103 protein-coding genes (2 of these 103 running past the window's edge) are annotated in these 115343 nt (G+C 61.9%); 54 read left to right on the top strand and 49 right to left on the bottom strand.

Going from position 1 to position 115343, the window contains the following annotated elements; genetic code table 11:
• The 3 genes in view from AC30D9_RS18970 to AC30D9_RS18960 are tightly spaced (at most 39 nt apart) and all read right to left on the bottom strand, a layout consistent with a single transcriptional unit that may run on beyond the window.
• A protein-coding gene (locus AC30D9_RS18970) for an ATP-binding protein (RefSeq protein WP_134923994.1) crosses the window boundary here: on the bottom strand, positions 1 to 1319 show its 5' portion. It extends 31 nt beyond the left edge of the window; 1319 of the gene's 1350 nt are visible here — the first part of the coding sequence; its start codon is at positions 1317 to 1319; its stop codon lies beyond the left edge, outside the window.
• A 39-nt stretch (positions 1320 to 1358) separates the two neighbouring features.
• Positions 1359 to 2333: a metallophosphoesterase gene (locus tag AC30D9_RS18965; protein WP_209022205.1), complete on the bottom strand. Its 975-nt coding sequence runs from the start codon at positions 2331 to 2333 to the stop codon at positions 1359 to 1361.
• Positions 2330 to 3220, bottom strand: a complete 891-nt coding sequence (locus tag AC30D9_RS18960) for an NAD(+) kinase (protein ID WP_003202709.1) — start codon at positions 3218 to 3220, stop codon at positions 2330 to 2332. Before AC30D9_RS18960 ends, AC30D9_RS18965 begins: the two co-directional genes overlap by 4 nt.
• Here AC30D9_RS18960 and AC30D9_RS18955 point away from each other — a divergent pair.
• Positions 3212 to 4288 (top strand): DUF1853 family protein, encoded by a 1077-nt coding sequence (locus AC30D9_RS18955; protein ID WP_373459120.1) that lies wholly within the window; start codon positions 3212 to 3214, stop codon positions 4286 to 4288. The two genes, AC30D9_RS18960 and AC30D9_RS18955, sit on opposite strands and share 9 nt — an antisense overlap.
• Before the next feature lie 103 nt (positions 4289 to 4391).
• Here the strand turns inward: AC30D9_RS18955 and AC30D9_RS18950 are convergent, their stop codons facing one another.
• From AC30D9_RS18950 to AC30D9_RS18940, 3 genes are all read right to left on the bottom strand, one after another.
• Positions 4392 to 5675, bottom strand: a complete 1284-nt coding sequence (locus tag AC30D9_RS18950) for an arsenic transporter (RefSeq protein ID WP_134923991.1) — start codon at positions 5673 to 5675, stop codon at positions 4392 to 4394.
• 37 nt (positions 5676 to 5712) lie between these two features.
• Entirely contained in the window at positions 5713 to 6063 is a 351-nt protein-coding gene (locus AC30D9_RS18945) for a metalloregulator ArsR/SmtB family transcription factor (protein WP_109756043.1), read from the bottom strand.
• Positions 6064 to 6319: 256 nt separating this feature from the next.
• Entirely contained in the window at positions 6320 to 6877 is a 558-nt protein-coding gene (locus tag AC30D9_RS18940) for an NADPH-dependent FMN reductase (RefSeq protein WP_134923990.1), read from the bottom strand.
• Positions 6878 to 7061: 184 nt separating this feature from the next.
• Here AC30D9_RS18940 and AC30D9_RS18935 point away from each other — a divergent pair, with 184 nt between their 5' ends.
• Positions 7062 to 7325, top strand: coding sequence for a hypothetical protein (locus tag AC30D9_RS18935; protein WP_109756041.1), 264 nt, complete (start codon positions 7062 to 7064; stop codon positions 7323 to 7325).
• Positions 7326 to 7411: 86 nt separating this feature from the next.
• Positions 7412 to 8305: a LysR family transcriptional regulator gene (locus AC30D9_RS18930; protein ID WP_490144583.1), complete on the top strand. Its 894-nt coding sequence runs from the start codon at positions 7412 to 7414 to the stop codon at positions 8303 to 8305.
• On the opposite strand, the gene AC30D9_RS18925 is transcribed toward AC30D9_RS18930, so the two are convergent.
• The 4 genes from AC30D9_RS18925 to AC30D9_RS18910 all read right to left on the bottom strand — a co-directional run bounded on the left by AC30D9_RS18925 (position 8271) and on the right by AC30D9_RS18910 (position 11454).
• Positions 8271 to 8885: a GNAT family N-acetyltransferase gene (locus tag AC30D9_RS18925; protein ID WP_116832180.1), complete on the bottom strand. Its 615-nt coding sequence runs from the start codon at positions 8883 to 8885 to the stop codon at positions 8271 to 8273. The genes AC30D9_RS18930 and AC30D9_RS18925 overlap by 35 nt on opposite strands.
• 267 nt (positions 8886 to 9152) lie before the next feature.
• Positions 9153 to 9914, bottom strand: a complete 762-nt coding sequence (dnaQ, locus tag AC30D9_RS18920) for a DNA polymerase III subunit epsilon (protein WP_134923988.1) — start codon at positions 9912 to 9914, stop codon at positions 9153 to 9155.
• Between the two features lie 240 nt (positions 9915 to 10154).
• Complete coding sequence (rnhA, locus tag AC30D9_RS18915; protein WP_041024176.1) at positions 10155 to 10607, bottom strand: ribonuclease HI; 453 nt, start codon at positions 10605 to 10607, stop codon at positions 10155 to 10157.
• An 88-nt stretch (positions 10608 to 10695) separates the two neighbouring features.
• Positions 10696 to 11454, bottom strand: coding sequence for a methyltransferase domain-containing protein (locus AC30D9_RS18910; RefSeq protein WP_109756037.1), 759 nt, complete (start codon positions 11452 to 11454; stop codon positions 10696 to 10698).
• 65 nt (positions 11455 to 11519) lie between these two features.
• Here AC30D9_RS18910 and gloB point away from each other — a divergent pair, with 65 nt between their 5' ends.
• The 8 genes from gloB to fabI all read left to right on the top strand — a co-directional run bounded on the left by gloB (position 11520) and on the right by fabI (position 22330).
• Positions 11520 to 12287 carry a hydroxyacylglutathione hydrolase gene (gloB, locus tag AC30D9_RS18905; protein WP_490144582.1) on the top strand — a complete coding sequence of 256 codons (768 nt, stop codon included), beginning with the start codon at positions 11520 to 11522 and terminating at the stop codon, positions 12285 to 12287.
• A gap of 99 nt (positions 12288 to 12386) precedes the next feature.
• Complete coding sequence (locus AC30D9_RS18900) at positions 12387 to 13826, top strand: transglycosylase SLT domain-containing protein (RefSeq protein WP_490144581.1); 1440 nt, start codon at positions 12387 to 12389, stop codon at positions 13824 to 13826.
• 293 nt (positions 13827 to 14119) lie between these two features.
• Positions 14120 to 15952, top strand: a complete 1833-nt coding sequence (locus tag AC30D9_RS18895) for an extracellular solute-binding protein (RefSeq protein WP_134923985.1) — start codon at positions 14120 to 14122, stop codon at positions 15950 to 15952.
• Positions 15949 to 17805 (top strand): extracellular solute-binding protein, encoded by a 1857-nt coding sequence (locus tag AC30D9_RS18890; protein ID WP_490144580.1) that lies wholly within the window; start codon positions 15949 to 15951, stop codon positions 17803 to 17805. Before AC30D9_RS18895 ends, AC30D9_RS18890 begins: the two co-directional genes overlap by 4 nt.
• Before the next feature lie 4 nt (positions 17806 to 17809).
• Positions 17810 to 18883: a microcin C ABC transporter permease YejB gene (locus AC30D9_RS18885; protein WP_092198160.1), complete on the top strand. Its 1074-nt coding sequence runs from the start codon at positions 17810 to 17812 to the stop codon at positions 18881 to 18883.
• Position 18884: 1 nt separating this feature from the next.
• The gene (locus AC30D9_RS18880) at positions 18885 to 19904 is read left to right on the top strand and encodes an ABC transporter permease (protein WP_490144579.1); all 1020 of its coding nucleotides are present in this window, start codon (positions 18885 to 18887) and stop codon (positions 19902 to 19904) included.
• A gap of 1 nt (position 19905) precedes the next feature.
• Positions 19906 to 21516 carry an ABC transporter ATP-binding protein gene (locus AC30D9_RS18875; RefSeq protein WP_490144578.1) on the top strand — a complete coding sequence of 537 codons (1611 nt, stop codon included), beginning with the start codon at positions 19906 to 19908 and terminating at the stop codon, positions 21514 to 21516.
• A 19-nt stretch (positions 21517 to 21535) separates the two neighbouring features.
• The gene (gene fabI, locus AC30D9_RS18870; RefSeq protein WP_053153864.1) at positions 21536 to 22330 is read left to right on the top strand and encodes an enoyl-ACP reductase FabI; all 795 of its coding nucleotides are present in this window, start codon (positions 21536 to 21538) and stop codon (positions 22328 to 22330) included.
• A 134-nt stretch (positions 22331 to 22464) separates the two neighbouring features.
• Here fabI and AC30D9_RS18865 read toward each other — a convergent pair whose 3' ends face one another.
• The gene (locus AC30D9_RS18865) at positions 22465 to 23427 is read right to left on the bottom strand and encodes a GGDEF domain-containing protein (protein ID WP_490144577.1); all 963 of its coding nucleotides are present in this window, start codon (positions 23425 to 23427) and stop codon (positions 22465 to 22467) included.
• 137 nt (positions 23428 to 23564) lie between these two features.
• Here AC30D9_RS18865 and AC30D9_RS18860 point away from each other — a divergent pair, with 137 nt between their 5' ends.
• The gene (locus AC30D9_RS18860; protein WP_490144576.1) at positions 23565 to 24389 is read left to right on the top strand and encodes a helix-turn-helix transcriptional regulator; all 825 of its coding nucleotides are present in this window, start codon (positions 23565 to 23567) and stop codon (positions 24387 to 24389) included.
• A 64-nt stretch (positions 24390 to 24453) separates the two neighbouring features.
• Here AC30D9_RS18860 and AC30D9_RS18855 read toward each other — a convergent pair whose 3' ends face one another.
• Both AC30D9_RS18855 and AC30D9_RS18850 read right to left on the bottom strand, forming a co-directional pair.
• Entirely contained in the window at positions 24454 to 25041 is a 588-nt protein-coding gene (locus AC30D9_RS18855; RefSeq protein WP_109756025.1) for a LysE family translocator, read from the bottom strand.
• Between the two features lie 154 nt (positions 25042 to 25195).
• Positions 25196 to 25684 carry a hypothetical protein gene (locus tag AC30D9_RS18850; RefSeq protein WP_167659314.1) on the bottom strand — a complete coding sequence of 163 codons (489 nt, stop codon included), beginning with the start codon at positions 25682 to 25684 and terminating at the stop codon, positions 25196 to 25198.
• Between the two features lie 145 nt (positions 25685 to 25829).
• On the opposite strand from AC30D9_RS18850, the gene AC30D9_RS18845 reads away from it, so the two are divergent.
• From AC30D9_RS18845 to AC30D9_RS18835, 3 genes are all read left to right on the top strand, one after another.
• On the top strand, positions 25830 to 26912 hold the full coding sequence (locus tag AC30D9_RS18845; RefSeq protein WP_307571002.1) for a bifunctional transcriptional activator/DNA repair enzyme AdaA: 1083 nt from the start codon (positions 25830 to 25832) through the stop codon (positions 26910 to 26912).
• A 23-nt stretch (positions 26913 to 26935) separates the two neighbouring features.
• Positions 26936 to 27550: a DNA-3-methyladenine glycosylase family protein gene (locus tag AC30D9_RS18840; RefSeq protein ID WP_490144575.1), complete on the top strand. Its 615-nt coding sequence runs from the start codon at positions 26936 to 26938 to the stop codon at positions 27548 to 27550.
• 201 nt (positions 27551 to 27751) lie between these two features.
• Entirely contained in the window at positions 27752 to 28240 is a 489-nt protein-coding gene (locus AC30D9_RS18835; RefSeq protein ID WP_307571004.1) for a GFA family protein, read from the top strand.
• 140 nt (positions 28241 to 28380) lie between these two features.
• Here the strand turns inward: AC30D9_RS18835 and AC30D9_RS18830 are convergent, their stop codons facing one another.
• Positions 28381 to 28986, bottom strand: coding sequence for a MiaE family protein (locus AC30D9_RS18830; RefSeq protein ID WP_490144574.1), 606 nt, complete (start codon positions 28984 to 28986; stop codon positions 28381 to 28383).
• 179 nt (positions 28987 to 29165) lie between these two features.
• Between AC30D9_RS18830 and AC30D9_RS18825 the strand changes: the two genes are divergently transcribed.
• Positions 29166 to 30029 carry a universal stress protein gene (locus AC30D9_RS18825; protein ID WP_490144573.1) on the top strand — a complete coding sequence of 288 codons (864 nt, stop codon included), beginning with the start codon at positions 29166 to 29168 and terminating at the stop codon, positions 30027 to 30029.
• A 24-nt stretch (positions 30030 to 30053) separates the two neighbouring features.
• Here the strand turns inward: AC30D9_RS18825 and AC30D9_RS18820 are convergent, their stop codons facing one another.
• Positions 30054 to 30524: a DUF1289 domain-containing protein gene (locus AC30D9_RS18820; RefSeq protein ID WP_109756018.1), complete on the bottom strand. Its 471-nt coding sequence runs from the start codon at positions 30522 to 30524 to the stop codon at positions 30054 to 30056.
• A 408-nt stretch (positions 30525 to 30932) separates the two neighbouring features.
• On the opposite strand from AC30D9_RS18820, the gene acnB reads away from it, so the two are divergent.
• Positions 30933 to 33533: a bifunctional aconitate hydratase 2/2-methylisocitrate dehydratase gene (gene acnB / locus AC30D9_RS18815; protein ID WP_134926616.1), complete on the top strand. Its 2601-nt coding sequence runs from the start codon at positions 30933 to 30935 to the stop codon at positions 33531 to 33533.
• A 394-nt stretch (positions 33534 to 33927) separates the two neighbouring features.
• Here the strand turns inward: acnB and AC30D9_RS18810 are convergent, their stop codons facing one another.
• Positions 33928 to 35208, bottom strand: a complete 1281-nt coding sequence (locus tag AC30D9_RS18810) for a serine/threonine transporter (protein ID WP_490144572.1) — start codon at positions 35206 to 35208, stop codon at positions 33928 to 33930.
• A gap of 451 nt (positions 35209 to 35659) precedes the next feature.
• On the opposite strand from AC30D9_RS18810, the gene AC30D9_RS18805 reads away from it, so the two are divergent.
• The gene (locus tag AC30D9_RS18805) at positions 35660 to 36613 is read left to right on the top strand and encodes a 2-hydroxyacid dehydrogenase (RefSeq protein WP_490144571.1); all 954 of its coding nucleotides are present in this window, start codon (positions 35660 to 35662) and stop codon (positions 36611 to 36613) included.
• Here the strand turns inward: AC30D9_RS18805 and tssA are convergent.
• From tssA to AC30D9_RS18780, 5 genes are read right to left on the bottom strand one after another with little or no spacing between them, the layout of a single operon-like run.
• Positions 36610 to 37692, bottom strand: coding sequence for a type VI secretion system protein TssA (gene tssA / locus AC30D9_RS18800; RefSeq protein ID WP_490144570.1), 1083 nt, complete (start codon positions 37690 to 37692; stop codon positions 36610 to 36612). The two genes, AC30D9_RS18805 and tssA, sit on opposite strands and share 4 nt — an antisense overlap.
• Complete coding sequence (locus AC30D9_RS18795) at positions 37689 to 41513, bottom strand: type VI secretion system protein (RefSeq protein ID WP_490144569.1); 3825 nt, start codon at positions 41511 to 41513, stop codon at positions 37689 to 37691. The genes tssA and AC30D9_RS18795 overlap by 4 nt, the downstream gene beginning before the upstream one ends.
• The gene (locus AC30D9_RS18790) at positions 41510 to 42271 is read right to left on the bottom strand and encodes a DotU family type IV/VI secretion system protein (RefSeq protein WP_307571021.1); all 762 of its coding nucleotides are present in this window, start codon (positions 42269 to 42271) and stop codon (positions 41510 to 41512) included. The genes AC30D9_RS18795 and AC30D9_RS18790 overlap by 4 nt, the downstream gene beginning before the upstream one ends.
• A gap of 18 nt (positions 42272 to 42289) precedes the next feature.
• The gene (tssK, locus tag AC30D9_RS18785; RefSeq protein ID WP_490144568.1) at positions 42290 to 43621 is read right to left on the bottom strand and encodes a type VI secretion system baseplate subunit TssK; all 1332 of its coding nucleotides are present in this window, start codon (positions 43619 to 43621) and stop codon (positions 42290 to 42292) included.
• Between the two features lie 52 nt (positions 43622 to 43673).
• Complete coding sequence (locus AC30D9_RS18780) at positions 43674 to 44138, bottom strand: type VI secretion protein (protein WP_490144567.1); 465 nt, start codon at positions 44136 to 44138, stop codon at positions 43674 to 43676.
• A 223-nt stretch (positions 44139 to 44361) separates the two neighbouring features.
• Between AC30D9_RS18780 and tssB the strand changes: the two genes are divergently transcribed.
• The 10 genes from tssB to AC30D9_RS18730 all read left to right on the top strand — a co-directional run bounded on the left by tssB (position 44362) and on the right by AC30D9_RS18730 (position 56392).
• Positions 44362 to 44922: a type VI secretion system contractile sheath small subunit gene (gene tssB / locus AC30D9_RS18775; protein WP_134923949.1), complete on the top strand. Its 561-nt coding sequence runs from the start codon at positions 44362 to 44364 to the stop codon at positions 44920 to 44922.
• A gap of 30 nt (positions 44923 to 44952) precedes the next feature.
• A complete protein-coding gene (gene tssC / locus AC30D9_RS18770) occupies positions 44953 to 46434 on the top strand; it encodes a type VI secretion system contractile sheath large subunit (RefSeq protein WP_134923948.1) in 1482 nt (493 codons plus the stop codon).
• Positions 46435 to 46663: 229 nt separating this feature from the next.
• On the top strand, positions 46664 to 47161 hold the full coding sequence (locus tag AC30D9_RS18765) for an Hcp family type VI secretion system effector (protein WP_109756006.1): 498 nt from the start codon (positions 46664 to 46666) through the stop codon (positions 47159 to 47161).
• A gap of 13 nt (positions 47162 to 47174) precedes the next feature.
• Positions 47175 to 47618 (top strand): type VI secretion system baseplate subunit TssE, encoded by a 444-nt coding sequence (tssE, locus tag AC30D9_RS18760; protein ID WP_307571026.1) that lies wholly within the window; start codon positions 47175 to 47177, stop codon positions 47616 to 47618.
• A complete protein-coding gene (gene tssF / locus AC30D9_RS18755) occupies positions 47602 to 49392 on the top strand; it encodes a type VI secretion system baseplate subunit TssF (RefSeq protein ID WP_490144566.1) in 1791 nt (596 codons plus the stop codon). Before tssE ends, tssF begins: the two co-directional genes overlap by 17 nt.
• Positions 49356 to 50381, top strand: a complete 1026-nt coding sequence (tssG, locus tag AC30D9_RS18750) for a type VI secretion system baseplate subunit TssG (RefSeq protein ID WP_134923945.1) — start codon at positions 49356 to 49358, stop codon at positions 50379 to 50381. The genes tssF and tssG overlap by 37 nt, the downstream gene beginning before the upstream one ends.
• 1 nt (position 50382) lies before the next feature.
• Complete coding sequence (tssH, locus tag AC30D9_RS18745) at positions 50383 to 52926, top strand: type VI secretion system ATPase TssH (RefSeq protein WP_490144565.1); 2544 nt, start codon at positions 50383 to 50385, stop codon at positions 52924 to 52926.
• Between the two features lie 48 nt (positions 52927 to 52974).
• A complete protein-coding gene (locus tag AC30D9_RS18740; protein ID WP_134923943.1) occupies positions 52975 to 53772 on the top strand; it encodes a phage exclusion protein Lit family protein in 798 nt (265 codons plus the stop codon).
• Positions 53773 to 53826: 54 nt separating this feature from the next.
• On the top strand, positions 53827 to 55836 hold the full coding sequence (locus tag AC30D9_RS18735) for a type VI secretion system Vgr family protein (protein ID WP_490144564.1): 2010 nt from the start codon (positions 53827 to 53829) through the stop codon (positions 55834 to 55836).
• A gap of 13 nt (positions 55837 to 55849) precedes the next feature.
• On the top strand, positions 55850 to 56392 hold the full coding sequence (locus tag AC30D9_RS18730) for a toxin-antitoxin system YwqK family antitoxin (protein WP_134923941.1): 543 nt from the start codon (positions 55850 to 55852) through the stop codon (positions 56390 to 56392).
• A gap of 156 nt (positions 56393 to 56548) precedes the next feature.
• Here AC30D9_RS18730 and AC30D9_RS18725 read toward each other — a convergent pair whose 3' ends face one another.
• Positions 56549 to 56944, bottom strand: a complete 396-nt coding sequence (locus AC30D9_RS18725) for a DUF4280 domain-containing protein (protein ID WP_109755997.1) — start codon at positions 56942 to 56944, stop codon at positions 56549 to 56551.
• A gap of 186 nt (positions 56945 to 57130) precedes the next feature.
• On the opposite strand from AC30D9_RS18725, the gene AC30D9_RS18720 reads away from it, so the two are divergent.
• From AC30D9_RS18720 to AC30D9_RS18710, 3 genes are all read left to right on the top strand, one after another.
• On the top strand, positions 57131 to 58198 hold the full coding sequence (locus AC30D9_RS18720; protein ID WP_134923940.1) for a phosphotransferase family protein: 1068 nt from the start codon (positions 57131 to 57133) through the stop codon (positions 58196 to 58198).
• A 24-nt stretch (positions 58199 to 58222) separates the two neighbouring features.
• Positions 58223 to 58990 (top strand): SDR family oxidoreductase, encoded by a 768-nt coding sequence (locus AC30D9_RS18715; RefSeq protein WP_490144563.1) that lies wholly within the window; start codon positions 58223 to 58225, stop codon positions 58988 to 58990.
• 215 nt (positions 58991 to 59205) lie between these two features.
• Positions 59206 to 60321, top strand: coding sequence for a Gfo/Idh/MocA family protein (locus tag AC30D9_RS18710; protein ID WP_490144562.1), 1116 nt, complete (start codon positions 59206 to 59208; stop codon positions 60319 to 60321).
• Between the two features lie 49 nt (positions 60322 to 60370).
• On the opposite strand, the gene AC30D9_RS18705 is transcribed toward AC30D9_RS18710, so the two are convergent.
• Entirely contained in the window at positions 60371 to 61819 is a 1449-nt protein-coding gene (locus AC30D9_RS18705) for an FAD/NAD(P)-binding protein (protein ID WP_490144561.1), read from the bottom strand.
• 15 nt (positions 61820 to 61834) lie between these two features.
• Positions 61835 to 62398, bottom strand: coding sequence for a helix-turn-helix domain-containing protein (locus tag AC30D9_RS18700; RefSeq protein ID WP_307571035.1), 564 nt, complete (start codon positions 62396 to 62398; stop codon positions 61835 to 61837).
• A gap of 12 nt (positions 62399 to 62410) precedes the next feature.
• On the opposite strand from AC30D9_RS18700, the gene AC30D9_RS18695 reads away from it, so the two are divergent.
• The 7 genes from AC30D9_RS18695 (at position 62411) to AC30D9_RS18665 (ending at position 69792) form a co-directional block, all read left to right on the top strand.
• Positions 62411 to 63415 (top strand): DMT family transporter, encoded by a 1005-nt coding sequence (locus tag AC30D9_RS18695; protein WP_209022204.1) that lies wholly within the window; start codon positions 62411 to 62413, stop codon positions 63413 to 63415.
• A gap of 316 nt (positions 63416 to 63731) precedes the next feature.
• Complete coding sequence (locus AC30D9_RS18690) at positions 63732 to 66656, top strand: monovalent cation/H+ antiporter subunit A (protein ID WP_490144560.1); 2925 nt, start codon at positions 63732 to 63734, stop codon at positions 66654 to 66656.
• Entirely contained in the window at positions 66656 to 67000 is a 345-nt protein-coding gene (locus AC30D9_RS18685) for a Na+/H+ antiporter subunit C (RefSeq protein ID WP_003202835.1), read from the top strand. The genes AC30D9_RS18690 and AC30D9_RS18685 overlap by 1 nt, the downstream gene beginning before the upstream one ends.
• Positions 66997 to 68682, top strand: coding sequence for a monovalent cation/H+ antiporter subunit D (locus tag AC30D9_RS18680; protein WP_134923930.1), 1686 nt, complete (start codon positions 66997 to 66999; stop codon positions 68680 to 68682). Before AC30D9_RS18685 ends, AC30D9_RS18680 begins: the two co-directional genes overlap by 4 nt.
• Entirely contained in the window at positions 68679 to 69167 is a 489-nt protein-coding gene (locus AC30D9_RS18675) for a Na+/H+ antiporter subunit E (protein ID WP_490144559.1), read from the top strand. The genes AC30D9_RS18680 and AC30D9_RS18675 overlap by 4 nt, the downstream gene beginning before the upstream one ends.
• Positions 69164 to 69442 carry a K+/H+ antiporter subunit F gene (locus tag AC30D9_RS18670; protein WP_003202841.1) on the top strand — a complete coding sequence of 93 codons (279 nt, stop codon included), beginning with the start codon at positions 69164 to 69166 and terminating at the stop codon, positions 69440 to 69442. The genes AC30D9_RS18675 and AC30D9_RS18670 overlap by 4 nt, the downstream gene beginning before the upstream one ends.
• Entirely contained in the window at positions 69439 to 69792 is a 354-nt protein-coding gene (locus AC30D9_RS18665) for a Na+/H+ antiporter subunit G (protein WP_134923928.1), read from the top strand. The genes AC30D9_RS18670 and AC30D9_RS18665 overlap by 4 nt, the downstream gene beginning before the upstream one ends.
• 72 nt (positions 69793 to 69864) lie before the next feature.
• Here the strand turns inward: AC30D9_RS18665 and AC30D9_RS18660 are convergent, their stop codons facing one another.
• The 3 genes from AC30D9_RS18660 to AC30D9_RS18650 form a co-directional block, all read right to left on the bottom strand.
• A complete protein-coding gene (locus tag AC30D9_RS18660; RefSeq protein WP_490144558.1) occupies positions 69865 to 70302 on the bottom strand; it encodes a DUF3995 domain-containing protein in 438 nt (145 codons plus the stop codon).
• Positions 70303 to 70441: 139 nt separating this feature from the next.
• The gene (locus AC30D9_RS18655) at positions 70442 to 71452 is read right to left on the bottom strand and encodes an ABC transporter substrate-binding protein (protein WP_134923926.1); all 1011 of its coding nucleotides are present in this window, start codon (positions 71450 to 71452) and stop codon (positions 70442 to 70444) included.
• Between the two features lie 185 nt (positions 71453 to 71637).
• Positions 71638 to 72087, bottom strand: a complete 450-nt coding sequence (locus tag AC30D9_RS18650; protein WP_134926615.1) for a hypothetical protein — start codon at positions 72085 to 72087, stop codon at positions 71638 to 71640.
• 427 nt (positions 72088 to 72514) lie between these two features.
• On the opposite strand from AC30D9_RS18650, the gene AC30D9_RS18645 reads away from it, so the two are divergent.
• The 3 genes from AC30D9_RS18645 to AC30D9_RS18635 all read left to right on the top strand — a co-directional run bounded on the left by AC30D9_RS18645 (position 72515) and on the right by AC30D9_RS18635 (position 73438).
• Positions 72515 to 72751 (top strand): hypothetical protein, encoded by a 237-nt coding sequence (locus tag AC30D9_RS18645; RefSeq protein WP_490144557.1) that lies wholly within the window; start codon positions 72515 to 72517, stop codon positions 72749 to 72751.
• Positions 72752 to 72882: 131 nt separating this feature from the next.
• Positions 72883 to 73113, top strand: coding sequence for a hypothetical protein (locus AC30D9_RS18640; RefSeq protein WP_134923924.1), 231 nt, complete (start codon positions 72883 to 72885; stop codon positions 73111 to 73113).
• A gap of 88 nt (positions 73114 to 73201) precedes the next feature.
• Complete coding sequence (locus AC30D9_RS18635; RefSeq protein ID WP_307571041.1) at positions 73202 to 73438, top strand: DUF2789 family protein; 237 nt, start codon at positions 73202 to 73204, stop codon at positions 73436 to 73438.
• A 173-nt stretch (positions 73439 to 73611) separates the two neighbouring features.
• Here AC30D9_RS18635 and AC30D9_RS18630 read toward each other — a convergent pair whose 3' ends face one another.
• The 13 genes from AC30D9_RS18630 to AC30D9_RS18570 form a co-directional block, all read right to left on the bottom strand.
• A complete protein-coding gene (locus tag AC30D9_RS18630) occupies positions 73612 to 75216 on the bottom strand; it encodes a methyl-accepting chemotaxis protein (RefSeq protein ID WP_490144556.1) in 1605 nt (534 codons plus the stop codon).
• 180 nt (positions 75217 to 75396) lie between these two features.
• Complete coding sequence (locus AC30D9_RS18625) at positions 75397 to 75801, bottom strand: TraR/DksA family transcriptional regulator (protein ID WP_003202859.1); 405 nt, start codon at positions 75799 to 75801, stop codon at positions 75397 to 75399.
• 327 nt (positions 75802 to 76128) lie between these two features.
• Positions 76129 to 77151 (bottom strand): ABC transporter permease, encoded by a 1023-nt coding sequence (locus AC30D9_RS18620; RefSeq protein ID WP_014337878.1) that lies wholly within the window; start codon positions 77149 to 77151, stop codon positions 76129 to 76131.
• Positions 77152 to 77185: 34 nt separating this feature from the next.
• Positions 77186 to 78739, bottom strand: coding sequence for a sugar ABC transporter ATP-binding protein (locus tag AC30D9_RS18615; protein ID WP_490144555.1), 1554 nt, complete (start codon positions 78737 to 78739; stop codon positions 77186 to 77188).
• A gap of 73 nt (positions 78740 to 78812) precedes the next feature.
• A complete protein-coding gene (locus AC30D9_RS18610) occupies positions 78813 to 79739 on the bottom strand; it encodes a sugar ABC transporter substrate-binding protein (protein ID WP_134923920.1) in 927 nt (308 codons plus the stop codon).
• 350 nt (positions 79740 to 80089) lie between these two features.
• Positions 80090 to 81139, bottom strand: coding sequence for a Gfo/Idh/MocA family protein (locus AC30D9_RS18605; RefSeq protein WP_490144554.1), 1050 nt, complete (start codon positions 81137 to 81139; stop codon positions 80090 to 80092).
• A 257-nt stretch (positions 81140 to 81396) separates the two neighbouring features.
• Complete coding sequence (gene iolG / locus AC30D9_RS18600) at positions 81397 to 82407, bottom strand: bifunctional inositol 2-dehydrogenase/D-chiro-inositol 1-dehydrogenase (RefSeq protein WP_307571044.1); 1011 nt, start codon at positions 82405 to 82407, stop codon at positions 81397 to 81399.
• 29 nt (positions 82408 to 82436) lie between these two features.
• Positions 82437 to 84368, bottom strand: a complete 1932-nt coding sequence (iolD, locus tag AC30D9_RS18595; RefSeq protein ID WP_490144553.1) for a 3D-(3,5/4)-trihydroxycyclohexane-1,2-dione acylhydrolase (decyclizing) — start codon at positions 84366 to 84368, stop codon at positions 82437 to 82439.
• Between the two features lie 164 nt (positions 84369 to 84532).
• A complete protein-coding gene (locus AC30D9_RS18590) occupies positions 84533 to 85354 on the bottom strand; it encodes a TIM barrel protein (protein ID WP_490144552.1) in 822 nt (273 codons plus the stop codon).
• A gap of 35 nt (positions 85355 to 85389) precedes the next feature.
• Positions 85390 to 86892, bottom strand: a complete 1503-nt coding sequence (locus tag AC30D9_RS18585) for a CoA-acylating methylmalonate-semialdehyde dehydrogenase (protein WP_307571047.1) — start codon at positions 86890 to 86892, stop codon at positions 85390 to 85392.
• A 30-nt stretch (positions 86893 to 86922) separates the two neighbouring features.
• Positions 86923 to 87732, bottom strand: a complete 810-nt coding sequence (iolB, locus tag AC30D9_RS18580; protein ID WP_307571048.1) for a 5-deoxy-glucuronate isomerase — start codon at positions 87730 to 87732, stop codon at positions 86923 to 86925.
• Positions 87729 to 88622, bottom strand: coding sequence for a myo-inosose-2 dehydratase (gene iolE, locus AC30D9_RS18575; protein WP_134923913.1), 894 nt, complete (start codon positions 88620 to 88622; stop codon positions 87729 to 87731). Before iolE ends, iolB begins: the two co-directional genes overlap by 4 nt.
• Before the next feature lie 210 nt (positions 88623 to 88832).
• Positions 88833 to 90770 carry a bifunctional 5-dehydro-2-deoxygluconokinase/5-dehydro-2-deoxyphosphogluconate aldolase gene (locus tag AC30D9_RS18570; RefSeq protein ID WP_490144551.1) on the bottom strand — a complete coding sequence of 646 codons (1938 nt, stop codon included), beginning with the start codon at positions 90768 to 90770 and terminating at the stop codon, positions 88833 to 88835.
• A 313-nt stretch (positions 90771 to 91083) separates the two neighbouring features.
• Here AC30D9_RS18570 and AC30D9_RS18565 point away from each other — a divergent pair, with 313 nt between their 5' ends.
• Both AC30D9_RS18565 and AC30D9_RS18560 read left to right on the top strand, forming a co-directional pair.
• On the top strand, positions 91084 to 92007 hold the full coding sequence (locus AC30D9_RS18565) for a MurR/RpiR family transcriptional regulator (RefSeq protein WP_134923911.1): 924 nt from the start codon (positions 91084 to 91086) through the stop codon (positions 92005 to 92007).
• A 33-nt stretch (positions 92008 to 92040) separates the two neighbouring features.
• Complete coding sequence (locus tag AC30D9_RS18560) at positions 92041 to 92652, top strand: glutathione S-transferase family protein (protein ID WP_490144550.1); 612 nt, start codon at positions 92041 to 92043, stop codon at positions 92650 to 92652.
• A gap of 197 nt (positions 92653 to 92849) precedes the next feature.
• Here AC30D9_RS18560 and hcnC read toward each other — a convergent pair whose 3' ends face one another.
• Genes hcnC through hcnA form a run of 3 tightly spaced genes read right to left on the bottom strand, consistent with a single transcriptional unit; the run spans position 92850 to position 95834 of the window.
• Positions 92850 to 94112 carry a cyanide-forming glycine dehydrogenase subunit HcnC gene (hcnC, locus tag AC30D9_RS18555; RefSeq protein ID WP_490144549.1) on the bottom strand — a complete coding sequence of 421 codons (1263 nt, stop codon included), beginning with the start codon at positions 94110 to 94112 and terminating at the stop codon, positions 92850 to 92852.
• Positions 94105 to 95514 carry a cyanide-forming glycine dehydrogenase subunit HcnB gene (gene hcnB / locus AC30D9_RS18550; RefSeq protein ID WP_490144548.1) on the bottom strand — a complete coding sequence of 470 codons (1410 nt, stop codon included), beginning with the start codon at positions 95512 to 95514 and terminating at the stop codon, positions 94105 to 94107. Before hcnB ends, hcnC begins: the two co-directional genes overlap by 8 nt.
• Positions 95511 to 95834 (bottom strand): cyanide-forming glycine dehydrogenase subunit HcnA, encoded by a 324-nt coding sequence (gene hcnA, locus AC30D9_RS18545; RefSeq protein WP_167659385.1) that lies wholly within the window; start codon positions 95832 to 95834, stop codon positions 95511 to 95513. The genes hcnB and hcnA overlap by 4 nt, the downstream gene beginning before the upstream one ends.
• A 279-nt stretch (positions 95835 to 96113) precedes the next feature.
• Between hcnA and AC30D9_RS18540 the strand changes: the two genes are divergently transcribed.
• Positions 96114 to 96797, top strand: a complete 684-nt coding sequence (locus tag AC30D9_RS18540) for a response regulator transcription factor (protein ID WP_039592999.1) — start codon at positions 96114 to 96116, stop codon at positions 96795 to 96797.
• Entirely contained in the window at positions 96775 to 98160 is a 1386-nt protein-coding gene (locus tag AC30D9_RS18535; RefSeq protein ID WP_134923906.1) for a sensor histidine kinase, read from the top strand. Before AC30D9_RS18540 ends, AC30D9_RS18535 begins: the two co-directional genes overlap by 23 nt.
• 153 nt (positions 98161 to 98313) lie before the next feature.
• On the opposite strand, the gene AC30D9_RS18530 is transcribed toward AC30D9_RS18535, so the two are convergent.
• From AC30D9_RS18530 to AC30D9_RS18515, 4 genes are all read right to left on the bottom strand, one after another.
• Positions 98314 to 98559: a DUF1652 domain-containing protein gene (locus tag AC30D9_RS18530; RefSeq protein ID WP_109755962.1), complete on the bottom strand. Its 246-nt coding sequence runs from the start codon at positions 98557 to 98559 to the stop codon at positions 98314 to 98316.
• Positions 98560 to 98798: 239 nt separating this feature from the next.
• Positions 98799 to 100283: a PAS domain S-box protein gene (locus AC30D9_RS18525; protein ID WP_307571054.1), complete on the bottom strand. Its 1485-nt coding sequence runs from the start codon at positions 100281 to 100283 to the stop codon at positions 98799 to 98801.
• A gap of 109 nt (positions 100284 to 100392) precedes the next feature.
• Complete coding sequence (locus tag AC30D9_RS18520; RefSeq protein ID WP_490144547.1) at positions 100393 to 101676, bottom strand: Zn-dependent hydrolase; 1284 nt, start codon at positions 101674 to 101676, stop codon at positions 100393 to 100395.
• Between the two features lie 149 nt (positions 101677 to 101825).
• Complete coding sequence (locus tag AC30D9_RS18515; protein ID WP_307571056.1) at positions 101826 to 103304, bottom strand: NCS1 family nucleobase:cation symporter-1; 1479 nt, start codon at positions 103302 to 103304, stop codon at positions 101826 to 101828.
• Between the two features lie 622 nt (positions 103305 to 103926).
• Between AC30D9_RS18515 and hydA the strand changes: the two genes are divergently transcribed.
• The 3 genes from hydA to preA all read left to right on the top strand — a co-directional run bounded on the left by hydA (position 103927) and on the right by preA (position 108188).
• A complete protein-coding gene (gene hydA, locus AC30D9_RS18510) occupies positions 103927 to 105366 on the top strand; it encodes a dihydropyrimidinase (protein ID WP_490144546.1) in 1440 nt (479 codons plus the stop codon).
• A 179-nt stretch (positions 105367 to 105545) separates the two neighbouring features.
• The gene (locus AC30D9_RS18505; RefSeq protein WP_490144545.1) at positions 105546 to 106913 is read left to right on the top strand and encodes an NAD(P)-dependent oxidoreductase; all 1368 of its coding nucleotides are present in this window, start codon (positions 105546 to 105548) and stop codon (positions 106911 to 106913) included.
• Positions 106914 to 108188, top strand: a complete 1275-nt coding sequence (preA, locus tag AC30D9_RS18500; protein WP_490144544.1) for an NAD-dependent dihydropyrimidine dehydrogenase subunit PreA — start codon at positions 106914 to 106916, stop codon at positions 108186 to 108188.
• Between the two features lie 144 nt (positions 108189 to 108332).
• Here the strand turns inward: preA and AC30D9_RS18495 are convergent, their stop codons facing one another.
• Positions 108333 to 108953: a TetR/AcrR family transcriptional regulator gene (locus tag AC30D9_RS18495; RefSeq protein ID WP_109755955.1), complete on the bottom strand. Its 621-nt coding sequence runs from the start codon at positions 108951 to 108953 to the stop codon at positions 108333 to 108335.
• A gap of 171 nt (positions 108954 to 109124) precedes the next feature.
• Positions 109125 to 109469: a DUF6124 family protein gene (locus AC30D9_RS18490; protein WP_490144543.1), complete on the bottom strand. Its 345-nt coding sequence runs from the start codon at positions 109467 to 109469 to the stop codon at positions 109125 to 109127.
• An 885-nt stretch (positions 109470 to 110354) separates the two neighbouring features.
• On the opposite strand from AC30D9_RS18490, the gene AC30D9_RS18485 reads away from it, so the two are divergent.
• The 6 genes from AC30D9_RS18485 to AC30D9_RS18460 form a co-directional block, all read left to right on the top strand.
• On the top strand, positions 110355 to 111584 hold the full coding sequence (locus AC30D9_RS18485; RefSeq protein WP_134926614.1) for an OprD family porin: 1230 nt from the start codon (positions 110355 to 110357) through the stop codon (positions 111582 to 111584).
• 172 nt (positions 111585 to 111756) lie between these two features.
• Positions 111757 to 112578 carry an NAD-dependent epimerase/dehydratase family protein gene (locus AC30D9_RS18480; RefSeq protein ID WP_134923900.1) on the top strand — a complete coding sequence of 274 codons (822 nt, stop codon included), beginning with the start codon at positions 111757 to 111759 and terminating at the stop codon, positions 112576 to 112578.
• A 41-nt stretch (positions 112579 to 112619) separates the two neighbouring features.
• On the top strand, positions 112620 to 113525 hold the full coding sequence (locus AC30D9_RS18475; RefSeq protein ID WP_307571062.1) for an SMP-30/gluconolactonase/LRE family protein: 906 nt from the start codon (positions 112620 to 112622) through the stop codon (positions 113523 to 113525).
• A 59-nt stretch (positions 113526 to 113584) separates the two neighbouring features.
• The gene (locus AC30D9_RS18470; protein ID WP_134923898.1) at positions 113585 to 114553 is read left to right on the top strand and encodes a TRAP transporter substrate-binding protein; all 969 of its coding nucleotides are present in this window, start codon (positions 113585 to 113587) and stop codon (positions 114551 to 114553) included.
• A gap of 78 nt (positions 114554 to 114631) precedes the next feature.
• Entirely contained in the window at positions 114632 to 115159 is a 528-nt protein-coding gene (locus AC30D9_RS18465; protein ID WP_018605857.1) for a TRAP transporter small permease, read from the top strand.
• A protein-coding gene (locus tag AC30D9_RS18460; protein ID WP_134923897.1) for a TRAP transporter large permease crosses the window boundary here: on the top strand, positions 115159 to 115343 show its start. The gene runs 1096 nt beyond the window's last position; only the first 185 of its 1281 coding nucleotides appear in the window; it begins with the start codon at positions 115159 to 115161; the stop codon falls past the right edge of the window. Before AC30D9_RS18465 ends, AC30D9_RS18460 begins: the two co-directional genes overlap by 1 nt.

Here is a 115343-nt window from a genome sequence, read left to right as displayed (position 1 = left end):
GCCAGCACTTCGTCGTACTGGTTGCCTTCATTGGCATAGCGCGCGTAGTTGCGCGCGGTGGTCAGCCATTCCAGGGTGGTCGCCCGTACTTCCTTGAGCGCCTGCTTGAAATGCCGGTCGCAGATCGGTTGTTCGCTCGCGCCGCTGATGGACTCTTCGATCGCTTCGTCAGCGGCGGTTTCCACCAACTCACCCAGGTCCGCACCGGAAAAGCCCGAGGTGTTTTTCGCCAGGAAGGCAAAGTCGATGTCCTCGGCCATCGGACGACCTTCCATCATCAACTTGAGCATCGCTTCCCGGGCCGGTCGGTCGGGTGGCGGTACGAACAACACCCGGTCAAAACGCCCCGGGCGCCTGAAGGCCGAGTCCACCGACCATGGCACGTTGGTCGCGGCGAGGATCAGTACACCGTGGTTGTCCTTGGTAAAACCGTCCATCTCGGACAGGAACTGGCTGACCAGCTTCGAAGACGTCGAGTCCCGGGTGTTGGAACGCTTGCCACCCAAGGCCTCGACTTCATCGAAAAACATTACCGCCGGCGCCTGGGCACGGGCCTGTTCGAACAGCGCGTGCAACTTGCGCTCGGATTCGCCGATGTACATGTCCAGGACATCGGAAATGGCCACGTTGAGGAACGTCGCCTTGCACTCCCCGGCCGTGGCCCGGGCCAGCATGGTCTTGCCACATCCCGGAGGCCCATAGAGCAACACGCCCCCGCCGACCCGCTTGCGAAAGCGCTGGAACAGGCCGGGCTTCTGGTAAGGCAGGATGATTTTCTTGTGAATGGTTTTCTTCAGCTCGTCCAGGCCACCGATGTCATCGAAGGACAGGGCTTCCTTTTCCGGCACCAACAGGCGCCGGACCTCGGTCTGGTCGGTGTTGTCATTGGAGATCACGCGCAGGCGCGGCCGCCCTTGCGCAGCGGAAAAATCGGTCACGGATACGTTCAGGCGACGCCATAGCGCCATGTCTTCCAGGGCCGGGTTGGCGTCTACCGCGGCGCGGTATTCCACCTGGGCTTCCTTCATCTGCTCAAGGGCTGCGAAGGCGCGCGCCCTGAGCATCCGCGCGGCAGGCTCGTTGCCTTCAACCAGGCCGAGGGCCCGTTGCGCCTGGCCCGCGGCGATACATAATCTGGCCGCGGCCATTTTCAAGGCCTGGGCATCGCTCCATTGCTCAAGATCCGCAGGCAACAACCCAAGCCCGCGCTCGTACTCGCTGCGCTCGACACTGGCGTCAAGCAACAGTGTCAGCAGCGCGACGTTACCGGGGGCAGCCAGGAGCGCGGCCTCCAGCTGGTCGAACGTCGAATCATCCATGGCACTTCCTCAAAAAATGCGTTCGCGTGACAAACCGTCTCATTGCACCACCTCCGGTCGCTCGACATCGACCCAGACAAACTTGTGCGGATCCAGGCGGGTTTCCTGGTCCAGGCGATAAGCCACCAGCTTGCCGTAGAGCACCGCACTGTAATCCAGGCAAGCCAGGTTCGGGCGGATCGGCGCGGGTTTGCCGCTGCGCCAATAGTGGCCGACGAACAGCAAGGGTTCATGGACGCCATAGCGCAGCAGGTTGTTTTTTTCATCTTGCGACAGCGGCGTGCGGGCCACCGGTTCCGGCAAGGCGTCGGGCTGGAACACGATGTCGCCGTAGGTCTGCGGGTTGTCTTCCCAGAACTTGGTGCGGAAAAACGAACGGGTCAGGCCATCGCCACCGGTCAGCGTCAGGCCATGGGGCAGGCGCATGTCCGTGCCGCGCAGCAAACGATCGAACACCGTGCAGGCAAAACTGCCCGGTTGCGCCGAGGCCTGGAGGAAATGCTCGTCGACACAACCGTCCGGGAACAGCCCACGCAACGGTTCGATCAGGCCCGCATCCCAACAGGCATGCACCACCCGGAACCGACCGGCGTCGACAAACAGCGGCAGTTCATAAAACCATTCGAGGAAGTCATGCCAATCACCGGGATGCTGCTCGAACTGGGTCAGGGTCTCGTGGAGCAAGCGGGCGTGGCGCGGCGTGTGCTCGCGCACATAGCGCTGGCCACTACCAGGCAAGGCCGGTGTGCTCCAACCCAGGGCGTTGAACTCGTGGTTGCCCATGATGCACAGCGCCTGGCCGGCCACGACCATGTCATGGACGATGTGCAGCGCTTCACGAATCCGCGGGCCACGGTCGATGATGTCCCCCAGGAACACGGCCATGCGCGACGGATGCCGCCAGACCCCGCCCTGCTTGTGGTAACCGAGTCGGTCCAGCAGGTGTTCCAGGGTCAGGGCGCATCCGTGCACGTCACCGATCAAATCGTAACTTCGCGCAGGATCGAGCATCAGTCGCCTCCACCCCCCAACCGACTGCCCCAGCCGAGCTTGGTCCGGCAGACTTCGTAGTAATTGTGATCCAGCGGATGGATCAGGCGCAGCTTCTGCGCTTTCTTGCTGACGGTGATGGTGTCACCCGGCGCGCAGGTGAAATGGTTCTGGCCGTCACAAGACACTTGCGGGTAGATCTGCATATCCTTGGACACGACGATTTTCAGCTCACTGTTGCCATCGACCACAATCGGTCGCCCAGACAAGGTATGGGGGTACATGGGCACGATCACAATAGCGTCGAGCTTGGGATGCATGATCGGCCCGCCGGCGGAAAGCGCGTAGGCGGTGGAACCGGTCGGGGTCGCGACGATCAGGCCGTCGGCCTTCTGGCTGCAGACGAACTGACCATCGATGTACAGTTCGAATTCGATCATGCGCGTGGACTTGCCGGGGTGCAGCACCACATCATTGAGGGCATCGCCCTGGCCGATGGCCTCGGCGTGACGGCGGACCTCGGCTTGCAGCAGGAAGCGGTTTTCCACCAGGTAATGGCCGTCCAGCACTTCGGCGACCTTGGTTTCCAGCTCGTCAGGGCGGATATCGGTGAGGAACCCCAGGCTGCCGCGGTTGATCCCCAGCACCGGGATATTGTGCCGCGCCAGGGCCCGGGCGGCCCCCAGCAGGCTGCCGTCGCCGCCAACCACGATCACCATGTCGCAGACTTCGCCGAGCATCTTGCGCGACGAGGTCTGCAGGCCATGGCCCGGCAACACTTCGGCGATGGTATCTTCGAGGATCACATGCAGGTGCCGCTCCAGGAGGAAACGTTTGAGACGGCGAACGGTGTCCAACACCTGCGAACTGCCCAGGCGACCGATGATGCCGATATTGCGAAATTGCTCCATGAGGCTCCTGCGAGGGTCTGCGGCGGGCGAAAACCACGATTATGGGCGAAAGCGCTCCATAGACAAAATTCTTTAAGCCTTGCCACAGGCTATGCTCGCAAAATGATCCTGTTCCCTGAACTGCTGGACTTGCCCCGCCACCTGCGCCATCCCGAAGTGCGCGACCTCGCGTGGGCGATCGTCGCCCCGCCGATGCTCATCGACACGCCCTGGCCCCAGCGCCATCCCCTGGCTGGCAGCGACTGGGTGCAGGATCCCCATCGACTGGAACACTGGCTGCGGCAATTGGACCGCGACAGCTACCCACTGCTGCACTGCCTGTCCCAAGGACGGACGCGACGCCTGGGCCTGTATTACGAAAGGCTCTGGCAGTTTGCCGTGCAGCACGCCCCGGGCATCGAATTGATCGCCGCGAACCTGCCGATCCGGCGCGAAGGCCATACGCTGGGCGAGCTGGACCTGCTGCTGCGCGATCGAGACGGCATCCACCACCTGGAGCTGGCCATCAAGTTGTACCTCGGGCCTCAGCAGGGCAACGGGCTGGACGCCGCACAATGGCTCGGCCCGGGCTGCCATGACCGGCTCGACCGCAAGCTGACGCATCTGCGCGAACACCAACTGCCAATCTCGGCCCGCCCGGAAAGCCGCGAGGCCTTGGCGACCTTGGGCATTGAACCGGCCGGCCTCGAGTCGTTTCGCTCCGAGCTCTGGCTCGGCGGCTACCTGCTTTACCCCTGGCCGGGCCGGGCCGCCCCGCCAACCGGTGCGCACCCTCGGCATTTACGGGGCAGTTGGCTGCATCAGCGTGATTGGCCAGCATTCGTCGACCAACGTCCACCAGGGCGCTGGCAACCCCTGCCCCGCGCCGCCTGGCTGGCCCCGGCCCACTATCCGGCGGAGCAGACCTGGGACACCTCGCAACTGGAAGCCTGGCGAACGGCCCTCGAGCCCATGGCACCGGCGCAGTTGATGGTGCGCCTGACTGAAAATGCCGAGGGAGAGTGGGAGGAAGCCGAGCGGGTATTCCTGGTGGCCGATCTTTGGCCGAATGTGCCGGGGAATGGGTGAGTTTTGTGGTGCCTGGGCAGCCGTCTTCGCGAACAAGCCCGCTCCCACATTGGAATGCATTCTCCTGTGGGAGCGGGCTTGCTCGCGAAGGGGCCGCTACGGTTTAAAGTGACAACCGCAAAGCCAACGCCGCCAACGTCACCAGCAACACCGGCACCGTGAGCACGATCCCGACCTTGAAGTAATACCCCCAGCCGATCCGGATATTCTTGCGCTCCAGCACATGCAGCCACAGTAACGTCGCCAGGCTGCCAATCGGTGTGATTTTCGGGCCCAGGTCGCTGCCGATGACGTTGGCGTAGATCATCGCCTCCTTCACTACGCCGGTGGCCTGGCTGGCATCGATGGACAAGGCGCCGATCAGCACCGTCGGCAAATTGTTCATCACCGACGAGAGCAACGCCGTCAGCACGCCCGTGCCCATCGCCGCACCCCACACGCCATATTCGGCGAAACCGTCGAGCCAATGCGCCAGGTAGCCGGTCAGCCCCGCGTTGCGCAGGCCATACACCACCAGGTACATACCGAGGGAGAAAATCACGATCTGCCAGGGTGCTTCCTTCATCGCCTTGCGGGTGGAAATCTTGTGGCCGCGGGCCGCGACTGCCAGTAGCAACGCCGCACAGACCGCCGAGATCGCGCTGATGGGAATCCCCAGCGGCTCCAAGGCAAAGCAGCCCAACAGCAGGATCACCAGCACCACCCAACCGGCATAAAACGTCGCCTTGTCGTGGATCGCCGTCGCTGGATCGTCCAGTTGATGCGGATCGTAGTCACGCGGGATGTCGCGACGAAACAGCCACAGCAGTATCGCCAGGCTCGCCGCGACGCTGACCAGGTTCACCGGCACCATGACCGCCGCGTAGCGGTTGAAACCGATGCCGAAGAAATCCGCCGAGACAATGTTCACCAGGTTCGACACCACCAAGGGCAGGCTCGCGGTGTCGGCAATGAAACCAGCCCCCATCACGAACGCCAGGGTCGCCGCCGGGGAGAAACGCAACGCCAGCAACATCGAAATCACGATGGGCGTCAGAATCAGCGCCGCTCCGTCATTGGCAAACAGCGCCGACACCAGCGCCCCCAGCAGCACCATGAACGCAAACAGCTTGCGCCCACTGCCCTTCCCCCAACGGGCCACATGCAGGGCCGCCCAGGCGAAGAAGCCGGCCTCGTCCAGCAGCAGGCTGATGATGATCAGCGCGACAAAGGTACCGGTGGCGTTCCAGATGATCTGCCAGACCAGCGCAATGTCACCGACCTGCACCACCCCGCTCAACAGGGCCAGCAACGCGCCGAGCGTCGCGCTCCAGCCAACGCCAAGCCCCCTGGGCTGCCAGATCACCAGCGTAATGGTCAGCAGGAAAATCAACGACGCGATGAGCATGCGCAACAGCCTTGAAAGAAGGTTTGAAAAGAGGAAATCAGCAGCAACGCGCCACCGGACGATCAACCATGGCAACCAAGCGCTCGACATCGGCCATCAGCCATGCCGTGTTGGCGGCCAACGCCTGCTCCAGCAAGGTGCTGACCCAGGACGGCAACTGCGGGTGCAGACGGTAGTAGACCCATTGCCCTTGGCGCCGATCGCTGAGCAGGCCAGCGCTACGCAACTGCGCCAGGTGCCGGGAGATCTTCGGCTGACTCAGGCCCAGCGCGGCGGTGAGCTCGCAAACACACAACTCGCCTTCGCGGGCCAGCAGCAGCGCAATACGCGTACGAGTGTCATCGGCCAGGGCCTTGAAGACATCGACGGGGTTGTGGGAATCAGACATGGCGACAGAAAGCCTGGATGAGCGAAGGGCGAATATATGGAGATTCGAATATTCAGTAAAGCGAGGATTTTAAATTGTGGAGGCACCTGAGGTTTAGACGCACCTGTGGCGAGGGGATTTATCCCCGTTGGGCTGCGAAGCAGCCCCCAAAACTGACACTGCGGTGTGTCAAGTAATTCAAATGGGGGGGCTTCGCGCCCCAACGGGGATAAATCCCCTCGCCACAGGTGTTTTGTTTGCCTGAAGTAACGGGCTATCAGGCCTTCTTGTGTTGCTCGACCCACTTGCCATAGGCATTGATGAACGTTTGCAGGAAAGGCCGTACCGACTCCGACAGGTTGCCCGCCTCGTCAAACGCCGTCCCGGCACCGCTCAGGTAGGCCTCCGGCTGCTGCATGCAGGGAACGTCGAGGAATACCAGCGACTGGCGCAAATGATGGTTGGCACCGAAACCGCCAATGGCACCCGGCGAAGCACTGATCACCGCACCCGGCTTGCCACTCAGGCAACTTTGGCCGTAGGGACGCGAACCGACATCGATGGCATTTTTCAACGGTGCCGGCACTGAGCGGTTGTACTCAGGCGTAACGAACAACAAAGCATCAGCCGCACCCACCTGTTGACGGAATGTGGTGTAGGCTGCCGGCGGCGTTACGTCAATGTCTTCGTTATAAAGTGGCAACTCGCCGATCTCGACGATGTTCAACTTGAGGTTGGCTGGCGCCAGGTCAGCCAGCGCCAGGGCGACCTTGCGGTTGATCGATGCCTTGCGCAGGCTGCCCACTAAAACGGCCACTGTGTAGACATTACTCATGGAGACTTCTCGACTGTCGGCTCAAAGGAGCCTGTAGTTATAGATGATCGGCATCACAATTGGACCAGTGGAGAGACGAAAACCCGCCGGCTGGACTATTTTTTTCATGTAGGAAAACTTACCGCGCTTGACCGGGGTCTACAGAACCGCAAATCGAGTGATCTATTTCCAGAGGTTCTAAGCAATGGCAGCAGTACTTGTCGGACAATTTCATGCGCGGGACGCCGAAGGTCGCGTCTATTCGGTGCATGAGTTCCAGGAATCGACCCCGTCGCCCGACGGAAATGGCAAGGAGCCTGTCACTACCTATAAGTTGGCGATCGGTGATCGCGTCAACAAACTCGACGACGGAAAATTCGTGCTGGTGCAGTCGCAAATCGAACTGACGCGCGAGCCGGAAACGCCGCTGCAAGCTCAAACGCCCACTGAAACGCAAATCGCCTTATAAACGGTTGTTATGAGCAGAAGTCATGCCCGGACTTGGGTTAGGATTCAGCCACTCAATGGCTTACCCGCCGAACATGGACTTCTTGCATGCGTTTACGCCACATCGAAGTGATCCAGGCGCTGCTGCAGACCGGCCACCTCGGTACGGCGGCCGAATGGCTGCAACTGCCGGTGGCGGAGGTCGAGGCGATCCTGCGCGATGCCGAGGCCCAATTGGGCTTCATGCTGTTTGCCAGCGTACGCGGGCGCTTGCAGGCCACCCGGGAAACCCTTGAGCTGCGTGACGGCATCACGCGGGTGTACGACACCCTTGAGCCGGTGCAGCGACTGGCCAGCAGCCTGAAGCATTATCAGGCACCGCCCCTGCGTATCATCTGCACCCCGCCGCTAGCCCAACAATTATTGCCCCAGAGCATCGCCGCCCTGCGTCGACGCCATCCGGATGCGCCTTGCACCCTGCTCAGCCAACCGACCCGCGACATCGTCCACAGCCTGCTATTGCGTGAAAGCGACCTGGGCCTGAGCCTGCACGACCCTGAACACCCCGACATCCATTGCCAGATGATCGCCCAGGGCAAACTGCAATTGCTGGCGCCCCACGGCTGGCTGCAACCACGGCAGAAATACGTTTCGCTACAGGACCTGGCAGGCCAGTCGTTGGTAGGGCTCGATGGCCATGACCCGCTAAGCCCGGCGTTCGAGCATAAACTGGCGGCGCTACGCCCGGCGCCGGTGATCCAGATTCGGGTACAGACACATCAGATGATGCGCGCCATGGTCGAGGCCGGCGAAGGCCTGGCCATCGTCGACCCTTTCACCGCCTCGGGCGCCAAGGACGGCGGCCTGGATGTCTGTCCGGTGTCACCCGCCGTTGCGATCAACCTCTATGCCCTGAGCCTGAACGGCACGGCACCCTCGCCTGCCCTCCAAGCGCTACTGGAGCGGATTACGGAACAAGCCGGGGCGTTGCTGGGCCACTGATCGACATGCCCAGTGGGTCGTCGAACAGACGGTACCAGAACAGCGCGACCTCGGCGGTATGGCGGTCAATGCCACGATAGCGCAGGTGATCGATACCGCCGAGCACGTAGCCGCAACGCTCGTAGAGCCGGCAGGCGCCCAGGTTGTTGTTCTGGGTTTCCAGCATGATTCCCGGCAGTTTCTTCTTGCGACTCCAGAAGTGAGCGACGTCGAGTAGCGCCTTGGCCACCCCATGGCGCCGCGCCGGGGCATGCACCGCCAGTTCGTCGATGTGGGCGAAACCGTTCCAGTTGGTACTGACCACGATGTGCCCCACGGGCTGATCGTCGAGGTAGGCCATGAAGATCTCGCTGTCCGGGGCATCGCGAAAGCTGCTGAACTCTTCGGGATCGATGCCGTAGCACTTGCGATAGGGAACGATGGGCGTCACCGGCCACTGGCTCACGGGCCGGCCTATCTGCGCGGTACCGTAGTCGCTGACTTCGAAACTGAAATCACTGCCCCATATATAGGCGGCGAAGCCATCATCGACAACGCGCACCGACAACCCCGGGTGCTTGGGATTCATGACCGGTTGCATACTGGGGAAGGTCCTCATTCCTTGAGCCAACCAACGGCGCATTGCCATCCATTGCCCTTGCCTTTCAAGTCTTCACACATCAAGCGGGATCCATAGCTTGCCGTTACCTCAGGTTAGAAGGTCGTGGCGATTGTGGCGAGAAATGAATAATTGATCGGTGGCATCCTTTAGTAGGAGCGGGCTTGCTCGCGAAAGCGGTGGGTCAGCTTGCATGTGCGCCGAGCGTACCGACACCTTCGCGAGCAAGCCCGCTCCCACAGGGGCTCATCAGTTCGCCGCGGCCTGCGCCTCGGCCAACTGCGTCCACAATGCCGGAGCACCTGCGGACTTGGCGATGGCTTCCAGACGCGCGGCATGTTCGGCCAGGTCGCTTTCGCTGGCACGGATGATCCGCGCTGGCTGACGGTCAGCGGGCAAACGGCGGATTTCCGTGGCCTGGTTGCCGGAGCCTTCGCCGGTACCATTGCCGTCCGAGGCGTTGCCGGCCAGGGACAGGCTGGTCTGGCCGCCGGTCATGGCCAGATAGACGTCGGCCAGGATCTCGGAGTCGAGCAAGGCGCCGTGAAGTTCACGGCCGGAGTTGTCGACGCCGTAGCGCTTGCACAAGGCATCGAGGCTGTTGCGCTGCCCCGGGTGACGCTCCCGAGCCATCATCAGGGTGTCGAGGATGGTGCAATGCTGGGTAATGTCAGCCCGGTCGTGCTGGCCCATCAGGGCGAATTCGTTGTTGATGAACCCAACGTCGAACGCCGCGTTGTGGATGATCAACTGCGCGCCCTGGATGAATTCGAAGAATTCATCGGCCACTTCGGCGAAACGCGGCTTGCCTACCAGGAATTCGTTGGTGATGCCGTGCACGCCAATGGCGCCTTCATCACTTTCGCGATCCGGTTGCAGGTAAACGTGGAAATGACGACCGGTCAGGCGCCGGCCGATCAGCTCGACACAACCGATTTCAATAATCCGGTGACCATCGGTCACCGGCATGCCGGTGGTTTCGGTATCCAGTACTACAGATCTGTTGGCCATCAGTGTTCAGCTCTCAACGGGCAGTCTTGCAAAAGCGCGGATCTTAACACGCCCTTGTGGGGGATTAGCCGCAGACCGCTTTTTTGTGGCGAGGGGATTTATCCCCGCTGGGGCGCGTAGCGGCCCTATTCAATCTGCCTGACACACCACGGTGTCAGGTTTCGGGACTGCTTCGCAGCCCAGCGGGGATAAATCCCCTCGCCACAAATCTATCCTGTCCAGCCCCTAACGAGTTCCGGATCAGGCCTGCTTGTAGCCCCGCACCTCATCCACCCCACGATTGGCCAACTGGTCGGCCCGTTCGTTGCCGTGGTGGCCGATGTGGCCGCGTACCCATTTCCAGGTGACGTTGTGCCGGCTGACCTGCTCATCCAGCAATTTCCACAGGTCGGCGTTTTTCACCGGTTCCTTCGCCGCCGTCTTCCAGCCGCGTTTCTTCCAGTTGGCCATCCACTCGTTGATGCCTTTCATGACGTACTGCGAGTCGGTCACCAGCAGCACGTCGCAAGGCCGCTTGAGCTCCTCCAGGCCACGGATGGCGCCCATCAGCTCCATGCGATTGTTGGTGGTATTGGCTTCGCCACCCCAGAGTTCCTTCTCCACGCCCTTGCACACCAGCAACGCGCCCCAGCCGCCCGGACCGGGGTTGCCCTTGCAGGCGCCATCAGTGAAGAGTTCTACGCTATCGCTCATGCCAATCTATCCAGAAAAAAATGCAAAGACCCGCCGATCGGGCCCGGCAACACCCGCAGCCCAATGCCGGCAAGAACCATCGAAAAGGCTACGGCTCGATGTGGCGACGATTGACCTTGGCCATCGGCAAGGGAATCAGCTTGCCCATCGGCTCGCGACGCGCCTGGCGTACCGGGCGCAGCCCGACCGCAATCTTGCGCGCCACCAATAGATAGAAACCGCCGCCAGACAGTTGCCAGTCACCGGCCTTGCGCTCCCAGCCGGCCAGGCGCGCCTGCCACTTGGGCGAGGCAAGCGGCGGACGATAGCACCCGAAGCGGCGTTTCTCCAGCGCGAAGCCCAGCAGGTTGAGCCAGTCGCCGACCCTTGAGGCCGAGATGCAGCGGGCCTGGCGCAAGGCGTCGTGGGCGAACACGTGACGCAACCCCCAACTGCTCCAGGGATTGATACCGACGATCAACAGATGGCCACCGGGACGCACGCTGCTGGCGGCTTCACGCAGCAAGCCATGGGGCGACAGGCAGAAGTCCAGGCCGTGCTGCAAGACCACGACGTCGGCGGCATGTTCGCTCAAGGGCCAGGCCTGCTCCTCGCAGACGATCTCCACCCCGGGCAACGGCGCGCCCAGGCGCACGTTACGCTGGACCTGCGGTGCCGACGGCGGGGTCTGGGCCGAAGGCCCGTAATGCACCAGGTAGCCGCCGAAGAACCGACCCAACTCGTCTTCGAGCATGCGCCGTTCTTCTTCCAGCAAAAATTGCCCGACAGGGCCGGACAGCCATTCACGGGCGGCGCTGATCAACGCCAGCCAGTCAGGATCAGCCTGAGCGAACGCTTCATCGGTCATTGCATTCTCCAACGCGTCAGGAAGTTCTAAGATGCGCCTTTGTTTTCCGCTTGGCGAATTCCACGATGATACAGATCAGTGCCCTGCCCGCATTCACCGATAACTACATCTGGTTGTTACAGGATCACGCCACCCAGCGCTGCGCCGTGGTCGACCCGGGTGACGCCGCGCCAGTGCAGGCCTGGCTCGAAGCCCATCCGGGCTGGGTCCTGAGCGACATCCTGGTCACCCACCATCACCATGACCATGTCGGCGGCGTCCAGGCGCTGAAAAATGCGACGAATGCCATCGTCCATGGCCCGGCCAGCGAAAACATCCCGGCGCGGGACCAGGCCCTCAATGACAACGACACGGTCAGCGTGCTCGGCTGGGACTTCGATGTCTACGCCGTGCCTGGCCATACGCTGGGACACATCGCCTACTACCACCATGGTTTGCTGTTCTGTGGCGACACCCTGTTCGCCGCCGGTTGCGGCCGGCTCTTCGAAGGTACGCCGGCACAAATGCACCACTCGCTCAGTCGCCTCGCCGCCCTGCCTGAAGATACGCTGGTCTACTGCACCCATGAATATACCCTCGGCAACCTGAAATTCGCCGCCGCAGTGGAGCCAGGCAACCCGGACATCGCCGCCCGCCTGGAAAAAGTCAGCCGGCAACGCAGTGAAGGCATCATGACGCTGCCCTCGACCCTGGCCCTGGAAAAGCTCACCAATCCATTCCTGCGCACGGCTGAAACATCCGTTAAACAAAAAGCAGACGAACGGAGCGGCCAGCGAAACCAGACGCCGAGTGAGGTTTTTGCTGCCTTGAGGGCTTGGAAAGATACGTTCTAAGGCAGCTATCGATTGATACAAAAATTCTGAAAGGTTGACCTGTTGGGGTGCGCTTCCTAGAATCGGCCGACATTTTTGCCCGGAACTTACTTCCAGCCAATGTCGTCATCTATACGCAGGTCCGTCCAGTCAGACACATTGACCCGCTTGGCTCAAGCCATCGCGGTGGCTGTGTCCGCCACTTTGGCGGGCTGCCAGAGCACGAGCCAGCTGCCGCAGACAGACGCGGCCCACACGCCGAATATCGCCGCTCGCGCCAAACAGAAGCCGGTATGGCTCAGCGAGAAACCCAGTCCCCAAGTCCCCCAGGACATCTGGGAGCGCATGCGCCAGGGCTTCCAACTGCAGGAAACCGCCGGCGTCAATCCACGCATCGAGCAACAGCGCCTGTGGTTCGCCAGCAACCCTTCCTTCCTGGAAAACGCCGGCGAGCGCGGCAGCCTGTACATCCATTACATCGTCGAACGCCTCGAAGAGCGCAACATGCCGCTGGAGCTGGCGCTGCTGCCAGTGATCGAGAGTGCCTACAACCCCATGGCCTATTCCCGGGCCAACGCAGTGGGCCTTTGGCAATTCATCCCGTCCACGGGGCGTTACTTCAACCTGCGCCAGACCCGTTTCTATGACGGACGTCGCGATATCACCGCTTCCACCACGGCCGCCATGGACTACCTGACGCGCCTGCATGACATGTTCAACGGCGACTGGTTGCTGGCGCTGGCGGCCTACAACGCCGGCGAAGGCACGGTCAGCCGCGCCATCGAGCGCAACGAGAAGCTCGGCCTGCCCACCGACTACTGGAACCTGCCGCTGCCCAGCGAGACCCAGGCCTATGTGCCGAAGCTGCTGGCGCTGTCCCAGGTTGTGCTGTCGCCCGATGCCTATGGCGTGAACCTCAACCCGATCGCCAACGAACCTTACTTCCAGGTCGTCGAAATCAACCAGCGCATGGACCTGTCCAAGGTCGCGGCAGTGGCCAACATCGACGAAGACGAGCTGTTCCAGCTCAACCCGGCCTTCAAGCAGCGCACCACCATCGACGGCCCGCAGCACCTGCTGGTGCCGACATCCAAGGCCCAGTTGCTGACCGCCAGCCTGTCGACCATGCGCCCGGAAGAGCTGATCAGCCAGCGCTCGCTCAAACCAGTCTTTGAAAACGTCGACGACAGCGAGGTGGAAGGCGCAAGACGCACCTACCGCGTCAAGCGCGGCGAGAACCTGGCCCAGATCGCCAAGGCCAACAACGTCCAGACCAAAGACCTGCAACGCTGGAACAAACTCAGTGGCAACAAGCTCAAGGTCGGCCAGACCCTGGTGATGCAGGATGCCAAGGCCACCGGCAAGCGCATCAGCACCGTGATAGCCGCCAATACCAAGGACCAGAAGAAGCAGACCCAGTACAAGGTCAAGCAAGGCGACTCGCTGTATGTGGTAGCCAAGCGCTTCAACGTGGAAATGCAGCACCTCAAGCGCTGGAACCCGCGGATGGGCAAGGCACTCAAGCCTGGGCAGATGCTGACGGTCTACTCCCCGCACTAAGGTGACCGGGGAGCTTTGTGTGGTGAGGGGTTCATCTGTGGGAGCAAGGCTTGCCCGCGATGGCCACACTGCGGTTTAACAGTTGAACCGCGATATCGTTCATCGCGGGCAAGCCTTGCTCCCACAGGTCAAGCTCCCACAAAGAGGATAAATCCCCTCACCAAAGGTCCTGCGCTCGACCGGTATCCGCTTAGCCGACTGCCCCCCCTTCTAAACCCCGCCTTTTTCCTGCCGATACAAGCTGTTACTGTACAGGCCATAAAAGCCCAAGCCGCCTGGTTCGGATCTCAGATTTGACACGTCCCCTCCTCCTGCTCCTGATCAGCCTGGCCTTGAGCTTCCCCGCCAGCGCAACCATCAGCGAAAGCCATGGCTATGCGCAGTTCGGCACGCTCAAGTACCCGGCCAGGTTCACCCACTTCGACTGGGTCAACCCGCAAGCGCCCAAGGGCGGAGTCCTGCGGGTCATGGCGTTTGGCACCTTCGATACGCTCAACCCCTATACATTCAAGGGCAGCAGCCCGGTTTCCACGCCCAACTTCCTGCAATATGGCATCAATGAGCTGAACGAGCCGTTGATGGTCGGCACCGGCCAGTACGCCCCGTCCGGTGATGAGCCGACGTCCAGCTATGGCCTGATCGCCCAATCGGTGGAGTACAGCGAAGACCGCAGTTGGGTGGTGTTCAACCTGCGACCCGAAGCACGGTTTCACGATGGCGTGCCGATCACCGCCTATGACGTGGCGTTCTCCTACAGGACGCTGCTCAAGGATGGCCATCCGCAATACCGCACCAACCTCCAGGAAGTGCTGCGGGTCGACATTCTCAACCCGCTGAAAATCCGCTTTGTCTTCAAGCGCGCGGGCAACCCGTTGCTGATCCTGCGCCTGGGCGAGTTGCCGGTGTTGCCGCAGCATTACTGGAAAGACCGCGACTTCAAGGCGACGACCTTCGAACCGCCCCTGGGCAGCGGACCTTATCGCATCACCAAAGTACAGCCAGGCCGCCAACTGGTGTTCGAACGGGTCAAGGATTACTGGGGCAAGGACCTGCCGGTCAATCGCGGCAAGTACAACGTCGACCGCATGGACGTGGAGTTCTACCGCGACAGCGAAGTCGCCTTCGAAGCCTTCAAGGCCGGCGAGTTCGATATCTACATCGAACACCAGGCCAAGAACTGGGCCAACGGCTATGACTTCCCGGCGATCAAGCGCGGCGACGTGATCAAGGCGCAGATTCCCCACCAGATCCCGACCCAGACCCAGGGCCTGTTCATGAACACTCGACGCGGCACGTTTGCCGAGGTCAAGGTGCGTGAAGCCCTGGGGCTGATGTTCGATTTCGAGTGGACCAACCGCACCTTGTTCAGCGGCGCCTACAAGCGCACCCTCAGTTACTACCCCAACAGCGAATTCTCCGCTACCGGCCTGCCGGTGGGCCATGAATGGCTGTTGCTCAAGCCGTATCGGGAACAATTGCCGGCCAGACTGCTCACCGAACCCTTCAGCTTGCCCAAGACCGACGGGCGCGGCATTCCCCGGGAAACCCTGCGCAAAGCCCTGGGGTTATTGAAGGAGGCCGGCTGGACCCTCAACGGCCAGCGCCTGGTGAACGCCGACGGCCAGCCCCTGAGCTTCGAAATCCTGCTGGTGAACCCGAACCTTGAGCGCATCCTGCAACCCTACGTCGAGAACCTCGCCAGCATCGGTATCCAGGCCCGGCTGCGCACGGTGGACCGCGCCCAGTACAAGCAGCGCCTGGACCAGTTCGACTTCGACATGATCCTGCTGACCTTGAACCAGACCCTCAGCCCGGGCCTGGAGCAATGGCAGTACTTCCACTCCAGCCAGGTCGGGGTCAAGGGCAGCAAGAACTACGCCGGGATCGCCAACCCGGTGGTCGACCATCTGCTGGAAAAGCTGCTCGCCGCCCAGACCCGCGACGAACAGGTCGCCGCCGGCAAGGCCCTGGATCGTGTGCTGCTGTGGCAGCATTACTGCATTCCCAACTGGTATCTCAATTATCATCGCCTGGCGTACCGCAACCGGTTCGCCTTCGTCACCACGCCGCCCTACACCCTTGGCCTGAGCGCATGGTGGCTGAAATCTTCGGAGAAAGATCAATGAAGCCTTTTCGCGCCCTGCTCCTGCAGGCCAGCGGCCTGTTATTCGCCGGGCTGGCCTGTGCCGCGCCGCAGCATGCCGTGACCTTGTACAACGAGCCACCGAAGTACCCGGCCGACTTCAAGCATTTCGACTACGTCAACCCGGACGCACCCAAGGGCGGCGTGTTCCGCCAGGGCGGCTTCGGTGGCTTCGACAGCCTCAACCCGTTCATCAGCAAAGGCGTGCCCGCCGATGACATTGGCTTGATCTACGACACCCTGGCCAAGCAGGGCCTGGACGAACCGTTCACCGAATATGGCCTGATCGCCGAAAAAATCGAGAAAGCCCCGGACAATGGCTGGGTGCGCTTCTACCTGCGTCCCGAAGCCCGGTTCAACGACGGCCATTCGGTGCGCGCAGAAGACGTGGTCTTCAGCTTCCAGACCCTGACCAAGGACGGCGCACCGATGTTTCGCGGCTATTACAACGACGTCGCCGAAGTCATCGCCGAAGAACCGCTCAAGGTGCTGTTCAAATTCAAGCACACCAATAACCGCGAGCTGCCGCTGATCCTCGGCCAACTGCCGGTATTGCCGAAACACTGGTGGGCCGAGCGCGACTTCAGCAAGGGCAACCTGGAGATCCCCCTGGGCAGCGGTCCCTACAAGGTCACTGAAGTGAAGGCCGGTCGCTCGATCCGCTATGAACGGGTGAAGGACTACTGGGGCAAGGACTTGCCGGTCAATCGCGGCTTCTACAATTTCGACGTGCTGGTCACCGACTACTATCGTGACAACACCGTCGCGGTCGAGGCCTTGAAAGCCGGGCAATTCGATTTCTGGCTGGAAATGACCGCCAAGAACTGGGCCAATGCCTACAACATCCCGGCCGTGACCGAAGGCCGGTTGATCAAGGAACAGATTCCCAACGGCAACCCCACTGGCATGCAGGGCTTCGTCTACAACCTGCGCCGTCCGATCTTCCAGGATGTGCGAGTGCGCAAGGCCTTGAGCCTGTTGCTGGATTTCGAGTGGACCAACAAGCAACTGTTCAACGGCGCCTATGCCCGTACCCGCAGCTATTTCGAGAATTCGGAAATGGCCGCCACCGGCTTGCCCGGCGAAGACGAGTTGAAAATTCTCGAACCCCTGCGCGGCAAGATTCCCGAGCAGGTCTTCACCGAAGCCTTCCAGCCTTCGGTGTGCGACGGCAGCGGGATGCTCCGCGACCAGCAGCGCAAGGCTTATCAATTGCTGCAAGAAGCCGGCTGGCGCATCGTCAACGACAAAATGGTCGATGCCCAAGGCAAACCGGTGGTGCTGGAGTTCCTGCTGGCCCAGACCGAGTTCGAGCGGGTGCTGCTGCCGTTCAAGCGCAACCTGAGCGACCTGGGCATCGAACTGGTCATCCGTCGGGTAGACGTGTCCCAGTACATCAATCGCGTACGCTCCAGGGATTTCGACCTGGTGGTGGGCAGCTTCCCGCAATCCAGCTCGCCGGGGAACGAGCAGCGCGAGTTCTGGATGTCCGCCGCCGCTGACAAGCCCGGCAGCCGCAACACCATGGGCCTGAAGGATCCGGCCGTGGACCAACTGGTGGAACAACTGATCAACGCCGATTCGCGCAAGAGCCTGGTGGCCCACGCCCGAGCACTGGACCGGGTTTTGCAATGGGGTTACTACGTAATCCCCAACTGGCACATCAAGACCTGGCGCGTGGCCTACTGGAACCACATCGGCCACCCGAAAATCACGCCGACCTATGACATCGGTACCACGACCTGGTGGGTCAAGCCGGACACCAAGCCGGCCATCGAAGTAGAAAAACAAGTCATGGAACAACAGATCAACGCCGCCCCCGCGAGCGTGGAGTAACCCGATGCTGGCTTATATCTTCCGGCGACTGCTGCTGATCATCCCGACGCTGTTCGGCATCCTGTTGATCAACTTCGTCATCATCCAGGCCGCGCCCGGCGGGCCGGTGGAACAGATGATCGCCAAGCTCGAGGGCTTCGAGGGCGCCACCAGCCGCATTGCCGGCGGCGGCGCCGAAGTGTCGGTGGCGGGTTCCTCCTATCGCGGCGCCCAAGGCCTGGACCCGGGGCTGGTCAAGGAAATCGAGCGCATGTACGGCTTCGACAAGTCGGCGCCCGAACGCCTGTGGATCATGATCAAGAACTACGCCCACCTGGACTTCGGCGACAGCTTCTTTCGCGATGCCAAGGTCATCGACCTGATCAAGGAAAAGATGCCGGTGTCCATTTCCCTCGGGTTGTGGAGCACGCTGATCATGTACCTGGTGTCGATCCCGCTGGGGATCGCCAAGGCTACCCGCCATGGCAGCCATTTTGACGTATGGACCAGTTCGGCGATCATCGTCGGTTACGCGATCCCTTCGTTCCTGTTCGCCATCCTGCTGATCGTGGTGTTTGCCGGCGGCAGTTATTTCGACTGGTTCCCGTTGCGCGGGCTGACCTCCAACAACTTCGACGAATTGAGCATGGGCGGCAAGATCCTCGATTACTTCTGGCACCTGGCCCTGCCCGTGACCGCCCTGGTGATCGGTAACTTCGCCACCATGACCCTGCTGACCAAGAACAGCTTCCTCGACGAAATCAACAAGCAATACGTAGTCACCGCCAAGGCCAAGGGCCTGACCCGCCATCGGGTGCTCTACGGCCACGTCTTCCGCAACGCCATGCTGCTGGTGATTGCCGGCTTCCCTTCGGCGTTCATCGGGATCTTCTTTACCGGTTCGCTGCTGGTGGAAGTGATCTTCTCCCTCGACGGCCTGGGCCTGATGAGTTTCGAAGCAGCGATCAACCGCGACTACCCGGTGGTGTTCGGCACGCTGTTCATCTTCACCCTGCTGGGACTGGTGGTGAAACTGATCGGCGACTTGACCTACACCTTTGTCGATCCGCGCATCGACTTCGAAAGCCGGGAGCATTGAGATGAATCTGTCCCCTCTCAATCGCCGCCGTTTCGAACTGTTCAAGGCCAACAAGCGAGGCTGGTGGTCGCTGTGGCTGTTTTTGATCCTGTTCGGGCTGAGCCTGGGCGCCGAGTTGATCGCCAACGACAAGCCGCTGGTGATCCATTACGACGATGGCTGGTATTTCCCGGCCCTCAAGCGCTACCCGGAAACCACCTTCGGCGGCGAATTCCCCCTGGAAGCCAACTACAAGAGCCCGTACATCCGTGAGCTGTTGGCCGCCAAGGACGCCTGGGTGCTGTGGGCGCCGATTCCGTTCAGCTACCAGAGCATCAACTACGACCTGAAGGTCCCGGCCCCGGCACCGCCCTCTTCCGTGAACTGGCTGGGAACCGACGACCAAGGGCGCGATGTGCTGGCCCGGGTCATCTATGGCTTCCGCATCTCGGTGCTGTTCGCCCTGACCCTGACACTGCTCAGCTCGATCATCGGCGTGATCGCCGGTGCCTTGCAGGGCTTCTATGGCGGCTGGATCGACCTGGCCGGCCAGCGTTTCCTGGAGATCTGGTCCGGGCTGCCAGTGCTGTACCTGCTGATCATCCTGGCCAGTTTCGTCCAGCCGAATTTCTGGTGGCTGCTGGGCATCATGCTGCTGTTCTCGTGGATGAGCCTGGTGGACGTGGTCCGCGCCGAGTTCCTGCGCGGGCGCAACCTGGAGTACGTGCGCGCCGCGCGGGCGTTGGGCATGCAGAACGGCGCCATCATGTTCCGCCACATCCTGCCCAATGCCATGGTCTCGACCATGACCTTCATGCCGTTCATCCTCACCGGTGCCATTGGCACCCTCACCGCCCTGGATTTCCTCGGTTTCGGCCTGCCGCCCGGCGCGCCGTCCCTGGGCGAGCTGGTGGCCCAAGGCAAATCCAACCTCCAGGCGCCGTGGCTGGGCATCAGCGCATTCGCGGTGCTGGCCCTGATGCTGAGCCTGCTGGTGTTCATCGGCGAGTCCGCTCGCGATGCCTTCGATCCGAGGAAGTGATATGAACCAGGACAATCTGATCGAAGTGCGCGACCTGGCGGTAGAGTTCATTGTCGGCGAACGCCGCCAGCGCGTGGTCGAGGGGGTCAGCTTCGATATCAAGCGCGGCGAAACCCTGGCCCTGGTGGGTGAAAGCGGCTCGGGCAAATCGGTCACCGCCCACTCGATCCTGCGTTTGCTGCCCTACCCGCTGGCCCATCACCCGACCGGGACCATCCAGTACGCCGGCCAGAATCTCCTGGGGTTGAAGGAAAAAACCATCCGCCACATCCGCGGCAACCGGATCGCGATGATTTTCCAGGAGCCGATGACGTCCCTCAATCCGCTGCACTCCATTGAAAAACAGATCAATGAAGTGCTCGGCATCCACAAGGGTTTGAGCGGCAAGGTCGCGACCCGCCGAACCCTTGAATTGCTGGAGCTGGTTGGCATCCCCGAACCGCACAAGCGCCTGAAGGCCCTGCCCCATGAATTGTCCGGTGGCCAGCGCCAGCGGGTGATGATCGCCATGGCCCTGGCCAACGAGCCGGAATTGCTGATCGCCGACGAGCCGACCACCGCCCTGGACGTCACTGTCCAGCTGAAAATCCTCCAACTGCTCAAGGAACTGCAGGCGCGACTGGGCATGTCGCTGCTACTGATCAGCCACGATTTGAACCTGGTGCGCAGAATTGCCCATCGCGTATGTGTCATGCAGCGCGGTTGCATCGTCGAACAGGCGTCGTGCGAAGAGTTGTTCCGCGCGCCGCAGCATCCGTACACTCGGGAGCTGCTGGGCGCCGAACCCAGCGGCACCCCGGCAACCAATGTAATCGGCCCGCCGCTGCTGCAGGTCGAGGACCTCAAAGTCTGGTTCCCGATCAAGAAAGGCCTGTTCAAACGCACCGTGGACTACATCAAGGCCGTGGACGGCATCCGTTTCAGCCTGCCCCAGGGCCAGACCCTGGGCATCGTTGGCGAAAGCGGTTCCGGCAAGTCCACCCTGGGGTTGGCGATCTTGCGGTTGATCGGCAGCCAGGGCGGAATCCGCTTTGAGGGCAAACAGCTCGATAGCCTGACACAGCAACAGGTCCGGCCTCTGCGGCGGGAGATGCAAGTGGTGTTTCAGGACCCGTTCGGTAGCCTGAGCCCACGGATGTGTGTAAGCCAGATCGTCGGCGAAGGCCTGCGGATCCACAAGATCGGCACCGCAGCCGAACAGGAACAAGCGATAATCGCGGCCTTGAAGGAGGTAGGCCTGGACCCGGAGACCCGGAACCGCTACCCCCATGAATTTTCCGGAGGGCAACGCCAGCGTATCGCCATTGCCCGGGCCTTGGTGCTCAAGCCGGCGTTGATTCTGCTGGATGAGCCGACGTCGGCCCTGGACCGCACCGTGCAACGCCAGGTGGTGGAGCTGTTACGGTCGTTGCAAACCAAGTACAACCTGACGTACCTGTTTATCAGCCATGACCTGGCTGTCGTCAAAGCGCTGAGCCACCAATTGATGGTGGTCAAGCATGGCCAAGTGGTCGAACAAGGTGATGCCCGCAGCATATTTGCCGCGCCGCAACACCCCTATACACAGCAGTTGCTGGAGGCCGCCTTCCTGGCCCCAACAACTGCCGAATAACCTGAAAGAGGAGCAACACATGGGTTTTCTCGCCGGTAAGCGCGTACTGATCGTCGGTGTCGCCAGCAAGCTGTCCATCGCATCCGGCATCGCCGCCGCCATGCATCGCGAGGGCGCTGAGCTTGCCTTCACTTATCAGAACGACAAGCTGAAAGGTCGTGTAGAAGAGTTCGCGCAAGGCTGGGGTTCGAGCCCTGAGCTGTGCTTCCCGTGCGACGTGGCCAGCGATGAAGAAATCGCCAAGGTCTTCGAAGAACTGAGCAAGAAGTGGGACGGCCTGGACTGCATCGTGCACTCCGTGGGCTTCGCCCCGGGCGACCAACTGGACGGCGACTTCACCGAAGCCACCACCCGCGAAGGTTTCCGCATTGCCCACGACATCAGCGCCTACAGCTTCGTCGCCCTGGCCAAAGCCGGTCGCGAAATGATGAAGGGCCGCAACGGCAGCCTGCTGACCCTGTCGTACCTGGGCGCCGAGCGCACCATGCCGAACTACAACGTCATGGGCATGGCCAAGGCTTCCCTGGAAGCCGGTGTGCGCTACCTGGCCGGCTCCCTGGGTCCGGAAGGCACCCGCGTCAACGCCGTATCGGCCGGCCCGATCCGCACCCTCGCCGCCTCCGGCATCAAGAACTTCCGCAAAATGCTGGCCGCCAACGAAGCGCAAACCCCGCTGCGTCGCAACGTCACCATCGAAGAAGTCGGCAACGCCGGCGCCTTCCTGTGCTCGGACCTGGCATCGGGCATCAGCGGTGAAATCATGTACGTGGACGGCGGCTTCAACACCACTGCCATGGGCAACATCGAAGAATAATCTTCATCCGCGCCACGCGTAAAAGCGCCGCTCGTCCTGAAAAGGGCAAGCGGCGTTTTTTATGGCTGATTGTCTGATTGCACCGCACTACCCGTGGGCGCGAGCAGGCTCGCACCCACAGGGATCAGCCTGTGCTAGCTGCGTAGCACCTGCTTATGCGCGTACATCGCTGCATCGGCGTCAGCCAATAGCTTGTCGATCGACTGATGGCGCTGGGCGTCGTACTCGATCTGACCGACGCTGAACCGAATGTCATAGCCACGCTGCAACATCGCATTGCGCTCATCGAGGATTTCCTCGAGCCGCGCCATGATCGCCGCGGTCTCGACATGGGACGAACCGGTGAGCAACGCCACGAACTCATCACCACCCAGGCGACCGATCACATCACTTTCGCGAAAGGCGATACGCAGCACATCGGCGAAGGTCTTTAGCGCGCTGTCACCCTCCGCATGCCCATAACGGTCATTGATCGGCTTGAAGTCGTTGAGGTCGAAGTACAGCAGCGTCGCCGGGCGCGACAAGCGATCACACACATTCAACGCATGCTGGGCCAAGGTCCTGAAGCCGCGTCGATTGGACAGCAGCGTCAGTTCGTCCATGCTCGCCATCTGCACCGCGACCATTTCCTGCTCGGCCATGCGCGCCAGGTCGCGCAATAGTTCGCGTTCCTCATCATTGAGCTTGCGCGGCCGGGTGTCGAGCAGGCACAACGTGCCGAGCTTGCTGCCATCCTCCAGCTCGAGCGGATGCCCGGCATAGAAACGAATGCCAGGCGCGTCCGTGACCAGTGGGTTGTCGTGGAAGCGCTCGTCCTGCTCCGCATCGCAGACCTCCAGGATCCGATCCTGCAGAATCGCATGCCCACAGAAGGAAATCTCCCGCGGGGTCTCGCTAATGTCCAAGCCGGCGCTGGATTTGAACCACTGCCGGTTGGCGTCTATCAGTGACACCAGCGCGATAGGCACGTCAAACAGACGGCGGGCAAGGCGGGTCAGGCGGTCAAACCGTTCTTCGGGTGCGGTATCAAGCAGCTTGAGCGAGTGCAGACTCTTGAGGCGAGCGGCTTCGTCGTCCGGTTTGCGTGGCGCAAGCATCGAAAACTCCATTGGCGGGTCTTCATGAAGTCTAGTCCAGGACCCCTGCCGTTCAAATCGAACGGCTAAATCCAACGGGCATTTGCCGGCCAGGGCTAATACACTGCCACCCAGGTTCAAGACGAGGACGCCGACCGATGAAGCACGCCCCCCACGACGCCGCCCCTCGCTTCTGGCGCGACGCGGCCCTGCCCTTCATCGAAGCCCGGGCCATCGCCGATGGGCGCAAGGTCTGCTATTCGCGCCATTCCCATGACCATTTTTCCATAGGTGCGATCACCGCCGGGCGCAGCACATACATTCACGAACGGTCGAGTTTCCAAGTACAGAGCGGCACGGTGGTGCTGATGAACCCCGGCGATGTCCATGCGTGCAACCCGATCGACGATCAGCCGTGGTCCTACCTGATGTTGTACGTCGACACCCAGTGGCTTCGGGACTTGCAGCGCCGTATCGGCTTTGACGAAAACCTGGATTTCCAGGGCTTCGCAACCACCCACAGTCGCGATATCGAGCTGTTTACTGGCCTGCAAAGGTTGTATGAGCAACTGGTGGATGAACAGGTCGGCACCAACCACAAGCGCACCGCCGCCGAGACGTTCTTCACTGACCTGCAACAACGGCTCAACCCCGCCGGCCGGCCGGACCGTGGCAGCCATCCGGGGCTGATGCGAGCGGCGCAGTTCATCCATGACCATTGCACCGAAGCGTTGAAGCTCGACGACATCTGCGCCGCCGCGCAACTCTCGCCGTCTTACCTGAGCCGCGCCTTCAAGCACCATTACGGGATGACGCCCCATGCCTTCCTGGTCAACCGCCGGATCCAGTTTGCCCGACGCCAGTTGCGCGAAGGCAAGCTGATCGCCGACGTGGCGCTGGACAGTGGGTTTGCCGACCAGGCGCATTTCCAACGCGCCTTCAAGCAACACCTGGCGGCTACGCCGGGCCAATATCGCGGCTGACACCGCCCCGCACTTCTGTGGCGAGGGGATTTGTCCCCTCGCCACAGAAGGAGGCCCTCGCAACTCAAGGCAACAACAGATACACCGCACTGGCCACCAGCAACACCGCCATCGCCCGGTTGAACAGCCGCATGGTCGCCGGATTCCCCAGCCAGGTGCGCAGAAAACTCCCGGCGTAGGCCCAGCAACCCACCGAGACATAGCAGATCACCAGGTAGATCGCCGCAAACTGCCACACCAGCCGCGCCTCGCCATCGGCCACGAATGCCCCCATCCCCGCCACGCAAGCCAGCCACGCCTTGGGGTTGAGCCATTGCATCAGCGCGCCATAGAACATCGAAGGCGCCCGCCCATCCTCTTCGTCGCCCAGGTGCCCGTTATCCATCGCCAGTTTCCAGGCCATGAACAATAGAAACCCCACACCGCCCAGTTGCACCACCCGCGTGAGCCCAGGCCAGCGTTGCAGCACTTCATGCAACCCCAGCCCCATCAGTACCAGCAGCAAGACAAAGCCCAGGGTCGCACCGCCTACATGGCGCAAGGTGGCGCGAAACCCATACCGAGCCCCGGAGCTGAGGGCCACGATGTTGACCGGTCCCGGCGTGATGGAGGCGACCAGGGCAAACGCCGCCATGGAAAATATCAGGCTCATCGCATACCTTCTTTCATGTCTGTGAAGTGGCGATCAGGGTAAGTGGCCCGTTACGGCGGGTATTGAAGAAAACTGCCTAATGAGGACAAGGCAAAACCCTCGCCCACAAAAAAGCCGCGACACCTCGATCAGGCATCGCGGCTTGTTCAGGCGATCAGCGATCGTTCTTGGTCGAAGAGCTGGTCGCGTTGGTCAGGCCCTTGGTGTTATGGGTCCCCGGCGTCGCGGTGGAAATCGCCGAAGCCTTGGTCAGGCCGCGCGTATCACGGTCCTTGGCGATGCTCGAAGTCAGCGAAGCCTTGCTGGTACGGTCAGTTCGGGTGGTGCCGGTGTGCTTGCCGCTCAGGCCATGATCGCGGGTACGAGTGCCGGCGTGGTCGCTGGCCAATCCTTTGCCAAGGCCGCTGGAGTCGCCGGACTTGTCGTGGCCCTGGCCACCACCGATACCGCCGCCAATGCCACCGCCGTGGCCCCCGCCATTACCGCCGCCGTTTCCGCCACCATTACCGCCACCACCACCGTTACCACCGCCTGCGGCGTAGCTCGAACCGATAGGCGACAGGTCGGCAGGCAGCAAGGCCGAGGCACCCAGCGCCAAGGCACAGACAGCAACGGCAACGAGGGATTTCTTATGTTTGGACATGATGTCTCCGAAAGACAAAAACAACGGTTGAACCTTTAAGACTCAGAGGTTCAATTTTTGTTCGCGAGCAGCCGACCAAGTGCACGGAAATTCGCTGTCGATTTTTCGGTGGAGTCGCTGCGGACACGGTTCTATGCTCAGCCCCATGAACCTACAAGACTCGCTGCTCCCGCCCCATGCCGAGATGGTCCGCGCCATGCTCGAACGTGACACCGCCTACGAGGGGGTGTTCTTCACTGCGGTCAAGACCACCGGCATTTTCTGTCGCCCCAGTTGCACGGCACGCAAGCCGAAACCGGAGAACGTGGAGTTCTTCGCCCATGCCGACGAAGCCCTGTCGGCCGGCTACCGGGCCTGCCTGCGTTGCAAGCCACTGGACGCCGCCGCCATCGCTCCGGACTGGATCCAGGCCCTGCTCAAGGCTGTAGACGCCGAGCCAGACCTGCGCTGGACCGACGCCCTGCTACTGGAGCAAGGCATTGAACCGCTGAAATTGCGCCGCTGGTTCAAGCAACATTTCGGCATGACCTTTCACGCCTACCTGCGCACCCGCCGCCTGGGCATTGCCCTGGGCGGTATCAAGGAAGGTGCCTCCATCGACAATGCCGCGTTCGATTCCGGTTATGAGTCATTGAGCGGTTTTCGTGACGCCTTCGTGAAATCCTTTCATATCACACCGGGTCGCGCGTCCCTCAGCGAACCCTTGCTGTTCACCCGCCTGACCACACCGTTGGGCCCCATGCTGGCCATGGCCGAGCGCCGCGGCCTGGTACTGCTGGAATTCCTCGACCGCCCGGCCCTGACCAAGGAACTGGAAGAGCTGCAGCAACGCTACGGCTACACCGTTGCGCCGGGCCATAACGCCCATTTGCAACAGATCGAAACCGAACTGGCCGAGTATTTCGCCGGCAAACTCACGGCATTCAAGGTCCCGTTGCACATGCCCGGCAGCGCCTTTGCCGTGCGGGTCTGGGCTGAGCTGCAAAAAATCCCCTACGGCGAAACCCGCAGCTATGGCGCTATCGCCACGGCCCTGGGCAGCCCTGGCGCCAGCCGCGCCGTGGGCCTGGCCAACGGGCAGAATCGCCTGGCTATCGTCATTCCCTGTCACCGAGTGATCGGTGCCGATGGCTCGTTGACCGGCTATGGTGGCGGACAACCGCGCAAGGCATTTCTGCTGCGGCTGGAAAAAGCCGCGGTGCAGGTTTCACTGCCCCTGGCATTTTGAGCGCTCCGGAGTAAGAACACCTGATGCCTGTGCCCTACCACGACGCCAGTGTCTTCCTGGCAGGCCTCGACGAAGACTGGCGCCGTCATGTCGAGGCGATCGGCCCTTGTCTGCTGCTGCCCAAGCCAGCCCGCGAACCCTATGAAGCCCTGGTGCGGGCGATTGCCTACCAGCAGCTGCACGCCAAGGCCGGCGATGCGATTCTGGGGCGGTTGCTGGCGTTGTTCCCGGCGCAGACCTTCCCCAGGCCCGGGCAGATCCTGGCGACAGACGTTATGCAGTTGCGCGGCTGTGGTTTTTCCGCCAGCAAGATCGCGACCATACAGGGCATCGCCCAAGCGGCCCTGGACGGGGTGGTGCCGGATTACGCCACCGCGCGAGCGATGGAGGACGAGGCGTTGATCGAACGCCTGGTCAGCTTGCGCGGCGTCGGGCGCTGGACCGTGGAAATGCTACTGGTCTACAGCCTGGAGCGACCCGACATCCTGCCGGCCGATGACTTCGGCGTACGCGAAGGTTATCGCCGGCTGAAGGGGTTGGAGCAACAGCCCAGCCGCAAGCAAATGGTCGAGATTGGACGGGCGTGGAGCCCTTATCGAACGGTGGCGGCGTGGTATTTGTGGCGAGTGCCCAGGTAATGTTGGCTGTACCGACGCCTTCGCGAGCAAGCTCGCTCCCACACTGACCGAGAGCGGGCAGAACATTTGCGACCGACACAAACTCCCTGTGGGAGCGGGCTTGCTCGCGAAGGCGGTCGCATGGTCACTCTCAATTCAACGATCAAGACACCGACCGTCTAGGCTGTCCTGAGTCATTCCAATCCCCAATTGGAGGTTCCCATGCAGCTAGAAGGTTCCTGCCACTGCGGCGCGGTGTCGTTCAGCCTCGACAGCGCCCACCCCTACCCTTATCAGCGCTGCTACTGCTCGATCTGTCGCAAGACCCAGGGCGGCGGCGGTTTTGCGATTAACCTGGGGGGCGATGCCCGAAGCCTGAAGGTGCGCGGGCGCAAGCACATCTCGATCTACCATGCGCGGCTCAAGGACGAAGGCGACAAACGCGCCCACCGCAGCAGCGCCGAACGGCATTTCTGTGCCCTGTGCGGTTCGGGGTTATGGCTGTTCAGCCCCGAATGGCCGGAACTGGTTCACCCCTTTGCCTCAGCGATCGACACGCCACTGCCAGTACCGCCGGAGCACACCCACCTGATGCTCGGTTCCAAGGCGCCATGGGTGGAAGTCGAGGCGCATCCGGGTGACCAGCGTTTCGAGGTCTATCCCAAGGAGTCGATAGCCCAGTGGCATGAGCGCCTGGGGCTGATTGGTTAAGAGGCAGAGCTGCAAACGACCCTATCGCGAGCAGGCTCGCTCCCACATTTGATCTTCAGTGCTCACAAATAGCGTGTACACAGAAAATCCCTTGTGGGAGCGAGCCTGCTCGCGATGGCGTCAGCCCAGGTAACCCAGCACTACAAAGTCGGCACACCACTGTGGAACCGAAACTCCACATCCGGCGACTCGATCAGTTCCCGCTCGGCGTCGCGGACCTTGTCGATCACCTGGGCAATGTCCTTGGCGTCGCCGTACTGGTAAGCCAGTTTCAGATAACCCTGGAAATGCCGGGCTTCGCTTTTCAGCAAGCCGAAATAGAACTTGCCCAATTCCTCGTCCAGGTGCGGCACCACGGCCTCGAAACGCTCGCAGCTGCGGGCCTCGATGAAGGCACCGACCACCAGGGTGTCCACCAGCTTGACCGGTTCGTGACTGCGCACCACCTTGCGCAGCCCCGAGGCGTAACGCCCGGCGGAGAGCTGGCGCAAACCGATCTTGCGCTTTTTCATCAGGCGCATGACCTGCTCGTGATGCACCAGCTCTTCCCGGGCCAGGCGCGACATCAGATTGATCAGGTCGACATGGGAATGGTATTTGGCGATCAGGCTAAGGGCGGTACTGGCGGCCTTGAACTCGCAGTTCTTGTGGTCGATCAGCAACGTTTCCTGGTCGGCCAGCGCGGCCTGGACCCAGGCATCGGGGGTGCGGCAACCGAGGAATTCGTGAATTTCGGGAAGATTCATGGGGCTCACGGGAAAAAGGTAGTCGAGCGAAGGGCGCCGATTATACCGGCCTGCCCCCAGACCACCAGCCACCGCCGTTGATATGCGTCAAGTCGACGACTCACCCAGAGCAACTAGACTGTTCCACAGTAACTACAGTTGAGCAACGCCAGCCTTTTCATTGCAGGAGAACGCCGATCATGCAAGCCATTCGCAGCATCCTGGTGGTCATTGAGCCCGAACATTCGGAAAGCCTGGCGCTCAAGCGCGCCAAACTGATCGCCGGAGTGACCCAGGCCCACCTGCACCTGCTGGTGTGCGACAAAAAACATGACCATGCCGGCATGCTTAGCGTGCTGAAGGCCGCACTATTGGCGGACGGCTACAGTGTCACCACCGAACAGGCCTGGAACGAAAGCCTCTACGAAACCATCATCGACGTGCAGCAGGCTGAAGGTTGCGGGCTGGTGATCAAGCAGCACTTCCCCGACAGCCCGCTGAAAAAAGCCCTGCTGACCCCGGCGGACTGGAAGCTGCTGCGCCACTGCCCGACCCCGGTGCTGCTGGTGAAAACCGCTGGTTCCTGGAAAGACAAGGTGATCCTGGCGGCCGTCGATGTCGGCAATGCCGATGGCGAGCACCGCCATTTGCATAACACCATCATCGATCACGGCTATGACATTGCCCTGCTGGCCAAGGCACACCTGCATGTGATCAGTGCCCACCCGACACCGATGCTTTCGTCCGCCGACCCGACGTTCCAGCTCAAGGAAACCATCGAGGCCAAGTACCGCGAACAGTGCCGGGCGTTCCAGGCTGAATTCGACATCGACGACCAGCATTTGCACATCGAAGAAGGTCCGGCGGACGTCTTGATTCCCTACATGGCGCGCAAGCTGCAGGCGGCGGTGACGGTGATCGGCACCGTGGCCCGCTCGGGGTTGTCCGGAGTCCTGATCGGCAACACCGCCGAGGCCGTGCTCGATACGCTGGAAAGCGATGTGCTGGTGCTCAAGCCGCAGGAAGTCGAGGATCATCTGGTGGAGTTGGCGGCCAAGGAGTGACACCCCTCGCCACACAAAAAGCTGTCAGCCGCCGATCGCATCCTTCAAGAACCCCGGCGCGATGTAACGCTGGTAATGGGCTTCGGACAGGAGGAAAAATTCCCGATCAATGGCGTCGCGCAGGTCCGGCAGTTCCCAGTCGCGGAATTCCGGCATCAGCACCATGCCATAGGCCTCCAGGTTGTTGATCACCCGCGCGCCCCGGGCGATCAACTGATAGGCCCAGCAGTATTCCGACTGGTGCGGCACAAAGCGGATCTTGCGCGACTCCAGTTGCTGGCGCAGCAATCCGGGGTCGAAAACCTCCAGCTTGGCCACCATCACCTGCACCAACAGCTGCTCCAGGCGCATCCACACCGCGCGTTTCTCCTCCTCGTTGTAGCCGTTCCAGTGAATCACTTCATGGTGGAACCGCTTGCAGCCACGACACACCAGGTCACCGTAGACAGTGGAGCAGAGGCCGACGCAGGGGGTCTTGATGAGCTGGTTGGGCATAGGAAAAAGCACACGCAAAAGCAGGACAGGCCGGCATGTTAGCCCTTTGTCTAAGATTGATCACCCCTCAAACTTTCAGGTCCAACTTACCTTTAATTTTTTTTTCCCGTAGAATCAGCCAGCCTTTTAAGGCGCCAATGTCCGTTAGAAGCTGTTTTCAAAGCGTCACGAGCACAGTCGTTCCTTCAGAGCGGTGTTGGCGAAGGGTCTTTCCAGCGGGGAAAGCCCAACGCCAACCCTCATCAGCTCCCCGTTCTGCAGGCGTAAAACTTTGAAAGCAGCTTCTGTGAGGAACCTACGGAAACTCTGGCGTGGTGGCCCAAAAAGCCCCCGACGCGCATGAGTACCGTGGGTTCCTGGATGAGCGTCCCGGACACCCATTTGGGACCACTGATGAGGGTAATAACTGTGCTTGAAGCCTACCGCAAACATATCGAAGAGCGTGCAGCCCTGGGTATCGTTCCCCAGCCGCTCAACGCCGAACAAACCGCAGGCCTGATCGAGCTGCTGAAAAATCCCCCGGCTGGCGAAGAAGCTTTCCTCGTTGACCTGATCACCAATCGCGTTCCGCCTGGAGTCGACGAGGCTGCCTATGTCAAGGCCGGCTTCCTGTCCGCCCTGGCCAAGGGCCAGGCCCAATCCCCTCTGCTGGACAAGAAGCGCGCCGTTGAACTGCTCGGCACCATGCAGGGCGGCTACAACATCGTGACCCTGGTGGAACTGCTGGACGACGCCGAACTGGCGCCGGTAGCCGCCGAAGAACTCAAGCACACCCTACTGATGTTCGATGCCTTCCACGACGTCGCTGAAAAAGCCAAGAACGGTAACGTTCACGCCAAGGCCGTGCTGCAATCCTGGGCTGACGGCGAGTGGTTCAAGAACCGCCCTGTACTGGCCGACAAGATCAGCCTGCGGGTGTTCAAGGTCACCGGCGAAACCAACACCGACGACCTGTCCCCTGCCCCTGATGCCTGGTCCCGCCCGGACATCCCGCTGCACGCCCTGGCCATGCTGAAAATGGCCCGTGACGGCATCGTGCCTGACGAACAAGGCAAGACCGGCCCGATGAAGCAGATCGAAGAGATGCGTGGCCAAGGCTTCCCGATCGCCTACGTCGGTGACGTGGTCGGTACCGGTTCGTCGCGTAAATCGGCGACCAACTCGGTACTGTGGTTCTTCGGCGACGACGTTCCTTATGTGCCGAACAAGCGCGCCGGCGGCTTCTGCTTCGGCAGCAAGATCGCCCCGATTTTCTACAACACCATGGAAGACGCCGGCGCCCTGCCGATCGAATTCGATGTGTCCAACATGCACATGGGCGACGTGATCGACCTGTACCCGCATGCTGGCAAAGTCTGCAAGCACGGTACCGATGAAGTCCTGGCCACCTTCGAAATGAAGACCCCGGTCCTGTTGGACGAAGTCCGTGCTGGCGGCCGTATCCCGCTGATCATCGGCCGTGGCCTGACCGAGAAGGCACGCGCCGAGCTGGGCCTGCCACCTTCGGACCTGTTCAAGAAGCCGGAAGCACCGGCCGAAAGCACCAAGGGCTTCACCCTGGCGCAGAAAATGGTCGGCAAGGCCTGCGGCGTCAAGGGCGTTCGTCCTGGCACCTACTGCGAGCCTAAGATGACCACCGTCGGCTCCCAGGACACCACTGGCCCGATGACCCGTGACGAACTCAAGGACCTGGCGTGCCTGGGCTTCTCGACCGACCTGGTGATGCAGTCCTTCTGCCACACCGCGGCCTATCCAAAGCCGATCGACGTGACCACCCACCACACCCTGCCTGACTTCATCATGACCCGTGGCGGCGTGTCCCTGCGTCCGGGCGACGGCATCATCCACAGCTGGCTGAACCGCATGCTGCTGCCGGACACCGTCGGTACCGGTGGTGACTCCCACACCCGTTTCCCGATCGGTATCTCGTTCCCGGCCGGTTCCGGCCTGGTGGCCTTCGCCGCTGCCACCGGCGTCATGCCGCTGGATATGCCGGAATCGATCCTGGTTCGTTTCAAGGGCAAGCTGCAACCGGGCGTCACCCTGCGTGACCTGGTACATGCCATCCCTTACTACGCGATCCAGAAAGGCCTGTTGACCGTCGAGAAGAAAGGCAAGAAAAACGCCTTCTCCGGCCGCATCCTGGAGATCGAAGGTCTGGAAACCCTGACCGTCGAGCAAGCCTTCGAACTGTCCGACGCCTCGGCCGAACGTTCGGCTGCCGGTTGCACCATCAAGCTGTCCAAGGAATCGATTGCCGAGTACCTGCAATCGAACATCACCCTGCTGCGCTGGATGATCGGCGAAGGCTACGGCGATGCCCGCACCCTGGAGCGTCGCGCCCAGGCGATGGAAGCCTGGCTGGCCAACCCGGAACTGCTGGAAGCCGACAAGGACGCCGAATACGCCGAAGTCATCGAGATCGACCTGGCCGACGTCAAGGAGCCTGTGCTCTGCGCGCCGAACGACCCGGACGACGCCCGCCTGCTGTCCAGCGTTGCTGGCCAGAAGATCGACGAAGTGTTCATCGGTTCGTGCATGACCAACATCGGTCACTTCCGCGCTGCCGGTAAGCTGCTGGATCAGGTCAAGGGTCAGCTGCCAACCCGCCTGTGGCTGTCGCCGCCGACCAAGATGGACGCTCACCAACTGACCGAAGAAGGCTACTACGGCATCTACGGCAAGGCCGGCGCACGGATGGAAATGCCAGGCTGCTCGCTGTGCATGGGTAACCAGGCACGCGTCGAGCCGAACTCCACCGTGGTGTCGACTTCGACCCGTAACTTCCCGAACCGTCTGGGTGACGGCGCGAACGTCTACCTGGCCTCGGCCGAACTGGCGTCCGTTGCGTCCATCCTGGGTCGCCTGCCGACCGTCGAGGAGTACATGGAATACGCCGGCAAGATCGACAGCATGGCAGCGGACGTATACCGCTACCTGAGCTTCGACCAGATCGCCGAGTTCCGTGAAGCGGCTGCAAACGCCAACATCCCGGTCGTTCAAGCCTAACGCTTCAACGCCCGACTAAAAACGCCGCCCTTCTTGCGAGGGGCGGCGTTTTTTTATGCCTGGGATTTCAATGCTAGCCGGGCCACCGCTTTCGCGAGCAGGCTCGCTCCCACAGGGGGATTTATGGTGAATGCAATTTCACCGAACACCCCGGCCCCCATGTGGGAGCGGGCTTGCTCGCGAAGACGGCGGCCCATCCAACATCAATGCAAGCTGACCCAGCGCTTTCGCGAGCAAGCCCGCTCCCACAGGGGATATGTGGTGAATGGAGAATATATGAACACCCACAACCCCATGTGGGAGCGAGCCTGCTCGTGAAGACGGCGGCCCATCCAACATCAATGCAAGCTGACCCAGCGCTTTCGCGAGCAAGCCCGTCCCCACAGGGATCCAATCAGGCCACGAAGGAATAGACCAACGCGGTAATCGCCACCAGGCCCACCAGCACCACGAAGACATTCGACGCCTGGCCGCGATAGCGGGCCATGGCCGGGACTTTGCGGATGGCGTACATCGGCATCAGGAACAGGATCGCCGCGATGACCGGGCCACCGAGGGTTTCGATCATGCCCAGGATGCTCGGGTTGAGCGTGGCGACGATCCAGCACACTACCAACATGAACGCTGCGGTGAGCCGGTCCAGGGTCTTGGGCGCCGGACGGCGGCCGCTCTTGACGATCAGGCCCTTGAGGCCTTCGCTGGCGCCGATGTAGTGCCCCAGGAACGATTTGGAAATGGCGACAAACGCAATCAGCGGCGCGGCAAAAGCGATGGTCGGGTTGCTGAAATGGTTGGCCAGGTACGACAGGATCGACAGATTCTGCGCCTTGGCCTCAGCCAGTTGCGCCGGGGACAAGGTCAGCACGCAACTGAACACGAAAAACAGCACCATCACCACCATCAGCACATGGGCGCGCGACAGGATCTGCGAACTGCGCTCCTCGGCGTTGCTGCCATAGCGACGCTTCTGGTCCACCGCAAACGCCGAGATGATCGGCGAGTGGTTGAACGAGAACACCATCACCGGGATCGCCAGCCACAGGGTGTGCAGCAGCGCCGAAGGTTCAGGTGGTGTCGACGCCGTGGTCAGGATGCCGCCGTTCCAGTGCGGGATCAGGAACACCGCCAGGAACAGCAGCGCCACGATAAACGGATAGACCATCAGGCTCATCGCCTTGACGATCGCTTGCTCGCCGCAGCGCACCACCGCCAGCAGGCCGAGGATCAGCACCAGGGACAGTACGGCCCGAGGGGGCGGTTGGATATGCAGTTGATGCTCCAGGAAACTGCCCACGGTGTTGGTCAGCGCCACGCTGTAGATCAGCAGGATCGGGAAAATCGCAAAGAAATACAGCAGGGTGATCAACGCACCGGCCTTGAGGCCGAAATGCTCTTCCACCACCTCAGTGATGTCCGCGCCGTCACGACCGGACAACACAAAACGGGTCAGGCCCCGGTGGGCATAGAACGTCATGGGGAACGCCAGCAACGCCAGGATCAACAGCGGCCAGAAGCCGCCCAGACCTGCATTGATCGGTAAGAACAGCGTGCCTGCACCGATGGCGGTGCCAAACAGGCCCAGCATCCACGTGGTGTCCTGACGACTCCATTGGCTGAGGGTGGCTGGGACAGTCGTTTCAAAGCGCTCTTCGACGCTATTGGCCTGATCATTCATCCGGTCGGATCTCCGCTTTCCGGTCACGTGCACCCGGCCGGGACGAGTCGGAAAAACCCGACAGGCAGCGCCCCGACCGAAACAGGGGCGCGATTGTCCGGGATTAGCGAGCAGAAGCAAAGACTTAGCTGAGGAGTGGTTGTGCGGATCAGATTACTCTCATAAAAGATGCCCCCGCATTTCCTGTGAGAGCGAGCGTGCTCGCGAGAGCGAAGGATCAATCGACATTCATGTTGGATGTGCCATCGCCATCGCGAGCAGGCTCGCTCCCACAGTTGGATTGCAGCACGACCGCCAGAGCCAAGTCAGCTGTCAGGCCGCCACAGCGAGCAATCCCCCATAAGAACGACACCAAAACCGAAATGCACATAAAAAGCCGGAACCCCCTGCCCTCTGCTCCTACAATCAGGTTGAATACTTGCAATCGCCCCAGCACCCACAGGAGCCCAGCATGACAGCAACCGTTCTGGTACTGGTTGAAACCGTCAATGAGTACCTGCCGATTCTCGAGCGGCAGGGGTATCACCTGGAATTGGCGCCCACGCCTGCCGAACGCAAGACAGCGATTTTCGAACACGGTGAACGCTTCAGCGCGGTTCTGACCCGCGGCCCCCTGGGTTTGACGGCGGAAGAAATCGCCGCCCTGCCCAATTTGCAGATCATTTGCGTGATCGGCGCCGGTTACGAACAAGTGGACCTGCAGGCCGCGCGCAACCGGGGCATCGTGGTAACCAACGGCGCCGGGGTCAACGCCTCGTCGGTGGCGGACCATGCCATGGCGCTGCTGCTGGCGCTGGTGCGCGACATTCCCCGGGCCGACGCGTGCGTACGCCGTGGCGAATGGCCCAAGGTCATGCGCCCTTCCCTGGCCGGCAAGCGCCTGGGCGTGCTGGGCCTGGGCGCGGTGGGCATGGCGATCGCCAAGCGGGCCGCCCTCGGGTTCGACATGAGCGTCAGCTACCACAATCGCCGGATGCGCAACGACGTGCCCTACACCTTCTGCGCCACGCCTACGGAACTGGCCCGGGCCTCGGACTTCCTGATCGTCGCCACACCCGGCGGCCTGGACACCCGGCAATTGATCAACAAACAGGCCCTCGATGCCCTGGGCCCCAATGGTTTCCTGGTGAACATCGCCCGCGCCAGCGTGGTCGCCACCGCCGACCTGATCAGCGCCCTGGAGCAACGGCGAATTGCCGGAGCGGCCCTGGACGTGTTCGATCACGAACCCGAAGTGCCCGACGCGCTGAAACACCTGCCCAACGTTGTGCTGACGCCCCATGTGGCCGGCCTGTCGCCGGAAGCGACGCGTGGCACGGTGGAGCTGGTGGGCCAGAACCTGAACGCGTTCTTTTCCGGCAAGCCGGTGTTGACGCCAGTACCGCTACCCGACGCGCAGCCTTAAAGCACCCCCAGCAATGTCCATAACCGGCGGGATTCGGCATCGGCACTGATCAGTTCCCCCAGCAACTCGCTCAACGGCTTGTTGCCCCACTCCACGCCGCGCCGGATCAGATAGGGCACCGGGCTGTGGGGTTCGGTGCGGGCCAGGTAACCGGCGATGACCAGTAGCTGTCGATAGGCCTCCTCACGATTGGCCGGCTCCTGGAAGACCTGGGCAGGTGCCGCCTGCGACTGGGACGTCGGCGGTGTAAGTGTCGGCGACGCTTGCACCGGCACGACAGCGGGTTGCTGTGGGTGCATCGCGATGAACTCCTCTATCAGTGCCAGCAAGGCCTGCATCACGTCCTGCAGGGATTTGTAGCCCGGGGCCTGGTTGCCCAGGTAAGCGTCGCTCCAGGCTTCGAGCCGCTGCAGGTGTTGCAGGCTCAACATCAGGCTGCCCTGGCGATGCAACCAGAATGACAAGGGTGTGTTGCGAATCAGTTCGCTGAGTTTCTTTTGATCGTTGCGCGCCGCTTCCGCCGATGCCTTGGCGTTCTTGCTGTCGTTCACCAGTACTTGCTGGCGCTGCAAGCGTTGCCAGTCGTCCAGACAGAAACCGGCGAAATCCTGATCCCGGCCATCGAGCAATGGCACGCGCGTCAGCAACACTTCACTGTAGCGACGGGCCAGCCATTCCAGCGGGATCACCCGCCACGACTGGTCGCCTTCATCGGCCTGGGGGTGCAACTGCTCCGGGTAGCGCTCACACAGCCCCGCCACCAGCGCCAGGCTGCCCGGCAACCCCTCCAGCCCGGCCATATGCAACCAGGCCTCCCCCAGCCAGGCGCTGATCATCAAGTCCTTGCTGCGCTGCAGCAGCAACATGGTCGCCAGTCGTTCCAGGTCTGGCCACAGGGCGCGCTTGATCGAAGACTGCCACACGCCGGTGGGCAGGCTGGTGTCGTCCTCCCGGCGCAATTCGCGCAACTGGTCATATTCCGGTTCGTAGCGCAGGTCCTGGCCACAGGGCGATTCAGCGCTGATCGGCTCGAGCAATTGGCTGACCAGCTCAGGCAAAGGCGATATCGGTAAGCTCACAGGCCCTCCTCACGAGTGGCAATGGCGGGGCTCGATGAGGTCGCCATGAAAGGTGAACGGGGCGCCCGCGTCGGCAGCGGCGGGATCGACAACGGCAGCTTGGAGCCCTGGCTCATCAACGACAGGCGCACGAACATCAAGGTTTGCTGCGCCGTGCGGGCCTGGGTCTGGGCGGTCACCGGCAGTTGCAGGGCCAGGGGAAAATCGGTGTAGTCGACATTCGGCTGGCGCTGGCTCGACACCAACGAACGCATCAGGCGCAGCAATGACCAAGGCCCCTGGTATTCCCAACCGGCCTCCAGGTCGCGCACCACCAGGTTCGGTTGCAACGGGTCGTTGGCCGGTCGCTGGTAGCCGTTGCGGGCCCAACGCAAAGTCAGGCGCACGGGCTGGCCGACCATCCAGCGCAGGTTCTGCTGGCCGCCGCCGGGGTAGCTGATCTGCTGGTTGCCGGCGTCCAGGCTCCAGGCGATCACCTGGTCGGCGCCGCGCTCTTCATCGCGATCGGTGCGCCAGCGCACATCCATTTCCACACCCAGGATGCCACTCTTGTCGCGCACGAACAGCGGCCCGAGCCAGGCCCCAGCCTGTTTCAAGCGGTTGAGGAAATCCTCGGCCGCCAATCGCTCCGGCGCCTGGCTCAACGTCAGCCCGGCCTGGGCCAGGGGCAGGCGAGTTTCGATCAGCTCGAGCAAATGCTGGACCCGCGCCGGGTCGGCATCGCTGGCCCGCACATCCTGGGAAAACGGAAAGCGTCCGGCCAGGTATTGATTGAAATAGTTGGCCAGATCATTCCAGGCAGTCGCGGCCTGGTTCTGTTGCAGGTACAGGCAACGTTGCAGGGCGCTCTGCTGCAACGCGACGGTGCGCTGGGCCAGGTCACCGCGCCCGCCGGACAGGCTGGAGGTTTGCAGGATCTGCGCGCAAGACGCGGTGTCCATGGCGATGAAATCCCGGCTCACCAATTGCTCCAGTTGGGCCGCCGAACTGGCCGGGTTCTGGTTCTTGTACTTGAGCAATTCATCGTTGAGGGCCATGAAGCGCGCCACCTGGTCGTGTTCCAGGGCCGACAGGTTGTCCTGCTGGACGATCAGCCATTCCAGCGCGGGCATTCGCCGCTCGGCGATCTGCAGCATCGCGCCGAATTGCTGGTTCAGGTTCAGCTTCAGGTCTTGTGGATCGCTGGCTCCGTAAAGCAGCAAACCGAAGTTTTTCGAGCCGTCCCAACGCTGGATATCGGCCCGCTGGCTGAACAGCGGCTGGGCGTCGATCTCGTCCAGGCCACTCTTGATCTGTGCCAATGCCCGGCGATTGAGCAGACGCTGGAAACGTATCGCCAGGTCGCCACGGTGCACGTCCATGAAAGCCTTTTGCAGCGCGACCGCCTGGGCCGTTTGTACATTGAAGCCCATGCCGGGCAACGACTCGTCGCTTTCATCCAGGCTCAACCACATGGCCCGGGCCGCGGCGCCTTCAGCGGCCTGCATCAGCGCGTCACGGTAATCCGGCGGGATGCGCGGCAGCTCCTCGTTGGCGTAACTCTTGTAGCTGGCGAAGTAGTTCAGGGCGACGCTGAAATCATCGCTGCCGTCGCCCTGGCCCATCGAATCGGCATTACTGCCCGAGGGATCCTTCTGCAACGCCAACGCCACGAAATCACGCTTGAACAGGGCTTGTACCGCACCGTCCAGCGCCGTGACATGGTCTTGCAGCACCAGCAGGCCACTGCCCTGCTGCACCAGCAGATTGTCCCGGGAACCGGTCTGGACGATCCACTGGTCCCTGAAACTCTGCTGCAGCTTCGCCGCCTGGCTCTCCAGGTCCTGTTCGATATCCGGGCCAAGCAAGGTGCTGTGGCTGACCTTGTCCATCATCTGGGTGTAACCGGGCACCAGGTCCTGCCCCTTGCCCCGGCCCCAGGCCGAATTGGTCAGGCTGACCAGCGTCTGCAAGTCGTCGATCAGCGCCATCAGGTCTTCGAGTTCGCTCAAGGAGTTTCCACTCCCCGCCTCCAGTCGTTGCAGATGCAGCTTGAGGTAGCCGGCCTGGCGCACGAAGTTGTCCGCCAGGAAATAATGATCGAGCCAGCGCTGCATCAGGCCGATGAAGTTATCGGAAATCGCCGGACGCACGGCGTTCAGGTCCAGCCCTTTCAAGTCGGTGTTTTGCGCATCGAACAGCACCCGGTTGTAGAAGCGTGCCCGGCTCAAGGTTCCCGTGTTGAGGTTCAGCGACAAGGCGTTGTTGCTCAGTTGCACCAGCTCATCCAGCGGCGCCTTGGGGTTGTTTATCGCCTGGTTGAACAGCTGATTGTGTTGCTCCAGGCGCACGGCCCGCTCCACCAGGTCCTTGGCCTTCACGTAGCTTTGCCATTGCGCCGGGTCTTCACTTTCCACGTTGCCCCGGCGCTCGGTGTTGCGGATGGACTTGAGTTGTTCCAGGTCCCAGTTCAACAGGTCACGCAGCGGCAATACCCAGTGGTGCCGAGCGGTCAGGCGCAAGCCCTGCTCCAATTGCGCGTCCACCGAGGAGAACCACGAAGTGGGAAAGACCACCGAGACGAAGCGCCAGCGCGGGGCTTTTTCCAACACGTTCCAGTAGTTCTGGACGTTGTGCCGGGTCGGTTCCAGTTGTGGCTCGTCCGAGTCGACTACCAGATGGTTCTTATGGGCACTGAGGATCAAGCGCGAGAGTTCCTCGGCCTCCTCCACCGAATCGTGCCAGACCCACAACATGCCCCCCAGCCAGACCAGGCCGACCACCAACGCGACCGCGCCGGCCAGTCGATGCCAGCGCTGGCGCAAACGCAGCAGACGCGGTACGGGTTGGGCCAGGCCACGCTCGGCCACCAAGCGACGTGACCACAGTTGTCGAGCGAAAACCGTCTGCCGCAGAACGTTGTCAGTGGCTGCGAACCCATCTCCCGTAACCGCCGGTGCTTGGCTGGCGGTGAAATAGACACCCCGAAAACGCGGTGCTTCGCCCTGGGTGTTACCTTGGAAAACCGGCTCCAGCAGAATCTGCAGGGTCCGCCGCAAACCTTCGAAACGCTCGGGCAACCCGTAAAGATCGGCACTCAGTTGCCCCGACAGCGCACCGATCTCAATGATCGATTGCGACAGCGCAGCGATCACCTGATCCAACGCCTGGTCACTCCACTGCGATTGCCAGGCCGCATCCGGCAAGTACGGCGAAGACCAGCCCAACGTCGATTCCCGGGCCTCGGCAGGCAATGCGCTGACCAGTTCCTGGAACCCGGGCAACTGCTCCATCCCGGTGATCACCACGTACACCGGCAGGCTGAGGCCAAAGCGTTGCAGAAGGTCGATAAAACCGCGCCGGGCCTTGAGGCTCAATTCGGTGGCATGTTCGATGTCATCGAGCTTGCCGAACGGGACAGTCCAGATCACCGCATCCAGAGGCCGTCTGCTGCGCAGTCGCAGGATCAATCCCAGCAAGCGCCACCAGTTGCCCCGTTGCCGGTTCATGCCTTCATCGGGCAGGAACAACGCCTGGGGCACCACCAGCACCGCGCCTTCGGTATCCGACCACCAGCGCCCGAACCATGCGACTTTGTCAGTGGGTTGCAAACGCCACTGGGCACACAGCTGCGCGCCGTCCGCTTCATTGCCCAGCATCATCAGCCAAGGCATCTGATAACGATCCCGGGTGCCCTGCTCCTGCTCCATATGGCGCACCGCCCCATAGAAACTGCGGATCGCCGCGCCACCCTGGGTCCGCAGCCACCAGATCCCGGCCACGATCAACAGCACCAGGACGATGGCGAGCAACACCAGGGCGAAGACGCTCAGGGGACTCATGAATCCTGCTCCTGGACCGCCGACTCGTTCAGTTGCAGGACCGGTTCGAGGGCCGAACCAATATCGCGCCAGAACACCTGCCCCAACCCGGTCAGCAACAGCACCATCGCCAGGATCGCCAGCCCCAGGCGAACCCCGTCCGGCAGTGACTGTTGCCCCGGCATACGCACTGGCGCTGCCGCCGAAGGCAACGCCAGGCGCTGGCTGACATCGACATAATCGGGGTCGTGCTGCCAGGCAAAGGTGAACAACGCCAGGCGCCATTTTTCATGCTGGACCTGACCGGGCTCGCCGCGCAGCCGCCCCTGAAACCCGAGGATCAGGCATTGCAGGTAGACATTTGCCAGGTCCCGGGTGCCGGGCATCTGCTCGTCGAGCAGTTTCTTGATCGCTGCTGGCAAGCGCTCGCCAGCCTGGCGACTGGCATACATACGCGATTCGAGCGGATGCTGCTGCCAGGCCAGTTGCCCCGGCCAAGGGCTGAACAGCAGGGTTTCATCCACCAGCGCCACGAAGGCATAGACCAGCGCCTTGACCTGCTCGATGGCGGCATCGCCGACGGTGGCGAAGGCCACCCGCCACAGACGCTGGGCGCTGCGTCCGGAAAACTCCACCACCCGATTGACCAATACCGCAGGGTCGCTGTCCTTGGGCAAGTCCTGCCAGTCCTGGGACCACTTCAGCCAAGCCTGACGAAAAGCGCTGCTCAGCGGCGCCTCATGCAGACTCCGAACCGCCCCGCCACTTCCGTCAGGCATACGACTCCCCTTTTGCGATCAGGCACTTTCACCGACTTGCGCCACGAACAACACCACTTGCCACGGGCTGCTGGCCTGGGCCGACGCCGGCGCCACGATGTGCAACGGCAACTGCCCGTCGAACCATTGCCCGCTGGCGGCCACCACGAACAACCGGGTGTCATCGCCGACGCTGTAGGCCACCTGCTCGTTGCGACTCATGGCCTGATGGGGCAAGCCACTCATGCGCTGGCGGCTCAACAGCGGCACGTGCGGCGCGGACGCGATGATCGCCCCGCGCAGCCACTCGGCTGCGGCCTGCTCGCTGGCGCCATTGGGCATGCGCAGGCCAATGACCAGGCGTTGGCTGGGCTGATCGTCGGGCAACTGGATCGAGAACACCTGGTCGTTGCGCTCGAAGGCCAGGCTGCGATAGCCGGCGCGAACCAGCTCCAGGGTGTCTTCCAACCAGTCGAGCAGTGGCTCGTAGCCGCGCTGCAACTCCAGAAAATCCAGGGGGGCGAAGGCCGGCACGCCCGCCAGCGGATCGAGGGCCGACCAAGCGCCGGCCAACCCCAGCAGCAAGCCATGGAGCGATTGCGGGGTCGCCACCCGGGTGTTCAGCGCACCTTCGATTTCCGGTAACCGCGCCCACAACGCGGTCAACTGCCGGCGGATTTCCAGGGCATCGTCCTGGTTCCCCGCGGCCTGGGCCTGACGCAGCCGACCGGCGAGAAACAGGCACTTTTCCCGGGCCCGGGCACACAGCCCGGCGACACGCCGACCGAGTTCCGACTCGGGCAGCAGCACAGGCGTGGGCGGCGTATAGGGCACCCGCAAAAAGCCACCGCCCTCCTTGCGAATACGCAACAGCGGCAGGCAGACCGAATCGGCCTTGCTCAGCTGCGTACACAGCCGTGGGTTCGGACGCCAGACGGTGATCGACTCGGGAAATTCGCCACTGGTGAGATCCGGCAGCGCCTCGCCGATCACCGATTGCAACCGGCCCTTGAGCGGCAGCAATTGCCCGGCACGCCAGAGCGGGCTGATGGCCAGGTACACGGTCACGGTGGCGTCGTCGGTCTTGTTGACCGCCTCGCTGATGTCCAACTCCAGGGTCGGCCCGACACCGGCCTGCAGGTTGACCGGCAAGCCATCCGGCAAGGTGCCCTGCAGTTGCAGCAGTCGTACCTGGCCGGCGCTGAGGGCCGAAGGATCGACTTCCAATTGGCTGACGCCCCAGAACCAGGGATTGCAGGCCCCGGCAAAATGCGCGGCCAGGGCTTCGGCGCGCAACCCTTGCAATTGAAAATGCTGGGGCAACAACTGCATGCCCTCATGCCAACACACCGCGTCAGGTAACAGACTCATACGACTCCCTTCGACATCCCAATGTCGCCGCCCATGGCGGCCCGCGGTTCACTCAAGGCTGACTGTCACCCTGCTGGCCGTCATTCACGAGGGTCATCTCGCGACTGTCGAATTTCAGCCAGGCCTTGCGCTGATCGTCCAGCCGAAGCCGGTGGGCTCCGGGAGTGTTATAGCTGGCGAAGACCAAAAGTCCAGCGGCGCGCCGGCCCTCCAGCGGGAAGGGTTGGCGGTCGATGAATTGCCCCGGAACCAGCTCCAGCCCCCACACCGACATGAGTTGACGATAGTCGCGCTGGAACTGTTCGCGCTCGGCGAACCACTGGCTGGCGGTGATACCCGATAGCTGCTTGAGCAGGTCCGGGTCGTTCACGGCGATGAAGTCCACCGCGATCGGCGTGTCGTCATTAGCCCGTGGCGCGACGTCCAGGGTCAGACTGTCCAGGTCGACGCTGGGGGCGAAAAGCGAGCAACCGGTGAGCACCAGGCTCAAACAAAATCCGGAAAAAAAGACACGCAAAATGAATCTTCCTTTTCTCAGCGGTCAAAAATTGTTTTTGCTTGCATTTTTATAGACCTGTTCTAGCGTCTTGGATAGTTCGACCAGCACGGTCGAATGGACCAGGTTCGTCAAGGGAATGACAGGTTTTCTGCCGTCCATTTGCAACCTGCGGATCAGCAAGGGAATGCGATGAGCGGGCCTCCCGATGCATTGCTCCCCATATGCATCGGAGTCGGCCGCCATGGCAGAAAGTACCCAGCACAAGCTCGACAGAGTCCGTCCTCCCCGCGTCCAGATCACCTATGACGTGGAAATCGGCAACGCCATCGAGAAAAAAGAATTGCCACTGGTGGTCGGCATTCTGGCCGACCTTTCGGGCAAGCCACTGGAGCCGCTGCCCAAGCTCAACGAGCGGCGCTTCACGGAAATCGATCGGGATAATTTCAACGAGGTACTCGCTTCCATCTCCCCCCGCGCCACGCTCCAGGTGAACAACACCCTCAGCGGCGACGACAGCAAGCTCAACATCGAACTCAACTTCCGTCACATCGATGACTTCGACCCGGTCAAGGTCGTGGAGCAGGTCACGCCGCTGCGCCGGCTGTTCGAAGCCCGTCAACGCCTGCGGGACCTGTTGACCAAGCTCGATGGCAACGACGACCTCGACAAGCTGCTGCGCGACGTGATCGCCAATACCGAAGGCCTGCAAGAGATCAAGTCGGCCCGGCCCCAGGATGCACCGCAAGAGCTACCGACGGTGGCCGCCAACGATGACCCGGCCCCGACCGAACCACAGGCCTGATCGTGCTCATCATTCAAGGGAGATAAAGCCATGCCTGCTTCATCCAGCGCTCAAACCAGCGAGAGCACGACCCAGACCCTGTCTCTGCTGGACAAGATCATCGCCGAAGGCCGCATGGCCCACGACGATAGCCAGCAAGACTATGCCCGCGACATGCTCGCTGAATTCGCGACCCAGGTCCTCGACGAAGGCATGGCCATCGACAAGGACACCGTGGCGATGATCAACGACCGCATCAGCCAGATCGATCAGTTGATCAGCGCCCAGCTCAACGAAGTGCTGCACCATCCCGACCTGCAAAAACTCGAGGCCTCCTGGCGCGGCCTGCACATGCTGGTGCAGAACACCGAAACCAGCACGCGGCTCAAGTTGCGCCTGCTCAACGTCACCCAGAAAGAACTGCAGAACGATCTGGAAAAAGCCGTCGAATTCGACCAGAGCGCGCTGTTCAAGAAAATCTACGAGGAGGAATACGGCACCTTCGGCGGACATCCGTTCAGCCTGCTGGTGGGCGACTACACCTTTGGCCGGCACCCGCAGGATATCGGCCTGCTGGAAAAACTGTCGAACGTCGCCGCGGCGGCGCACGCACCGTTCATTGCCGCCGCCAGCCCGCGCTTGTTCGACATGACCAGCTTTACCGAACTGGCGATTCCCAGGGACCTGTCGAAGATTTTCGAGAGCCAGGAACTGATCAAGTGGCGCTCGTTCCGTGAAAGCGAAGACTCGCGCTACGTGTCCCTGGTGCTGCCACACTTCCTGCTGCGCCTGCCCTACGGCCCGGACACCTTGCCGGTGGAGGGCATCAACTACGTCGAAGACGTCAACGGCACCGACCACAGCAAATACCTGTGGGGCAACGCCGCCTGGGCGCTGTCGCAACGCATCACTGAAGCCTTCGCTAAATATGGCTGGTGCGCGGCGATTCGCGGGGCCGAGGGCGGTGGCGCGGTCGAAGGCCTGCCGGCCCATACCTTCCGCACCAGTTCCGGGGACCTGTCACTCAAATGCCCGACCGAAGTGGCGATCACCGATCGCCGCGAAAAAGAACTCAACGACCTGGGCTTCATCGCCCTGTGCCACAAGAAAAACAGCGACGTGGCGGTGTTCTTCGGCGGCCAGACCACCAACAAGGCCAAGCTCTACAACACCAACGAGGCCAACGCCAACGCGCGGATCTCGGCGATGTTGCCGTATGTCCTCGCGGCCTCGCGTTTCGCCCATTACCTGAAGGTGATCATGCGCGACAAGGTCGGCAGCTTCATGACCCGCGACAACGTGCAGACCTACCTCAACAACTGGATCGCCGACTACGTGTTGATCAACGACAACGCGCCACAAGAGATCAAGGCGCAATACCCGTTGCGCGAAGCGCGGGTGGACGTGACGGAGGTGGCGGGCAAACCGGGGGCCTACAAGGCCACGGTATTCCTGCGGCCACACTTCCAGCTCGAGGAACTGACCGCCTCGATCCGCCTGGTGGCGACCCTGCCGCCACCAGTGGCTGCCTGATCAATAAAAACCTATGGCGAAAGGGCTTGTTGTGGCGAGGGGATTTATCCCCGTTGGGGCGCGAAGCGGCCCTGAATACCAGCAACCCGGTGTGTCAGGCAGATTGAGCTGACTGCTCAGGGCTGCTGCGCAGCCCAACGGGGATAAATCCCCTCGCCACAGGTTCGGCGTTCGTCTTTAACGGATCGGTATCGGGTAACACCCCACTCGACTTCAGGAGTTCCACACAATGGATGCAATCATTCTCGACCTCGGCGGCGACATCAAGGGCGACAGCCTGCTGGAGGGTTTCACGGACAAGATCGAGGTCATGTCCTACAGCCACAACGTGGCGATGCAGGTCACCAACGACGTCAGCAACTCGGAGCGCACCTCCGGCCGGCCCCACATCGGCGAGTTCACCCTGACCAAATTCATCGACAGCTCCACCCCTTCCCTCAACGAGTATTGCTGCGCCGGCAAGCCGATCCCGCAAGCTGTCATCACCATCGGCCGCAACGCCGCCGAGGGCAGCGGCAAACTCATGCCGTTCATCATCTACACCCTGACCAACGTGGTGCTGTCCAACGTCAGCGTCAGCGGCGGCACCGGCGGCAAACCGGTGGAAACCCTGTCGCTGAACTTCACCAAGATCAAATGGGAGCTCACCGCACAGAAAGACGACGGCACCAAGGAAGGCACGGCAGGCACGACCTGGGACCTGGCCGCCAACAAAATGACCAAGTAAGGAAGCGCCGCCCATGGCTGGCTTCGGGCTGCGCCCGCCCCTGTTCGAACGCCTGGCCAACCAGGCGGACGATACCCCTCGGGCGTTCGACCGACAGGCGTTGCAAGACTCGGTTCATGCCGAATTGTCGCGCCTGTTCAACACCCGACGCGGCCCACGGGCGCTGACCGAACCACCGAGCATCCTCGACTACGGCATCGCCGACTGGACCGCGCTGCAACAACAGCGCAGCGATGACAGGCGCCAACTGACCCGGGAAATCCGCCAAGCCATCAGCCATTTCGAACCTCGCCTGCGCCTGGGCGAGGTCGAGGTCTGCCCGGTGCCGGGCCATCCGCAGCAATTGTGCATACGGCTGTCGGGCGAGCTGCGTGGCGACCTGCACGCCTGGCCCGTGGCATTTGTCATCGAGCACGCCGGCGACGGCCTTGAGGTACGACATGAGCGACTCGATTGACCCGCAACTGCTGGACTATTACCAGCGCGAACTGACCTGGTTGCGGCATGCCGGGAGCCTGTTCGCCGAGCGTTACCCCAAGGTCGCCCGGCGCCTGGAACTGTCTCCTGGCGAATGCCCCGACCCGCACGTCGAGCGCCTGCTGGAAGGTTTTGCGCTGCTGGCCGCCCGCTTGCAACGCCGGCTCGATGACGACTATGCCGAATTCAGCGATGCCCTGCTCGAACAGCTGTACCCGTTGGCCATGCGCCCCTTGCCGTCGTGCGCCATCGTGCAGTTCGAACCTGACCCGAGCAAAGGCAATTTGAACGAGGGCTACCCGCTGCCCCGCGACACACCGTTGTTCGTCACCACGGACAAGGGCCAGAGCATTCATTTTCGCACCACCGCCGCCGTGCATTTGTGGCCGGTGGAGGTCAGCGAGGCGTTGTTGCTGGGCAGCGACGAGACCCAGGCGCTGACTGGGGTGGTCCAGGCCCGCTCGGCCTTGCGCCTGGAACTGCGGTGCCTGGGCGAAAGCCAGTGGGCGACGCTGGGAATCGACTCGCTGCGGGTGCACCTGGCGGCGTCACCGATCATCAACGCCGGGTTGTACGACCTGCTCGGCGCCCATGCCATCAAGGTCCTGGCCGGCGCTCCGGGTAGCGTGCCGGAACCACTGGCCGGCTTGCCGCAGATCGTCGGCTTCGCCAGCGACCAGGTCTTGCTGCCGGACGAGGACGGCGTACATCCAGGCATGCGCCTGTTGGCCGAATATTTTGCCTTCCCGGATAAATTCGGCTTCTTCGACCTGCCACTGGCTGGCGCCACCAGCGACAGCCCGTCCTTGTACCTGTACATCGTTTTCGACCGCCCTCCCCCCAGCCGCCTGCCAATCCAGGCCAGCGACATCGCCCTGGGCTGCACGCCGGTGATCAATCTGTTTCCCCGGACTTCCGAGCCACTGCGCCCGGATGGCACCCGCAGCGAGTACCGGCTGGTGGCCGACAGTCATCGGGAAAACAGCGTCGAGATCCACAGCATCCGTGGCATGCGCGCCATGTCCAGCCAGGGCGTGCGCAAAGTGCCGGCCTACTACGGGAGCCAGCATGACAGCGACCAGACCTTTTACTGGCATGCGCGCCGGGTCAGTGGCATGAGCCCGAACCGACTGGGCAGCGACTTGATGGTGAGCCTGGTGGACACCCAGTTCGACCCGCTGGCCGACACCCGCGACTACAGCCTCACCGCCGAACTGCTGTGCACCAACCGCCACCTGGCCCAAAGCCTGCCGGCCGGCACGCCGCTGGGTTTCGAGCGACCGGGGCCGGTGGCCTGGGCCCGCCTGCGCAACCCACCCAGCCCACAGAGCCTGCCACGCCTGGACGGTGAGTCGCGCTGGCGGCTGGTGTCGCAACTGACCCTCAACCATTTATCACTGGTCGAAGGCCCCCAAGCACTGGACGCACTGCGCGAGATTCTGCAATTGCACAACCTGCGGGATGAAGCCAGCGCCCATCGTCAGATCGAAGGGGTATTGGGTTTGGGCTGCGACCGGGTCATCGCCCATGTCGGTGAAGACGCCTGGCGCGGCTGGCGAAATGGGCTGGAGGTGCGCCTGCAGCTGGATCCGCAACACTTTGTCGGCAGCAGCGCCGTGCTGTTCTGCGCAGTGCTGGCGCAATTCTTTTCCCTTTACGCCACCGCCAATCGCTTCGTGCGCACTGTGCTGGTCCAGTCCGACAGGGAGGTGAAGACATGGCAACCCCAAGCCGGCAAGCCCCTGGTGCTCTGAACCTGAGCCAGCGCCTGCGGCGCGACCCGCAACGCTTCGAATGGCTCCAGGCGTTGCTGTTGCTCGAACGCGAACATCCCCAGGCCGAGCCCCTGGGCAGCGGCACCGCGCCCCATGCCGAGGCGTTGCGTCTGCGCGGGCCATTGACACCGCTGTTCGCCGCCAGTGAAGTGCAAAGCCTGGGTCAGGAACCAGGACTTGCGCCAATCCTGACCACGCCGATCTTCGGCCTCGGTGGCCCGGACGGCCCGCTGCCCTATGCCTACCAGGAATGGCTGCAACAACGGGCACGGGCGAAGGATCATGCCCCGGCGGAATTCCTCGACCTGTTCCAGCATCGACTGCTCAGCCTGCTTTACAAGGTGATGCGCAAACATCGCATCGCCCTGGGTTTCACGGCCCCCGGCGCATCCGCCGTACACGCGCAACTACGGGCGTTGACCGGCCTGCTGCCCAAGGCCTTGCAGGAGCGCCAGGCCGCCCCCGACTCGGCGGTACTGGCCTGCACCGCGCTGTATGCCGATGGCCGGCGCTCCCTGGCCGGGTTCGCGGCGATTGTCCGTGAGCAGTTCGCGCTGCCGGTGGAACTGAGCGCCTACGAAGGTGGCTGGCGTGAAATCCCGCCGGCCAGTCGCAGCCGCTTGCAGCCAGGCGGTCGCAACCTGTGCCTGGGCCGCAATGCGGTGGCCGGCGCCCACGTCTGGGACGAGCATGCCGGCGTGCGTCTGACCCTCGGCCCGCTGAGCACGACCCAGGCCAGCGGATTGCTGCCCAACGGCGAGACTCATCCGCTACTCGCCAGCCTTTACGCCCTGTATTTCGGCCCCGATCTGGATTGCACCCTGGTGCTGCTGATCCGTGGCGCCGGCCCCCTGCAACTGGACCGCCAGGCAGCGCCACGGCTGAACTGGAACGGTGGCCTGCAACGCCAACCGAGCCTGGCCGTGCAACGGATCGAAACCCGCCTTCGTCAGCCGGAGATCGCCTGAAATGGAACTGGCCAGCCTGATCGGACGCCTCAACCCGGACAACCGCCGCGCCCTGGAACGGGCCGCGCAACGCTGCATGCAGCGCAGCCACCATTACGTGGAAATCGAACACCTGCTGCTGGAATTGCTCGACATCGAGGGTGGCGACTTCGCCTGCCTGCTACCGCGCTTCGGCCTGGAGCGTGATGCCGTGGCGGCGGAAACCAACAAGGCCCTGGACCTGTTCAAATCCGGCAGCACCCGTACACCCGCCCTGTCGACGCAAACCATCGGCCTGCTGGAAGACGCCGTGGTCGAGGCCAGCGTACTAGGCCTGGACAGCATCCGCTCCGGGCTGTTGCTGCTGGCGCTGCTGGACCGCGATGAGCGTCGCAGCCTGCTGCTCAACAGCGCCTCGTCGTTGCTGCGCATACCTCGTGACGCCCTGCGCGCCCATCTGTTGGAATGGACCGAAAGTTCCCGCGAGCACGTCGGCGGCGTGCGCCCGGCCAAATCCGGCGAGGCGCCACAGAAACAGGATCCGGTCCTCGACCAGTACACCCAGGACCTGACCGCCGACGCGCGGGACGGACGCATCGATCCCATCGTCGGCCGCGACGGCGAGATCCGCCAGTGCATCGACATCCTGCTCCGCCGCCGGCAGAACAACCCGATCCTGGTGGGCGCGCCGGGCGTGGGCAAGACCGCCGTGGTAGAAGGCCTGGCCCTGCGCATCGCCGCCGGGGATGTGCCACCGTCGTTGCAGGAAGTCACCTTGCGCGTACTCGATCTGGGCCTGTTGCAGGCCGGCGCGGGTGTCAAAGGCGAGTTCGAACAACGCCTCAAGGGCGTGATCGACGCGGTTCGCAGCGCCGAGAAACCGATCATCCTGTTCATCGACGAAGCCCACACCCTGATCGGTGCCGGTGGCGCCGAAGGCGGCAGCGACGCGGCCAACCTGCTCAAACCGGCCCTGGCCCGGGGCGAGCTGCGCACCCTGGCCGCCACTACGTGGCTGGAGTACAAAAAATATTTCGAGAAAGACCCGGCCCTGGCGCGTCGCTTCCAACTGGTGCAAGTCGAGGAACCGGACGAACTCACCGCCGTGGAAATGCTCCGTGGCGTGGCGAGCAAACTGGAACAGCACCACGGCGTGCAGGTGCTGGACGCGGCCATCCACGAGGCGGTGAAACTGTCCCACCGCTACATCTCCGGGCGCCAATTGCCGGACAAAGCCATCAGCGTGCTCGACACCGCCTGCGCCCGGGTCGCCCTCGGCCAGCACGACGTACCGCCGCCCCTGGAAAGCCTGCGCCATCGGCAGAACAGCCTCAAGGACGAAGTCGAACGCCTGCGCCGGGAACAGGCCACCGGGCTGGATCACCGCGAACGCATCACCCTGCTCGAAGGTGAATCGAGCAGCAATGTGCAAGCCATCCGCGAGCTGGAAACCCGCTGGGGCGAAGAGCGTGAAGCGGTGCGCGAACTGCTCGACACTCGGCGCGAATTGCTCACCCTGAGCGAACGCGCCGACAGCGAAAAACCCGACACCGAGATCGATAACCGCATCGATCACCTGGCCGCCGAACTGCTACGCCTGGAAGCCGGCCTCGATGCCATTCGCCAGGACGATCCGTTGGTGCCCGAACAAGTGGACAGCAAGACCGTCGCCGCGGTGATCGCCGGCTGGACCGGCATCCCGGTCGGCAAGATGCTCGCCGACGAAGCCCATGCCGTGCGCACCCTCGGCCAGCGCATGGGCCAGCGGGTCATGGGCCAGGGCACCGCGTTGAACACCATCGCCCAGCGCCTGCAAGCCTACCGCGCCGGCCTCACCGACCCGCAGAAACCGGTCGGTGTGTTCCTGCTGGTGGGCCCCACTGGCGTGGGCAAGACCGAAACCGCCTATGCCCTGGCCGACGCTTTGTATGGTGGCGAACGCAACTTGATCAGCATCAACCTCTCGGAATATCAGGAAGCCCACACCGTCAGCCAGCTCAAGGGCGCCCCGCCCGGCTATGTCGGCTATGGCAGCGGTGGCGTACTCACCGAAGCGGTACGGCGAAAACCCTATTCGGTGGTATTGCTGGATGAAATCGAAAAGGCCCACCCGGACGTGCTCGAAGCGTTCTACAACGTCTTCGACAAAGGCCTGATGGAAGACGGCACCGGCCTGGTGGTGGACTTCAAGAACACGGTGATGCTCGCCACCAGCAACGTCGGCGCCGAACTGCTGCTGGATACGCCCGCCGCGCAACTGGGCACCGATGCCTTCAACGAAGCCCTGCACAAGGTCCTGCTGCAAGCGTTTCGCCCGGCGTTCCTGGCGCGCATGACGGTGGTGGCGTATCGGCCGCTGGATGAGGCGACACTCGAGGGGATTGTGCTGGCGAAGTTGGAGAAATTGCGCGGGCGCTACAAGGCCGCGACCGGTAAGCAATTCGAGTTCGATGCCGGGATCGTCAAGGCGGTACTGGCCAAGTGCAGCGCGGCGGGCGCCAGGGATGTCGAGAATGTGCTGATGACGCAGGTGACGGGGAAGTTGGCGGAATGGGTGCTGGAATAACTCCGTTGCCATTTCCCATATGGAATGACCAAAGAAAAGGAACTCGCTATGGCGCTGCCTGAAGACTGGAATGGAGTGGACTGGAGGCAGACGCTGGTCTCCCTTCCCGTGGTCACGAACGGAATAAAAACAATCGTGATCAACCGAAACAGAGCGCCCCATGCCCATAAAGGTTATTACATGTTCGCGACCACCTACAATCAAGCTGACCCCATGAGCAGCAACGTGCTGGGTGCAATACCGGGCGAGCCAATTGTCCTTTATATTGCGTCGGACGTTGGCGAAGGTGGCTCACTGGTATCCCAATTTGTTTTCATGCATGAAGTCGGACATCTTCGATTAGGGCATATCGCCGGTTTGGCGCCGACCGATACCGTAAATAACCCAGGCGCCGCGATACCCGCGCAATATCGTAATGAAATCGATGCTGACGTGTACTCGCTCAATCACTGGATCGCTCAGAAAACCGAGCATGGCCTGAGAGTGATACTGGCGGCCATCAATTACCTTAATCGCTTGAACTCCACAGGTGACGCAACGCACCCGGCTTCCAATCAAAGAGCCCAATTCCTGGAACAGATTCTCAACTCGAAGACCTGTGCAATTGTGCTGCTCAATGACAATTCCATCAGCGAAACCTTCGCCAGAGCCGCGCTTACCGATTTTGCAAGAAGAGCCAATGGTTGGACGTTGAATATCGAAACCGCACTGACCAACGCAAACAATCTGGGGCGCACCGCAGTGACGCCCACAATCACAATAAGCGACGCCAAACAAATGATGAGTTATATCGAAGCAAATCCGGTCGTCTACAAAGGGTTGAAATTCGAAGTCATACCTACCTGAATTCAAGACTGCAGATGCGCAAGATCATGAACCTCTTATGCAACTGAGATCTCTATGCCTCGCGCCACCGACAGCAACACCACGCTATCACTCACCGCCAGCTCGCTGTCGGCGCTGTACCCTGACTCGCTGTCCGGCGAAGAACGCCTCAACGCCCTGGGCTCGCACATCCTCAATGGCGTCAACGACGGCGCCTCGCTGGACCTCACCACGGCAGTCGCCAGCCATGTGACCACCACGCTGCACAAGGACGCCTTGCTGCGTCCGCTGGATTGGCTGGTGGCAGAAATCCGCCAACTCCCCGCCGACGCCACCGCCGAGCGCTACCAACTATTGCTCCGTCCCTGGCTCTGGTGGCTGAGCCTTGCCAGCAACAACCGCGTGTTCCAGAACCTGGCCACCTCGGACATCGTCACCACGATTTTCAAGGCCCATGGTTTCACCGATTTCCAGCTCAAGCTCACCGGCAGCTACACCCCGCGCGAGTACTGCGTGCAATACGGCGAAACCGATCTGGCCTTCGTTTCACGTTTGATGGAGGAAGACGGGATCTTCTGGTTCTTCAGTCATGAGAACGGCAAACACACGCTGGTTCTGGCCGACAGCAACGACGCCTTCGCGCCCATCCCCAACGGGCCGACGGTGAATTATCTCGGGCAGAAACTGGGTGAGCGGGAACTGCACGGCATCCGCAGCGGGCAAGTGTGCCTGCAAGCGGTGAGCGGGGTTTACCAGGCCACCGATTACGAATTCACTACGCCGACGACGTCGCTGTTCAGCCAGGCCGAAGCCGTGGCTGGGCCAAGCTCGATGTACGAACATCCGGGCGGCTATACCGCCAAGGCCCAGGGCGATGCCCTGACCAAGTTGCGGGTGGACGGTCTGCGCAGCCAGGAGAAACGTTTTGTCGGCGAAAGCGACTGCCGTTGGCTGGTGCCGGGGTATTGGTTCACCCTCGCCGGTCACGAAGACACAACGTTGAATATCGATTGGGTGGTGACCTCGGTCAGCCACGAAGCCAGCCACGACAGCTATCGCAATCGCTTCGAAGCGATCCCCAAGGCCACGGTTTATCGACCGGCCCGCATCACGCCGAAACCACGCATGCACACCCAGACCGCGCTGGTGGTGGGCAAGGCCGGCGAAGAGATCTGGACCGATGAATACGGCCGGATCAAGTTGCAGTTCCCCTGGGACCGCACCGGCAAGAACGACGAAACCTCGTCCTGCTGGGTCCGTGTGGTCTTGCCCTGGAGCGGCAAGGGCTTTGGCATGCAGTTCGTACCGCGCATCGGCCAGGAGGTCATCGTCACGTTCATCGACGGCGATCCCGACCGTCCGCTGGTGACCGGTTGCGTCTACAACGGCGACAACGCCCTGCCCTACGCGTTGCCGGCGAACCAGACCCAGTCCGGGATCAAGACCAATTCGTCCAAGGGCGGCGGTGGTTTCAACGAGTTGCGTTTCGAAGACAAGAAGGACGCCGAGGAGGTGTTTCTCCAGGCCCAGAAAGACTTCAACATCAACGTACTCAACGACACCACCGCCACGGTCGGCCATGACGAAACCCTCACGGTGCAGAACGCCCGCACCCGCACGGTCAAGGACGGCGACGAGACCATCACTCTGGAGAAAGGCAAGCGTAGCGTGACCCTCCAGACCGGCAGCGACAGCCTCGACGTGAAAGACACCCGCACCGTCACCGTAGGCTCGGACCAGAACCACAGCACCGGCGGCAACTACGCGCACAAGGTCACCGGCAACTACGACCTGACGGTGGACGGCAACCTGACCATCAAGGTCAGTGGCACCCTGACCCTGCAAAGCGGCGGCAGTTTCGCGATCAAGAGCGGCGCCGACCTGGCGGCCCAGGCCAGCACCTCCATCAGCCAGAAGGCTGGCACGGCCCTGAGCAACCAGGCCGGCACGTCGTTGGAAAACAAGGCCGGCACCACTCTGACCAACGACGCCGGCATCAGCCTGGTGAACAAGGCCGCCGCCGAACAGACCGTGGATGGCGGTGGCATGCTGACGATCAAGGGCGGTTTGGTGAAGGTCAACTGACAGGAGCGCTCCAATGGCTTCGAAAAAACTCGACGTGGAGCGTGGCGACAGCCAACTGAGCGGGCAACTGGTCGACGGCCGGCTCGACGGCCCGCTACAGATTGAAGAGGCCCGGCGCCCGCAGGCAAAACTCAACTACAACCAAGGTGAACTGCACGGCAGCAGCACCCTGTATCACCCCAATGGAAGGGTCTCGGCGGTACTGCCGTTCGTGAAAGGGAAATTGCAGGGTGTAGCGAGTTTTTACGCCGCCGAAGGCGGGTTGCAGCGCCAGGCCACGTATCGCAATGGGCTACTGCACGGTGAGGCCAACAACTATTTCCCCGACGGACAACTGGCCGAAGCCGAGTTCTATCGCGACGGTGTGCGCGACGGCCGCTATCGGCGCCTGCACCCCAACGGCAACCCGGCGGTCGAGGCCCGCTACCTCAACGGCCAACTGCTGGAACCGGCCCACGCCTACGCTGAAGATGGTCGACCACTGGATGCCGAGGGCAAACCGATCTCTCGGGTGCGCTGGTGGTTCAGGCGTTGGAATGATCCAGCGCAGGCATAACTATTGTCTTCCCCTTTCCCCCTGTGGGAGCGAGCCTGCTCGCGATGACGGCTTCACAGTCAATATCACCACCAACTGACCCACCGCAATCGCGAGCAGGCTCGCTCCCACAGGGGATTTGAGGTGGACAGCAAGCCCGCATCCACCTCACAACCATCAGGGAATGAGCATCTGCACCTGCCCCGGCACGACGATCTTGATCACCCCGGCCCAGGTGCACATCAGGGTACTGTTGGCGTCGATGGCCGGCATGTTACCGAGCAACAATGTGGGCGCGCCGCCAGGGATCCATGGGGTCGCGGTGGCGGGAATGCACGGCATGGGGGTCAGTACACCCAGTGCCGCAGCGGTCGCGGCAGCCACGGTCGGGTTGGCCAGGCTCTGGCACATGCCGAACGTGGTGATGTTCACCAGCGGGATGTGATCCATGATGTTCGCCGCTGGCATCCCGCCGGTCAGCAGGCGATTGACCGGCAGCACATTGAGCACCGCCGGGGCGACGCCGAAGCTGCATTGCAAGGTTGCGGTGCCACAGACTTGCGGGCATCCCATCGCGATTGCTCCTTTGAAAGCTGCAGGCATCACAACCATAGCTCGCCCATGGCCGTCGTGCATCAGGCCCGCTGATTATCCTGCAACACGCTAACCTATAAGACCCTGGCGTGCTTGTGACGCCTCCCACGCGCCATTAGATTAGCCAATGATCGATGGCCTCCAAAATAAGCAGAAGGGATAAGCATGGCGTTTACTGATCAGTCCACCCGCGTGCGCGACGGTGAAGAACTCGATGCCAACCTGATCGACCCGTACCTCAAGGCCCACATTCCAGGCCTCACCGGCGTGCCGCGGATCAGCCAGTTTCCCGGTGGCGCGTCGAACCTGACCTACCTGCTGGAATACCCCGAGCAGGAATTCGTCCTGCGCCGGCCGCCATTCGGCCACAAGGCCAAGTCCGCCCACGACATGGGCCGTGAGTTCCGCATCCTCAATCAATTGCGCGAAGGCTTCCCGTACTGCCCCAAAGCCTACGTGCACTGCACCGACGAGTCGGTGATGGGCGCCGAGTTCTACGTGATGGAACGGGTCAAGGGCATCATCCTGCGCTCCGACCTGCCGCCGGAACTGGGTTTCGACGCCGCCCGCACCGAAGCACTGTGCAAGAGCTTCATCGATCGGCTCGTGGAATTGCACCGAGTCGACTACAACGCCTGCGGCCTGGCCGACCTGGGCAAGCCCGAGGGCTACGTGGCCCGGCAGATCCGTGGCTGGAGCGACCGCTACGAAAAAGCCCTGACCCCCGACGCGCCAAAGTGGGAAGCGGTCAAGGCCTGGCTCAACGACAAGATGCCCGCCGACCACCCGACCTCGAGCATCGTCCATAACGACTACCGCTTCGACAACGTCATCCTCGACCCGGACAACCCGATGCAGATCATCGGCGTGCTGGACTGGGAACTGACCACCATCGGCGACCCGTTGATGGATTTGGGCAACAGCCTCGCCTACTGGATCGAAGCCGACGACCCGGAGCCGGTGCAGTTGATGCGTCGCCAGCCAAGCCACGCACCCGGCATGCTGACTCGCCGTGAGTTCGTCGATTACTACGCCGAGCGCGCCGGGATCCGCATCGACAACTTCGACTTCTATTACACCTACGGCCTGTTCCGTCTGGCCGGGATCGTCCAGCAGATCTACTACCGCTTCTTCCACGGCCAGACCCAGGACAAACGCTTCGCGCAGTTCGTTCAGATGAACAAACTGCTGGAGCAGATGAGCTTGCAGGTCATCGGCAAATCCACGCTTTGAGCGCACCTATAACAAGGAAACAGCATGTCCAAGACTCAGTTGTTCGAACTCGACGGTAAAATCGCTTTCGTTTCCGGCGCCAGCCGTGGCATCGGCGAAGCCATCGCCAAACTGCTGGCCCAACAAGGCGCCCATGTGATCGTGTCCAGTCGCAAACTCGACGGTTGCCAGCACGTAGCCGACGCGATTATCGCCGCCGGCGGCAAGGCCACCGCCATTGCCTGCCACATCGGGGAAATGGAGCAGATCAGCCAGGTGTTCGCTGGCATCCGCGAGCAGTTCGGCCGCCTGGACATCCTGGTCAACAACGCCGCCACCAATCCACAATTCTGCAACGTGCTGGACACCGACCTGGGGGCGTTCCAGAAAACCGTCGACGTGAACATTCGCGGCTACTTCTTCATGTCAGTGGAAGCCGGCAAGCTGATGCGCGAGAACGGCGGCGGCAGCATCATCAACGTGGCCTCGATCAACGGCATCTCTCCGGGGATCTTCCAAGGCATCTATTCGGTGACCAAGGCCGCCGTGATCAACATGACCAAGGTCTTCGCCAAGGAGTGCGCGCAGTTCGGCATCCGCTGCAACGCCCTGCTGCCGGGCCTGACCGACACCAAGTTCGCCTCGGCGCTGGTGAAGAACGACGCGATCCTGAAAACCGCCCTGGCACAAATCCCCCTCAAGCGCGTGGCCGACCCGAGCGAAATGGCCGGCGCGGTGTTGTACCTGGCCAGTGATGCGTCGAGCTACACCACGGGCGTGGCGTTGAATGTGGATGGGGGCTTCCTCTCCTGATATCGACATTCATCCTGTGGGAGCGGGCTTGCTCGCGAATGCGATGAGTCAGTCATAACTGTATCAACTGATCCGGCGCATTCGCGAGCAAGCCCGCTCCCACAGAGGATCTTCAGTGATTGCAGAAATGAATATTTATTCCAACATTTGCAATTAGCGAATATTTATTCCATAAAGAGCCCTCCTGAAAACAAAAATTCAAAGGGCTCTTCCTCATGCGCGAACTCGGCATCGGTCTGATTGGCACCGGCTTCATGGGCCGTGCCCATGCGCTGGCGTTCCACAATGCCAAAGCGGTCTTCGACCTCCCCCTGAACCTGACACTGGCGGCCCTGGCCGACGCCGATCCGCAGCGCGCCCGGCAATGCGCCCAGAGCTGGGGGTTCGCGACGGCCCACAGTGACTGGCAACAACTGATCGACGACCCGAAGGTCAACCTGATCGCCATTACCACGCCCAACCACCTGCACTTCCCCATGGCCATGGCAGCCCTGGCGGCGGGCAAGCCGGTCTATTGTGAAAAACCCTTGGCGGTGTCCCTGGAGCAAGCCGAACAGATGCGGCAAGCGGCCAAGGCCGCCGGCGTGGTGACGCGGGTCGGCTACAACTATCAGCACAACCCGATCATCCAACTGGCGCGGAACATGATCCAGCGCGGGGAACTGGGGCAGATCATCAGCTTCCAGGGTGAGTTCAGCGAAGACTTCATGGCCGACCCGAGCTCGCCGTGGTCATGGCGCTGCGAAGCCGCCCACGCCGGTGGCGCACTGGCGGACCTGGGCAGCCACTTGCTGGCCATGGCTCGTCACCTGTTGGGCGATGTCGAAGCGGTGTGCGCCGACAGCCAGACCGTGCACCACCAACGCCCCGCCAGCGCCGGCAACGCCGAACAACGCGCCATCGCGGTGGACGACCAGGTCCACGCCCTGCTGCGTTTCGCCAATGGCGCCCGAGGTACGGTGAGCAGCAGTTGGCTCAAGCACGGCTACAAGAACCACCTGAGCTTCGAGATCAGCGGCACCCTCGGCACGCTGGCGTTCGATCAGGAACGGCTCAATGAACTGCGCCTGTGCCGCGTCGGTCAGGCAGGTTTCCAGCGCCTGCTGGCCGGCCCGGATTTACCGGGGTATGCCGCGTTCAGCCCGGCGGCCGGGCACCAGTTGGGGTACAACGAATTGAAGACCCTGGAAGTGCAGGAACTACTCATGGCCCTCGCTGGCCAGGGTGGCAGCGGGACCGACTTTGCCGAGGCCTGGGAAGTGGAGCGGCTGGCGGCGGCGATTCGTGTGGCGGCGCGGGAGCAGCGGTGGGTGAAAATCAGCGAGCTGTAAACGCTCATTTTTGCCGCACCTTGTAACCCCCTGTGGCGAGGGTAGGTGTTCAGTTTGGATGTTGGGTTTGCAACTCAACCAAGCGCGCCGCCAGCGCCTTTGCCTGGCTCGCCACGTCGGTCACGGCGGTGCTTTCCCACCACAACCCCCGCAGTGGCGGGCCCATGGCGAACAGCCGTTCGGCAGGCTCGCCTTGGGCGTCCAGCACCGCCCCGTCAGGCCGTGCGGCGATACCCAGGGCCAATGGGCCCGGCTGGATCAGGCCTCGGGCCAGCAACTGCTGCGGCAGCGGTCGCGCGACGCGACGCCAGTCATATTCGATACCACTGGAATTGATCAGCGCCGCGCCCTGCACCACCGTCAGCCCAACCTCACCCCGCCGACGGATGTGAATAGCCAGCCCCCCCTCTGCCGTGGAAGCCAAGCCCATGAACGACGCCGCCTGGATCCGCAACCGCCCTTCCCCATGCAAACGCGCCACCAGCTCAGCACTCAACGGTGGCGAGCGATGATGATGACTCTCCCACCACGGCCGCACATGCCGCACGAACTGTCGGCGCTGCACATCGCTGGCCTGGTTCCACAAGCGCCCGATATGCGCGCGCACGGTGTCCAGCGGTGCCTGCCAATCGACGCCTTGGGTCTGGGCCTGGCGGCATTGCTCACGCAGGGCCCGCATCAACTGGCGCGGCGAACGCAGGCTGTGATCCTCGGCCAGGAAATCCATCCAGGCCGGCGGCTGGCGACGCACATGAGGCAGCAGTCCATGACGGGAAAACACTTCGATAGGCCCGCGGTGCCCGGCCTGCTCCAGGGACACCACGGCGTCGACCATGGTCAGTCCCGAGCCGATGATCAACACCGTGGACTGCGGGTCGAGCTGGCGCATCGCAGCCACATCCCAAGGATCCAGGGCCGCGGCATTCAAGCCGCTGGATTCGGTCTGCGGGGTGCGCGCCGCCGGGAACATGCCGGTAGCCAGCACCGCGAAACGGCCACGCAAGAGTTGGCCATCGTCCAGCGTCACCATCACGGCATCGTCGGCAAGCCGCAGGTCCACGGCCTCCCCGCGCACGTGCTCGGCGGTCGAACCGTTTTGTGCGCCCAACTCGCGAGCTTCGGCCAGGCGTTGCTGCACATAGAGGCCGAATATCCCCCGGGGTGGGAACAACTCGCTGATCGGCACGTGCTGTTGATCCGACTCGGGCCAGCCGCCGGCTTCGATGAACGCGGTGAGCCATTGGGTCAAGTCATCGGCGTTGTCCGGGTCGACACTCATGCGCGCCGCGTTGCCATTCAAGGTGTGGCCAAGTTCCACCGCGCTGTAGGCCTCGCCCCGGCCCAGTTCACTGCGCGGCTCGACGATCAGCACCTCGCGTCGGCCCGGCAGGCGCAGCAATTGCGCGGCCAGCATCGCGCCGCTCAAGCCGCCACCGATGATCAGGATATCGGCTTCGCGGATGAGGCCGCTCCCCTGTCGCTCCAGCGCTGTGTCCATACTGCTCTCCAGAAATCAAATCACCACGTTGCGTACGAATCTCGCCGCCACCGGGCCATCGTTGCGATAGGCATGGGGCTGGTTGCTGGCGAACATGAAAAACTCACCGGCGCCAATCCGGCGTTCCTCGCCGCCCAACAACAGGGTCAGGCAGCCCTCGAACACATAGAGCTGTTCGCTCCAGCCGTCGGCGTCGGGTTCGGAAGGGTAATGCTCGCCGGGCTCCAGGCGCCACTCCCAGAGTTCGACCTCACGGCTGGCGGTGGCCTTGGCGAGCAATACGGCTTTGCTGCCAGCGATGGTACCGGCCCAGGCCAGTTCGTTGATGCGGCTCGGGTCGCGGGCGTCGGGGGCCTGGATCAAGTCGCTGAAGGCCACGTCCAAGGCTTCGGCGACCCGGTCAAGCGTGGTCAGGCTGACGTTCTTTTCCCCGGCTTCGATAGCCACCAGCATCCGCCGGCTGACCCCGGACCGTTCGGCCAACGCGGTCTGGCTGAGCTGTGCGGCATGCCGCAGACGACGGACGTTCTGGCTGACGTGTTGCAGGACGGAGGCCCGCTGGCCGGATTCTTTGTGCACTATATTGCTCACATGGCTGGGTTGCGCATTATACTGCCCAACTTCGGGCGCATTGTGCGTCCGCCTCAATTGGCGCGCAAGGTCATGGCATCGGTGAACTCCCCACAAGCTTCCTCCCATCTCTCAAGGTTCAGCAAGGCCGAATGCGTGCTGGTGCTGATTACCATGATCTGGGGCGGGACGTTCCTGTTGGTGCAGCACGCCATGACCGTCAGCGGACCGATGTTTTTCGTCGGCTTGCGCTTTGCCGCCGCAGCCGCTTTCGTCGCGCTGTTCTCCTGGCGCCACCTGCGCGACCTGACCCTGTTCGAACTCAAGGCCGGCTGTTTCATCGGCGTGGCGATCATGCTCGGCTACGGTTTGCAGACCGTCGGCCTGCAAACCATCCCCAGCAGCCAGTCGGCGTTCATCACCGCACTTTACGTGCCGTTCGTGCCCTTGCTGCAGTGGCTGGTGCTGGGCCGTCGACCGGGCTTGATGCCCAGCATCGGTATCATGCTGGCATTCACCGGGCTGATGCTGGTCTCGGGTCCGGCGGGTGCCTCGTTGAATTTCAGTGCCGGCGAAATTGCCACGCTGATCAGCGCCATCGCGATTGCCGCCGAGATCATCCTGATCAGCGCCTATGCCGGCCAGGTCGATGTGCGCCGGGTGACCGTGGTGCAACTGGCAAGCACCGCGGTGCTGGCATTCCTGATGGTGGTGCCGACCCAGGAAACCATCCCGGATTTTTCCTGGTTGCTGCTGGTCAGCGCCGTGGGCCTGGGGGCCGCCAGCGCAGCGATCCAGGTGGCGATGAACTGGGCGCAGAAAAGCGTCTCGCCCACCCGCGCCACGCTGATCTATGCCGGCGAGCCAGTGTGGGCCGGCATCGCCGGGCGCCTGGCGGGCGAGCGGCTGCCGGCGATTGCCTTGTTCGGCGCGGCGTTGATCGTGGCGGCGGTGATTGTCAGTGAGCTGAAGACCCGCAGCAAAAACGCGGTCGAGGTGGATGAGGTGCTTGAGCGCGAGCAGTGAGGTCGATCAACGAAATAGCGGCGAGCAAAACTGTGGCGAGGGGATTTATCCCCGCTGGGTCGCGTAGCGGCCCCGAAACCTGCCGCTGCGGTGTGTCAGCGCTATGGAATTGCCTGCTTTGGGTCTGCTGCGCAGACCTGCGGGGATAAATCCCCTCGCCACAGGTGTGGCTAGCTCTGACTCTGCATCCCCTCGCCAAAACTACGCAAAGTAAGAAAACTCCACCTACCTTGTAGGATTCTGCGACACCCTCACGGTTGGTGATCGGGGATCCCCCACGTATGATCCCTCACAAACTCCCGCCGAATAGAAGCCTATGTCACTGATAGTTCTATTGCTTTTACCCTTCATCGGCAGCTGTGTCGCGGCGCTGCTGCCGCATAACGCCCGTAACGCCGAATCATTGCTGGCGGGCCTCGTGGCCCTGGTCGGCACCGTTCAGGTGGCCTTGTTGTACCCGCAGATCGCCGACGGTGGCGTGATCCGTGAGCAATATTCCTGGTTGCCCAGCCTCGGCCTGGATTTCGTGCTGCGCCTGGACGGTTTCGCCTGGCTGTTTTCGTTGCTGGTGCTGGGTATCGGCACGCTGGTGTCGCTGTACGCCCGCTACTACATGTCGCCGGACGATCCGGTGCCGCGCTTCTTCGCCTTTTTCCTGGCGTTCATGGGTGCCATGCTCGGGCTGGTGATCTCCGGCAACCTGATCCAGATGGTGTTTTTCTGGGAATTGACCAGTCTGTTCTCGTTCCTGCTGATCGGCTACTGGCACCACCGCGCCGACGCCCGGCGCGGTGCCTATATGGCGTTGATGGTGACTGGGGCTGGCGGGCTGTGCCTGTTGGCTGGGGTGATGCTGCTCGGCCATGTGGTGGGCAGCTATGACTTGGACAAGGTTCTGGCCGCCGGCGATCTGATCCGCGCCCATGCCCTCTACCCCATCCTGTTGTCGCTGATCCTGATCGGCGCCCTGAGCAAAAGTGCCCAGTTCCCTTTCCATTTCTGGCTGCCCCACGCCATGGCCGCGCCCACACCGGTGTCGGCGTATTTGCACTCGGCGACCATGGTCAAGGCCGGGGTGTTCCTGCTGGCGCGGTTGTGGCCGGCACTGTCGGGCAGTGAACAATGGTTCTACATCGTCGGCGGCGCGGGGGCCTGTACGTTGCTGCTGGGCGCCTACTGCGCGATGTTCCAGAACGACCTCAAGGGTCTGCTGGCCTATTCCACCATCAGCCACCTCGGGCTGATCACCCTGCTGCTGGGCCTGAACAGCCCGCTGGCGGCGGTGGCGGCGGTGTTTCATATCCTCAACCACGCCACCTTCAAGGCCTCGCTGTTCATGGCCGCCGGGATCATCGACCACGAAAGCGGCACCCGCGACATTCGCAAGCTCAGCGGCCTGGTGCGGCTGATTCCGTTCACCGCGACCCTGGCCATGGTCGCCAGCGCGGCGATGGCCGGGGTGCCGTTGCTCAATGGCTTCCTGTCCAAGGAAATGTTCTTCGCCGAGACCGTATTCATTTCCGCCACGGCCTGGGTCGAGCTGGCGCTGCCGATCATCGCCACCATCGCCGGGACGTTCAGCGTCGCCTATTCCCTGCGCTTCACCGTGGACGTGTTTTTCGGTCCCACCGCCACCGACCTGCCCCATACCCCCCACGAACCACCGCGCTGGATGCGCGCGCCGGTGGAGTTGCTGGTGTTCACCTGCCTGGTGGTGGGGATTTTTCCGGCCCAGGTGGTCGGCTCATTGCTCGCCGCTGCGGCGTTGCCGGTGGTGGGCGGCACGCTGCCCGAATACAGCCTGGCGATCTGGCACGGCCTCAACGCGCCGATGATCATGAGCCTGGTGGCGATGTCCGGCGGCATCGTCCTGTACCTGCTGTTGCGCAATCAATTCAGGCAAGGGCACATCAAGCACCCGCCGTTCATTGGCCGACTCAACGGCAAGCGGCTGTTCGAACGCGGCCTGGTGCTGATGATGCGCCAGAGCCGGCGCCTGGAACGACGGATCAGCACCCGCCGCCTGCAGGCCCAGTTGTTCTGGCTGGTACTGGCCGCCGTGCTCGCCGGGCTGATCCCCATGCTGCACAGCACGCTGGTGTGGGGCGACCGGCCGAAAATCCCCGGCTCCATCGTGTTCGTCTGCCTCTGGCTGCTGGCGATCGCCTGTGCCCTGGGCGCGGCCTGGCAGGCCAAGTACCACCGGCTCGCGGCCCTGACCATGGTCAGCGTCTGTGGCCTGATGACCTGCGTGACCTTCGTCTGGTTCTCGGCGCCGGACCTGGCCTTGACGCAACTGGTGGTGGAAGTGGTGACCACGGTGCTGATCCTCCTGGGCCTGCGCTGGCTACCTCGGCGGATCGAGGATGCCTTGCCAAGGCCCAACAGCGAACGGCGCGCGCGCATTCGGCGCCTGCGGGACTTGCTGTTGTCCATTGCCGTGGGCGGCGGCATGGCGCTGCTGGCCTACGCGATGCTGACACGCCAGACACCCAACGACATTTCTTCGTTCTACCTGAGCCGTGCCCTGCCCGAAGGCGGCGGCAGCAATGTGGTGAACGTGATGCTGGTGGACTTCCGTGGCTTCGACACCCTGGGAGAAATCACCGTACTGGTGGCGGTGGCCCTGGCGGTGTTCGCCCTGCTGCGACGCTTCCGCCCACCGAAGGAAAGCATGCAGCTGCCGGCGCAACAGCGCCTGCTGGCGCCGGACGTGGTCACCGACCTGGTCAACCCGCGCCATGCCAGCGACACCGCACTGGGCTTCATGATGGTGCCGTCGGTGCTGGTGCGCCTGCTGCTGCCGATTGCCCTGGTGGTGTCGTTCTACCTGTTCATGCGCGGCCACAACCAACCCGGCGGCGGCTTCGTGGCCGGGTTGGTGATGTCGGTGGCGTTCATCCTGCAATACATGGTCGCCGGCACGCAGTGGGTCGAGGCGCAAATGAGCCTGCGGCCGCTGCGCTGGATGGGCACCGGGCTGTTGTTCGCCACCGCTACGGGCCTGGGGGCAATGGCCGTGGGTTATCCGTTCCTGACCACCCACACCTGGCATTTCGAGTTGCCGCTGCTGGGCGACATTCACCTGGCCAGCGCGCTGTTCTTCGACATCGGCGTGTACGCCGTGGTGGTCGGCTCGACACTGTTGATCCTTACCGCCCTGGCTCACCAGTCGGTACGAGCCCATAAGCCGGGCCTGCAAGCCAAACCCGTCGCCCCCGTCAAAGGAGCCACCGCCTGATGGAAGAAGTCATCGCAATCGCAATCGGCGTACTGGCCGCCTCCGGTGTCTGGCTGGTGTTGCGGCCACGGACCTTCCAGGTGGTCATGGGCCTGTGCCTGCTGTCCTATGGGGTCAACCTGTTCATCTTCAGCATGGGCAGCCTGTTCATCGGCAAGGAGCCGATCATCAAGGACGGCGTGCCCCAGGACCTGCTGCACTACACCGACCCACTGCCCCAGGCCCTGGTGCTGACCGCCATCGTCATCAGTTTCGCCATGACCGCGCTGTTCCTGGTGGTGCTGCTGGCGTCCCGGGGACTGACCGGTACCGACCACGTGGACGGTCGGGAGCCCAAGGAATGATATTGACGCCTCACCTGATCGCCGCCCCCATCCTGCTGCCGCTGCTGACCGCCGCGTTGATGCTGATGCTGGGTGAGAAGCACCGCCCGCTCAAGGCCCGGATCAATCTGTTTTCCAGCCTGCTGGGCCTGGGCATCGCCGCACTGTTGCTGTACTGGACCCAGGACCAGGCCCTGCCCGCTTCCATCGGCGTGTACCTGCCCGGCAACTGGCAGGCGCCGTTCGGTATCGTCCTGGTGGTCGATCGGCTGTCGGCGCTGATGCTGGTACTGACCGGCATCATCGGTGTCAGCGCCCTGCTGTTCGCCACTGCCCGTTGGGATCGCGCCGGGGCGAGTTTCCATGCCTTGTTCCAGATCCAGTTGATGGGCCTCTACGGCGCCTTCCTGACGGCAGACCTGTTCAACCTGTTCGTGTTCTTCGAGGTGCTGCTGGCGGCTTCCTACGGCCTGATGCTGCACGGCTCGGGCCGAGCGCGAGTGTCGTCGGGCTTGCATTACATTTCCATCAACCTGCTCGCCTCGTCGTTGTTCCTGATCGGCGCCGCGCTGATCTATGGCGTCACCGGCACATTGAATATGGCCGATCTGGCCCTGAAGATCCCGCTGGTGCCGGAGGCCGACCGCGGCCTGCTGCACGCCGGGGCAGGCATCCTCGCGGTGGCGTTCCTGGCCAAGGCCGGCATGTGGCCGCTGAACTTCTGGCTGGTGCCGGCCTACAGTGCGGCCAGCGCACCGGTGGCGGCCCTGTTTGCAATCATGACCAAGGTCGGCGTCTACACGATCCTGCGCCTATGGACGTTGCTGTTCTCCGGCCAGGCCGGCGCCTCGGCGTATTTCGGCGCCGACTGGCTGGTCTACGGCGGCATGGCGACCATCGTCTGCGCCGCCATCGCCATTCTGGCGGCGCAACGCCTGGAGCGCATGGCGAGCTTGAGCATCCTGGTCTCGGCCGGGATCCTGTTGTCGGCCATTGGCTTCGCCCAACCCAACCTGGTGGGCGCGGCGCTGTTTTACCTGGTGAGTTCGACCCTGGCGCTCTGCGCGCTGTTCTTGTTGGCGGAGCTGATCGAACGTTCGCGCTCGGCCAATGAATTGTCCCTGGACGACGACTTCGACACCTTGCCGCGACCGCTGGAATCCCTGCAACCGCCCAAGGGCACCAACCTCGATGACGAGCAGAAGGCCGTGGTCGGGCAAGTGATCCCCTGGACCATGGCCTTCCTTGGCCTGAGCTTTATTTTCTGTGCGCTGTTGATCATCGGCATGCCGCCGCTGTCGGGGTTCATCGGCAAGCTGAGCTTGCTGAGCGCCTTGCTCAATCCTCAAGGGCTCGGCGCCAGCGCCGGGGCGCCGGTGTCGAACCAGGCGTGGGGCTTGTTGGCGTTGCTGATCCTCTCGGGGCTGGCCTCGCTGATCGCCTTTTCACGCCTGGGCATCCAACGCTTCTGGACGCCCCAGGAACGCCCGTCACCGTTGCTGCGGCCGTTCGAATGCCTGCCGATCATCGTTCTGCTGGGCCTGGGCATCGCCCTGACCTTCAAGGCCGAACCGTTGCTGCGCTATACCCAAACCGCTGCCGATGCGCTGAACAACCCGGAACATTACGTGATGTCGGTACTCGCCACCCGCCCCGTGCCTAACCCCGAAACCCGCGCCGCGTTGCAGGAGGTGCAGCCATGAAGCGCCTGTTTCCCGCTCCGTGGTTGTCCCTGGCGCTGTGGTTGCTGTGGCTGGTGCTGAACGTGTCCCTCAGCGTCGGTCATTTGCTGCTGGGCGCCGCGTTGGGCTTCCTGGCCCCTCTGATGATGCGCCCGCTGCGACCGCGCCCCATCCGTATCCGCCGGCCGTGGGTGGTGTTGCGCTTGTTCCTGCTGGTGGGCCGCGATGTAGTGATGTCCAACCTGGCGGTGGCCTGGGGTGTGCTGAACGCGGGGCGTCGCCCGCCTCGCTCACGGTTCATCAAGGTGCCGCTGGACCTGCACGACGCCAACGGCCTGGCGGCGCTGTCGATGATCACCACGGTGATTCCGGGAACGGTCTGGTCGGAATTGGCCCTGGATCGCAGCATCCTGTTGATGCATGTGTTCGATCTGGCGGACGAGGCGTCCTTCATCGCCCATTTCAAGGCCACCTACGAGCGCCCGTTGATGGAGATTTTCCAATGAGCCCGCTGTTGTCCAATGCGATCCTGTTGAGCCTGTTCCTGTTCTCCCTGGCAATGGTGCTGACCCTGTGGCGGCTGTTCAAGGGCCCGTCGGCCCAGGATCGGGTATTGGCCCTGGACTACCTGTACATCGTGGCGATGCTGATGATGCTGGTGCTGGGCATTCGTTATGCCAGCGACACCTATTTCGAGGCGGCACTGCTGATCGCCCTGTTCGGCTTTGTCGGCTCGTTCGCCCTGGCCAAGTTCCTGCTGCGTGGCGAGGTGATCGAATGAGCGGTGAATTGTCGATGTGGGTCGAAATCCCGGTGGCGATCCTGCTGGTGCTCAGCAGCCTGTTCGCCCTGGCCGGGGCCATCGGCCTGGTGCGGCTCAAGGATTATTTCCAGCGCATGCACCCACCGGCCCTGGCGTCTACCCTGGGAGCCTGGTGCGTGGCGCTGGCCTCGATCGTGTATTTTTCGGCGCTCAAGTCCGGCCCGGTACTGCATGCCTGGCTGATACCGATCCTGCTGTCCATCACCGTCCCGGTGACCACCCTGCTGTTGGCCCGGGCAGCGTTGTTTCGCAAGCGCATGGCCGGGGATGATGTGCCGGCGGAAGTCAGCAGCCGCCGAAACGACTGACAATCTCGAGCCGAACACTATTGTGGCTAGGGGATTTATCCCCTCACCACAGTTGCATTCGCCGTTAGAGACTCAGACCCAGGCCACCGCCAGCAACCCGGCCCCGAGCACCACGCACAACGGCGAATAGACCCAGGTGTCGAGCTTGGCGAAGGTCGAGCCCTTGACCTCCTTGAAGAAACCCACCAGCTCCGACTCGCCAATGGCCCGGGCGAACATCAGCAAGGCGATCGCGCTGATCAGCCATTGCAATGCCCGATGGGTGACCGGCTGCGCCAGCAGGCCGACTCGCAGGCACACCAGCAGCGCAATCATCAGCAGCGCCAAGGCCACCAACAAGGTCAGCCAGCCCGAGGGGTCGAACGCCGGTCGCAACGCCTCCCCTTGCTTCACCGGCACCTGAGGCACCACCGCCAGGGCCGCCCATCGCCCACCCAGGGCCCAATACAAATGAATCAAGCTGATGGTCGCAAACACTGCGACCAGCGACCGAGCCAATAAAAGCGTCATTCGCCAGCCTCCTGAAAAAGGTTGAACAATCATCCTAGCTCGAATTTGGCATTTCGCTGGACGGGCGCAGGTTGCCAGTTTCCAGTGAATGACGCATTGCCCAGGATCAAGAGTTCAACCCGCTGGCATCCGAGCCGTGCTACAGGCCGGCGGCCACCTTGTCTGCCACCTCCTTGGGCACCCAAGCCTGCCAGACCTGTGGATGGGCCTTGAGGAACGCTTCGGCCGCTTCACGGGGTGGCGTACGCTTCTCGCTCATGTCAGCCAGGGCCTTGTTCAACGGTTCGATCGGCAAGTCGACCTTGCTGAAGAACTCGGCGATGTCCGGGTATTGCTTCTGGAACGGCGCGGATACGCCAATCGACAGTTTCGAGGCCAGTGAGCGGGTCGGCTTCGGGTTGGGGTTATCGGCGTCGGTCAGGGTTTTCCAGGCCTCGGCATCGAATGGCGGCTCTTGCAACTGCACCAGCTTGAAGCGCCCGAGCAGCGGCGTGGGCGACCAGTAATAAAACAGGATCGGCTTGCCCCGGCGGATCGTCGAGCTGATTTCCGCATCCAGCGCCGCCCCCGAACCGCTGCGAAAGTTCACGTAGCTGTCAGACAGGCCATAGGCCTTGAGTTTCTGCTTGTTGACCACCTCGGATGTCCAGCCGATGGGGCTGTTGAGGAAGCGGCCCTTGTCGGGGCTCTCCGGGTCCTTGAACACATGCTTGTAGCGCACCAGGTCTTCGACGCTGCGCAAATCCGGCGCCAGGGGCTTGATGCCCTTGGCCGGGTCGCCCTTGATCACGTACTCCGGCACCCACCAGCCTTCAGTCGCGCCCTTGACCGTATCGCCCAGGGCGATCACCTTGCCTTCGGCCTCGGCCTTGACCCACACCGGACTGCGGCCGGCCCATTCCTCGCCGATCACCTGTATGTCGTTGTTGGCCAGGGCGGTTTCCAGGGTAATGGTAGTACCCGGCAGTGTGTCGGTCGCAAGTCCATAGCCCTTTTCGACGATGATCCGCAGGATATCGGTGATCAGGCTACCGCTTTCCCAGTTCAGGTCGGCGAAATGGATCGGCGTTGAAGCGGCCGACACCGGAAGTGGCGAAACCAACACAGCGAAGGTGGCCCAGGCAGCCAGCCACTGTCGAACTCGTTTCATGCTTTGCACCTCATGCAGATACAGCAATAGCTGAACGGCCCTGCGTAACCGAACGCAAGCCCTGAATAGTTCAGTCAATTGACTGTAGCCGAGGTTCCAGCGAGATCTTGCGAAACTGCCAGCGGTTTGGGCGCAAAGCCCCAGCAAGCCCGATGCCTACGCGCTTTTCACCGGCCCTGAAGCGGTCACTCGCTGGCCTTGAAGGTCACGAGTTCGCCCTTGCGCCACTTGGCCGCCTTGGCGGTGACCGCCTTCAGGGTCTTGGTCAAGCCTTCCTGCAACTGTTCGTTGGCCGCAAACACGGTCACCACGCTGTGGCCTTCCTTGAACAGGATTGCATGACCACCGGGGGTCGTGACGAAGGCGTAATCGCCAAGGCCATAGACCGTCAGCTTGATTTCGCGAAAGCGGATTTCAAACTTGCCACCTTCGCGGCTGGGCAATACCGCTGCGCGAAAATGATCACCGACCTTGAGTTCGAGCCTGGGCTTGTCATCGACCACCAACGCCGACTCGGTGTCGATTTCGGCGACATAAATACCTTCGGCGGTCTGCTCGGTGATGTAGACGAAACGTGACTGGAATAGTTTGACCAGTTTTGCCCGCAGGTCACCAAGTACGAATAACGCATGCATGTCGAGATTACTTACTGCCAAGGAAACATCCCCATTTTTGAAAAAGGCCCGCCCTGCACAAAGGACGGACCACGAGAACCCGTACCGACTGTATCGTCGTAATGGACCTGTAACTGAAATTCGAAGTGAAAGGCGCGCCCTATCCCGGGCCGAGAGCAGACTAAAGGTTGCCGCTCCCGCCGTCTTTCCCGGGGGGTCGCCAGAGGCTGAAGGAAAAAGCCACTCTGAGCATCGGAAAAGATGGGACTACTAACTTTAGGGAAATTTCTCACTTAAAAAAGCATTTTTCTGACATCGAGCCCAAAAAAAATTGCTTTAGATAGGCGCAACCGTCCACACGACACTGCCGATTCTAGAGCAGCCGAAGGCGTGGAGACTACTCGAAGTACCCGACAATTCGTCGGTAAACCATAGAAAAGGAATTCGCATGGCCGCTTTCACAACCCTGCCCCGCACCGTATCCCCTTGCATCGTGGACACAGATGACACCTTTGACGCAGTCGACTGCCCGCCCATTTCGTTGATTCAACCGCGTTATCGGGTCGTTCTGGCGGGCAAGTGCTTTTTTCACATAGAGGAAACATCGACTGGACGTGTAAGAGGATTCCGAACCGACCATAACGAGGCCTGCTACCTGGCCAGGAGTCTCGAACGCAGCGCCTGAACTCATATGTGCCCGTCCATGACTTAACTCAGCCACCGACGGGCAACTGCTGCCATACTGCTCGCCCAGCGAAGAGCGTCGTTCATCGGCGATCGCGCATCCATGATATGAGCTTGAGGAGAAGGCGCGACGTGACGGAATTTGATATCGGCGAATTTTTTATCCGGGGCGAAGCCAGAGAGGTCGAAGGCGAGTTCCAGGCCGTCATCCTGATGCGCGCCAAGCCACCCTTGACCACCGTCAGTTGCCACCAGGTGGAGAAGGATCGCTGGTTCAAGACCTCGGAGATCGCTGCCGAGGCCGCCAGGGAAGCGGCCAAGGCGTTGAAGGCCGCAGTGGATGAAGGGGCCTTGAAAGCCTGAATTTGATCGAACTCCTGGCGAGCGCTTGCCTCAGATAAAGGGAAGCAGTCGGGGCGCCATGACGGCGCCCCATTCACAGGAGACTTCCATGGAACAACCTTCGCACGATCTCAAGACCCTGTTCGACCAACTGGGCCTGCCCTCCGACGGCAAGGCCATCGACGATTTCATCGTCGCCCACCCACTGGCGCCGGAGATCAAGCTGGTGGAAGCCGATTTCTGGTCGGACCAGCAGAAAGACCTGCTTCAGGAATGGCTGCTCGCGGACGGCGAAGAAGCTTTGTTGGTAGACGAACTGAATGTGCGCCTGCACGACGGTAAGTAGCGCCAAGAACCATGAGTCCCCTGTGGCTAGGGGATTGGTGGGAGCAAAGCTTGCTCGCGATACAGGCGCATCGATCCCTCATGAGACCGCGTCGCCTTCATCGCGGGCAAGCCTTGCTCCCACAGATATTTCCTCGCCACAAAAGCGCCGTTGCCAATCAGTGGCGTTGAGGCCTAGCGCGGTTTCTCGGGTTTGTAGCCCAAGCGCAAGCCACCCCAATGACGCCCCTTGAGCATGATCGGTACGGAAAGGTCATGCATCAACTCACCCGTGTCGCGGGTGTAAGTCTGGAGTAGCACCGGCTGCTGGTGGCTGCCGCAGCGGATCCCGGTGCGATCGGAAAACTTGCGCTTGGTGCGGTTATTCAGCGTGTCCACCTGTGGGTCGCCGGTCAGCGGTTGGCTGAAGACCTTGTTATGGGTCGGCACGTAGCCCTGCTGGGTGCAGGCAATCGCAAATACCAGGCCCTCGTGCCGGGCCAGCAAAGGCTCCTGGATCGCTGGCAGTACCTGGTCGGTGTAGCGGTCGAAGCGGGTCTGGTACTTGGCCGGCTGGGTATTGGGGATGGGCTGATAGTTACGGTCGAACAGATCCTCCAGGCTGACACGGCCCTGGTCGATGTCGGCCTCGAACTGCGCGGCGATCTGGCTCGCGCCTTCCCGTGCCAGGTCGTAGACCCGTTGGTGATAATCGTCGAGGCCCACCTCCGCCAGACGCTCACTGATGGTTTCTGCCTGGCCTTCCATTTGCACCGCCGCATCGGCCAGGCGCTGGGTCTGCTGGTCGCTGATGGACAGGTCGCTGCGCATCTGCTCGATAGCGTGGAACAGGCTGTCGAGTTGTTCACGATTGGTGTCAGTGCCTTGGGCAATGGCACTGACCTGGGTTTCGACGCCTTCTGCAAGCCGGGCGATGTTTTCCAGGTGCTGGCCAGTGTGCTCGACCTGCTGCACGCCGCTGTCCAGGTCAGCCGCCAATTGCCGGATCTGCTCCACCACCTGGGCGGTGCGTTGCTGGATGTCCGCCACCATCACCCCGACTTCACCGGTCGCCGCAGCCGTACGCCCGGCCAGACCACGGACCTCATCGGCCACTACCGCGAAACCGCGGCCATGCTCACCGGCCCGTGCCGCCTCGATGGCCGCGTTCAGCGCCAGCAGGTTGGTCTGGCTGGCGATCGATTGGATCACCAGGCTGACCCGCTGGATTTCATCGCTGCGTACGCTCAAGGCTTCGATCAACTCACGGCTGTCGTTTGCCCGTTGGCTGAGCTGGTGCATGCGACTGATGGATTCCACCAGCTCGCCGCGCCCGGCCACGCTGCTACGATGGGCTTCGCTGGCGGCGCCCAGGGCTTGCTGGCTGAGTTGCGAGGTGGCTTGTTCGGTGGCGATCATCGATTCGGCATTGCTGACGATCTGCGCCGCCGCGTCGAGTTGGGACTGAACCCTGCCGGCCAGTTGCTTGACCGAATAGGCGACACCAGCCGCTGACAGCGCGTTATGACTGGTGGTGTAGGACAGGTCGCGGGTCAATTCGGCCAGGGTGTCGGTCGTGGGAGCAGGCACAGTGGCCAGGCGCGAACGCAGGCGCGGCAACCAGACGATGAGCATGACCAGCGGCAAGCCCAGGTACAGCGACCAGCCGCCCAGGGCCATGCCGCACAGCAACAATGCCAGGGCGAGACTCTGCAAGGTCGGCGTCAGCCAGCGCGCCGTGCTTTTTGTCTCAGGTACCGAGGCCGGCACCGCACCCGCCAGCGTTCCGTCTGTCGCCATGTTCGTCACCCACACTCTCGTTGTTATAACTGCATTAAACGCCACTACAGAGCCATTATCCATGGTCCATTAGTCGCGTTCTTGCAGCAGATCAATGGGAGCTGACGAACGAGCACGGGCGAAAGCAAAAGATCGCGGCCTTCGTCAAAAGGTCGCGATCTTTTTTGCGCAAAACGCGAATCAGGCCTGACGCTGGTGCTTGTCGATCTGTTCGTGACGTTCCTGGGCTTCGATGCAGTACTTGGTGGTCGGGCTGATCAGCAGGCGCTTGAGGCCGATCGGCTCGCCGCTGTCGTCGCACCAGCCGAAGCTGTCGTCGTTGATGCGGTCCAGGGCCTGCTCCAACTGAGGCAGCATGCGCTGGTCGCGATCGATGGCGTTGACCAGCCAGGTACGCTCTTCTTCTACGGAAGCAGCGTCCGCCGGGTCAGCCGGGGTGTCCAGGCTCTCAATGGCGATTCGGTTCTGTTCGATGCGCTCGTGGGTTTCGACCTTCATGTTCTGCAACAGCTTGGTGAAGAAAGCCAGCTGCTCGGCATTCATGTAGTCATCCGCCGGCATGGCCAGCAACTTTTCCTTTGTCATTGATTTCTCTATAAAAAAACGTGCATTAAGGCGAATTATGGAGCGTCCCGCAGCGCAGCTGCCACGCTCATCGGGAAGGCGCCGTCTATTCCAAGCGCCACCCGGCACTCAATTTACGAGGGGCGGCAGTCTAAGGCCGAGTCGAGGCCTCAGCAACTGAAAACATAGGGAAAATGTCCGACAACCCCTTCAAATGTTCTCTGACAGGCTTTTAGCAGTCATCGGAGTGCGTTTATAACAAGAAATTCGGTGCAATAGCTGTATTAAGAAGACAAATGGCAACGCCACGCGGGTCAGGCGTGGCGCTTTGTCGCAACCTTCGGGGGCTCAGCGCTTGAGTTTGCGCTTGTTGCGGTACTGGTCGATGACCACCGCCACCACGATGATCAAGCCCTTGATGATGTCCTGGATGTAGGCATCGACACCGACAAAGGTAAAGCCGCTGGCCATCACCCCAAGGATCAGCGCCCCGATCACGGTCCCGGTGATGCGCCCCACCCCGCCCGCCAGGCTGGTGCCGCCGATCACCGCCGCGGCAATCGCGTCCAGTTCATAAGACATCCCCATGCCCGCTTGGCCGGTCGCCGCCCGCGCCGAGGCCACCACGCCGGCCAGCCCCGCCAGCAACCCGGCGATGCTGTAGACGATCACCAAGTGGCGCTTGACGTTGATGCCCGACGTGCGTGCCGCCTGCATGTTGCCGCCGATGGCGTAGGTGTATTTACCGTATTTGGTGTAGCGCAGGGCGATGTGGAAGATCACCGCCACCACCAGGAAGATGATCACCGGCATCGCCCCGTGACCGATGGCGGTATAGGAATCGGACAACATGCTCACCGGCTGGCCCTCGGTGTAGTAGCGCGCCAGCCCCCGGGCCGAGACCATCATGCCAAGGGTGGCAATGAACGGCGGGATGCCGGTAATGGCGATGATGCTGCCGTTGATCGCCCCGGCCAGCAGCCCTACGCCGAGCCCCGCCACCACCGGTATCCACACCGGCAAGTCCGTCAACGAGGGAAACACCGCCCGGGCGAAGTCCGAGGTCTGGGCCAGGCTGGCGGCGATCATGGCCGACAGCGCCAATACCGAGCCGGACGACAGGTCGATACCGGTGGTGATGATCACCTGGGTGACGCCGATGGCCAGCAGGCCGATGATCGACACTTGCAGGATCATCAGCACCAGGCGCTGGGAGTTCATCAGGAAGCTCTGGTCGCGCATGATCCAGCCGAACATCTCGAAGACCAGGCCGATGCCGATCAGCACCAGGAAGATACTCAGTTCCGTCGGCAGCCGCCGGCGCGTCCTGGCCGGTGCCGCAGCGGGTTTGTTTTCCAGTATCGCGTTCATAACCATTCACCTTTTTTATCTGGACTGACGGGCATCAGGACAGGCCCGATGCCAGTTGCATCACTCGTTCCTGGGTCGCTTCGCTGCGGTCGAGGGTGCCCATCAAGTCGCCTTCGTGCATCACCATGACCCGGTCGCTCATGCCCAGTACTTCCGGCAGTTCCGAGGAAATCATGATCACCGCCATGCCCTCGCTGGCGAGGTAGGCAATCAGCCGGTAGATCTCGGCCTTGGCACCGACATCGATGCCACGGGTCGGCTCATCGAGGATCAGGATGCGCGGATTGGTCATCAGCCAGCGGGCCAGCAGCGCTTTCTGCTGGTTGCCGCCGGACAAGGTGTCGATGCACTGCTCAAGGGATGGGGTCTTGACCCGCAGTTTCTTGCACATGTCCTCACACAAGGCGCGCAAGGCTTTCTGCTGGATGAAGCCGTTGCCGACGTAATGGGGCAGCACGGCCATTTCCATGTTCTCCAGCACCGACAGGCACGGAAACAGGCCGCTGAGCTTGCGATCCTCGGTCAACAGCGCGAAGCCCTTCTCGATGGCCATGTGCGGATCGCTGATGCGTACCGGTTGGCCGTCCAGCAGGATTTCACCGCCGGTACTCGGGGTCACGCCGAAAATCGCCTCGGCCACGTTGGTCCGGCCCGAGCCCATCAACCCGGCGATACCGAGAATCTCCCCGGCATGCAGGTCGAAGGACACGCCTTTGAAGATGCCGTCCAGGCTGAGGTCGCGCACCGACAGCACCAACTCGCCGATGGGCTTCTCGCGAACCGGGAACAACTGGCTCAATTCGCGCCCGACCATCATCGAAATCAGGCTGTCACCGTCCATGCTGTCGGCCCGTTGCAGGCCGATGTAGGCACCGTCGCGAAACACCGCCACTTCATCGGCGATAGCGAACACTTCGTTCATTTTGTGGGTGATGTAAATGATGCCCTTACCCTGGGCCTTGAGGTCGCCGATGATCGAGAACAGGTGGGCGACTTCCGTCTCGGTGATGGCCGAGGTCGGCTCGTCCATGATCAGGATGTCGGAGTCGTACGAGACGGCCTTGGCGATCTCGACCATTTGCCGCTCGGCAATGCTCAGGTTGCCCACTTGCTCTTCAGGATCGAGGTTGATGCGCAGGCGTTCCAGTAGCCGGGCGGTGCAGCGATGCATTTCACCGTGATCGACCATGTGCAGGCCGTTGAGCTGCTCGCGGCCGATCCAGATGTTTTCGGCGATGCTCATGTGCGGCATCAGGTTCAGTTCCTGATGGATCATCGCGATGCCGGCCTGCAAGGCTGCCAGGGGGGTGTCGAATTTCACCGGCTTGCCGCGCAGGCGCAGTTCACCGGCGTCCGGCTGGTAGATGCCGGCGACGATCTTCATCAAGGTGGATTTGCCCGCACCGTTTTCGCCCATCAGGGCCAGCACGGAACCGGGGCGTACCCGCAACTGTACATCGGACAGGGCCACCACGCCGGGAAAGCCTTTGCTGACATTGACGACTTCCAGCAGATACGATTCATCAGGTATTACATCCGGCCGGAAGGTCATCGCCGGGGCGCTCGAAGCAGTCGCTGAAGCGAACATGATCAGGTACTCCCTCGGCAAGGTCAGTGGACGACCCTGCCTGTTTATTGTTGTGGTAGCAGTACGTTAAACGTCATTTGAACTGATCGACGTTTTCCGGCGTGATCAGGCGATACGGCACCCAGACGGCCTGCTCGACCGGCTGCTTCTTGACCATTTTCACCGCAGTGTCGATCGAACCATCGGCCTGGCCCTTGGCGTCCTGGAACACCGAGACCGCCATGTCGCCTTTCTTGATGGCATTCAAGCCGTCCGGCGTGCCATCGACCCCGGCAATCAATACGGTGCCCTTCTCAACGCCCGCTTGTTTGAGTGCCATGGCGGCGCCGATGGCCATCTCGTCGTTGTTGGACACCACGGCCTGGAATGCGCGGCCCCGGGTCAGCCAGTCGTTGACCAGGGTCATGCCCTTGTCCCGCGACCAGGTACCGGTCTGTTCTTCTTCGATCTTGATGCCCGGGTACTTGGCCAGCACGTCCTTGACACCCTTGGTACGGTAGGTGGTGGAGTTGTTGGCCAGGTCACCCAACAAGATGACGATGCTGCCCTTTCCGCCCATCTTGTCGGCCAGGTATTGCATCTGCATGTGCCCGGCTTCCAGATCATCGGAGGCGACGGTGACCACCCCTTCCGGCAACTTCGACTCGTCCGGGCGGCGGTTGACGTAGACCAGGGGGATGCCGGCGGCCACGGCGGCCTTGGTGATGCGCTGGGTCGCGGCGGTGTCCACCGGGTTGACGATGAGCGCATCGACCTTCTGGCTGATGAAACTTTCCACCTGGCTCAGTTGCTTGACCACATCACTGCGCGCGTCTTCGAACTGCAAGGTGACGCCGTCCGGGAAGGACTTGGCTTTCTTGTCCATGGATTCGCGCAGGTAGGTCAGCCAGGTGTCATCGAACTGGGACATGCTGACGCCGATCTTCAGGTCCGCCAGGGCTGCGCCGCTGGTGAGCATCAACGACAGGGCCAGCGAGGCGATACGGGTCTTGGTCTTCATGAACGGTCTTTCTCCACTTTTTTGTTGGTCTTATGGATAAGGCGTAGCGGATCAGGAACGGGGCAAGCGCACGATGGGCGCACCGGGCATGCAACACACCACGGCGCCTCCGCGCTGGATACACAGGGATTCGAACAGGGGAAGGACTGCGGACAGGCGTAGCAGATGTGGCAGGTGAAACGCAGAGCGGCTGAAGGTTTTCATCGACGGTACCTAGCTGTGTTTCTTGTTTTTGTTTCGTCCTTCATCCATTCAAGGCGGGGCCTGGCAGGAGGCGGACAGGATTGTCGGTAACCTGGAATCGACTTTATTGGAAAATATTTTCCATATCAACTCATTTTAGAATTTTATTAGTTTTTTGTTCCATGACCGATTGGCGCAGCCAAAATCACCACTTCGCCCTGCTCGGCGCTGCGCCTTGCAGCGTCCAGGACGCGCGTGGTCGCCAAGGCATCACGGGCCTCCACCGGCAGTGGCCCAGAGCCCTGTAACGCAATTTGCAGGCGCTGATAGAACGCCAGCCAACAGCCGCGCTCCGAGGTCACCCGCTCGCGCTCGGTGCCGTGTTCGAACCAGCCCCAACGCCGATGCTCTTCAGCGCCCCAGCGTTCGCCCTCGGTCGCCGGGCTCAATCCCGCCAGCGCCTGGGCCTCTTGGCCGTCCAGGCCTTCGACGGTATAGCAGCCCTGGGTGCCATTGACCCGAAAGCGCGGACGCGGGGCGTTTTGCACGCAATTGCCACTCAAGTGGGAAATCACGCCGCCGGCATGGGTCAAGGACATAAAGAAGCCGTTATCGAACACCTGGCCTGGCTGCCGGTAGTCCAGCTCGGCATAAACCCGCGTCACCGGCCCGAACAGTTGCAGCGCCTGGTCCACCAGATGACTGCCCAGGTCACGCAGAAATCCGCCACCACTGCCCTTGCCCACCGACATCGGCGAATAGCGCTCGACGCTGGATTCAAAACGAATGATTTGCCCAAGGGCTCCAGATGCCAGCAGTTTGCGCAGGGTCAGGAAATCCGAATCCCAGCGACGGTTCTGGTACACGCTCAACGGCACGTTGCGTCGTTCGGCGGCCAGCACCATCGCCTCGGCCTGCACGGCGTCGGGGGCGAACGGTTTGTCGCTGACCACCGCCACGCCGAGTTCGATGGCCTGCAGCACAATGGCCGGGCGACCATCCAGAGGCGTGGACACCACCACCGCATCGACGCCGGCCGCCACCAGTTGTTCGAGAGTGTCGAAGGCCTGGACGTGCGGGTAATCACTCGCCAGTTGCTCGCGCCGCTCGGCGGACCGGGTCACCACGCCAACAAACGTAGCCCCCGGCAGGCTGCTGATCAGCGGCGCATGAAAAAACCGCCCGCCCTTGCCATAGCCCACTAGTCCGATTCGCATGAAAGCTCCTTATTTGGATATAACACCGCCCCGTGGGAGCGAGCCTGCTCACGATGGCGTCGGATCAGCTTGCATTATGTTGACTGACCCACCGCTATCGCGAGCAGGCTCGCTCCCACAATTCGACCGAGTACCTTTTGGGTGAACGCGGTCGACTGTGGGAGCGGGCTTGCTCGCGAAGACGGCGGTAGATTCAACATTGAGTCGACTGACACTACGCCTTCGCGAGCAAGCCCGCTCCCACAGGGGGATTGTGGTTAGCCGTAGAAACGCGGCCGCTCAGGCAGTTCGACCTTGACGATCTGCCCGCTTTGCTGGGCTTCAACACAGGCATCCGCCGCCACGGCCGCGGCAAAGCCATCCCAGGCCGACGGCCCGCCCACCTGCCCGGCGCGCACGCCGTCGATGAAGGCCTGCAATTCGACGTCGTAGGCCGCGATGAAGCGATCCTTCCAGTCCATCAGGATCGCGTTGGACAGCTTGGCACCGCTGCGCAGTTGCACCTGGGACGGCTCCGGGAGCTTGGCGATGCCGGTCTCCCCCACCACTTCGCACTGGATGTCGTAGCCGTACTGGCAGTTGACGAACACCTCCACGTCGATGCGCGTGCCCTTCGCAGTTTCCAACAGAACGATCTGCGGATCCCGCAAGTGCGCCAGGGCCTTGCTGGTCTTGCGCGGGAACACCACCTGCACCGAGACGTAGTCATCGGCCAGCAGCCAGCGCAACACATCCAGTTCATGGATCAAGGTGTCGGTGATGGCCATGTCGGTCTTGTAGTTTTCGCCAACGCTCGGATTGCGGTGGGCGCAGTGCAGCATCAGCGGTTCACCGATCTGCCCACTGTCGATCACCGCCTTGAGCGCCCGATAACCTTCATCGTACGGGCGCATGAAACCGACCTGCACCAGGCGCTTGCCGTGGGCGATTTCGGCCTCGACGATCTTGCGGCAGCCTTCGGCCGTGACGGCCAGGGGCTTTTCACAGAACACCGGTTTGCCCGCCGCTATCGCCGCCAGCACGAACTCTTCGTGGCTCGGGCCCCAGGAGGTGACGAGGATCGCCTCCACGTCCGGCGCCTTGATCAACGCATGCCCGTCGGGGTAGACCTCGGCGGTCAGCTTGAGATCGGCAACGACCTTGGCCGCTTGTTGCAGGTTGATGTCGGTGACCGCCACCACCTGGCTGTTGAGCAAGGTCTGGCTGCAACGACGGATGTGGTCCTGGCCGATGGCCCCGGTGCCGATGACGCCCAGCTTCAAAGACATGGAAAACTCCTTTCGTATTGGTGGGGCAATCAATATTGACGGGCCTTGGCCAGTCGCTCGTTAAGGGTCTTGGCAACCGCATCGGTGCGGGCGCTGGTGGAGACTTGCGCCACGCCGACCCGCCACCACGACAGGTATTTGTGGATCATGGTCTTGGGCAGGACCTTGATGTCGATCAGCGTCGAGACCGTCTGCAATCGCGCATCGGCCAGGGCCGCGTGCAACTCGTCGAGGGTCTTGACCTTGTAGGTCTTGCAGCCATAGGCCGCGGCACTCATGGCGAAATCCACCGGTACGAAACCGCCATCGAGCTTGCCAGTCTCGGGGTTGCGGAAACGGAACTCGGTGCCGAAGCTGTCCATGCCGTGTTCCATTTGCAGGTTGTTGATGCAACCGAACGTCATGTTGTCCAGCAGCACCACATTGATCTTGCGCCGCTCCTGGATCGAGGTCGCCAATTCCGAGTGCAGCATCATGTAGGAGCCATCGCCCACCAGGGCGTAGACCTCTTTGTCGGGCTCGGCGAGCTTCACCCCGAGCGCCGCATTCACCTCGTAACCCATGCACGAATAACCGTACTCGAGGTGATAGGTGTTCACGCCCTTGCTGCGCCAACTGCGCTGCAAGTCGCCGGGCAAGCTGCCAGCGGCGGCGACGATGATGGCGTCATCCGCCAGGGTCTCATTGAGCGTGCCCAACACGCGGCTCTGGGTCAGGCAGGAACCGGTGAGCTCGATGAATTCACGAAACACCGCCGGGTCCATGTGGTCGTTGATTTCCGGGACGAAATCCTCGGTCTGGAAGTCGGCCTGATAGATCCGGTCCACTTCGGCGTTCAGCTGGGCCTTGGCATCGGCGACCTGCCCACCCCATTCGGCGCGATAGTCGCCCATCGCCGCCGACAGTGCCTCCAGGCCCGCACGCGCGTCGGCCAGCAGTTGCACGCCGTCGAGTTTCAGGGCATCGCACGGGCTGATGTTGAGATTGAGAAATTGCACGTCCGGGTGCTGGAACAGCCATTTCGACGCCGTGGTGAAATCGCTGTAGCGAGTGCCGATACCGATGATCAGGTCGGCCTTCTTGGCCAGCAGGTTCGCCGCCAGGCAACCGGTTTCACCGACGCCACCGACGTTCAGCGGATGGCTGGACACCACCGCGCTCTTGCCGGCCTGGGTCTCGGCGAACGGAATATCGAAGCGTTCGGCGAAGGCCTGCAACGCGGCATTCGCTCCGGAATACCGCACGCCGCCACCGCAGATGATCAACGGCTGGCGCTTGCCCTTGAGCAGCGCCAGGGCATCGCCGAGCATCGCCTCGGTGGGCAGACGACGGTCGATGCGATGGACGCGCTTTTGCAGGAAGTAATCCGGGTAATCGTAGGCTTCGGCCTGTACGTCCTGGGGCAGCGCCAGGGTCACCGCGCCGGTTTCGGCCGGGTCGGTCAGCACGCGCATCGCATGGATCGCGGCGGTCATCAATTGCTCGGGGCGGTTGATGCGGTCCCAGTATTTGCTCACGGCCTTGAAGGCATCGTTGGTGCTGATGCTCAGGTCGTGGAACTGCTCGATCTGTTGCAGCACCGGATCCGGCTGGCGACTGGCGTAGACGTCGCCGGGCAACAACAGCAATGGAATGCGATTGGCCGTCGCCGTGGCGGCGGCGGTCAACATGTTCGCCGCGCCAGGACCGACCGACGAGCTGCAGGCGTAGATCTTGCGGCGCAGGTGCTGCTTGGCGAAGCCGATGGCGGCATGGGCCATGCCCTGCTCGTTGCGGCCCTGATGGACCACCAGATCGCCGCTGTCCTGCTCCAGCGCCTGGCCCAGGCCCAGCACGTTGCCGTGGCCGAAAATGGTAAAGACCCCGGCGACGAACTTGCTCTGGACGCCATCGACCTCGATGTACTGGTTATCGAGGAATTTCACCAGGGCTTGGGCCATGGTCAGTCGTGTTGTGGTCATGCTTGCACCTTGTCTGGAATGCAAAATTTGCAGCTGACTTAGCCCTTTGTGGGAGCGAGCCTGCTCGCGATAGCGGTGTGTCAGGCGCCTATGTGTTGAATGTGCTACCGCTATCGCGAGCAGGCTCGCTCCCACAGGGGGACTTCATCATTCTGATTACTGTGTCAGGCCTGTTGGTTCTGCAGGTGATTCATGCTCGCCCCCAACGCCTGGCGAATGTCGGCCAGCTCATGGACGCTCTCGGCAAACGGCTCGAAGGACAGGTAGCCCTCGTAACCACCGGCCCGCAACGCCTCGATCTGGGCGGAATTACCGAGGATGTCGGCCTCGCCCACCAGCACCCGATGACCATCACGGATCGTCGCCAACGGCGCCTGGGCATCCTCGACCCCGGAGATGTGCACCAGCCCGGTCAGTTCGGGAAAGAATTCCTGCTCGCCCGCCAGATGATGGTGGAAGGTGTCATGCACCAGGCGAAACACGTCGAGCCCGCCGATGCTCTTGATCGCTTCCACCGCCGTACGCTTGCGCCGCAGCGAGCACTCCTCGAAACCCAGGGGTTCGATGAAACCGTAGATGCCGAAGGCGCGCAGGATCGGCGCCAGTTCGCTGAGGGCCGTGCGCAACCCCGCCGCGCGTTCAGCTTCGCTGCGTGGGTCGGCGCGGTCGTTGAGCGGGCACATCACCAGCCCCTCGGCGCCGCATTCGCGGGCGTAATCGGCCAGGCGCACGGCCTGGGCGCGGCGCTCTTCGTTCCACGCATCGAAGGGGTACAGGGCGTTGATCGACAGCACCTTGATGCCGCGCGCCTCGCACAACTCACGTACGCGAGCCGGCGGCATGCCGTCTTCGATCTCGACACCCTTGAGGTCGTTGCGGATCTCGATGGCATCGGTTTTCAACGCCAGGGCCAGGTCGATGAAAGCGGGCAGTGACAAGCGTGGGGCAACCATTCGGTTCAAGGCAAAACGCAGGGGCTTGTTCATTATTGTTCTCCCTCCGGCAGTCATTCAAAAATGAGTTATTGGGCAGTCGGCATACTGAATTCAGGGCCTTTGGCAATGCTGTCGGGCCAGCGTTGCATCACGCTTTTGTAGCGGCTGTAGAAGCGCAGGCCTTCCTCGCCGTAGGCATGATGATCGCCGAACAGCGAACGCTTCCAGCCGCCAAAGGAATGCCAGGCCATGGGCACCGGAATCGGCACGTTGATGCCGACCATGCCGACCTTGATGCTGCGGGCGAACGCCCGGGCAATGCCGCCGTCACGGGTGAAGCAGGACACGCCGTTGCCGAACTCATGGGCGTTGATCAGCGCGACTGCCGTGGCGAAATCCGGCACGCGAACGATCCCAAGCACCGGGCCGAAAATCTCTTGCTGGTAGATGCTCATTTCGGTGGTGACCTGGTCGAACAGCGTCGCCCCGACAAAGAACCCCTGCTCAGCTCCCGGCACTTTGAAACCACGGCCATCGACGATCAGGCGAGCGCCTTCGGCCACACCGGCGTCGATGAAGCCTTCGACCTTGGCCTTGTGCTCGGCGGTGACCAGCGGCCCCATGTCGGTGCCGGGCTGCTGGCCGTCGCCGATCTTCAACTGATCGATGCGCGGCAACAGTCTGGCAATCAATTCATCGCCCACATCCCCCACCGCCACGGCGATGGAAATCGCCATGCAGCGCTCACCAGCCGAACCGTAGGCCGCACCGATCAACGCATCCGCCGCCTGGTCGAGGTCGGCGTCGGGCATGACGATCATGTGGTTCTTGGCCCCGCCCAGGGCCTGCACGCGCTTGCCGTTCGCGGTGCCCTGCTGATGGATGTACTCGGCGATCGGCGTGGAGCCGACAAAGGAAATCGCTTCGATGTCCGGGTGCTGCAACAGCGCATCCACCGCCACTTTGTCACCCTGGACCACGTTGAACACACCGTCAGGCAAGCCAGCTTCCGTCAGCAGCCGGGCCATCAGCAAACTGGCGGAAGGGTCACGTTCCGAAGGCTTGAGGATGAAGCAGTTCCCCGTGACCAGCGCCAGGGGAATCATCCACAACGGCACCATCACCGGGAAGTTGAACGGCGTGACCCCGGCGCACACGCCCAGGGGCTGGCGCAGGTTCCAGTTGTCGATGCCGCCACCGATGTTGTCACTGAAATCGGTCTTGAGCAGGCTCGGCGCACCGCAGGCGTACTCGACGATCTCGATGCCCCGGGTGACTTCGCCGTGGGCATCGGACAGCACCTTGCCGTGCTCGCGACTGATGATCTGCGCCAGTTCGTCGTGGTGACGATCGAGCAATTCCTTGAACTTGAACATCACCCGCGAACGGCGCAGGGACGATTGCTCGGACCAGGCCGGAAACGCCGCCAGCGCCGAGGCCACCGCCGCATCGACGGTGCCCGGCTCGGCCAGGGCGACCCGGGCTTGCACCGCGCCGGTGGCCGGGTTGAAGACCTTGCTGAATCGCGCGCCGTCGCTGTGTTGCACGTGGCCGTTGATGTAATGGCCTACTACCGGGGCGTCACTCATTGTTCTTGTTCTCCGTGCAAAGGGTGGAATTCAGAGGTCGAGCAGCCAACTGTGCTGCGGGTCGTTATGGAACTGCCAGACCCGCTTCGGGCCGGCCATGACGTTCAGGTAATACGACTCGTACCCGTAGGGCACGCTGACCGGGTGGTAGCCCTTGGGCACCACCACCAGGTCGCTGTTTTCCACGGCCATGGCCTGGTCGATGCTGCGATCGTCGGTGTAGACGCGCTGGAACACGAAGCCCTGGGACGGGTTGACCTGGTGGTAATAGGTTTCTTCGAGAAAGCTCTGGTGCGGCAAGTCGTCGGTGTCGTGCTTGTGCGGCGGGTAGCTCGAGGAGTGCCCCGACGGCGTGCGCACTTCCACCACCAGCAGTGAATGGGCGGGCTCGCTGTCCGGCAGGATGTCGCAAACATAGCGGGTATTGGCGCCCTTGCCGCGTACGCTGCGCTTCATGCTGTCCGGACGGATCAGCCGTGGGCCGTAACCGTTTTGCGCGGAACCCGGCGCGGCACACACGGCAATCTGTACATCGCTCAGGGCGGTAACCTGGGCCTGGCTGCCGGGAGGCAAATAAGCGGCATAGGGCGATTTGTCCTCGAACACCGACTGGCGATCACCGAGGTTGTCCCAATCGAAGGCGCCCTGCCCCGGTGCTTCGCCCTTGAGGCTGATGCGCCCGCTGAGCAGCACCAGGCATAATTCCTTGTCGCCGGCAGCGACCGGCAGGGTTTCGCCGAGGCTCAGGCGATAGGCGGCGAACCCGACATATTCCAGTTCGCCCGCCGGCAACTGAACCATGGTCTGGCCGCTGGAATGGCTTTTGATCAACAGGCTCATGAAGCAGTCCTCTCTTGCAGCAAGGCGCGCAGGGTCTCGTAGCCTTTCTTGGCGTAGGCATAACTCGGCGCCACGGCCGGGTCCTGCTCGGCTTCCACCACCAGCCAGCCTTGGTAATCGGCGGCCAGCAACACATCGAGCAACGCGGCGAAGTCGATGTCGCCGTCCCCCGGCACAGTGAAGGTGCCGTTGATGATGCAGTCGGGGAAGCTCCAGAGGTTGTTGCGCGCCAGTTGCACCACCGGTTTGCGCACGTCCTTGAAGTGCACATGGCAGATCCGTTCGATGTGTTTGCGCAGCACCTGCAACGGTTCGCCACCGCCCATGTAGCAGTGACCCGAGTCGAACAGCAGGCCCACTTCACTGCCGGTCAGGGCCATCAGCTTGTCGATGTCGGCGGGCGATTCGACGTAGGCGCCCATGTGGTGGTGATAGGCCAGGCGCACGCCTTGGGATAAGGTGAAGCGCGCCAGTTCGGTGAGTTTGTCGGCGTAGGCCTGCCAGGCTTCATCGGTGTGAAAACGCGGCCGTTCGACCAGCGAGATCCGCTGGCCCTGGATCGAGTCGGCGACTTCGCCATACACCAGCACCGTTGCGCCGTTCTGCGCCAGCAGCTCGACGTGGCTGGCAATGGCGTCGATCTCCTCGGCCGCCGAACGCCGGGCCAGGTGACTGGAATACCAGCCGGAAACCAGCGCCAGATCATAAGGCCGCAGCACATCGCCAACGCCCTTGGCGTCCTTGGGGAACTTGCCGTTGAGTTCGAAACCTTCGTAGCCGATGGCCTTGCCTTCGCTCAGCGCCGTGCTCAACGGCGTCTCACCGCCCAACGATGGCAAGTCGTCGTTGCTCCAGGAAATCGGGTTGATGCCAATTCGAATAGCGGGCATGGCTGCACCTTTTATTGTTTTTCAAACTGAATATCGAAAACCGTTTGTGAGTACATCATTGTGGCGAGGGGATTTATCCCCGCTGGGTCGCGAAGCGGCCCCCTTAGAGTTGAATGTAATTTGCCTGACTCACCGAGTTGCCGGATTTGGGGCTGCTTCGCAGCCCAGCGGGGATAAATCCCCTCGCCACAAGAGCCGGCGCAACATCCATCAGGCCCGCGCAGCACGCCACGCCTCGATCAACTCCACAAACCTGCCCTGCACCTGGCGGATCAGCGTTTCATCATCGATTTCCCCGGCCAGCCAGGCTCGGCTCGGTTCCTGGAAGATCGTGCGACCCACGGCAAATCCGCGGCAGGTGCTGCTCTGGCTGGCCTGGCGGAAACCTTCGGCCAGTGCGGCGGCCGGGGCGTTGAGGCCTAGCAGCACGACGCCACGGCAATACGGATCGCGCTGTTGGATCAACTCGTCGAGTTGTTTCCACTCGTCCGCGCTCTGGGCTTCGATTTTCCACCATGCCGGGAAAATACCCAGGTTGTAGAGGCGCTTGAGGGCACGATAGAGCACGTCCGGGTGCGGCGATGGATGATCCTTGGGCGGAATGACTTCCAGCAGCAATTCATGACCGCTGACCTGGGAGGCCTTGTACAGCCCCATCAATTGCGCTTCCTGCTCCAGGCGCAGCAGCGGTTCGTCATCGGGGTGAAATTGCACCAGGCACTTGATGATCTGTTCCCGGGGCCAGGCGATCAGGTTGCTGCCAATGGAGCGCCCGTGTTCGAACGCCAGTGGCCGCGAATTCTGTACTTCCACTGGCCGCGCCACCCACCAGCCACGTCCGGTCGCGGCGTTCAGCGAATCCTGGCCGAAACGTTGATCGGCGAGCAGACCGACGTCAGCCTCAACGCCCTGACGCCGCAAGTCGGCTTCGACCCGCTCCACCGCCTGGATGAACAGTTGCTTGAGTTCGCCTATGCAACTGAGGTCACGACCGCCCTTCTGGGCCAGTTCCACCAGTTGCCAACGATGGTCGAAAGCAAAGATGAACAGCTGTTTCCAGGCCTTGCGGGGTACGCTGACCTGATGCAGCCGTTGCAGCACGGTGTCCTGGTCCGGCCGGGTAATCGGCACCGGGCTCTTGAATAGATAGTCGAGCTCGGCCCGAGTCGGCATCGCTGGCGCACAGGCATGACGCGACACCACCAGGCCACCGCAGGCATTGGCCAATTGGCAGCAGCGTTCATCGCTGGCGTCCTCCAGCCAACCGGCGAGAAAGCCCGACATGAATGCATCGCCGGCGCCCAATACATTCAGCACCTCGACCCGCACCCCCGGGTAAATCGCGCCGTCTTCGAGTCGGGTCGGGATGGCACCGTGGATCACCGTGCAACCCTGCGGGCCGAGCTTGACCACCAGGGTCGCCGCCGTCAGCGAACGCACGGTACGCAACGCACTCAGCAGGTCTTCGCTGCCGCCGGCGATCAGGAATTCTTCTTCGGTGCCGACGATCAGGTCGAAACGCGGCAGGATACTCTGCACGTGCTGGCTGACTTTCTGGTCGGCGACGAAGCGGGTTTCTCCGTCGGCCTTGCCCGCCAGGCCCCAGAGCACCGGACGATAATCGATGTCCAAGACGCGCTTGACGTTGTGTCTCTCGGCGTAATCCAGCGCCTGGGTGCTGGCCTTGTAGACGCTTTCGGTAGAAAAGTGAGTACCAGTGATCAGCAGCGCCTTGCTGGAGGCAATGAAGGCTTCATCGATGTCTTCGGCGCGCAGCGCCATGTCGGCGCAATTTTCCCGGTAGAACACCAGGGGAAAGGTTTCCCGGTCCTTGATCCCCAGCAGGACCAACGCCGTCAGGCGTTCGGGATCGACCTTGATGCCACTGACATCGCAGCCTTCGCGCGCCAGGGATTCCACCAGGAAGCGGCCCATATGGTCGTCCCCTACCCGGCTGAGCATCGCCGACTTGAGCCCCAGGCGCGCCGTGCCGAAGGCGATGTTGGCCGACGATCCACCCAGATACTTGGCGAAGCTCGAAACATCTTCCAGACGCGCGCCGACTTGCTGCGCGTAAAGGTCGACACCCAGGCGTCCCAGGCAGATCACATCCAATTGACGCCCACTGGCAAAACGAGTCTGGCCCATGCTGGCTCCTGTTATTTTTATCAGCCTGCGCTTGTCGCCCGGACCGGCGACAACGCTGTTGGTGGATGCAGACTAAAACGAGCAGCAGGCAATAATCAATAATTATTCTATAAATTTTTTACGTGGAATATTTTTTCCAATACGCTATGAGCGAAGCCAACCAGACGCAGTGCATCGTTTCAGCACCTGCTGCAACATTTGTCCACCCATGATTTTCCCTGCGCCTACGCTGTAGACTGCGACCAGCCAACCTATTGTCGAGGGCCGGCCTTTTTTCGGGCCGCCCTATAAGAACAAGCCAGAAGGATTTCCTATGACCCGCCCCGATGATCTGCCGGCGCCGTCCGAGAGCGCGTCCGACCTCGCCCTCTCCAGCCCACCGATCAATGCCGAGCGCCTGCTGCAACTGATCACCGATGAATACGAAAGCCTGCCGCGCCAGCTCAAACGCATCGCCAGCTACATAAGCCAGCAGAGCGACCGGATCATGGTCGACCGCATCAGCGACATCGCCCGCGAATGTGAAGTGCACCCTTCGGCCATCGTCAGGTTTTCCCAGCGCTTTGGCTTCAGCGGGTTCAGCGAAATGCAGGCGTTGTTCCGCGAGGCCTACACCCACAAGACCACGCCGGTGCAGAACTACCAGCAACGCATCCGCAGCATGATCGCCAACAAATCGCAGAAAGCCAGCGGCGGCGACCTGGCCCGCGAGTGCATCAATGCCACCCTGTCGGGCATCGAGCGCCTGGGGCTGGAGTTGGATGACCAAGCATTCGAAAAAGCCGTGGACCTGGTGGTCAACGCCGACAACATCTATGTGGTGGGCGTGCGCCGTTCATTCGCGGTAGCCGATTACCTGGTCTACAACCTGCAACACACCAATAAACGCATTCACCTGGTATCCGGCCTGGGCGGCAGCTACCGCGAGCAGATGCGCAGCGTGCGAGCCAACGACCTGGTCATCGCCATCAGCTTCACGCCGTACGGCAAGGAAACCCAGCATTGCCTGCGCATTGCCCAGCACCACCAGGCCAAGACGCTGATTATCACCGACAGCAACCTCTCGCCCCTGGCCAAGCGAGCCAACACGGTGTTGCTGGTCAACGAAGGCAGTTCGTTCGCCTTCCGTTCGTTGAGTGCCACGTTGTGCCTGTGCCAGGCGTTGTTCATCGCCGTGGCCTACCGGCTGGAGCTCAAGGTCGATGAAATCCATGAACAGGTTGGGTTCGAGGATTAACCTCCGTTCCCATGAATCGCTAAAGGAGAAGCCATGAAACTGATCGGCATGCTGGACTCGCCCTACGTACGACGCGTCGCCATTTCCGCCAAGTGCCTGGGCATTGCCCTGGAGCACGAGTCGGTTTCGGTGTTCAGGCATTTCGAGCAATTCCAGCGCTTCAACCCGGTGGTCAAGGCTCCTTCCCTGGTACTGGACGATGGCACCGTGCTGATGGATTCCACGTTGATCATTGACTACCTGGAGGCCTTGGCCGCGCCTGGGAAAAGCTTGATGCCGGCCGACATTAGGCAACGAGCGCGCTCACTGCGCCTGCTCGGCCTGGCCTTGGCAGCGTGCGAGAAATCGGTGCAGATTTACTATGAGCGCAACCTGCGGCCGACGGAAATTCAGCACGCGCCTTGGGTTGAACGCGTGGAAGGCCAACTGGCGGCGGCTTATGGAATGCTGGAACAGGAATTGGAGAAACAACCGTTGAGCACCGACGGCTCGATTGATCAGGCCGGCATCACGGCGGCTGTGGCGTGGAGTTTCACCAACCTCGTAGTGCCGGACCAGGTGCAGGGCAAGGCTTTCCCGCTGATCAGCGCCTTCACGGCTTATGCCGAAGGGCTGGAGGCGTTTGTCAGCACGCCGATGGAATAGTGGAGACACCCAAGAACCAGTATAAGAGCTCAGCTAACACACAGTTGGGGATGTTCACAGATCCGGCCTTCACCCCACCCCCCTGTGGGAGCGAGCCTGCTCGCGAAGGCGTTGGATCAGCCAGCATCAATATTGACTGGCACACCGCCATCGCGAGCAGGCTCGCTCCCACACTGGTTCTTCGATGAAGCTCGCTATCAAGCCAACGCCACTTCTTTTGTTTCAACGGCCTTCGGCGCCACCTCGAAGCGTTCTTCCAGAAATGGCGTGATGTCCAGCGGCAACGGCTCGTTGTTCACCAGCTTGTCCAGCAGTACCCCGGTGATGGCCGAAGTCAGGATGCCGGTACGGAAATGCCCGCAGGCGTTGAGGTAGCCTTCCACGCCTCGCATCGGCCCCAGGATCGGCAATTCATCGGGAGACCCCGGGCGCAGGCCGGCCCAGGTCCGTTTCAGGTTGATGTCGGCCAATTGCGGGATACACCGCACCGCACCCTGCACCAATCCTTCGATTTCAGGGTAGGTAGTGGTCACATCGAACCCCTTGTCTTCGGTAGTGCTGCCAATCAGGATTTCGCCGTTGTCTTTCTGCGCCACATAGCAGTCGCTGGTGGTCAGGCAGCCGTTGAGGATTTTCGGCATGCGTTCGGTCAACAGGATCTGCCCCTTGACCGGCTTGACCGGAATCCGTACGCCAGTGGCCTGTTCGCTCAGGTCCGCCGCCCAGGCACCCGCCGCGTTGATCAGGGTCCGGCAGGTGAAGGTCCCGGCTTCGGCGGTTTTCACCCCGGTGACCCGCGACCCACTGCGCAGGACTTCAGTCACGCTGGTGTTGAAGAACATATCGACGCCATTCTGCCGGGCGCCTTCGGTGTAGGCGTCGGCCAGACGGAAAGGGCTGACCTGGTGATCGCATAAAAACTCCAGCGCTCCCAGGGCTTCATGGCTGACATTCGGCTCCGCCTCGCGCAAGGCCGCCTGGTCAAGCCAGCGCACCTGGTCGGCCAGGTGCGGGATGCAGGCAACGATGTGCTCGGCGTACAAACGGTCTTCGTCGTCGTAGATCACGAACTTGAGCCCGGTCTCCTCGAACTTGAAATCCATGCCATGGTTGTCGATCAACTCGCGGTGCAACTGCGGATACATCGCGTTGGACTGCAAGGCGAAATCGAAGAACGACTGGGGCAGGATGTGCGGCGTGCTGGCATCCACCGCCACGGCGGCACCCTGGGTCTGGCGCTTGCGATTGGCCGACATCATGCGAAAGAAGATCACTCCGCACCCCAGGCCCACCGACTCACCGATGGCCCACAGTCCACCCGCCGACGCGCGGGTCGCATTGCCTGGGCGCTTGCTGTCGATCAGGGCGATCTTCAGGTGTTTGCGCTTGGACAGTTGATAGGCACAAGAGGCCCCGATCACACCGCCACCGGCGATGACCACGTCATAGTCCTTAATCATGGGAAACGGCCTCCATGCCGACGTTCTGGAACGCTGAAAAGGGAATAGGATCGATAGGGAAACGCGGCCGCAGCCAGCCCACGTCGGCACGTCCGGTGGCTTCGCGCAATCGATCGCTGCAATAGCCGACGCACATCCGCCCCTGGCAATCGCCCATGCTCACGCGGGTGCGCATCTTCAGGCTGGCCATGTCTTGTACGCCTTGCTCCAGCGCCCGGTCGATGTCGGCGCGAGTGGCGTGCTCACAGCGGCAGATCACCGTATCGGCCGCCGGCAATGCGGTTTGCCCGGCACCACGCTGGGTGTAGCGATCCACGGCGGCGCGAAAGCGGATGATCCGCTCCAGTTGCGCCTGGTAGCGTTCGCGCTGCGCCAGGGCCGTGGACGGGTCCAGCACGTTGCGCTGCATCAGGATCGACAGTGCCGCGATGCGTCCGCTCAGCATGGCGGCTTCACCGCCGCGAATCCCGCCCATGTCGCCGGCCAGGTGAATGTGCGCTTCGCTGCTTTGTTGCCAGGCATCGGACACGGCCCGCAAATAGCCGTCCTCGCTGAAACCGTGCTCCAGGCCCATCTGCTGGCTCAATTGAGTGCGCGGGATGAACCCGTAGCCGACCGCCAGCGTCTGGGCCGGTATCTGTTCGGCACGTTTCAGGTCGGGCTCCCAGGTACTGGAATACGGCGCGACGGTGACATGGCTCAGCTCACCCTCGCCGTCCGCCTGGACTACACCCCAGCCGTAGCGTACCGGGATGCGATTGAGCTTGAGGTAGGCCAGCATGCTCAGGCCATCGAGAAACAGTTGCGGCTTGTTCAGCAGCGCCAGGCTTTCCTTGGCGATCCGGCCAAACGCACAGGCCTCATAGACACCCGCCACCGCCACGCCCGAAGCGTGCAGTTGGCAAGCCACCAGCGGCAGCAACGGCCCCGTTCCGGCGATCACCACCGGGCTCGGCGGCCTGACCACGCCGCTCTTGATCTGCAATTGCAGACCCCCGAGCATCATCACTCCCGGCAGGGTCCAGCCAGGAAATGGCACGCTGCGTTCGTGACAACCGGCCGCCAGGACCAGGTGCGAATAGGCCATCTCGCGCAAGCGTTCGTCAGCGTCCAGCAGCATCAGCGCCCGGAAGCCTTCGGCGCCAATGACACGGCTGCTCAATCGCACGTCGATCAGCCCGGCGTGTTGCTGGAATTCACCGTGGAGTTTCTCCAGGGCTTCGCTGTAGCGCGGGCCCAGGTAATCCAGGCGCACGCCATCGCGCAACGGTCCGCGATACACCACGCCACCCAGGCGCGGCGCTTCTTCGAGCAAGGTGCAACGCACCCCGTGTGAGGCCAGTTCAATGGCCGCCGCCATACCCGCCGGCCCACCGCCGACAATCACCGGATCGAGGTTCATGGCGCCTCCGTTTCGGTGATACGGTTGACCCGGGTTTCGATCTGCATGCCCGGGCGTACCAGGGTCTGGCAGGCGCGGCGCTTGTGGCGACCGTCGATCTTGACCAGGCAGCATTGGCACACGCCCATGCCGCAGTAGGCACCGCTGATCTGGTCGTGATCGTTGCGGGCCACCTGACGTTGGCCCAGAGATTGAATGACAGTGAGGACGGTTTCACCCTGGGCGGCGCTGACAGCCTGCCCGTCCAGGCGCACGGTCATATCGGCCCGGGTCAACGGCTGGATATCGAATTTTCGGCGTAGAGAGTCTTGAGGTTGCATCATACTGCTCTTCCTTGAAGGTTCTTTGAGGTCTAGGCTCCTGGCGGCACACCCTCACCGTTTACATCGATACCCTATAGCAACGGTGCGCCAAAGCGGGGCATGAAGATGCAACAGGATAGTGCGCGCGAAATTTATGTTAGGGATTATTTGTGACCAAGTGTTGATCCAGGCCAGCGATTCGGCTCGCCGGCTCATGAACTTTTTTTCAGAAAGCCGACAGGTATTCTTTGGCAAAATGCTGCGCAATCGCTCCAATTTCCCCACACGGTACCGCCCATGAACCGCATCCTGACCATCGAAGACGACGCCGTGACCGCCCGTGAAATCGTTGCCGAGCTGACCCGCAACGGCCTGGACGTCGACTGGGTCGACAACGGCCGCGAAGGCCTGGAACGGGCGGTCAGCGGCGACTACGACCTGATCACCCTCGACCGCATGCTGCCCGAGCTCGACGGCCTGGTGATCGTCACCACCCTGCGTACCATGGGCGTGGCCACGCCGATCCTGATGATCAGCGCCCTCTCCGATGTGGATGAGCGGGTTCGCGGCCTGCGCGCCGGCGGCGACGATTACCTGACCAAGCCGTTCGCCACCGACGAAATGGCTGCCCGGGTCGAAGTACTGCTGCGGCGCAACAATGGCGCCCGCGAGCCGGAGACCGTGCTGCGGGTGGCCGACCTGGAACTGAACCTGATCAGCCGCGAAGCCAGCCGCAACGGCCAATTGCTCAGCCTGCTGCCCACCGAATACAAGCTGCTGGAATTCCTGATGCGCAATAGCGGGCAGATCCTCTCGCGCATGATGATTTTCGAGGAAGTCTGGGGCTATCACTTCGACCCCGGCACCAACCTGATCGACGTCCACATCGGCCGCCTGCGCAAGAAAATCGACCCGCCGGGCCTGGAACCGCTGATTCGCACGGTACGGGGTTCCGGCTATGTCATTGCTGAACCCCGCTAAGGGCTGGCGCTCCTCCAGCAGCCGTCTGCTGGCGCTGTACAGTTCGCTGTTCGTGATCTGGAGCGCGATCCTGATGGGGGTCATGTATTACGAGGTATTTGGCTACCTCGACAGCCTGGCCAAGCACTCCCTGATGCAGCGCCAGCACCTGTTCGCCCGGATCCATGGCGATCAACTGGAAGATGCGCTCATGGCCAGCCTGACGCTGGATGAGCGCGGCGTCGACGCCTACGGCCTGTTCGATCCGCAACTGCGGCATTTGAGCGGGCCGATCCAACGAGTCCCCGCCGACCTGCCGCTGGACGGCAAGATCCACATGCTCGGCGGTTGCGTCGACTCCGACGACCCGAGCGTGCCTTCCGACAGTTGTGACGCGGTGGCGACCCGGACCCAGGACGGCCGCTGGCTAATCCTGGCCCGGGACAACGGCTCACTATTCGCCGTGACCCGCATCATCTTGCATGCGCTGTTCTGGGGGGTATCGCTGACGATCCTGCCGGGCATCGCCGGCTGGCATCTGTTGCGCCGCCGACCGTTGCGGCGGATTCGCAAACTGCAGGCCAGTGCCGAAGCCATCGTCGCCGGCGACCTGACCCATCGCCTGCCGCTGTCGAGCCGGCGCGATGAACTGGACATGCTGGCGGCGATCGTCAATGCCATGCTCGACCGCATCGAACGCTTGATGAACGAGGTCAAGGGCGTGTGCGACAACATCGCCCATGACCTGCGCACTCCGCTGACCCGTTTGCGCGCCCAGTTGTATCGCATCCAGCAAGAGGCCCCGGATGGCTCACCCGAAGCCTTGCAGATGGACCAGGTGATTGCCGAGACAGACACCCTGATGGCTCGGTTTCGTGGGTTGTTGCGGATTTCCGAACTGGAAGACCAGCAGCGGCGCTCGGGTTTCGTGCGCCTGGATCCGCTGCAATTGCTGCAGGAACTGCACGACTTCTACCTGCCACTGGCCGAGGAAGGCGAACTGACCTTCATCCTGGAAGTGCCCGACGCCCTGCCCCTGCTCAACGGCGACCGGGCGTTGCTGTTCGAGGCAGTGTCGAACCTGCTGAGCAATTCCATCAAGTTCACCCCGCCGGGAGGCAAGGTGATCCTGCGCGGGGTCGATCAGGGCGACAGCACCCGCATCGAAGTGCTCGACTCCGGCCCCGGTATCCCCGAGGCCGAGCGCAAGGCCGTGTTTCGCCGCTTCTACCGCGCCGAGGGCAGCAGCCAGCAAAGTGGGTTTGGCCTTGGTCTGTCGATCGTCGCGGCGATCGTCAATCTGCATGGGTTCACGTTGGAGGTGGGCAGCAGCGAATACGGCGGTGCGCGGTTGGTGCTCGATTGCCGGGCGACGTTGTTGTAGGCACTGAAGGAAATGAGGTGCAAACACATACTTGTGGCGAGGGGATTTATCCCCGCTGGCCTGCGAAGCAGGCCCAATCAGTTATGACGACTGGCGTCTGCTTCGCAGCCGAGCGGGGATAAATCCCCTCGCCACAATAGGACCCTGATCTAATCAGGCATCACTGCGATGCAGCGGCGTGTTATGCAGCTCATAGCGCAGCTCATCGATCAATTTGGCGATGCTTTCTTCCGAGCGGACGCTGTCGACACTCATGCCACTCACCACTAGGTCCACCTCTCCGCTTTCACGGTGATACAGGCGCACAGTGAGGGTGCCATCGCCATTGAGGCTGCATTCGCAGGCCAGCGGCGTAAAACTTTCTTCGAGGCGGGCGCGCAAGGGGGCCAGATGGGTCATGTGATGCACCTCAGCCCCGGGAACGCAAATGAACAATGGACAGCTCCGACCTCCTGGTCCGGGTAGACGTCCTGTCGCTCTGATACTGGGTTCGTTCGCTGTACATTGGGGCGTATTCCTTACGTGTTTCGTGGGGACGCGACATCATGGACGATGTCGCACCCTGACAGCCTAAGGAACCGCCCCCACCTGCAAAACCCGAATTTGCACCAGCCCGCCAGGTGCATTTGCACTGGCTATCATGGTGCCTTCATCCGCCATTCGTTGGCGAACAACCCCCGCTCCCGGGCCCAGACAATCGCTTCGCTGCGGCTATGGACATCCAGTTTCGAATACAGCGTTGCCACATGATTGCGCACGGTGTTGGGCGCAAGCTTGAGCCGCGCGGCGATTTCCTTGTCGGCCAGGCCCTCGCAAATCAGCCCCAGCACGTCCCGCTCCCGGGCTGTCAGCTCGGTGAATGACACACTGGGCACCTGGGCGTTGATACTTTTCACGTTAGCCAGTTTTTCAATCAAGGTGCGACTGAACCAGGAAGCATCTTTCATCACCTCCTCGATAGCCGCCACCAGTTCCAGCTCCGAGCGTTTGCGCTCGGTGATGTTCATCAGCACCAGCAGATAGCAAGGCTTGTCCTGGATGAGCACCGTGTCGGCGGCGGCCTCACAGTCGATGAGTTCGCCGCCCTTCTTGTGCACCTTGACGTCGATACTCGAAACCGCGGCAGCCTTTTCCAACCGGGCAAACAGCACGGCACTGGCGTCCTTGTCGAGAAAGCCGATTTCCTCCACGGTTTTGCCCAACAGTTCTTCGCTGGCGTAACCGGTGGTCTGGAGGAACGCTTCGTTGATTTCCAACAACTGTTGTTCGGCACTGCACACCAGGGTGGGCACGGGCGACAGGCGGAACGACTTGGCAAAGCGCTCTTCGCTCTGGCGCAGCGCTGTTTCGGCCTTGCGTCGCGGCTCCATATCCATGAAGGAAAACAACATGCAGTCTTCGTCGTGCAGGTCCAGCGGCTGGCCGGCGACGATCACTTGCTTGCTGGTGCCGTCGGGCAACTTCAACTCGGCCTGCATTTGCGGAATGGTCGCGCCCTGCCCCAGTCGTTCGATGGCCAGGTCGCGTTTCTCGGCGGCTTCGAGCACATCCAGTTCATACACCGAACGCCCGATCACCTGCTCGCGACTGTAGCCGGTCATTTCCAGGAACCCCGGATTGACCTTGATATAACGCAGGTCACTGAGGCGGCAGATCACCGCCGGCGCCGGGTTGGCGCCGAAGGTTTTCTCGAAGCGCTGCTCGGCGCTGGCCCATTCGGTGGCATCGCTGAGGATCAGCACGAGAAGCTCCGGCTCGCCGTTGCGGTCGGCCAGGACCATGCTGCGGATCCGGTGGACCCAAGTGCGATCCGGATCCGCCTTGGGCGTGACTTCCACCAGCACATCGCTGAACTCATCGCCACGGGCAACCCGGGCAATCGGGTAATTGTCTTCGGTCAGCGGGTGGTTATTGCGGTAACGCAAATTGAAACGCTGGGCGTACGCCTTAGCGTTGGCACCCAGCGCTTTGAGGTCAGTGACCCCATGCATGGTCAACGCCGCTTCGTTAGCCCAGGCGATGGTCTGATCGACTTCGATCAACATCACCCCGTCAGACAACCCGGCGATAATTTGCAGCAATTGGCGACGATTGGTATCGGTGGTCGGGACATCTTGGTTCATTGGGTCTCCATGCGGTCAGAGGAGCATGGAGGTTACGACCACCCGCGAAGATGACACGTTCCCCATAGAAACTGTCGAGTGCAACGAGGCCGCGATCCCTTGAAGCCACTCAAGCCGCCATGCGCCCCTCGGCAATCGCCTGCGAAGCCGCCAGCATCGCGCGCAGCAGCACGGCGCAACCTGCAGCGAGGTCATCCGGTGCGGCGTTCTCGATCTCGTTGTGGCTGATGCCGCCTTCGCAGGGCACGAAGATCATCCCGGCCGGGCCCAGTTCGGCGAGAAAGATCGCGTCATGGCCTGCACCGCTGACGATGTCCAGGTGGGAAAGGCCCAGCCCTTGGGCGGCGGCGCGTACGGCATCGACGCAGCCTTTGTCGAAGTACAGCGGCGGGAAGTCGGCCGTGGGCTTCAAGTCGAAGGTCAGGCCATGCTGCCGGCAGGTGTCTTCGATCACCTGCCTGACTTCGGCGATCATCGAATCCAGGCGCGCCGGTTCCAGATGACGGAAATCCAGGGTCATACGCACTTCGCCGGGGATGACATTGCGCGAACCGGGATAGGCTTGCAGGCAACCCACCGTGCCGCAGGCATGGGGTTGATGGCCGAGGGCGGCGCGGTTGACGGCGCCGACGATGATCGAGGCGCCCACCAGGGCGTCCTTGCGCAGGTGCATCGGGGTCGGGCCGGCGTGAGCTTCGACACCGCGCAGTGTCAGGTCGAACCATTTCTGTCCCAGGGCGCCCATCACCACGCCGATGGTCTTGCCCTCGTCTTCCAGGATCGGCCCCTGTTCGATATGCGCCTCGAAATACGCGCCCACCGGATGCCCGCTGACCTGGCGCGTGCCGGCATAGCCGATGGCATTCAACGCCTGGCCCACGCTGATGCCTTCGGCGTCGACCTTGGCCAGGGTTTCTTCGAGGGTGAATTTCTCGGCGAACACGCCGGAACCCATCATGCACGGGGCGAAGCGCGAACCTTCTTCGTTGGTCCACACCACCACTTCCAGGGGGGCCTCGGTTTCGATGTTCAGATCATTGAGGGTACGTAGCACTTCCAGCCCGGACAGCACGCCAAAGCAACCGTCGAATTTGCCGCCGGTGGGCTGGGTGTCGATGTGGCTGCCGGTCATCACCGGTGGCAGGTTCGGATTGCGCCCCGGGCGCCGGGCGAAGATATTGCCCACCGCATCGATGCTGACCGTGCAGCCCACCGCTTGGGTCCATTGCACGAACAGGTCGCGAGCCTGGCGATCCAGATCGGTCAGGGCCAGCCGACACACACCGCCCTTGACCGTGGCACCGAGCTGGGCCAGGTCCATGAGCGATTGCCACAGGCGGTCGCGGTTGATGTGCTGGTGGGTGGATTGCAGGACGTCGATGGCTGCGTTCATGGGGATCTCCATTTTTCAGGCATTTTGTTGGTGTCTTGAGGCTGCTATCGCGAGCAGGCTCGCTCCCACACTGGATTGGGGTGGATGCAAAATCTGTGTACACAGCAGATCCCCCGGTGGGAGCGAGCCTGCTCGCGATGGGCCCTCCTTCACACCGCAGATTTAGCGACGGACGGGCTCGCTCGCATACCGCACAACCCGTAGTAAATCACCCCGCCCAGCGCCGAACCGGTGAACCAGCCGTAGCTATAGAACCAACTGAACGCATCGCTGCCCAGGGACAGCAACGTCAGCACCACCGGCACGCCAAAGGCGATGAAGCCGTTCCAGTTCCACGCCGGGTAAACGTCGTCGCGGTACAGGCCGGCGAGGTCCAGTTGCTGTTTCTTGATCAGGAAATAATCCACCACCATGATCCCGGCAATCGGCCCGAGCAAACTCGAATAACCCAGCAGCCAGTTGGAATAGACCGATTCCAGACTGACCTCGGAAACGATCAGGCCCAGTTTTTTCAGCAGTTCATGGGCCATCAGCGCCAACCCCACCAGCCCGGTGAGCATGACGGCCTTGGTCCGGCCGATCAGTTTCGGCGCCAGGTTCTGGAAGTCGTTGGTGGGCGAGACGATGTTGGCGGCGGTGTTGGTCGAGAGCGTGGCGACGATGATCAGTACCATGGCCAGGGCCACCCACACCGGGCTCTGGATATGCCCGATCAAGGTCACCGGGTCGGAGACGGTCACCCCTACCAGTTTTTCCGAGGCGGCGGTCATGACCACGCCCAGGGAAGCGAACAGGAACATGGTCAATGGCAGGCCGATGATCTGCCCCACGACCTGGTCTTTCTGGCTCTTGGCGTAGCGGCTGAAGTCCGGAATGTTCAACGACAGGGTGGCCCAGAAACCGACCATGGCCGTCAGCCCGGCAAGAAAGTAACCGATCACGCTGGCGCCCTCGGGGCGTTTGGCCGGGACCGCCATCAACTCAGTCAACGAGACATTGGGCAACGCCCACACCAACAGGCCGGCACCTACCAGAACCAGCAGCGGCGCGGACAGGGTTTCCAACCATTTGATCGATTCGGCACCGCGCAATACCACCCACAGGTTCATGACCCAGAACAGCATGAAGCCGATCACTTCACCGGTGCCGCCCAGGCTCTTCCAGCCATCGAACACCGAGCCGAGAAACAGGTGGATCGCCAGGCCGCCGAACATCGTCTGGATCCCGAACCAGCCACACGCCACCAGGGCGCGAATCAGACACGGCACGTTGGAACCGATGACACCGAAGGACGAGCGCAACAGCACCGGAAACGGAATGCCGTACTTGGTCCCGGCGAAGGCATTCAGGGTCAGGGGAATCAGCACGATGATGTTGGCGAACAGAATCGCCAGCAGCGCCTCGCCCACCGTCAGGCCAAAGTAGGCGGTGAGCACGCCACCGAGGGTGTAGGTCGGCACGCAGATCGCCATGCCGACCCACAGCGCGGTGATATGCCATTTGTTCCAGGTTCGCTCGTGCACCTTGGTCGGCGCGATGTCGTGGTTGTAACGGGGGCTGTCGAGGACGTCGCTGCCGGCTTCAAGCTCGAACAACCCGTCGCGCTCAGTCACTGTTGATCTGGTCATGTCCGCTCCACTGTTTTCATTATTTTTGCTCATCGACTGGCGATGGCCGGAGTACTTGCATGTAAGCACGCGTGCTACCGACGGCCCTTGCCCGACAGCGGCAACACTCAATAACCGTGCCGATTGTTGCGTCGAGCTGACCGAATGATCGATATAACCTTTACAACTATCTGATCAATAAAGCTTTAATTTAAAACCATGAGCCTGCCGCGTTGCTGAACATCGCCCTTCAGGCTAGATGACCTGCGCGTTCTGTCGAGCCGAAGATTCAAAGTGGTGCACCTCAACTTTATGCGACGTGTCTAAACCGCACTTTCACGGCTTTCAAGCCGCTGATTTACCATGACAAATCTCGCTCAAATAATGATCCTGTCAAGTGCGTCAAAATGGTGAGCAGGCTCACCATTTTGGTGAATCATATATTTATCCTTTATTTTTCAAATAGTTATTACAAGAATAAGTTTATGAAAAATAATCTTGCTCATTTCAACAACTCCAGCTAGCGTCTAATCCTGACAGCGATGACAGGAATACAATCCACCTCGTTTCGTCACTTGATTAATCGTGATCTATAAAACATAAAGAACCGACATCAGTCGGTCATGCCTGCGAGGAACTCGGAATGTCTCTGTTGATCCGTGGCGCCACCGTTATTACCCATGATGAAAGTTATCGCGCCGATGTGTTTTGCGCCGACGGCGTGATCAAGGCCATCGGTGAAAACCTGGATGTTCCCGCCGATGTCGAAGTGCTCGATGGCAGCGGTCAATACTTGATGCCGGGCGGCATCGACCCCCATACGCACATGCAGTTGCCGTTCATGGGCACGGTCGCCAGTGAAGACTTCTTCAGCGGCACGGCGGCGGGCCTGGCCGGGGGCACCACCTCGATCATCGACTTCGTGATTCCCAACCCGCAGCAGTCGCTGATGGAAGCCTTTCACCAATGGCGTGGCTGGGCCGAGAAGAGTGCCAGCGACTATGGTTTTCACGTGGCGATCACTTGGTGGAGCGAGCAGGTTCGCGAAGAAATGGCCGAGCTGGTCAGCCAGCACGGCGTGAACAGCTTCAAGCATTTCATGGCCTACAAGAACGCGATCATGGCCGCCGATGACACCTTGGTGGCGAGCTTCGAACGCTGCCTGGAACTGGGCGCGGTGCCCACTGTGCACGCGGAGAATGGCGAGCTGGTCTATCACCTGCAACGCAAGCTGCTGGCCCAGGGCATCACCGGGCCGGAAGCCCATCCGCTGTCGCGACCCTCGCAAGTGGAAGGCGAAGCCGCGAGCCGGGCCATTCGCATTGCCGAGACCTTGGGCACGCCGTTGTACCTGGTGCACGTGTCCACCAAGGAAGCCCTAGACGAAATCACCTACGCCCGCAGCAAGGGCCAGCCGGTCTACGGTGAAGTGCTGGCCGGGCATCTGCTGCTGGACGACAGCGTCTATCGCCACCCGGACTGGCAGACCGCCGCCGGCTACGTGATGAGCCCGCCCTTCCGCCCGCTCGGGCATCAGGAAGCGCTCTGGCACGGTTTGCAGTCCGGCAACCTGCACACCACCGCCACCGACCACTGCTGTTTCTGCGCCGAACAGAAAGCCGCTGGCCGCGACGATTTCAGCAAAATCCCCAACGGCACCGCCGGGATCGAAGACCGCATGGCCGTGCTCTGGGACGAGGGGGTCAACAGCGGCAAACTGTCGATGCACGACTTCGTCGCCCTCACCTCCACCAACACCGCGAAGATCTTCAACCTCTACCCACGCAAAGGGGCGATCCGCGTCGGTGCCGATGCCGACCTGGTGCTCTGGGACCCGCAGGGCACTCGCACGATCTCAGCCAAGACCCACCATCAGCAAGTGGACTTCAACATCTTCGAAGGCAAGACCGTGCGCGGCGTACCCAGCCACACCATCAGCCAGGGCCGGCTGGTCTGGGCCGACGGCGACCTGCGCGCCGAACGCGGCGCCGGGCGCTACATCGAACGGCCGGCGTATCCGGCGGTGTTCGATTTGCTGAGCAAGCGGGCGGAGCTGCACAGGCCGGTTGCTGTGGAACGCTGAGAGCGGCCTTCGGCCTATCGCGAGCAGGCTCGCTCCCACAGGGTCTGCTGTGCACACAGATTTCGCGCTCACCCGAAATCCAGTGTGGGAGCGAGCCTGCTCGCGATGAGGCCAGTCCAGACAACGAAAAAACCACTGCCCACCAGAGGCAGCACCTCAAACACCGTGAGGCTCATTCCATGATCCAGCCCTTGAGTCACCTCCCCCATTCCCAGGAAGACCCGACCACCCTCGCCGCCCGTTTCAGCGACCTGGCGCCGCCGCTCAATGCGCGCCAGGCCCACCTGGAAGCTTCCCGGTGCCTGTATTGCTACGACGCACCATGCGTGAACGCCTGTCCGAGCGAGATCGACATTCCTTCGTTCATTCGCAACATTCACCAGGACAACGTCCAAGGCGCGGCGCAGAAAATCCTCTCGGCCAACATCCTCGGCGGCAGTTGCGCGCGGGTCTGCCCCACCGAGATCCTTTGTCAGCAAGCCTGCGTGCGCAACAACGCCCGGGAATGCGCGCCCGTGCTGATCGGCCTGTTGCAGCGCTATGCCGTGGACAACGCCCATTTCAACGAACACCCGTTCAAACGCGGCGCCGCCACCGGCAAGCGCATCGCCGTGGTCGGTGCCGGCCCGGCGGGCTTGTCCTGCGCCCATCGCAGCGCCATGCACGGCCATGACGTGGTGATTTTCGAAGCCCGTGACAAGGCCGGTGGCCTCAATGAATACGGCATCGCCAAGTACAAACTGGTGGACGATTACGCCCAGCGCGAACTGGACTTTCTGCTGGACATCGGCGGCATCGAAATCCGCCATGGCCAGAAACTCGGCGAGAACCTGAGCCTGAGCGATTTGCACCAGCAGTTCGACGCGGTGTTCCTCGGCCTCGGCCTGGCCGCCAGCAAACAACTGGGCCTGAGCGACGAACAAGCACCGGGGCTGCTGGCCGCCACCGAATACATCCGCGAACTGCGCCAGGCTGATGACCTCAGCCAGTTGCCGCTGGCCGACCGTTGCATCGTCCTCGGCGCCGGCAACACCGCCATCGACATGGCCGTGCAAATGGCCCGTCTCGGCGCCCGGGACGTCAGCCTGGTGTATCGGCGCGGCCTTGAAGACATGGGTGCCACCGGGCATGAGCAAGACATCGCCAAGGCCAACCAGGTGCGTCTGCTGACCTGGGCTCAGCCGCAACAGGTCTTGCTCGATGACGCCGGACAGGTGCGCGGCATGCGCTTCTCCCGCACGCATCTGGAAAACGGTCGGCTGGTCACCAGCGCCGAAACCTTCGACCTGCCCGCCGACGCCATTTTCAAAGCCATCGGCCAGGCCTTCGACGACAACGCGCTGGTGGATCCGCTGGCCCGGGAACTCAAGCGCCAGGATGGGCGGATTCTGGTGGACGAAAATCTGCGCACCAGCATTGCCGGGGTGTATGCCGGTGGCGATTGCAACAGCCTGGACCAGGACCTCACCGTGCAGGCCGTGCAGCACGGCAAGCTCGCCGCCGAGGCGATCAACGCTCAACTGATGCTCAACGTGGAGGCTGCGTAAATGGCCGATCTGTCGATTGTCTTCGCCGGCATCAAAGCCCCCAATCCGTTCTGGCTGGCCTCCGCGCCGCCCACCGACAAGGCCTACAACGTGGTCCGCGCCTTTGAGGCCGGCTGGGGTGGCGTGGTCTGGAAAACCCTCGGGGAAGACCCGGCGGCGGTGAACGTGTCGTCACGCTATTCGGCCCACTACGGCGCCAATCGCGAGGTGCTGGGGATCAATAACATCGAGCTGATCACCGACCGTTCCCTGGAGATCAACCTGCGGGAAATCACCCAGGTGAAAAAGGACTGGCCGGACCGGGCATTGATCGTGTCGCTGATGGTGCCCTGCGTCGAAGAGTCGTGGAAACGCATCCTGCCCCTGGTGGAAGCCACTGGCGCCGACGGTATCGAGCTGAACTTCGGTTGCCCCCACGGCATGCCGGAACGGGGCATGGGCGCGGCGGTCGGCCAGGTGCCGGAGTACGTCGAGCAAGTGACCCGCTGGTGCAAGACCTATTGCTCGCTGCCGGTGATCGTCAAGCTCACGCCGAACATCACCGACATCCGCGTCGCCGCCCGCGCTGCCCATCGCGGCGGCGCGGACGCGGTGTCGTTGATCAACACCATCAATTCCATCACCAGCGTCGACCTGGACCGCATGGTCGCCCTGCCCACCGTCGGCAGCCAGAGCACCCATGGCGGCTACTGCGGCTCGGCGGTCAAACCCATCGCCCTGAATATGGTCGCCGAAATCGCCCGCGACCCGCAGACCCACGGCTTGCCGATCTGCGGCATCGGCGGCATCGGCAGTTGGCGCGACGCCGCCGAATTCATCGCCCTGGGCAGCGGCGCGGTGCAGGTGTGCACGGCGGCGATGCTGCATGGTTTTCGCATCGTCGAAGAAATGAAGGATGGCCTGTCACGCTGGATGGACGATCACGGCCACGCCAACCTCCAGGCCTTCTCCGGGCGCGCGGTGGGCAACACCACCGACTGGAAGTACCTGGACATCAACTACCAGGTCATCGCCAAGATCGACCAGGACGCCTGCATCGGATGCGGCCGCTGCCACATCGCTTGTGAAGACACTTCGCACCAGGCTATCGCCAGCCTCAAGCAGGCGGACGGCACGCGCAAATATGAAGTGATCGATGAAGAATGCGTGGGCTGCAACCTGTGCCAGATCACCTGCCCGGTACAGGATTGCATCGAGATGGTGACGGTGGACACCGGCAAGCCGTTTTTGGATTGGAACCATGATCCGCGTAATCCCTACCATGTAACGATCTGAAATTTGCGGTGTCTGGCCGGGCGTCATCGCGAGCAGGCTCGCTCCCACATTGGATTTGTGGTGAACACAGATCTTCTGTTCACAACCGGTCCTCTGTGGGAGCGAGCCTGCTCGCGATAGGGCCATCAGCTTCACCACAAAACCTCAAGGCTCCAACCCAATCCCCCGCAAAATCACACTGGTCACGGTCTGCACCGCCTTTTCGAATTGCATGTCGGAAAGCGGCTGGTGATCATTGAGGATGTTGATCTGATGATCGAAGTCGGCGTAATGCTGGGTCGAGGCCCAGATCATGTAGAGCAGGCTTGAAGGCTCCACCGGGAGGATGCGTTTGTCCTCCACCCATTGGCGGATTTTCGCTTCCTTCATCTTGGCCCAGTCATAGAGGCTGGCGTCCAGGGCCTGACCCAGCGTCGGGGCGCCGTGGATGATTTCGTTGGCCCAGACCTTCGAGCCGTACGGGCGGCTGCGGGAGTGGTTCATCTTGGCGCGGATGTAGCTGCTGAGCACTACCCGTGGGTCGTCGAACATCTCGAAGCACAAGGCGTCCTGCTTCCAGACCTCCAGCAAGTCGAACAGCACCGCGCTGTACAGTTCGCTCTTGGTGCTGAAGTAGTAATGCAGGTTGGAACGCGGCAATTGCACTTCGGCGGCGATGTCGGCCATGGCGGTGCTGCCGAAGCCTTTCTCGGCGAAGACCTTCTCGGCGGCCAACAGGATTTTTTCGACGTTACTGCGACGAATCTCGATCTTGTGATTGCCCATGAGGGCTCCCTGGCAACAGCGTTGGTCAAGACTAGCATTCACCCACGCTTGAAAACACTGGTGGTCCCTGCGGAGCAAGCTCCCATATTTGACCATGTGCCTATTAGGCAAGCAGGTGTACGCAAACGCTCTTGTGGCAAGGGGGATTATCCCCTCGCCACAAGGGATGCGTTATGTCGGCTGGCGTGCTTCGACGTTGTCCAGCGCGCGGTTTGCCAGCAATCCACTCAGTTCGATCAGTTGCTGGATGCCCAGGGCAATGTGGCGCCTGGGGCCTTCCAGGTCGAAGGCCAGGTCGCTGACCATGGCATTGGCCGAGGCCAGGTTTTCGCTGAGGTTGGCGAGCAGGGTTTCGGTGTCGACGCCATGGGCGACGGTGAAGAGTTGGCCGGGATCGGCCTCGGGCTTGTTGGGTTTGGGCTTGAGGTAGTGATCGAGGATACGGTCGGCGGCTTTGTCGAAGGCTTTTGAGTTGACTGGATCGGTGTTCGGCGGGTTGGGTGTTGGTTTGAACATAGATGAATCTCCAAATCGAAAAAGGAGACCATCACCCTCGCTACCAAACGAAGGGTGGCGACCATACGCGGGTTGGTAGACCGGTGACTTGGAGAACCGGCGCGTCCGAAGACGCCCTGCGCATGACCGCCATAAAAAACAGATACCAAAAGGCCTCTGCTACAAGGGCTATGCGACAAGTCAAAAGCCGGGCTACCAAACCCGATCACTGATTCAATCAGCGACCCGGAAACGATAGAGCCCCGGCCCCCAGGCGCACAAGCCGGCGGATTCTGGCGCAGTTGTAGGGAATGGCGCAAGACAACGTAGCCCGAACCCGAACGTTCCTACATCTGGATAAACACGCCCCCTGCGGGGCTGGGAACATAGGTTAACAACACACCCTTGTGGCGAGGGGAGTTATCCCCGCTGGACTGCGAAGCAGTCCTAAAGAAGCTGGATGCAATCAACCTGGCACACCGCAGCGACAGTCATTGGGGCTGCTTCGCAGCCCAGCGGGGATAAATCCCCTCGCCACAAGAGCCTGCTTAAGCCCTCTAATCGTGTGCATTCGACTAATGTCTTAGACCAGTCATCGCACAACCAAGCGCCCTCATCGCTATTCTCAAAACACGGATCTACCCGGCGCCATGGCCTTCAATCTTGACCTCGACGAATGACAGCCGTTGGAACGCCTCATTTTGAAGCACGCCCGAGTTGGATAATTCCAATAATGGCCAGTTGACAATGAGCAGCCGCTTCCAAATAATCCCTGCCATGTTGTACGACGACGTATAACAAATAAAAACAACAATAAAAGTAGGGAGCGTCATAGTGAGCACACCTGTCCGTTTTTCGCCCGACAACCGTCCAAGCCGCCGTACCCTTCTCAACGCCAGACCCACGCTGCTCCTGCTCGGTTGCAGCAGCCTTGCCACGTTTCTACCAACGACCGCCAGCGCCGAAGGTTTCGTCGATGATGCCAAGGCCACGCTGACCCTGCGTAACGCCTACTTCAACCGCAACTTCACCAACCCGAACAACGCCCAGGGCAAAGCCGAGGAATGGACCCAGAACTTCATCCTTGATGCCAAGTCCGGTTTCACCCAGGGTGTGGTCGGTTTCGGTGTCGACGTGCTGGGCCTGTACTCGGTCAAGCTCGATGGCGGGCGTGGCACGGCGGGCACCCAGTTGTTGCCGGTGCACGACGACGGTCGCCCTGCCGATGACTTCGGTCGCCTGGGCGTCGCCCTCAAAGCCAAGGTTTCGAAGACCGAACTGAAGGTCGGTGAGTGGATGCCGGTGCTGCCAATCCTGCGCTCCGACGATGGCCGCTCCCTGCCGCAAACCTTTCGTGGCGGCCAGGTGACCTCCACCGAAATCAGCGGCCTGACCCTCTACGGCGGCCAGTTCCGTGGCAACAGCCCGCGCAACGACGCGAGCATGGAAGACATGTCGATGAACGGCCGCGGCGCCTTCACTTCCGACCGTTTCAACTTCGGCGGCGGCGAATATGCCTTCAACGAAAAGCGCACCCAGGTCGGCGTCTGGTACGCGGAACTGTCCGACATCTACCAGCAGCAATATTTCAACCTGACCCACAGCCAGCCCATCGGCGACTGGACCCTGGGCGCCAACCTTGGCTACTTCATCGGCAAGGAAAACGGCAGCGCCCTAGCCGGCGACCTGGACAACAAGACCGCGTTCGCCATGCTCTCGGCCAAATACGGTGGCAACACCTTCTACGTCGGCCTGCAAAAAGTCGGCGGCGATGACGCCTGGATGCGCGTCAACGGCACCAGCGGCGGCACCCTGGCCAACGACAGCTACAACTCCAGCTATGACAACGCCAAGGAAAAATCCTGGCAATTGCGCCACGACTTCAACTTCGCCGCCGTCGGCGTGCCGGGCCTGACCCTGATGAACCGCTATATCAGCGGCGACAACGTGCACACCGCCACCGTCGATGACGGCAAGGAATGGGGCCGCGAGACCGAACTGGCCTACACCGTGCAGAGCGGCGCGCTGAAGAGCCTTAACGTGAAATGGCGTAACTCGACGATGCGTCGGGACTACAGCACCAACGAGTTCGACGAGAACCGCATCTTTATCAGCTACCCGCTTTCGCTTCTGTAATTCCAGGACCTATTGCCATGAGCGCATCCCATGGCAACCTGCGGCAGGGACGCCGTTCCAGAGCGGTTCGTCGATCAAACGTTGACAAGGTAGCGGAAGGATAAGGATATTCCCTCTCGGTCGTACGACAACTTATAACAACTTACCTCTCATTGTTTGCTCAGGTAACGCCATGACCTCGACACAGATTCGCCACCCCTTCAATCGCCTGCTATTGACCGGCGCCGCCGGCGGCCTTGGCAAGGTCTTGCGCGAACGCCTCAAGCCTTACGCCCGCCACATTCGCCTGTCGGACATCGCCACCATGACCCCGGCCATCGACGAAAGCGAGGAAGTGGTGCCATGCGACCTGTCGGATAAACAGGCCGTGCACCAGTTGGTGGAAGGTGTCGATGCCATCCTGCATTTCGGCGGTGTTTCGGTGGAGCGCCCATTCGAGGAGATTCTCGGCGCCAACATCAGTGGCGTGTTCCACATCTATGAAGCCGCCCGTAAACACGGGGTCAAGCGGGTGATCTTCGCCAGCTCCAACCACGTCATCGGTTTCTACAAGCAGGACCAGACCCTCGACGCCCTCTCCCCGCGCCGCCCGGATGGCTACTACGGCCTGTCCAAGTCCTACGGCGAAGACGTCGCCAGTTTCTACTTCGATCGCTACGGCATCGAGACCGTGAGCATCCGCATCGGCTCGTCGTTCCCCGAACCGCAGAACCGCCGAATGATGAGCACCTGGTTGAGCTACGACGACCTCACTCAATTGCTCGAATGCTCGCTCTACACCCCGAAGGTCGGCCACACCGTGGTCTACGGCATGTCCGCCAACCGCGACGTCTGGTGGGACAACAGCCACGCCGCGCACCTGGGCTACCAGCCCAAGGACAGCTCGGAGATTTTCCGCGACAAGATCGAAGCGCAGCCAATGCCGGCCGCCGATGATCCGGCCAGGATCTACCAGGGCGGCGCCTTCGTCGCGGCCGGCCCGTTCGACGACTGATTCGCCTGTTATTCATGGGATATGAACGCAAAGGAATCACCATGCAAGCCGAATTGATTGTCGATGCACGCAACGCCGTCGGGGAAAGCCCAGTGTGGGTGCCTGAGGAAAACGCCCTGTACTGGGTGGACATTCCCAGTGGCGGCCTGCAGTGCTGGAACGCCGGGACCGGCCAACTCAAGGGCTGGGAAGCCCCGGAAATGCTCGCCTGCCTGGCCCGTCACCAGGGCGGTGGCTGGATCGCCGGCATGGAGAGCGGCTTCTTTCGCCTGTACCCCCATGACGACGGCAGCCTGGACAGCGAACTCTGTGCCAGCGTCGAACACAGCCGCACCGACATGCGCCTCAACGATGGCCGTTGCGACCGCCAGGGCCGCTTCTGGGCTGGCAGCATGGTGCTGAACATGGGGGCCAACGCTGACGCAGGCCGGATGTACCGTTATGAGGCCGGGCAACGCGGTCCGGTCGAGGCGCAACTGAGTGGTTTCATCGTGCCCAATGGCCTGGGTTTCAGCCCGGACGGACGGACGATGTACCTGTCTGATTCACACCCGCTGGTGCAACAGATCTGGGCCTTCGACTACGACATCGACAGCGGCACCCCGTCCAACCGACGGCTGTTCGTCGACATGCTACCCCTGGCCGGCCGCCCGGACGGCGCCGCAGTGGATGCCGACGGTTGCTACTGGATCTGTGCCAACGATGCCGGCCTGATCCACCGTTTCACCCCGGATGGCCGTCTCGACCGCTCACTGCAAGTGCCGGTGAAGAAGCCGACGATGTGCGCCTTTGGCGGCAGTCGCCTGGACACCCTGTTCGTCACTTCGATCCGCCCCGGTGACGACACCGACCCGCAATCCCTGGCCGGCGGCGTGTTCGCCCTCAACCCCGGCGTCAAGGGCCTGGCTGAACCCGCGTTTGGAGGACTGAAACACTCCGCGAACTGACCTGCACTGCCGCTTCACTGGATGAGCACATAAAAAAAACAACAAACTGGAGATTGACCATGAATTTCAAACGCACGCTTTTGATCGCAGCCCTGCCCCTGGCCTTCCTGGCCCAGGCGGCGCATGCCCTCGATATGAAGATCGCCGACATCCATCCCAAGGGCTATCCGACTGTGGTCGCCGAGGAATCCATGGGTAAAACCCTGGAAGCGGAAAGCAAGGGTGAACTGAAGTTCAAGTACTTCCCGGGTGGCGTATTGGGTTCTGAAAAAGAAGTCATCGAGCAGATGCAAGCCGGCGCCATCCAGATGTCTCGCGTCAGCCTGGGGATCGTTGGCCCTGTGGTGCCGGATGTGAACGTGTTCAACATGCCGTTCATCTTCCGCGACCAGGCCCACATGCGCGCCGTCATCGACGGTGACGTGGGCGATGCGATCCTCGACCGGATCACCAATTCCGAGTTTGGCCTGGTAGCCCTGGCCTGGATGGACGGCGGCACGCGCAACATCTACACCAAAAAACCGGTGCGCAAGCTCGAAGACCTCAAGGGTATGAAAATCCGCGTGCAGGGCAACCCGATGTTCATCGAGATGATGAACGCCATGGGCGCCAACGGCATCGCGATGGACACCGGCGAAATCTTCAGCGCCTTGCAGACCGGCGTGATCGACGGCGCCGAAAACAACCCGCCGACCCTGCTCGAACACAACCACTACCAGAACGCCAAGTACTACAGCCTCACCGGTCACCTGATCCTGCCTGAGCCGATCGTGATGTCGAAAATCACCTGGAACAAGCTCACGCCAGAGCAGCAGGACATGGTGAAAAAAGCCGCCAAGGCCGCCCAGGCTGAAGAACGCGATCTGTGGGACAAGAAATCCGCCGCCAGTGAAGAAAAACTCAAGGCCGCCGGCGTCGAGTTCATCACCGTCGACAAGAAACCTTTCTATGACGCCACCGCTCCGGTCCGGGCCAAATACGGCGCGCCGTATGCCGACCTGATCAAGCGTATCGAAGCCGTTAAGTAAGGTCTCTCTCAAACTGTACTCATGAAAAGGCTGGGCGCGCCTGCGGTTAAAAGGCGCGCCCGGTTACGGTGGAACCCGATGAAGAATTTGCTGCTACGTATCAACGACACGATTTACATGACTTGCATCTGGGTGGCCGGCCTTTCTGTCCTCGCCGTTGCGCTGATGATTCCGTGGGGGGTGTTCGCCCGCTACGTACTGGGTACTGGCTCAAGTTGGCCGGAGCCCACCGCCATCTTGCTGATGATCGTATTTACCTTCATCGGCGCCGCTGCCAGCTACCGCTCCGGCTCGCATATGGCCGTGGACATGGTCACCAGCCGCCTGCCACCGCACTGGCAAACCTTGGCTTCGGTTTTCACCCAGCTCTTGATGGCGGCGGTGTGCATTTTCATGACCATCTGGGGCACCAAGCTGTGCATGACCACCTGGAATCAATTCATGAGTGCCATCCCCACCCTGCGCGTCGGCATCACCTACATGCCGATCCCGGTCGGTGGTTTCCTGACCCTGATTTTTGTCCTGGAAAAACTCTTGCTGGGTGATCAAAGCAAGCGTCGGGTCGTGCAGTTCGATCTGGTCGAAGAAAACGAAGGTGCCGCTTAATGGACGCGCTGATTCTGCTGGGCAGTTTTTTGTTGTTGATCCTGATCGGCATGCCAGTCGCCTACGCGCTGGGCGCTGCCGCCCTGATCGGGGCGTGGTGGATCGATATTCCGTTCCAGGCCATGATGATCCAGGTAACGGGCGGGGTGAACAAGTTCTCGCTGCTGGCCATCCCCTTCTTCGT

Source organism: Pseudomonas sp. DF11 (assembly GCF_058148565.1).
This window is presented reverse-complemented; position numbering and strand designations above follow the sequence as displayed.

Bases quoted from the DNA above. Each gene is read 5' to 3' on its own strand.
- AC30D9_RS18675 (WP_490144559.1), top strand. From the start codon at position 68,679: ATGAAGCGCCTGTTTCCCGCTCCGTGGTTGTCCCTGGCGCTGTGGTTG.
- AC30D9_RS18585 (WP_307571047.1), bottom strand. From the start codon at position 86,892: ATGAGTGACGCCCCGGTAGTAGGCCATTACATCAACGGCCACGTGCAA.
- AC30D9_RS18840 (WP_490144575.1), top strand. From the start codon at position 26,936: ATGCCTGTGCCCTACCACGACGCCAGTGTCTTCCTGGCAGGCCTCGAC.
- AC30D9_RS18740 (WP_134923943.1), top strand. From the start codon at position 52,975: ATGGCGCTGCCTGAAGACTGGAATGGAGTGGACTGGAGGCAGACGCTG.
- AC30D9_RS18635 (WP_307571041.1), top strand. From the start codon at position 73,202: ATGGAACAACCTTCGCACGATCTCAAGACCCTGTTCGACCAACTGGGC.
- hcnC (WP_490144549.1), bottom strand. From the start codon at position 94,112: ATGATTAAGGACTATGACGTGGTCATCGCCGGTGGCGGTGTGATCGGG.
- AC30D9_RS18710 (WP_490144562.1), top strand. From the start codon at position 59,206: ATGCGCGAACTCGGCATCGGTCTGATTGGCACCGGCTTCATGGGCCGT.
- AC30D9_RS18850 (WP_167659314.1), bottom strand. From the start codon at position 25,684: ATGTCCAAACATAAGAAATCCCTCGTTGCCGTTGCTGTCTGTGCCTTG.
- AC30D9_RS18470 (WP_134923898.1), top strand. From the start codon at position 113,585: ATGAATTTCAAACGCACGCTTTTGATCGCAGCCCTGCCCCTGGCCTTC.
- AC30D9_RS18830 (WP_490144574.1), bottom strand. From the start codon at position 28,986: ATGAATCTTCCCGAAATTCACGAATTCCTCGGTTGCCGCACCCCCGAT.
- AC30D9_RS18835 (WP_307571004.1), top strand. From the start codon at position 27,752: ATGCAGCTAGAAGGTTCCTGCCACTGCGGCGCGGTGTCGTTCAGCCTC.
- AC30D9_RS18900 (WP_490144581.1), top strand. From the start codon at position 12,387: ATGTCGTCATCTATACGCAGGTCCGTCCAGTCAGACACATTGACCCGC.
- AC30D9_RS18930 (WP_490144583.1), top strand. From the start codon at position 7,412: ATGCGTTTACGCCACATCGAAGTGATCCAGGCGCTGCTGCAGACCGGC.
- AC30D9_RS18925 (WP_116832180.1), bottom strand. From the start codon at position 8,885: ATGCAACCGGTCATGAATCCCAAGCACCCGGGGTTGTCGGTGCGCGTT.
- fabI (WP_053153864.1), top strand. From the start codon at position 21,536: ATGGGTTTTCTCGCCGGTAAGCGCGTACTGATCGTCGGTGTCGCCAGC.
- AC30D9_RS18650 (WP_134926615.1), bottom strand. From the start codon at position 72,087: ATGCATGCGTTATTCGTACTTGGTGACCTGCGGGCAAAACTGGTCAAA.
- AC30D9_RS18960 (WP_003202709.1), bottom strand. From the start codon at position 3,220: ATGGAGCAATTTCGCAATATCGGCATCATCGGTCGCCTGGGCAGTTCG.
- iolB (WP_307571048.1), bottom strand. From the start codon at position 87,732: ATGAGCCTGTTGATCAAAAGCCATTCCAGCGGCCAGACCATGGTTCAG.
- AC30D9_RS18525 (WP_307571054.1), bottom strand. From the start codon at position 100,283: ATGAACCAAGATGTCCCGACCACCGATACCAATCGTCGCCAATTGCTG.
- AC30D9_RS18810 (WP_490144572.1), bottom strand. From the start codon at position 35,208: ATGAATGATCAGGCCAATAGCGTCGAAGAGCGCTTTGAAACGACTGTC.
- AC30D9_RS18645 (WP_490144557.1), top strand. From the start codon at position 72,515: ATGGCCGCTTTCACAACCCTGCCCCGCACCGTATCCCCTTGCATCGTG.
- hydA (WP_490144546.1), top strand. From the start codon at position 103,927: ATGTCTCTGTTGATCCGTGGCGCCACCGTTATTACCCATGATGAAAGT.
- tssF (WP_490144566.1), top strand. From the start codon at position 47,602: ATGAGCGACTCGATTGACCCGCAACTGCTGGACTATTACCAGCGCGAA.
- AC30D9_RS18765 (WP_109756006.1), top strand. From the start codon at position 46,664: ATGGATGCAATCATTCTCGACCTCGGCGGCGACATCAAGGGCGACAGC.
- AC30D9_RS18605 (WP_490144554.1), bottom strand. From the start codon at position 81,139: ATGCGAATCGGACTAGTGGGCTATGGCAAGGGCGGGCGGTTTTTTCAT.
- AC30D9_RS18515 (WP_307571056.1), bottom strand. From the start codon at position 103,304: ATGACCAGATCAACAGTGACTGAGCGCGACGGGTTGTTCGAGCTTGAA.
- rnhA (WP_041024176.1), bottom strand. From the start codon at position 10,607: ATGAGCGATAGCGTAGAACTCTTCACTGATGGCGCCTGCAAGGGCAAC.
- hcnA (WP_167659385.1), bottom strand. From the start codon at position 95,834: ATGCAACCTCAAGACTCTCTACGCCGAAAATTCGATATCCAGCCGTTG.
- AC30D9_RS18630 (WP_490144556.1), bottom strand. From the start codon at position 75,216: ATGGCGACAGACGGAACGCTGGCGGGTGCGGTGCCGGCCTCGGTACCT.
- tssH (WP_490144565.1), top strand. From the start codon at position 50,383: ATGGAACTGGCCAGCCTGATCGGACGCCTCAACCCGGACAACCGCCGC.
- iolG (WP_307571044.1), bottom strand. From the start codon at position 82,407: ATGTCTTTGAAGCTGGGCGTCATCGGCACCGGGGCCATCGGCCAGGAC.
- AC30D9_RS18540 (WP_039592999.1), top strand. From the start codon at position 96,114: ATGAACCGCATCCTGACCATCGAAGACGACGCCGTGACCGCCCGTGAA.
- AC30D9_RS18570 (WP_490144551.1), bottom strand. From the start codon at position 90,770: ATGGGCCAGACTCGTTTTGCCAGTGGGCGTCAATTGGATGTGATCTGC.
- AC30D9_RS18730 (WP_134923941.1), top strand. From the start codon at position 55,850: ATGGCTTCGAAAAAACTCGACGTGGAGCGTGGCGACAGCCAACTGAGC.
- AC30D9_RS18615 (WP_490144555.1), bottom strand. From the start codon at position 78,739: ATGTTCGCTTCAGCGACTGCTTCGAGCGCCCCGGCGATGACCTTCCGG.
- AC30D9_RS18680 (WP_134923930.1), top strand. From the start codon at position 66,997: ATGATATTGACGCCTCACCTGATCGCCGCCCCCATCCTGCTGCCGCTG.
- AC30D9_RS18660 (WP_490144558.1), bottom strand. From the start codon at position 70,302: ATGACGCTTTTATTGGCTCGGTCGCTGGTCGCAGTGTTTGCGACCATC.
- AC30D9_RS18495 (WP_109755955.1), bottom strand. From the start codon at position 108,953: ATGGGCAATCACAAGATCGAGATTCGTCGCAGTAACGTCGAAAAAATC.
- AC30D9_RS18940 (WP_134923990.1), bottom strand. From the start codon at position 6,877: ATGAGTAATGTCTACACAGTGGCCGTTTTAGTGGGCAGCCTGCGCAAG.
- AC30D9_RS18505 (WP_490144545.1), top strand. From the start codon at position 105,546: ATGATCCAGCCCTTGAGTCACCTCCCCCATTCCCAGGAAGACCCGACC.
- AC30D9_RS18875 (WP_490144578.1), top strand. From the start codon at position 19,906: ATGAACCAGGACAATCTGATCGAAGTGCGCGACCTGGCGGTAGAGTTC.
- AC30D9_RS18860 (WP_490144576.1), top strand. From the start codon at position 23,565: ATGAAGCACGCCCCCCACGACGCCGCCCCTCGCTTCTGGCGCGACGCG.
- AC30D9_RS18790 (WP_307571021.1), bottom strand. From the start codon at position 42,271: ATGCCTGACGGAAGTGGCGGGGCGGTTCGGAGTCTGCATGAGGCGCCG.
- iolE (WP_134923913.1), bottom strand. From the start codon at position 88,622: ATGCCCGCTATTCGAATTGGCATCAACCCGATTTCCTGGAGCAACGAC.
- AC30D9_RS18475 (WP_307571062.1), top strand. From the start codon at position 112,620: ATGCAAGCCGAATTGATTGTCGATGCACGCAACGCCGTCGGGGAAAGC.
- AC30D9_RS18715 (WP_490144563.1), top strand. From the start codon at position 58,223: ATGTCCAAGACTCAGTTGTTCGAACTCGACGGTAAAATCGCTTTCGTT.
- AC30D9_RS18695 (WP_209022204.1), top strand. From the start codon at position 62,411: ATGGCTGGGTTGCGCATTATACTGCCCAACTTCGGGCGCATTGTGCGT.
- AC30D9_RS18890 (WP_490144580.1), top strand. From the start codon at position 15,949: ATGAAGCCTTTTCGCGCCCTGCTCCTGCAGGCCAGCGGCCTGTTATTC.
- AC30D9_RS18560 (WP_490144550.1), top strand. From the start codon at position 92,041: ATGAAACTGATCGGCATGCTGGACTCGCCCTACGTACGACGCGTCGCC.
- AC30D9_RS18465 (WP_018605857.1), top strand. From the start codon at position 114,632: ATGAAGAATTTGCTGCTACGTATCAACGACACGATTTACATGACTTGC.
- AC30D9_RS18720 (WP_134923940.1), top strand. From the start codon at position 57,131: ATGGCGTTTACTGATCAGTCCACCCGCGTGCGCGACGGTGAAGAACTC.
- AC30D9_RS18950 (WP_134923991.1), bottom strand. From the start codon at position 5,675: ATGCTCATCGCGTCGTTGATTTTCCTGCTGACCATTACGCTGGTGATC.
- tssG (WP_134923945.1), top strand. From the start codon at position 49,356: ATGGCAACCCCAAGCCGGCAAGCCCCTGGTGCTCTGAACCTGAGCCAG.
- AC30D9_RS18735 (WP_490144564.1), top strand. From the start codon at position 53,827: ATGCCTCGCGCCACCGACAGCAACACCACGCTATCACTCACCGCCAGC.
- AC30D9_RS18610 (WP_134923920.1), bottom strand. From the start codon at position 79,739: ATGAAGACCAAGACCCGTATCGCCTCGCTGGCCCTGTCGTTGATGCTC.
- AC30D9_RS18690 (WP_490144560.1), top strand. From the start codon at position 63,732: ATGTCACTGATAGTTCTATTGCTTTTACCCTTCATCGGCAGCTGTGTC.
- AC30D9_RS18535 (WP_134923906.1), top strand. From the start codon at position 96,775: ATGTCATTGCTGAACCCCGCTAAGGGCTGGCGCTCCTCCAGCAGCCGT.
- tssC (WP_134923948.1), top strand. From the start codon at position 44,953: ATGCCTGCTTCATCCAGCGCTCAAACCAGCGAGAGCACGACCCAGACC.
- AC30D9_RS18945 (WP_109756043.1), bottom strand. From the start codon at position 6,063: ATGTCTGATTCCCACAACCCCGTCGATGTCTTCAAGGCCCTGGCCGAT.
- AC30D9_RS18820 (WP_109756018.1), bottom strand. From the start codon at position 30,524: ATGCCCAACCAGCTCATCAAGACCCCCTGCGTCGGCCTCTGCTCCACT.
- tssB (WP_134923949.1), top strand. From the start codon at position 44,362: ATGGCAGAAAGTACCCAGCACAAGCTCGACAGAGTCCGTCCTCCCCGC.
- AC30D9_RS18520 (WP_490144547.1), bottom strand. From the start codon at position 101,676: ATGAACGCAGCCATCGACGTCCTGCAATCCACCCACCAGCACATCAAC.
- AC30D9_RS18725 (WP_109755997.1), bottom strand. From the start codon at position 56,944: ATGGGATGCCCGCAAGTCTGTGGCACCGCAACCTTGCAATGCAGCTTC.
- AC30D9_RS18530 (WP_109755962.1), bottom strand. From the start codon at position 98,559: ATGACCCATCTGGCCCCCTTGCGCGCCCGCCTCGAAGAAAGTTTTACG.
- AC30D9_RS18795 (WP_490144569.1), bottom strand. From the start codon at position 41,513: ATGAGTCCCCTGAGCGTCTTCGCCCTGGTGTTGCTCGCCATCGTCCTG.
- AC30D9_RS18565 (WP_134923911.1), top strand. From the start codon at position 91,084: ATGACCCGCCCCGATGATCTGCCGGCGCCGTCCGAGAGCGCGTCCGAC.
- iolD (WP_490144553.1), bottom strand. From the start codon at position 84,368: ATGACCACAACACGACTGACCATGGCCCAAGCCCTGGTGAAATTCCTC.
- AC30D9_RS18685 (WP_003202835.1), top strand. From the start codon at position 66,656: ATGGAAGAAGTCATCGCAATCGCAATCGGCGTACTGGCCGCCTCCGGT.
- dnaQ (WP_134923988.1), bottom strand. From the start codon at position 9,914: ATGGCCAACAGATCTGTAGTACTGGATACCGAAACCACCGGCATGCCG.
- AC30D9_RS18480 (WP_134923900.1), top strand. From the start codon at position 111,757: ATGACCTCGACACAGATTCGCCACCCCTTCAATCGCCTGCTATTGACC.
- AC30D9_RS18825 (WP_490144573.1), top strand. From the start codon at position 29,166: ATGCAAGCCATTCGCAGCATCCTGGTGGTCATTGAGCCCGAACATTCG.
- AC30D9_RS18855 (WP_109756025.1), bottom strand. From the start codon at position 25,041: ATGAGCCTGATATTTTCCATGGCGGCGTTTGCCCTGGTCGCCTCCATC.
- hcnB (WP_490144548.1), bottom strand. From the start codon at position 95,514: ATGAACCTCGATCCGGTGATTGTCGGCGGTGGGCCGGCGGGTATGGCG.
- AC30D9_RS18665 (WP_134923928.1), top strand. From the start codon at position 69,439: ATGAGCGGTGAATTGTCGATGTGGGTCGAAATCCCGGTGGCGATCCTG.
- AC30D9_RS18590 (WP_490144552.1), bottom strand. From the start codon at position 85,354: ATGAACAAGCCCCTGCGTTTTGCCTTGAACCGAATGGTTGCCCCACGC.
- AC30D9_RS18865 (WP_490144577.1), bottom strand. From the start codon at position 23,427: ATGCTTGCGCCACGCAAACCGGACGACGAAGCCGCTCGCCTCAAGAGT.
- AC30D9_RS18805 (WP_490144571.1), top strand. From the start codon at position 35,660: ATGACAGCAACCGTTCTGGTACTGGTTGAAACCGTCAATGAGTACCTG.
- AC30D9_RS18845 (WP_307571002.1), top strand. From the start codon at position 25,830: ATGAACCTACAAGACTCGCTGCTCCCGCCCCATGCCGAGATGGTCCGC.
- AC30D9_RS18910 (WP_109756037.1), bottom strand. From the start codon at position 11,454: ATGACCGATGAAGCGTTCGCTCAGGCTGATCCTGACTGGCTGGCGTTG.
- gloB (WP_490144582.1), top strand. From the start codon at position 11,520: ATGATACAGATCAGTGCCCTGCCCGCATTCACCGATAACTACATCTGG.
- AC30D9_RS18885 (WP_092198160.1), top strand. From the start codon at position 17,810: ATGCTGGCTTATATCTTCCGGCGACTGCTGCTGATCATCCCGACGCTG.
- AC30D9_RS18705 (WP_490144561.1), bottom strand. From the start codon at position 61,819: ATGGACACAGCGCTGGAGCGACAGGGGAGCGGCCTCATCCGCGAAGCC.
- AC30D9_RS18935 (WP_109756041.1), top strand. From the start codon at position 7,062: ATGGCAGCAGTACTTGTCGGACAATTTCATGCGCGGGACGCCGAAGGT.
- tssE (WP_307571026.1), top strand. From the start codon at position 47,175: ATGGCTGGCTTCGGGCTGCGCCCGCCCCTGTTCGAACGCCTGGCCAAC.
- AC30D9_RS18670 (WP_003202841.1), top strand. From the start codon at position 69,164: ATGAGCCCGCTGTTGTCCAATGCGATCCTGTTGAGCCTGTTCCTGTTC.
- AC30D9_RS18620 (WP_014337878.1), bottom strand. From the start codon at position 77,151: ATGAACGCGATACTGGAAAACAAACCCGCTGCGGCACCGGCCAGGACG.
- AC30D9_RS18625 (WP_003202859.1), bottom strand. From the start codon at position 75,801: ATGACAAAGGAAAAGTTGCTGGCCATGCCGGCGGATGACTACATGAAT.
- AC30D9_RS18880 (WP_490144579.1), top strand. From the start codon at position 18,885: ATGAATCTGTCCCCTCTCAATCGCCGCCGTTTCGAACTGTTCAAGGCC.
- tssK (WP_490144568.1), bottom strand. From the start codon at position 43,621: ATGAGTCTGTTACCTGACGCGGTGTGTTGGCATGAGGGCATGCAGTTG.
- AC30D9_RS18655 (WP_134923926.1), bottom strand. From the start codon at position 71,452: ATGAAACGAGTTCGACAGTGGCTGGCTGCCTGGGCCACCTTCGCTGTG.
- preA (WP_490144544.1), top strand. From the start codon at position 106,914: ATGGCCGATCTGTCGATTGTCTTCGCCGGCATCAAAGCCCCCAATCCG.
- AC30D9_RS18490 (WP_490144543.1), bottom strand. From the start codon at position 109,469: ATGTTCAAACCAACACCCAACCCGCCGAACACCGATCCAGTCAACTCA.